99 protein-coding genes, 2 pseudogenes and 1 riboswitch (1 of these 102 running past the window's edge) are annotated in these 115,343 nt (G+C 59.6%); of the genes and pseudogenes, 50 read left to right on the top strand and 51 right to left on the bottom strand.

The window, feature by feature from the left end; translation table 11 throughout:
- On the bottom strand, positions 1–1,366 hold the 5' portion of the coding sequence (gene msbA / locus H8F21_RS24785) for a lipid A export permease/ATP-binding protein MsbA (RefSeq protein ID WP_203478710.1). It extends 449 nt beyond the left edge of the window; 1,366 of the gene's 1,815 nt are visible here — the first part of the coding sequence; its start codon is at positions 1,364–1,366; its stop codon lies off the left edge, out of view.
- A 221-nt stretch (positions 1,367–1,587) separates the two neighbouring features.
- Here msbA and H8F21_RS24780 point away from each other — a divergent pair, with 221 nt between their 5' ends.
- The gene (locus H8F21_RS24780; protein WP_203542815.1) at positions 1,588–2,190 is read left to right on the top strand and encodes a BUD32 family EKC/KEOPS complex subunit; all 603 of its coding nucleotides are present in this window, start codon (positions 1,588–1,590) and stop codon (positions 2,188–2,190) included.
- A gap of 9 nt (positions 2,191–2,199) precedes the next feature.
- Here H8F21_RS24780 and H8F21_RS24775 read toward each other — a convergent pair whose 3' ends face one another.
- The 8 genes from H8F21_RS24775 to putP form a co-directional block, all read right to left on the bottom strand.
- Complete coding sequence (locus H8F21_RS24775) at positions 2,200–2,973, bottom strand: glycosyltransferase family 2 protein (protein ID WP_203478706.1); 774 nt, start codon at positions 2,971–2,973, stop codon at positions 2,200–2,202.
- A gap of 64 nt (positions 2,974–3,037) precedes the next feature.
- Positions 3,038–3,994 (bottom strand): glycosyltransferase family protein, encoded by a 957-nt coding sequence (locus H8F21_RS24770; RefSeq protein WP_203478704.1) that lies wholly within the window; start codon positions 3,992–3,994, stop codon positions 3,038–3,040.
- 48 nt (positions 3,995–4,042) lie between these two features.
- A complete protein-coding gene (locus H8F21_RS24765; protein ID WP_203585538.1) occupies positions 4,043–5,443 on the bottom strand; it encodes a PIG-L deacetylase family protein in 1,401 nt (466 codons plus the stop codon).
- Positions 5,440–6,336: an antimicrobial resistance protein Mig-14 gene (locus H8F21_RS24760; RefSeq protein WP_203585532.1), complete on the bottom strand. Its 897-nt coding sequence runs from the start codon at positions 6,334–6,336 to the stop codon at positions 5,440–5,442. Before H8F21_RS24760 ends, H8F21_RS24765 begins: the two co-directional genes overlap by 4 nt.
- Positions 6,336–7,466 carry a glycosyltransferase gene (locus tag H8F21_RS24755; RefSeq protein ID WP_203585531.1) on the bottom strand — a complete coding sequence of 377 codons (1,131 nt, stop codon included), beginning with the start codon at positions 7,464–7,466 and terminating at the stop codon, positions 6,336–6,338. The genes H8F21_RS24760 and H8F21_RS24755 overlap by 1 nt, the downstream gene beginning before the upstream one ends.
- Entirely contained in the window at positions 7,450–9,207 is a 1,758-nt protein-coding gene (locus H8F21_RS24750; RefSeq protein ID WP_136478451.1) for a carbamoyltransferase family protein, read from the bottom strand. Before H8F21_RS24750 ends, H8F21_RS24755 begins: the two co-directional genes overlap by 17 nt.
- A 128-nt stretch (positions 9,208–9,335) precedes the next feature.
- On the bottom strand, positions 9,336–10,172 hold the full coding sequence (locus H8F21_RS24745) for a 23S rRNA (adenine(2030)-N(6))-methyltransferase RlmJ (protein ID WP_136478452.1): 837 nt from the start codon (positions 10,170–10,172) through the stop codon (positions 9,336–9,338).
- 144 nt (positions 10,173–10,316) lie between these two features.
- Positions 10,317–11,801, bottom strand: coding sequence for a sodium/proline symporter PutP (gene putP, locus H8F21_RS24740; protein WP_203478696.1), 1,485 nt, complete (start codon positions 11,799–11,801; stop codon positions 10,317–10,319).
- 354 nt (positions 11,802–12,155) lie between these two features.
- Here putP and putA point away from each other — a divergent pair, with 354 nt between their 5' ends.
- The 8 genes from putA (at position 12,156) to yccS (ending at position 27,412) form a co-directional block, all read left to right on the top strand.
- The gene (gene putA / locus H8F21_RS24735; protein WP_203585530.1) at positions 12,156–16,109 is read left to right on the top strand and encodes a trifunctional transcriptional regulator/proline dehydrogenase/L-glutamate gamma-semialdehyde dehydrogenase; all 3,954 of its coding nucleotides are present in this window, start codon (positions 12,156–12,158) and stop codon (positions 16,107–16,109) included.
- A 183-nt stretch (positions 16,110–16,292) separates the two neighbouring features.
- Complete coding sequence (locus tag H8F21_RS24730; protein WP_203585529.1) at positions 16,293–18,095, top strand: acyl-CoA dehydrogenase; 1,803 nt, start codon at positions 16,293–16,295, stop codon at positions 18,093–18,095.
- A 32-nt stretch (positions 18,096–18,127) separates the two neighbouring features.
- Positions 18,128–19,570, top strand: coding sequence for a TldD/PmbA family protein (locus tag H8F21_RS24725; RefSeq protein WP_203585528.1), 1,443 nt, complete (start codon positions 18,128–18,130; stop codon positions 19,568–19,570).
- Entirely contained in the window at positions 19,570–20,901 is a 1,332-nt protein-coding gene (locus tag H8F21_RS24720) for a TldD/PmbA family protein (RefSeq protein ID WP_203585527.1), read from the top strand. Before H8F21_RS24725 ends, H8F21_RS24720 begins: the two co-directional genes overlap by 1 nt.
- 58 nt (positions 20,902–20,959) lie before the next feature.
- Positions 20,960–22,387 carry a multidrug transporter subunit MdtD gene (mdtD, locus tag H8F21_RS24715; protein WP_203542810.1) on the top strand — a complete coding sequence of 476 codons (1,428 nt, stop codon included), beginning with the start codon at positions 20,960–20,962 and terminating at the stop codon, positions 22,385–22,387.
- Positions 22,388–22,492: 105 nt separating this feature from the next.
- Entirely contained in the window at positions 22,493–23,830 is a 1,338-nt protein-coding gene (dbpA, locus tag H8F21_RS24710; RefSeq protein WP_236043212.1) for an ATP-dependent RNA helicase DbpA, read from the top strand.
- 102 nt (positions 23,831–23,932) lie between these two features.
- Entirely contained in the window at positions 23,933–25,114 is a 1,182-nt protein-coding gene (locus H8F21_RS24705; RefSeq protein WP_203542809.1) for a BaiN/RdsA family NAD(P)/FAD-dependent oxidoreductase, read from the top strand.
- Positions 25,115–25,231: 117 nt separating this feature from the next.
- On the top strand, positions 25,232–27,412 hold the full coding sequence (gene yccS, locus H8F21_RS24700) for a YccS family putative transporter (RefSeq protein ID WP_136478462.1): 2,181 nt from the start codon (positions 25,232–25,234) through the stop codon (positions 27,410–27,412).
- Here the strand turns inward: yccS and H8F21_RS24695 are convergent, their stop codons facing one another.
- Complete coding sequence (locus H8F21_RS24695; RefSeq protein WP_203478678.1) at positions 27,413–28,150, bottom strand: substrate-binding periplasmic protein; 738 nt, start codon at positions 28,148–28,150, stop codon at positions 27,413–27,415. It lies immediately after the preceding gene.
- Between the two features lie 240 nt (positions 28,151–28,390).
- Between H8F21_RS24695 and H8F21_RS24690 the strand changes: the two genes are divergently transcribed.
- Entirely contained in the window at positions 28,391–28,843 is a 453-nt protein-coding gene (locus tag H8F21_RS24690; protein ID WP_203478677.1) for a GNAT family N-acetyltransferase, read from the top strand.
- A 56-nt stretch (positions 28,844–28,899) separates the two neighbouring features.
- Here H8F21_RS24690 and H8F21_RS24685 read toward each other — a convergent pair whose 3' ends face one another.
- The 9 genes from H8F21_RS24685 to tkt form a co-directional block, all read right to left on the bottom strand.
- Complete coding sequence (locus H8F21_RS24685) at positions 28,900–29,196, bottom strand: winged helix-turn-helix domain-containing protein (protein ID WP_136478465.1); 297 nt, start codon at positions 29,194–29,196, stop codon at positions 28,900–28,902.
- A 17-nt stretch (positions 29,197–29,213) separates the two neighbouring features.
- A complete protein-coding gene (locus tag H8F21_RS24680; RefSeq protein WP_203478675.1) occupies positions 29,214–29,714 on the bottom strand; it encodes a M48 metallopeptidase family protein in 501 nt (166 codons plus the stop codon).
- Positions 29,715–29,753: 39 nt separating this feature from the next.
- Complete coding sequence (locus H8F21_RS24675) at positions 29,754–31,874, bottom strand: putative bifunctional diguanylate cyclase/phosphodiesterase (RefSeq protein ID WP_203478666.1); 2,121 nt, start codon at positions 31,872–31,874, stop codon at positions 29,754–29,756.
- A 216-nt stretch (positions 31,875–32,090) separates the two neighbouring features.
- Positions 32,091–33,155, bottom strand: coding sequence for a class II fructose-bisphosphate aldolase (gene fba, locus H8F21_RS24670; protein ID WP_203478664.1), 1,065 nt, complete (start codon positions 33,153–33,155; stop codon positions 32,091–32,093).
- Between the two features lie 99 nt (positions 33,156–33,254).
- Positions 33,255–33,581 carry an MliC family protein gene (locus H8F21_RS24665; protein ID WP_203542805.1) on the bottom strand — a complete coding sequence of 109 codons (327 nt, stop codon included), beginning with the start codon at positions 33,579–33,581 and terminating at the stop codon, positions 33,255–33,257.
- A 51-nt stretch (positions 33,582–33,632) separates the two neighbouring features.
- Positions 33,633–33,884, bottom strand: coding sequence for a hypothetical protein (locus H8F21_RS24660; RefSeq protein ID WP_203478960.1), 252 nt, complete (start codon positions 33,882–33,884; stop codon positions 33,633–33,635).
- A complete protein-coding gene (locus H8F21_RS24655; protein WP_203478660.1) occupies positions 33,884–35,047 on the bottom strand; it encodes a phosphoglycerate kinase in 1,164 nt (387 codons plus the stop codon). The genes H8F21_RS24660 and H8F21_RS24655 overlap by 1 nt, the downstream gene beginning before the upstream one ends.
- Before the next feature lie 12 nt (positions 35,048–35,059).
- On the bottom strand, positions 35,060–36,127 hold the full coding sequence (gene epd, locus H8F21_RS24650; RefSeq protein ID WP_203478658.1) for an erythrose-4-phosphate dehydrogenase: 1,068 nt from the start codon (positions 36,125–36,127) through the stop codon (positions 35,060–35,062).
- Between the two features lie 118 nt (positions 36,128–36,245).
- On the bottom strand, positions 36,246–38,243 hold the full coding sequence (tkt, locus tag H8F21_RS24645) for a transketolase (RefSeq protein WP_203478657.1): 1,998 nt from the start codon (positions 38,241–38,243) through the stop codon (positions 36,246–36,248).
- Positions 38,244–38,502: 259 nt separating this feature from the next.
- Here tkt and H8F21_RS24640 point away from each other — a divergent pair, with 259 nt between their 5' ends.
- The 4 genes from H8F21_RS24640 (at position 38,503) to H8F21_RS24625 (ending at position 43,052) form a co-directional block, all read left to right on the top strand.
- Complete coding sequence (locus H8F21_RS24640) at positions 38,503–39,498, top strand: ArsR/SmtB family transcription factor (protein ID WP_203478656.1); 996 nt, start codon at positions 38,503–38,505, stop codon at positions 39,496–39,498.
- A 19-nt stretch (positions 39,499–39,517) separates the two neighbouring features.
- Complete coding sequence (gene metK / locus H8F21_RS24635) at positions 39,518–40,708, top strand: methionine adenosyltransferase (protein WP_203478655.1); 1,191 nt, start codon at positions 39,518–39,520, stop codon at positions 40,706–40,708.
- Positions 40,709–40,863: 155 nt separating this feature from the next.
- Positions 40,864–42,534: an NAD-dependent DNA ligase LigB gene (gene ligB / locus H8F21_RS24630; protein ID WP_203478959.1), complete on the top strand. Its 1,671-nt coding sequence runs from the start codon at positions 40,864–40,866 to the stop codon at positions 42,532–42,534.
- A gap of 131 nt (positions 42,535–42,665) precedes the next feature.
- On the top strand, positions 42,666–43,052 hold the full coding sequence (locus H8F21_RS24625) for a DUF1090 domain-containing protein (protein WP_203478958.1): 387 nt from the start codon (positions 42,666–42,668) through the stop codon (positions 43,050–43,052).
- A gap of 81 nt (positions 43,053–43,133) precedes the next feature.
- On the opposite strand, the gene H8F21_RS24620 is transcribed toward H8F21_RS24625, so the two are convergent.
- Complete coding sequence (locus H8F21_RS24620; protein ID WP_136478475.1) at positions 43,134–43,583, bottom strand: c-type cytochrome; 450 nt, start codon at positions 43,581–43,583, stop codon at positions 43,134–43,136.
- A 130-nt stretch (positions 43,584–43,713) separates the two neighbouring features.
- Here H8F21_RS24620 and mltA point away from each other — a divergent pair, with 130 nt between their 5' ends.
- The gene (gene mltA, locus H8F21_RS24615) at positions 43,714–44,865 is read left to right on the top strand and encodes a murein transglycosylase A (RefSeq protein ID WP_203478654.1); all 1,152 of its coding nucleotides are present in this window, start codon (positions 43,714–43,716) and stop codon (positions 44,863–44,865) included.
- Here mltA and H8F21_RS24610 read toward each other — a convergent pair.
- Entirely contained in the window at positions 44,862–45,248 is a 387-nt protein-coding gene (locus H8F21_RS24610) for an MAPEG family protein (RefSeq protein WP_203478652.1), read from the bottom strand. The genes mltA and H8F21_RS24610 overlap by 4 nt on opposite strands.
- Positions 45,249–45,273: 25 nt before the next feature.
- Positions 45,274–46,107 carry an EamA family transporter gene (locus H8F21_RS24605; RefSeq protein WP_203478650.1) on the bottom strand — a complete coding sequence of 278 codons (834 nt, stop codon included), beginning with the start codon at positions 46,105–46,107 and terminating at the stop codon, positions 45,274–45,276.
- A gap of 222 nt (positions 46,108–46,329) precedes the next feature.
- On the opposite strand from H8F21_RS24605, the gene H8F21_RS24600 reads away from it, so the two are divergent.
- A complete protein-coding gene (locus tag H8F21_RS24600; protein WP_203585526.1) occupies positions 46,330–47,565 on the top strand; it encodes a cation:proton antiporter in 1,236 nt (411 codons plus the stop codon).
- A gap of 67 nt (positions 47,566–47,632) precedes the next feature.
- On the opposite strand, the gene H8F21_RS24595 is transcribed toward H8F21_RS24600, so the two are convergent.
- Positions 47,633–48,034: an acyl-CoA thioesterase gene (locus tag H8F21_RS24595; RefSeq protein WP_136478480.1), complete on the bottom strand. Its 402-nt coding sequence runs from the start codon at positions 48,032–48,034 to the stop codon at positions 47,633–47,635.
- A 182-nt stretch (positions 48,035–48,216) separates the two neighbouring features.
- Positions 48,217–48,321: riboswitch (S-adenosyl-L-homocysteine riboswitch) on the top strand.
- Positions 48,322–48,342: 21 nt separating this feature from the next.
- On the opposite strand from H8F21_RS24595, the gene ahcY reads away from it, so the two are divergent.
- From ahcY to H8F21_RS24575, 4 genes are all read left to right on the top strand, one after another.
- Entirely contained in the window at positions 48,343–49,752 is a 1,410-nt protein-coding gene (ahcY, locus tag H8F21_RS24590) for an adenosylhomocysteinase (RefSeq protein WP_203482046.1), read from the top strand.
- Positions 49,753–49,855: 103 nt separating this feature from the next.
- Positions 49,856–50,701: a methylenetetrahydrofolate reductase [NAD(P)H] gene (gene metF / locus H8F21_RS24585; RefSeq protein ID WP_136478482.1), complete on the top strand. Its 846-nt coding sequence runs from the start codon at positions 49,856–49,858 to the stop codon at positions 50,699–50,701.
- Positions 50,702–50,784: 83 nt separating this feature from the next.
- Positions 50,785–51,570, top strand: a complete 786-nt coding sequence (locus tag H8F21_RS24580; protein WP_203482047.1) for a substrate-binding periplasmic protein — start codon at positions 50,785–50,787, stop codon at positions 51,568–51,570.
- Between the two features lie 224 nt (positions 51,571–51,794).
- Positions 51,795–53,675 (top strand): DEAD/DEAH box helicase, encoded by a 1,881-nt coding sequence (locus tag H8F21_RS24575; RefSeq protein ID WP_203585525.1) that lies wholly within the window; start codon positions 51,795–51,797, stop codon positions 53,673–53,675.
- 64 nt (positions 53,676–53,739) lie between these two features.
- Here the strand turns inward: H8F21_RS24575 and H8F21_RS24570 are convergent, their stop codons facing one another.
- The 3 genes from H8F21_RS24570 to H8F21_RS24560 all read right to left on the bottom strand — a co-directional run bounded on the left by H8F21_RS24570 (position 53,740) and on the right by H8F21_RS24560 (position 56,949).
- Positions 53,740–54,318, bottom strand: coding sequence for a YceI family protein (locus H8F21_RS24570; RefSeq protein WP_136478485.1), 579 nt, complete (start codon positions 54,316–54,318; stop codon positions 53,740–53,742).
- Positions 54,319–54,351: 33 nt separating this feature from the next.
- A complete protein-coding gene (locus H8F21_RS24565; protein ID WP_203482051.1) occupies positions 54,352–54,903 on the bottom strand; it encodes a cytochrome b in 552 nt (183 codons plus the stop codon).
- Positions 54,904–55,137: 234 nt separating this feature from the next.
- A complete protein-coding gene (locus tag H8F21_RS24560) occupies positions 55,138–56,949 on the bottom strand; it encodes a flavin monoamine oxidase family protein (protein ID WP_203585524.1) in 1,812 nt (603 codons plus the stop codon).
- Positions 56,950–57,139: 190 nt separating this feature from the next.
- Here H8F21_RS24560 and H8F21_RS24555 point away from each other — a divergent pair, with 190 nt between their 5' ends.
- The gene (locus tag H8F21_RS24555; protein WP_203482055.1) at positions 57,140–58,546 is read left to right on the top strand and encodes an adenosylmethionine--8-amino-7-oxononanoate transaminase; all 1,407 of its coding nucleotides are present in this window, start codon (positions 57,140–57,142) and stop codon (positions 58,544–58,546) included.
- A gap of 99 nt (positions 58,547–58,645) precedes the next feature.
- The gene (locus tag H8F21_RS24550) at positions 58,646–59,365 is read left to right on the top strand and encodes a 16S rRNA (uracil(1498)-N(3))-methyltransferase (protein ID WP_203482057.1); all 720 of its coding nucleotides are present in this window, start codon (positions 58,646–58,648) and stop codon (positions 59,363–59,365) included.
- Here H8F21_RS24550 and trhA read toward each other — a convergent pair.
- From trhA to pilG, 7 genes are read right to left on the bottom strand one after another with little or no spacing between them, the layout of a single operon-like run.
- Positions 59,362–59,979 carry a PAQR family membrane homeostasis protein TrhA gene (gene trhA / locus H8F21_RS24545; RefSeq protein WP_203482059.1) on the bottom strand — a complete coding sequence of 206 codons (618 nt, stop codon included), beginning with the start codon at positions 59,977–59,979 and terminating at the stop codon, positions 59,362–59,364. The genes H8F21_RS24550 and trhA overlap by 4 nt on opposite strands.
- Before the next feature lie 55 nt (positions 59,980–60,034).
- Positions 60,035–60,502, bottom strand: a complete 468-nt coding sequence (locus tag H8F21_RS24540; protein ID WP_203482061.1) for a chemotaxis protein CheW — start codon at positions 60,500–60,502, stop codon at positions 60,035–60,037.
- Positions 60,495–65,810 carry an Hpt domain-containing protein gene (locus H8F21_RS24535; protein ID WP_203585523.1) on the bottom strand — a complete coding sequence of 1,772 codons (5,316 nt, stop codon included), beginning with the start codon at positions 65,808–65,810 and terminating at the stop codon, positions 60,495–60,497. Before H8F21_RS24535 ends, H8F21_RS24540 begins: the two co-directional genes overlap by 8 nt.
- A 34-nt stretch (positions 65,811–65,844) precedes the next feature.
- Positions 65,845–67,890, bottom strand: a complete 2,046-nt coding sequence (locus tag H8F21_RS24530) for a methyl-accepting chemotaxis protein (protein ID WP_203482065.1) — start codon at positions 67,888–67,890, stop codon at positions 65,845–65,847.
- A gap of 15 nt (positions 67,891–67,905) precedes the next feature.
- Positions 67,906–68,445: a chemotaxis protein CheW gene (locus tag H8F21_RS24525; RefSeq protein WP_408004462.1), complete on the bottom strand. Its 540-nt coding sequence runs from the start codon at positions 68,443–68,445 to the stop codon at positions 67,906–67,908.
- 11 nt (positions 68,446–68,456) lie between these two features.
- Positions 68,457–68,822: a response regulator gene (pilH, locus tag H8F21_RS24520; RefSeq protein WP_203482076.1), complete on the bottom strand. Its 366-nt coding sequence runs from the start codon at positions 68,820–68,822 to the stop codon at positions 68,457–68,459.
- A 45-nt stretch (positions 68,823–68,867) separates the two neighbouring features.
- Positions 68,868–69,278: a twitching motility response regulator PilG gene (gene pilG / locus H8F21_RS24515; protein ID WP_136478496.1), complete on the bottom strand. Its 411-nt coding sequence runs from the start codon at positions 69,276–69,278 to the stop codon at positions 68,868–68,870.
- Positions 69,279–69,590: 312 nt separating this feature from the next.
- Here pilG and gshB point away from each other — a divergent pair, with 312 nt between their 5' ends.
- From gshB to H8F21_RS24445, 14 genes are all read left to right on the top strand, one after another.
- Entirely contained in the window at positions 69,591–70,544 is a 954-nt protein-coding gene (gene gshB, locus H8F21_RS24510; RefSeq protein WP_136478497.1) for a glutathione synthase, read from the top strand.
- A gap of 109 nt (positions 70,545–70,653) precedes the next feature.
- Positions 70,654–71,559 carry an energy transducer TonB gene (locus H8F21_RS24505; RefSeq protein ID WP_203482078.1) on the top strand — a complete coding sequence of 302 codons (906 nt, stop codon included), beginning with the start codon at positions 70,654–70,656 and terminating at the stop codon, positions 71,557–71,559.
- Between the two features lie 62 nt (positions 71,560–71,621).
- The gene (locus H8F21_RS24500; RefSeq protein ID WP_203482080.1) at positions 71,622–72,191 is read left to right on the top strand and encodes a YqgE/AlgH family protein; all 570 of its coding nucleotides are present in this window, start codon (positions 71,622–71,624) and stop codon (positions 72,189–72,191) included.
- Positions 72,191–72,625: a Holliday junction resolvase RuvX gene (gene ruvX / locus H8F21_RS24495; protein ID WP_203482082.1), complete on the top strand. Its 435-nt coding sequence runs from the start codon at positions 72,191–72,193 to the stop codon at positions 72,623–72,625. The genes H8F21_RS24500 and ruvX overlap by 1 nt, the downstream gene beginning before the upstream one ends.
- Positions 72,626–72,679: 54 nt before the next feature.
- The gene (pyrR, locus tag H8F21_RS24490; protein ID WP_136478501.1) at positions 72,680–73,198 is read left to right on the top strand and encodes a bifunctional pyr operon transcriptional regulator/uracil phosphoribosyltransferase PyrR; all 519 of its coding nucleotides are present in this window, start codon (positions 72,680–72,682) and stop codon (positions 73,196–73,198) included.
- 12 nt (positions 73,199–73,210) lie between these two features.
- A complete protein-coding gene (locus H8F21_RS24485; protein ID WP_038997542.1) occupies positions 73,211–74,215 on the top strand; it encodes an aspartate carbamoyltransferase catalytic subunit in 1,005 nt (334 codons plus the stop codon).
- Complete coding sequence (locus tag H8F21_RS24480; protein WP_203482084.1) at positions 74,212–75,483, top strand: dihydroorotase; 1,272 nt, start codon at positions 74,212–74,214, stop codon at positions 75,481–75,483. The genes H8F21_RS24485 and H8F21_RS24480 overlap by 4 nt, the downstream gene beginning before the upstream one ends.
- A 164-nt stretch (positions 75,484–75,647) precedes the next feature.
- Complete coding sequence (gene hslV, locus H8F21_RS24475) at positions 75,648–76,178, top strand: ATP-dependent protease subunit HslV (protein ID WP_136478503.1); 531 nt, start codon at positions 75,648–75,650, stop codon at positions 76,176–76,178.
- A gap of 77 nt (positions 76,179–76,255) precedes the next feature.
- Positions 76,256–77,593 carry an ATP-dependent protease ATPase subunit HslU gene (gene hslU, locus H8F21_RS24470; protein WP_203482086.1) on the top strand — a complete coding sequence of 446 codons (1,338 nt, stop codon included), beginning with the start codon at positions 76,256–76,258 and terminating at the stop codon, positions 77,591–77,593.
- Between the two features lie 99 nt (positions 77,594–77,692).
- Positions 77,693–78,070, top strand: coding sequence for a gamma-butyrobetaine hydroxylase family protein (locus H8F21_RS24465; protein WP_136478505.1), 378 nt, complete (start codon positions 77,693–77,695; stop codon positions 78,068–78,070).
- Positions 78,071–78,418: 348 nt separating this feature from the next.
- Positions 78,419–80,098: a class II poly(R)-hydroxyalkanoic acid synthase gene (gene phaC / locus H8F21_RS24460; RefSeq protein WP_203482088.1), complete on the top strand. Its 1,680-nt coding sequence runs from the start codon at positions 78,419–78,421 to the stop codon at positions 80,096–80,098.
- Between the two features lie 63 nt (positions 80,099–80,161).
- Positions 80,162–81,010, top strand: a complete 849-nt coding sequence (gene phaZ, locus H8F21_RS24455; RefSeq protein WP_203482089.1) for a poly(3-hydroxyalkanoate) depolymerase — start codon at positions 80,162–80,164, stop codon at positions 81,008–81,010.
- A gap of 104 nt (positions 81,011–81,114) precedes the next feature.
- A complete protein-coding gene (phaC, locus tag H8F21_RS24450) occupies positions 81,115–82,797 on the top strand; it encodes a class II poly(R)-hydroxyalkanoic acid synthase (protein ID WP_203585522.1) in 1,683 nt (560 codons plus the stop codon).
- Between the two features lie 13 nt (positions 82,798–82,810).
- Complete coding sequence (locus tag H8F21_RS24445) at positions 82,811–83,425, top strand: TetR/AcrR family transcriptional regulator (RefSeq protein ID WP_203482093.1); 615 nt, start codon at positions 82,811–82,813, stop codon at positions 83,423–83,425.
- Between the two features lie 70 nt (positions 83,426–83,495).
- Here the strand turns inward: H8F21_RS24445 and H8F21_RS24440 are convergent, their stop codons facing one another.
- The 3 genes from H8F21_RS24440 to H8F21_RS24430 form a co-directional block, all read right to left on the bottom strand.
- A complete protein-coding gene (locus H8F21_RS24440) occupies positions 83,496–84,233 on the bottom strand; it encodes a phasin family protein (RefSeq protein ID WP_203482095.1) in 738 nt (245 codons plus the stop codon).
- A gap of 10 nt (positions 84,234–84,243) precedes the next feature.
- Positions 84,244–84,663, bottom strand: a complete 420-nt coding sequence (locus H8F21_RS24435; RefSeq protein ID WP_203482097.1) for a phasin family protein — start codon at positions 84,661–84,663, stop codon at positions 84,244–84,246.
- Between the two features lie 208 nt (positions 84,664–84,871).
- On the bottom strand, positions 84,872–85,147 hold the full coding sequence (locus H8F21_RS24430; protein ID WP_136478512.1) for a polyhydroxyalkanoic acid system family protein: 276 nt from the start codon (positions 85,145–85,147) through the stop codon (positions 84,872–84,874).
- Positions 85,148–85,280: 133 nt separating this feature from the next.
- Here H8F21_RS24430 and ubiE point away from each other — a divergent pair, with 133 nt between their 5' ends.
- The 13 genes and pseudogenes from ubiE (at position 85,281) to H8F21_RS30135 (ending at position 95,444) form a co-directional block, all read left to right on the top strand.
- On the top strand, positions 85,281–86,051 hold the full coding sequence (gene ubiE / locus H8F21_RS24425; RefSeq protein WP_203482098.1) for a bifunctional demethylmenaquinone methyltransferase/2-methoxy-6-polyprenyl-1,4-benzoquinol methylase UbiE: 771 nt from the start codon (positions 85,281–85,283) through the stop codon (positions 86,049–86,051).
- Entirely contained in the window at positions 86,051–86,674 is a 624-nt protein-coding gene (locus H8F21_RS24420) for a ubiquinone biosynthesis accessory factor UbiJ (protein WP_203482099.1), read from the top strand. The genes ubiE and H8F21_RS24420 overlap by 1 nt, the downstream gene beginning before the upstream one ends.
- Positions 86,671–88,278 (top strand): ubiquinone biosynthesis regulatory protein kinase UbiB, encoded by a 1,608-nt coding sequence (gene ubiB, locus H8F21_RS24415; RefSeq protein WP_136478515.1) that lies wholly within the window; start codon positions 86,671–86,673, stop codon positions 88,276–88,278. Before H8F21_RS24420 ends, ubiB begins: the two co-directional genes overlap by 4 nt.
- A gap of 74 nt (positions 88,279–88,352) precedes the next feature.
- On the top strand, positions 88,353–88,745 hold the full coding sequence (gene hisI, locus H8F21_RS24410) for a phosphoribosyl-AMP cyclohydrolase (protein ID WP_203482100.1): 393 nt from the start codon (positions 88,353–88,355) through the stop codon (positions 88,743–88,745).
- 1 nt (position 88,746) lies between these two features.
- Positions 88,747–89,082 carry a phosphoribosyl-ATP diphosphatase gene (locus H8F21_RS24405; protein WP_136478517.1) on the top strand — a complete coding sequence of 112 codons (336 nt, stop codon included), beginning with the start codon at positions 88,747–88,749 and terminating at the stop codon, positions 89,080–89,082.
- Positions 89,083–89,107: 25 nt separating this feature from the next.
- Positions 89,108–89,377, top strand: coding sequence for a twin-arginine translocase TatA/TatE family subunit (locus H8F21_RS24400; protein ID WP_203482101.1), 270 nt, complete (start codon positions 89,108–89,110; stop codon positions 89,375–89,377).
- A gap of 3 nt (positions 89,378–89,380) precedes the next feature.
- A complete protein-coding gene (gene tatB, locus H8F21_RS24395) occupies positions 89,381–89,761 on the top strand; it encodes a Sec-independent protein translocase protein TatB (protein ID WP_203482102.1) in 381 nt (126 codons plus the stop codon).
- On the top strand, positions 89,758–90,549 hold the full coding sequence (tatC, locus tag H8F21_RS24390; protein WP_203482103.1) for a twin-arginine translocase subunit TatC: 792 nt from the start codon (positions 89,758–89,760) through the stop codon (positions 90,547–90,549). The genes tatB and tatC overlap by 4 nt, the downstream gene beginning before the upstream one ends.
- Positions 90,546–91,253, top strand: coding sequence for a 16S rRNA (uracil(1498)-N(3))-methyltransferase (locus H8F21_RS24385; protein WP_203482104.1), 708 nt, complete (start codon positions 90,546–90,548; stop codon positions 91,251–91,253). Before tatC ends, H8F21_RS24385 begins: the two co-directional genes overlap by 4 nt.
- A gap of 79 nt (positions 91,254–91,332) precedes the next feature.
- Positions 91,333–92,394 (top strand): annotated as a pseudogene (locus H8F21_RS30150) (methyl-accepting chemotaxis protein); the annotation flags it as partial.
- Positions 92,377–93,249 carry a methyl-accepting chemotaxis protein gene (locus H8F21_RS30145; RefSeq protein ID WP_408005544.1) on the top strand — a complete coding sequence of 291 codons (873 nt, stop codon included), beginning with the start codon at positions 92,377–92,379 and terminating at the stop codon, positions 93,247–93,249. The pseudogene H8F21_RS30150 and the gene H8F21_RS30145, both read left to right, overlap by 18 nt.
- 242 nt (positions 93,250–93,491) lie before the next feature.
- A pseudogene (locus H8F21_RS30140) lies at positions 93,492–94,589 on the top strand (methyl-accepting chemotaxis protein); the annotation flags it as partial.
- Complete coding sequence (locus H8F21_RS30135; RefSeq protein WP_408004464.1) at positions 94,572–95,444, top strand: methyl-accepting chemotaxis protein; 873 nt, start codon at positions 94,572–94,574, stop codon at positions 95,442–95,444. The pseudogene H8F21_RS30140 and the gene H8F21_RS30135, both read left to right, overlap by 18 nt.
- A 127-nt stretch (positions 95,445–95,571) precedes the next feature.
- Here the strand turns inward: H8F21_RS30135 and H8F21_RS24370 are convergent, their stop codons facing one another.
- From H8F21_RS24370 to hutC, 14 genes are all read right to left on the bottom strand, one after another.
- Complete coding sequence (locus tag H8F21_RS24370) at positions 95,572–96,306, bottom strand: amino acid ABC transporter ATP-binding protein (protein ID WP_136478524.1); 735 nt, start codon at positions 96,304–96,306, stop codon at positions 95,572–95,574.
- On the bottom strand, positions 96,299–97,261 hold the full coding sequence (locus H8F21_RS24365) for an amino acid ABC transporter permease (protein WP_203482116.1): 963 nt from the start codon (positions 97,259–97,261) through the stop codon (positions 96,299–96,301). Before H8F21_RS24365 ends, H8F21_RS24370 begins: the two co-directional genes overlap by 8 nt.
- 78 nt (positions 97,262–97,339) lie before the next feature.
- Positions 97,340–98,143 (bottom strand): transporter substrate-binding domain-containing protein, encoded by an 804-nt coding sequence (locus tag H8F21_RS24360; RefSeq protein ID WP_203482118.1) that lies wholly within the window; start codon positions 98,141–98,143, stop codon positions 97,340–97,342.
- 170 nt (positions 98,144–98,313) lie between these two features.
- Complete coding sequence (gene mdoH / locus H8F21_RS24355) at positions 98,314–100,887, bottom strand: glucans biosynthesis glucosyltransferase MdoH (RefSeq protein ID WP_203482120.1); 2,574 nt, start codon at positions 100,885–100,887, stop codon at positions 98,314–98,316.
- Positions 100,880–102,595, bottom strand: coding sequence for a glucan biosynthesis protein G (locus tag H8F21_RS24350; RefSeq protein WP_328824536.1), 1,716 nt, complete (start codon positions 102,593–102,595; stop codon positions 100,880–100,882). Before H8F21_RS24350 ends, mdoH begins: the two co-directional genes overlap by 8 nt.
- A gap of 260 nt (positions 102,596–102,855) precedes the next feature.
- Positions 102,856–103,293, bottom strand: coding sequence for a D-aminoacyl-tRNA deacylase (dtd, locus tag H8F21_RS24345; protein WP_203482122.1), 438 nt, complete (start codon positions 103,291–103,293; stop codon positions 102,856–102,858).
- Positions 103,290–104,261, bottom strand: coding sequence for a prolyl aminopeptidase (gene pip, locus H8F21_RS24340; RefSeq protein WP_203482124.1), 972 nt, complete (start codon positions 104,259–104,261; stop codon positions 103,290–103,292). Before pip ends, dtd begins: the two co-directional genes overlap by 4 nt.
- Positions 104,262–104,421: 160 nt before the next feature.
- Positions 104,422–105,225 carry an N-formylglutamate deformylase gene (gene hutG, locus H8F21_RS24335; RefSeq protein ID WP_203482125.1) on the bottom strand — a complete coding sequence of 268 codons (804 nt, stop codon included), beginning with the start codon at positions 105,223–105,225 and terminating at the stop codon, positions 104,422–104,424.
- Positions 105,226–105,235: 10 nt separating this feature from the next.
- Positions 105,236–106,441 carry an imidazolonepropionase gene (gene hutI, locus H8F21_RS24330; protein ID WP_203482126.1) on the bottom strand — a complete coding sequence of 402 codons (1,206 nt, stop codon included), beginning with the start codon at positions 106,439–106,441 and terminating at the stop codon, positions 105,236–105,238.
- 15 nt (positions 106,442–106,456) lie between these two features.
- Positions 106,457–107,866 (bottom strand): amino acid permease, encoded by a 1,410-nt coding sequence (locus tag H8F21_RS24325; RefSeq protein WP_203482127.1) that lies wholly within the window; start codon positions 107,864–107,866, stop codon positions 106,457–106,459.
- A gap of 130 nt (positions 107,867–107,996) precedes the next feature.
- Positions 107,997–109,529 (bottom strand): histidine ammonia-lyase, encoded by a 1,533-nt coding sequence (hutH, locus tag H8F21_RS24320; RefSeq protein ID WP_203482128.1) that lies wholly within the window; start codon positions 109,527–109,529, stop codon positions 107,997–107,999.
- A gap of 67 nt (positions 109,530–109,596) precedes the next feature.
- Positions 109,597–111,276: a urocanate hydratase gene (gene hutU / locus H8F21_RS24315; protein WP_203585520.1), complete on the bottom strand. Its 1,680-nt coding sequence runs from the start codon at positions 111,274–111,276 to the stop codon at positions 109,597–109,599.
- A gap of 298 nt (positions 111,277–111,574) precedes the next feature.
- The gene (locus H8F21_RS24310; RefSeq protein ID WP_203482846.1) at positions 111,575–112,147 is read right to left on the bottom strand and encodes a HutD/Ves family protein; all 573 of its coding nucleotides are present in this window, start codon (positions 112,145–112,147) and stop codon (positions 111,575–111,577) included.
- The gene (gene hutC / locus H8F21_RS24305; protein WP_168198528.1) at positions 112,144–112,854 is read right to left on the bottom strand and encodes a histidine utilization repressor; all 711 of its coding nucleotides are present in this window, start codon (positions 112,852–112,854) and stop codon (positions 112,144–112,146) included. Before hutC ends, H8F21_RS24310 begins: the two co-directional genes overlap by 4 nt.
- A 144-nt stretch (positions 112,855–112,998) precedes the next feature.
- Between hutC and H8F21_RS24300 the strand changes: the two genes are divergently transcribed.
- Positions 112,999–114,363, top strand: coding sequence for a formimidoylglutamate deiminase (locus H8F21_RS24300; protein WP_203482845.1), 1,365 nt, complete (start codon positions 112,999–113,001; stop codon positions 114,361–114,363).
- A 339-nt stretch (positions 114,364–114,702) separates the two neighbouring features.
- Here the strand turns inward: H8F21_RS24300 and tssD are convergent, their stop codons facing one another.
- Positions 114,703–115,152: a type VI secretion system tube protein TssD gene (tssD, locus tag H8F21_RS24295; RefSeq protein ID WP_203482844.1), complete on the bottom strand. Its 450-nt coding sequence runs from the start codon at positions 115,150–115,152 to the stop codon at positions 114,703–114,705.
- Positions 115,153–115,343: the final 191 nt, after the last annotated feature.

The raw sequence follows: 115,343 nt of genomic DNA, 5'->3' as shown, positions 1-115,343 counted from the left end.
CGCCATAGGCAATGTTATTGGCCACGGTGTCGTTGAACAGGGTCACATGCTGGGTTACCTGCGAAACATGGCGGCGCAGGTTACGCAGACGGTAGTCCTCGATTTCGACGCCATCGAGGAGGATCTGCCCCTGGTCATGGTGGTAGAAGCGCGGAATCAACCCCGCCAGTGTGGACTTGCCACTGCCTGAACGGCCGACCAGTGCGATCATCTGCCCCGGCTCTGCAGTAAAGGAAATGTCGGTCAGTACCTGACGCTCTGTGCCTGGATAGGTGAAACTCAGGTTGCGCACTTCAAGGCGCCCCTCTACCCGCTCCAGCTCTACCGTACCGTTATCGATCTCCGGGCTTTCATCCAACTGCTCGAAGATACTTTCAGCGCCGGCCAGACCCTTCTGGATGGTCGAGCTGACTTCCGACAGCTGTCGAATCGGCTTGGGCAACAGACCCGCGGCAGTAATGTACGCAACCAGATCACCCGCCGTGGCATCGCCACGCAGGAACAGTACCAGAAACATCAATGTAGCCATCGCGGTATAAATCACCAACTGCAGCATCGGTGTATACACCGCCCCGGTCTTGGTCATGCGCAATTGTTTGTCGGTATTGCTCTGACTGGCGTTGGCGAAACGCTGCTGCTCGTAGTTTTCACCACCAAAGCTGCGTACCACGCGATAACCCTGGATGGTTTCGGACGCGACGTGCGTCACGTCCCCCATCGCCACCTGAATCTTCTTGCTCTGCTTGCGGAATTTCTTGCTGGCACTGCCGACCATCACGGCAATGATTGGCAGGATTGCCAGCATCACCAGGGTAAGCTTCCAGTTCATCCACAGCAGGTAAATGAACAGGAAGACCACGGTCAGGCCTTCGCGGATCACTACCTTGATAGCGTCCGTCGCAGCACCGGTGACCATGGTCACGTTGAAGGTGATGCGCGAGATCAGGTGGCCGGAGTTATGGTTGTCGAAGTAACGGTTGGGCAGCACCAGCAACTTGTTGAACAACTCGACACGCAGATCATGCACCAGCCCCAACGAGACCTTGGCCAGGAAGTAGTTACCCAGGAACGAACCCAGCCCCTGCCAGGCCGCGATCAGTACGATCAGCAGCGGCACCGCCTGCAGCAACTGCAGGTCGCGCAGGTAAGGAACATTGGGAAACAATACCGCCTGAGGGTTGCTCAGGCCGTCGACGAAATACTTGAGAATCCCGGCCAGCATCGGCTGGGTCGAGGCAAAGATGACGAAACCGAGGATACTCAGCGCAAAAATGCCGATGTACGGTTTCACATAGCTCAAAAGCCGAAAGTAGATTTTCAGGCTGGAGCTGCTCTGCTGCTCCGCGTTTAGCGGTGTTTCGGCCATCATCGAGCTCGCTGTTCAGATTGAACCGGAAATTTTATCACAGCCCGGTCAACGGGCATGCATCCTGGCCATATCAGAGGTAAACAGGCGACAACCGAGGCGTGAGCCTTGCTTGCATCACCCGCACCCTCGTCGTTTCCATAACACCGGCATGGTACATCCGGAAAAATTTCGGCATTATTGCCGGTCCTTTTGCTAGCCCGTTGGCAAGGCCACTCTCCATGCATTGTTCCCGTCTACACCAGGTCGACCTCGACAAACTCATCCTTGGCGCCCAGGTGCTGGAGGCTGACAGCTACGGCGCCAAAGTGTACCTGCTTAACGACGGCAACATTCTTAAGCTTTTCAGGCGCAAGCGCTTGATTTCATCTGCCTTGCTGCGGCCTTACTCCCAGCGTTTCATCGACAACGCAGTGCAGCTCGAGAAAAAAGGCATCCCTACGCTGAAGGTTTTGAAGTATTACAAACTGGACGCGCCCGGAATGACAGCGGTGCTGTACCACCCACTGCCCGGTGAAACCCTTAGCCAGCTGTCTCGCAAAGCCGGATTCAGTTGGCAAGAGCGCCTTCCGGAGCTGATTGGCCTGGTGCGCAAACTGCACCAGTCGGGGATTTACTTCCGCTCGTTGCACCTGGGTAACATTGTCGTGACGCCAGAGCAGGAGATGGGCCTGATCGATGTCGCCGACATGCGCTTCATGCGTGCGCCGCTTTCCAGCCGCATGATCAAGCGCAACGTACAACACTTCGCCCGCTACATTGCCCGCGAACGCCTTGAAGATCAGTTCCCACTGGCAGAATTGGAACGCGCCTTACTGGGCTGACATCCAGGGTCAATGTGCGAAAAAGCCGACACCCACGCCTAGAATCACTCCGACCACCAGGGTCAAGAGAAGCTTGATCCGATCACGTTTGCGGCGCTGTTTTTTCCGCCGACGCTCTTCGGGCAAACCGATATGCGCGCCAAAGCCTGTGTGCAGCACCGCATCGGCCTCAAGGCTGACCGCAGTAAGATTCAGCTCTGCGTAGCGTTTCGATATCGCCTTTTCACCGGAGTAGGAGGTAAAAGGGGCGCAACGCTGATAATCGCTCAACCGACGCAAACCTGGGTTCAATGAAAAGCTTTGCCATTCCGGCTTATCCGACAACATTGGATAACAGGCAACACCGGCAATGAACTGACGCTCACCCAGATGCAGGTAAGGGCTGTGTATCTTCAAGTCGTGCGCGTAGCTGCGCAGCCAGACCTGCAGCAAGTGCGGGCTGACTTCGAGAATGTTGCGAGAATCCTCGACAAACCCTGGGCGATAAAACTCCCAATCATCTTCACAGTGAAAGATGTAGTGGGTTTTCACCTGTTCATAAGCAAGGTCGATCGACGCCAATTGCCCCAGCTTGGGGCGATTGACGAACACTTTGCAATGAGGCTTCCAGTGCTCGGGAATAGCCTGATGGACCGCGTCATCGCCCGAGTCCTCGGTGATGAACACTTCGCGGATCGGTGCAGTATTGAAGCGATCGAAGCTCTCAAGCGTAAGCTTGAGCAGATCGAAGCGCCCGCAACTGGTAACCACCAGGGTTACATCACTGTTGTCACTGAATTGCACCGGAGTGTCTCCATCTTCTGTATTCAATTGCTCAAGACCACATCCCGCGTACGGGACGGACGGCTTAGATGCCCAGTCTCAAGCGCAAGCGCTGCCAACCGGTCAAGGCTGGACGGGAACGCAGAGGTGGCTGCATTTTTTCAACGATACTACGGCCCACTTGGGCGAAACTGAACTGCGAAACCGCAAGATCACGACCGTTTATGCCGATACGTTCAACCAGTGCGGGGTCAGCGCGCAATACTTTCAGCTTTTTCTGCAATGTTGCAATGCTGTCATACAGCACTACGTTGTGCATATCCTGCAACCCCAAGGCGCGATTCTCTGCTTCACCCTGATCAAACGCCAGCAAAACACAACCGCACGCCATTGCCTCGAAGTTCTTGATCATGTATTCGCCCATACCAACATCGGCACTCACGAAGAAACGAATACGGTTCAGCGTGTCGCAGTACTCTTCGCCGGACTTGGTCCGGGTTACCAGCAGGTTCTCGACCTGAGCAAGCTCGTCGAGCAACGCCTTGCGCCCACTGTAGGCAACACTGTTGGTGCTGCCGACAAAAGCCAGTTCGATGTCGCGCTCGCGACCCTGATCGGCGAGCAGTTGCTGATCATAGCCTTTGGGCACGAACTCGGCATCGAAGCCTTCCTGGCGAAGGCGTTCACTGACCATGTAACCAGAGCTGATCACCCGCACCCAGGGCATCTGGCGATAATGCGCACTGAACTTGCCGGTGTATTTGCACGGGATGTAGTTCTGATAGGCGTCGTGCTCGAGGATGACCAGATTGGGCACCGTTTGAATAAAACCGACTTGGCGGATCTCTTGCTTGAAGCGCAAGAAGAACACGATCCGGTCATACTTTTCGACGTCGACTTCGCGACGGAAATAGCTGCGCAGGTTGCGCTGATCGGCACTGCTCAACCAGCGCAGATCGCATTCGCAATGGGCTGCGACACCGTCATACAGACGGTCCAGAATTGCCCGTTGTTCTTTCTGCACCAGAAATAGAACTTTCATTGTTTTCCTTGCGGCCTTTGCTTGGCCGCTAACAGTCATGCGCCGGGATTAGAGATCACGACGCCAGAACAATTCATGTCGACGTACCGCTTTACGGAAAAACTCGTTTTCCCCATACGGTGATGCGCGACGTCCGGCCAGCCAACGTTGCAGCAGACGGCGTATACGACGCTTGAATGGCGCCGGCGGTTGCAAGTCATGCATCATGCCCAGCGCCATCGCCTTGTCACGCTGAGTCGCCAGGTCTAGCGTCAGGCTGTAGGGAGACCAACTTTCCCCACCCTCAAGCTGTGGCGGCAACGCAATACCGGCGCCACTGTCACCCATCGGCCAGCGGTCGTTGTCGTGCAGGTGGTTGGCGTAGCCCAGAATGGTTTCCGGCTGCCACTCCAACCCTTGCAACGCTTCGAGCACAGCGGCCTGGGCGCAGATATGATCGGGATGCGGGTCAAGAACCGGATGAGGCATGACCAGAACCTGGGGACGCGCCTTGAGCAGCAAGGCGCGCAAATCGGCCAATAAGTTGTTCCAGGTGGGCGCGCCATTCTCATCTGCCGGCAACGTCATGCTATTGAACTGCCGGAACAGCCGAATATCGTCCAGCCCCGCTTCGCGTGAAGGGACTATCTGATCCGGCGCCGCTTGCATGGCGGGTAGCTGCAAGCAGAAATAACCTAGCTGTACGCACTGCGATTCCGGCACACCTGCCCAGCGTGGCACGGTAATGCTGTCCCAGGCACGCAGACGGCCCTTCAATCGAGCAGCCTCAGCCTGAGCCAAGCCCATTTGCTGATAATGCTCTGCCTCGATTTCCCCGGCAGTCAGCGTCACCACCCAGGATTCCTCGGCCTGGCTATAAAGGCCAAAAGCAGCGAGTTCGGCATCATCGGCGTGCGGAGCGATAACCATCACGCGCTTCTTGCGCAGATCATTACCTGGAACAACCCACAGTTGCCCTTCACCAGCCAAGCGACAATGGCGTCCACGCAAACGCAGGCACCCTGCCGCCAGTGGTTCGCCAAGACCGGTCAGATTCAGATAACGAAGACCGGCCACACCCCGTTCAAAGGTTTGGCAATCGGCGTCATCTACGACCACAGCAGGATCGAGGAAGCGGCCAAGCCAGCGGCTTTTCAGGCGCAATGCCAGGACCAGGGTTTCGTCACCGACCAGTTGCAAGGGTGCTTGCAGGCGCACAACGCCATCGACCAGCGCCACCGGCTGCGCCACGCACGCTTGGGGAAACTCATATTGATAGTCTTCGCCGGGCGAGTAGAACAAGTGGTCGGCAAACCAGGCCTCGTGTGCAGCCCACAGCAATGGCAGCAGTAACAGCGGCAACCACCAATGCACGAAAATACCCAGTGCAAGCAACACCACCAGGCCGACCAGCAGCGCCAGCCGCTTGTTGCGCCGGTGCTGGCGGAGCAGCTGTTGCTTGCGGCTCACACCTGAAATACCGGCACGGGGTTGCACCAGCGATCCTTGTACTCGCGATCAGCGCGGCCAAAGGAAAAGCGCAATGGCTTGTTGCGTGCCCGCGCATCTTCCCAGGCTGCCTGGGTGTTGAGGAAACTCAACACGCTTCCCGGGCTGAATGCCTTGGTTTGCGGGTCAACACCACCATTGATGTACTCGACACTGATCCACTCGGGTGCTTCCACCCGGTAAACCAGTTGGATGGCAATGGGCGCATCGTCAAGAAACAGCACCGAGCCAATCAGCAATTCGCGCAAGCGTTCGATCACTTCATGCATGCGCTCAGCACCGGTCGCCGGGAACTCCCAGCGGCGCTGGAACAGGTCGCAATAGATTGCCGCCAGCTCAGTGCTGGTAAAGTCGCTGACCGGGCGCACCTGGCCACCCGCCTCTTCCAGCAAGCGCAACTCGCGGCGTTGGTTGTAGCGGAACTTCTTTGACAGGTCCTCAGGCGTACGTGCCATCGCCAATGCTTCGGTCTGGGGCTTGAGGTTGGCAAAACGGCCCTGATTGAGTTCGGACAGATAACGCCCGGTATGGCGCAGAGGCGCCTGAGCGTCGGCAGCGGCCGGCAGGATCAGCTCGGCATTGCCCAAGTCGTACAGGCCTTTTTTGCCATGACGCTTGAGCACGTCCTTGGACAGCGCCAGATGGCGCCCCCAGGTTGGAATCGCCGCCTTGAGCTCGCCATTGTGCTCCCAGCCCAGATAGCGCACCGGGATCTGTGCAAGGTCCGCCAGTTGCTCGATCACCAACGGATGCGTGGCAACACTGCCACCAAATTTTTGCCAGGCCTGTGCGTAAGTCGCAGCATCGATGGGCGCCCAGCCACGCTCGCGCCAGCCTTGAATATGATTGAGCATCAAGCCTCCGCTGTTAGCGCACGGACGTGGGGCAATTGCCAGAAGGCCTCACGCACTGCCGAGTCGGAGAAACGCTCACGCAGACGCTGGAGCATGCGTTCGGCACACTCCCGACGCTGGTCTTCGTCCAGCGCAGCCAGATGCTGCAGACCCTGGCCCAGATGCTCGGCGTCGCCGAGCGGAAAGAGGATGCCGACGCCCTCGACCACTTCCACCGCACCACCGCAAGCTGTCGCCAGAAGCGGCACCCCGGCAACCATCGCTTCAAGCAGAACCATGCCGAATGGTTCGTGATCAGAGCTCAGGGCAAAGGCATCAAAGGCGCGAAAATAGCGACGCGCATCAGGCACCTGACCGAGAAAATCCACCTGCGCCGCAATACCCAGCTCGGCGGCCAGATCCTTGAGCGATTGCTCAAGACGGCCCTTCCCGAGGATGGCCAGGCGTGCACCAGCCGGCAGCCCCGGCAATGCCTGGGCGAAGCCGCGCAACAAGGTAGCCTGGTCTTTGTCCGGATGCAGACGACCGACGTTGCCGACAATCCATGCCTGCGGATCCAGCCCCAGCACCTCACGCGCCTGTGCAGCGGGCACCTGTGTGGCCTGTAGCGCTTCAACGTCGATACGGTTGTAGAGGGTCTGGATGCGCTCGGCCGGCCATTTGGACAGGCACTTGCGCATATCGTCACGTACCGCATCGGAAACGCCCAACAAACTCAGGCGCTGACGGAACAGATTGGCAAACAACTGGCGACTGGAACGCTGATAGTCGCCAAACGCATGGTGCACACCAATCACCGGCAGGCGGCTTGCAAGCAGGGTGATATAAATCGGCTTGAAGCGGTGGGCGATGCAGAAACTGAAGTCGCGCGTGGCCACGATCCGCCGTAGCGCACGGATCGCCCCCAGCTTGAGGCCTCTGATGGCCTTGGAGCTGAACTCCAGGAAAATCACTTCGTCAGAGGCACAGCCAGCGGCAACCTGAGGGTCGGTAGCGCCGGTAAGAAACACCGTGGTGACCTTATAGCCGCTACCACTGAACAGGCTGGCGTACTGCCGCGCGCAGTCCAGGAACGGACCGTCATAGCCGTGGCAGAACTGCAGGACGCGTTTGTCAGCCTTGGACGTCATAACTGTTCGCGCCGTCCTTGACTACCAGGATGTCTTCCATGATCAGGTATTGCAGATCCGAGCCGAAGAACATGTTCAGCGCGTCGGTCGGCGAACAGATCATCGGCTCACCACGACGATTGAGCGACGTGTTCAACGAAACACCGTTGCCAGTGAGGTTTTCCAAGGCCTTCATCATGTCGTAGTAGCGCGGATTGTATTCGCGCTTGAGCACCTGGGCACGCGAAGTACCGTCCTCGTGCACGACCTCAGGCACGCGGGTTTTCCATTCTTCGGAAACTTCGAAGGTGAAAGTCATGAAGGGCGCGGGATGATCGATCTTGATCATTTGCGGTGCAACCGTGTCGAGCATCGACGGACAGAAAGGCCTCCAGCGCTCGCGGAACTTGATTTGATGGTTGATGCGGTCGGCAACGCCGGCAACACTCGGGCAACCAATGATCGAGCGACCGCCCAGCGCACGCGGACCAAACTCCATGCGCCCCTGGAACCAGGCCACCGGATTGCCGTCAACCATGATCTTGGCGATCTGCTCAGGCATATTGTCGAGCTTGCGCCATTTCGGCTGGCTCGGGTGACGGGCACACGCCGCGATCACGTCTTCGTTGGAGTATTCAGGGCCGAGGTAGACGTGCTCCATCTTCTCGACCGGCACGCCACGGGCGTGGGAAACGTAGGCTGCCGCACCGACCGCAGTACCAGCGTCGCCGGAGGCCGGCTGGACGAACAGTTCCTTGAGATCAGGACGGGCGATGATTTTCTGGTTGAGCTTGACGTTCAGCGCGCAACCGCCAGCAAAAGCCAGCTTGCCGGTTTCCTTGAGGATGTCGCCCAAGTAGTGGTCAATCATCTGCAGGGCGATCTTCTCGAACAGCGCCTGCATGCTGGCAGCGTAGTGGATGTAAGGCTCGTCGGCGATGTCGCCTTCGCGCTTGGGACCCAGCCACTCGATCAGCTTCGGTGAGAAGTAGAACCCTTTGCCCTTCTCTTTGTAACGGCGCAGGCCGATGACGTTAGCGTAATCGGTGTTGATCACCAACTCGCCGTTCTCGAACGAAGCCAGGCGCGAAAAGTCGTACTTGCTGGCATCGCCATACGGCGCCATGCCCATGACCTTGAACTCGCCATCGAGCATTTCAAAGCCAAGGAACTCGGTGATTGCACCGTACAGGCCACCCAGCGAATCCGGATCGAAGAATTCCTTGATCTTGTGGATCTTGCCGTTTTCGCCATAGCCAAAGAAGGTCGTGGCGTACTCGCCCTTGCCGTCAATGCCGAGGATCGCGGTTTTTTCCTTGAAGCCCGAGCAGTGATAAGCGCTGGAGGCGTGAGCCAGGTGATGCTCGACCGGCTCGATCTTGACCTTTTTCGGGTCAAAACCCAGCTGTTCCAGGCACCAGACGATTTTTTTGCGATAGCGCTTGTAGCGACGGTTGCCCATCAGAATCGCGTCCAGGGCGCGATCCGGGGCGTACCAGTAGCGTTTGGCATAGTGCCAGCGGGCCTTGCCGAACAAGCTGATCGGGGCGAACGGAATGGCCACCACGTCTACGTCGGACGGCTTGATGCCAGCCTGTTCCAGGCAGAACTTCGCCGATTCGTAGGGCATGCGGTTCTTTGCATGTTTGTCGCGCACGAAGCGCTCTTCTTCAGCGGCGGCAATCAGCTTGCCGTCGATGTACAGGGCCGCGGAAGGATCATGGCTAAGGGCGCCGGACAGGCCAAGAATCGTCAATGCCAAGGGTCTAGCCTCTTCAAACTGTAAATATGCGCCCAGGCCCGGTGGGGCGAGCGGCAATGAAAGAGCGGGATTATAACGTAAAGTGCGGGCGCCGGCTGGGCTCACTGCATTTGAGCCCACAGCCATTTCTACTCGGCGATCAGCCAATCCATGCGCCAGCTTCCCTGGGTCTGCGCCAGCACCTGGGACAACCATGGCAGCAAGGCACGCAACTCTTCCTCCAGGCCCCACGGCGGGTTGGCAATGGCCAAGCCCGAGCCGTTCAGGCCCTGCGGGCTGTCCTGGGGATGCACATACAACTCCACTCGCAGTAACTTCGGTGCGCCGGTGCTGGTCAGGTCCTGATAGAAGCGCACCAGTTGGCGCTGATCCTTGATCGGGTACCAGATCGCTGCGACCGTCTGGCGCATGCGACTGATTGCCTCTTTCATGGCAACCGTACAGCGCTTGAGCTCGTCAGCCTGCTCGAACGGCGGATCAATCAGCATCACCGCACGCTTTTCCTGCACCGGCAACAGCGCACGCGGAACGTGCCAGCCCTCACCCAGGTGCACGGCAACGCGCGGATCTTTCTTCATGTTGTCCTTGAGCATGGCCCCGTCTTCAGGGTGCTTCTCGTTGAGCAACACGCGATCCTGCTGGCGCGCCAGGCGCCGGGCCAACTCGGGCGAGCCCGGGTAGTAACGCAGCTCACCGTCAGGGTTCATCTTGCGCAGGATTTTCAGGTAATCCGCGGTAACTTCCGGCAAGTCATCCCGCCCCCAAAGCCGGCCAACGCCCTCCAACCACTCCCCGGTACGCGTTGCCTGGTCGCCCTGCAGGTCGTACAACCCCAGGCCAGCGTGAGTATCCAGGTAAGCGAACGGCTGCTCCTTGCGCGTCATCAGCGCAATCAGTCGGGTTAATACCAGGTGTTTGAAGACGTCGGCGTGGTTGCCGGCGTGAAAGGCGTGACGATAGTTCATGGCGACTCCTGCAAGACCGTGCAGTTTACCCTGCAAAACCGCCTTATGGGAGCTGGCTTGCCCAAGGATGCGATCGGCTGAAATGACAACGGCCCGACTACTTGAAAGTAGCCGGGCCGTTGTCAGACACCGATCAAACCGCCATTACTTGCCGGCGTGATAGGCCGCATCGGCATTTTCGAAACGCGTAACCATCGACTTGGATGGGCTGCCGAACTTGCTGAATACGAAGATTGCCAGGCTGGCGAAAATAAAGCCTGGAATGATTTCGTACAGACCCATGGTATCGAATCGTTTCCACAGGATCACAGTCACTGCACCGACCACGATACCGGCCAACGCGCCGTTACGGGTCATGCCTTTCCACAACACCGAGATCAGCACTACCGGACCGAAGGCCGCACCGAAACCAGCCCAGGCGTATGCCACCAGGCCCAGTACACGGTTGTCAGGATCGGCAGCCAGGGCGATGGCGATCAGCGCAACGGCCAAAACCATCAGACGGCCAACCCATACCAGCTCAACCTGGGAAGCGTTCTTGCGCAGGAAAGCCTTGTAGAAGTCTTCGGTCAGGGCACTCGAGCACACCAGCAACTGACAGCTCAGGGTACTCATCACCGCCGCCAGAATGGCCGACAGCAGTACACCGGCGATCCATGGATTGAACAGGATCTTGGCCAGCTCGATGAACACACGCTCGTGGTTCTCGGTAACCGGGCCGGCAAGCTCAGGATGCGCCGAGAAGTAGGCGATACCGAAGAAACCAACAGCGCAGGTACCCGCCAGGCACAGGATCATCCAGGTCATGGAGATGCGACGGGCATTGGCAATGGACTTTACAGAATCGGCGGCCATGAAGCGCGCCAGGATGTGCGGCTGGCCAAAGTAGCCCAGACCCCAGCCCATCAGCGAGATGATGCCGATGAAGGTTGCGCCCTTGAACATGTCGAAGTTGCCAGCCCCCTTGGCTTCGATGGCCAGGAAGGTGGTGTCGACACCGCCGGTGGCGATCAATACGATCACCGGGGTCAGGATCAGGGCGAAAATCATCAGGGTCGCCTGGACGGTATCGGTCCAGCTTACTGCCAGGAAGCCACCAACGAAGGTGTAGGCGATAGTCGCCGCAGCACCGGCCCACAGCGCAGTTTCATAGGACATGCCGAAGGTGCTCTCGAACAGACGAGCGCCAGCAACGATGCCGGAAGCGCAGTAGATGGTGAAGAACACCAGGATAACGATGGCAGAGATAATGCGCAGCATGCCGCTGTTATCTTCGAAACGGCTGGCGAAGTAGTCCGGCAGGGTCAACGCGTCACCATTGTGCTCGGTCTGTACACGCAGACGACCGGCAACGAACAGCCAGTTCAGGTAAGCACCGACAGTCAGACCGATGGCAATCCAGGCCTCCGACAGACCCGACATATAGATGGCACCTGGCAGACCCATCAACAACCAGCCGCTCATGTCCGAGGCGCCAGCCGAAAGCGCAGTCACCACGCTACCGAGGCTGCGGCCACCGAGAATATAGTCGGAAAGGTTGTTGGTGGCACGATAGGCCATGAAGCCGATCATCACCATTGCTGCGATATAGATCACGAACGTGATCGTAATTGGATTGCTAAAACTCATTGTTGCGCCCTGGCGTTTGTTTTTATGTAGTGACAGCCTTCGAGAAGGTTGCACCCAGGCCGTGAATCGTATGCAACAACGCAAAGTAGGTGCAACCTGTTTTTGCGCTCAAGTTGCACCTCGTCGGATTTTTTGCTCCGCCACGGCTTTTTGCTCCTTTTTGAAGCAAAAACCGCGACCAACAGAAGAAATTGCACCATAAACAGCCATTTTACTCGTGTGGTTTTAGCCACCGGACGAGTTGCACTTTTTTCCTACACATTTTGGGTTGCACTAGGTTGCACCCGAATTCGCGCGCGGCTAATCTTGGCGCCAGCTTAAGCCACAGCCCTGTGGCAATAATGAGGATAAGAAATGGCGACGACCACCCTTGGGGTCAAACTTGACGACCCAACCCGTGAGCGACTCAAAGCAGCTGCGCAGTCCATTGACCGCACGCCGCATTGGTTGATCAAGCAAGCGATCTTCAATTACCTGGAGAAACTTGAGGGTGGCGCCACCTTGACCGAACTCAACGGTCAGGCCAATGGTCACGGCGACGAAGCCGGCGAAGTACAGGGCGATCACAGCCACCAGTGCTTCCTCGAGTTCGCCGAAAGCATCCTGCCGCAATCGGTCCTGCGCTCGGCCATCACCGCAGCCTACCGCCGCCCTGAGCCGGAAGTGGTGCCGATGCTACTCGAACAAGCACGTCTGCCGCTCGCCATGGCTGAAGCCACCAACAAGGTGGCTGCCAGCATTGCTGAAAAGCTGCGCAACCAGAAGAGCGCGGGTGGCCGCGCCGGTATCGTCCAAGGGCTGCTGCAGGAATTCTCCCTGTCGTCGCAGGAAGGCGTTGCACTGATGTGCCTGGCCGAAGCCCTGCTGCGCATCCCCGACAAAGGCACCCGCGACGCCCTGATCCGCGACAAGATCAGCACCGGCAACTGGCAACCGCACCTGGGCAATAGCCCGTCGCTGTTCGTCAACGCTGCTACCTGGGGCTTGCTGCTGACTGGCAAGCTGGTCTCGACCCACAACGAATCCGGCCTGACCTCCTCACTGAGCCGCATCATCGGCAAGAGCGGCGAACCGATGATCCGCAAGGGCGTCGACATGGCCATGCGCCTGATGGGCGAGCAATTCGTTACCGGCGAAACCATTGCCGAAGCCTTGGCCAACGCCAGCAAGTTCGAATCCAAGGGTTTCCGCTACTCCTATGACATGCTCGGTGAAGCGGCACTGACCGAGCACGACGCGCAAAAATACCTGGCCTCCTACGAGCAGGCGATCCACTCGATCGGCAAAGCTTCCCACGGTCGCGGTATCTATGAAGGCCCGGGTATCTCGATCAAGCTTTCGGCCCTGCACCCGCGCTACAGCCGCGCGCAGTACGAGCGCGTAATGGAAGAGCTGTACCCGCGCCTGCTGTCGCTGACCCTGCTGGCCAAGCAATACGACATCGGCCTGAACATCGACGCCGAGGAAGCTGACCGCCTGGAACTGTCGCTGGATCTGCTCGAGCGCCTGTGCTTTGAACCACAGCTGACCGGCTGGAATGGTATCGGCTTCGTGATCCAGGCTTACCAGAAGCGCTGCCCGTACGTGATCGATTACGTCATCGACCTGGCCCGCCGCAGCCGTCATCGCCTGATGATCCGCCTGGTTAAAGGCGCCTACTGGGACAGCGAGATCAAGCGCGCCCAAGTCGAAGGCCTGGAAGGCTATCCGGTATACACCCGCAAGGTGTACACCGACGTGTCCTACATTGCCTGCGCACGCAAGCTGCTATCGGTGCCTGAAGTCATCTACCCGCAGTTCGCCACCCATAACGCCCATACCCTGTCGGCCATCTACCACATCGCCGGTCAGAACTACTATCCGGGCCAGTACGAGTTCCAGTGCCTGCATGGCATGGGTGAGCCGCTGTACGAGCAGGTCGTCGGCAAGGTTGCCGATGGCAAGCTGAACCGCCCGTGCCGCGTGTACGCACCGGTCGGCACGCATGAAACCCTGCTTGCCTACCTGGTTCGTCGCCTGCTGGAAAACGGCGCCAACACTTCGTTCGTCAACCGTATTGCCGACCAGTCGATCTCGATTCAGGAACTGGTTGCCGATCCGGTCGCGACCATCGAGCAAATGGCCACCCAGGAAGGCAATTTCGGTCTGCCGCATCCGCGCATTCCACTGCCACGCGATCTGTACGGTGCCGAGCGCGCCAACTCCGCCGGCATCGACATGGCCAACGAGCATCGCCTGGCGTCGCTGTCCTGCGCCCTGCTGGCCAGTGCCCACAATGATTGGAAAGCCGCGCCGATGCTTGGCTGCGCGTCCAGCGACGAAGCCGCTGCCGCAGTTCTGAACCCGTCCGATCACCGCGATGTGGTGGGGCATGTGCAGGAAGCCACAGTCACTGACGTCGACAACGCCATTCAGTGCGCCCTCAATGCCGCGCCTATCTGGCAGGCCACGCCGCCCGCCGAGCGCGCCGCGATCCTGGAACGTGCTGCCGACCTGATGGAAGCCGAAATCCAGCCGCTGATGGGCCTGCTCGCTCGTGAAGCGGGCAAGACCTTCGCCAACGCCATCGCCGAAGTCCGTGAAGCTGTCGACTTCCTGCGTTACTACGCCGTACAGGCCCGTAACGACTTCAGCAATGATGCCCACCGCCCACTGGGCCCTGTGGTGTGCATCAGCCCATGGAACTTCCCGCTGGCTATCTTCAGCGGCCAGGTCGCTGCTGCCCTGGCAGCCGGCAACCCGGTATTGGCCAAGCCAGCCGAGCAAACGCCACTGGTAGCAGCCCAGGCTGTACGCCTGCTGCTCGAAGCGGGTATCCCTGAAGGCGTGGTGCAGTTGCTGCCAGGCCGCGGTGAAACCGTCGGCGCCCGCCTGGTGGGTGATGATCGCGTCAAAGGCGTGATGTTCACCGGTTCCACTGAAATCGCGCGCCTGCTGCAACGCAACATTGCCGGTCGTCTCGACGCTCAAGGCCGTCCAATCCCGCTGATCGCAGAAACCGGTGGCCAGAACGCAATGATCGTCGACTCCTCGGCGCTCACCGAACAAGTGGTCATCGACGTGGTGTCCTCGGCCTTCGACAGCGCCGGTCAACGCTGCTCGGCACTGCGCGTGCTGTGCCTGCAGGAAGACTCGGCCGATCGCGTTATCGAGATGCTCAAGGGTGCCATGGCTGAAAGTCGCCTGGGTAACCCAGAGCGCCTGTCCGTGGATATCGGCCCGGTCATCGACGCCGAAGCCAAGGCCGGCATCGAGAAGCACATCCAGGGCATGCGCGACAAAGGTCGCTCGGTGTACCAGGTAGCAATCGCCGACGGCGAAGAGATCAAACGCGGCACCTTTGTGATGCCAACGCTGATCGAACTGGAAAGCTTCGACGAACTGCAACGCGAGATCTTCGGCCCGGTACTGCACGTGGTGCGCTACAACCGCAAGAACCTCGACCAACTGATCGAACAGATCAACGCTTCCGGTTACGGCCTGACCCTGGGTGTTCACACCCGGATCGACGAAACCATCGCCAAGGTCATCGACAACGTCAATGCCGGTAACGTCTACGTCAACCGCAACATCGTCGGTGCCGTGGTAGGCGTCCAACCGTTCGGTGGTGAAGGCCTCTCCGGTACTGGCCCGAAAGCAGGTGGCCCGCTGTACCTGTACCGCCTGCTGTCGACCCGTCCAGCCGATGCGATCGAAAAAACGTTCCAGCGCACTGATGGCGAGCACACCCCTGATACGCGTATGCGTGATGAGTTGAGCAAGCCTCTGCAAGCACTCAAAACCTGGGCGGCAAGCAATCAACTGAACGAACTTGGCAGTCTGTGCGACCAGTTCGCCCAGCAGTCGCAGAGTGGTATCAGCCGTCTGCTGGCCGGTCCAACCGGTGAGCGTAACAGCTACACCATCCTGCCGCGTGAACACGTGCTGTGCCTGGCCGAGGTCGAGGCCGACCTGCTGACTCAACTGGCTGCGGTCCTGGCCGTTGGCAGCTCGGCGGTATGGCCGGAAGGGGAACTGAGCAAAACCCTGCGCAATCGTCTACCCAAAGAAGTACAGGCTCGCATCACCTTGGTAGGTGACTGGACCAAGGATGAAGTCGTGTTCGACGCCGTCCTGCACCATGGTCATTCCGATCAGTTGCGCGCAGTCTGCGAGCAAGTGGCCAAACGCGCCGGTGCAATCGTCGGTGTTCACGGCCTGTCGTCGGGTGAAACCTCGATTGCTCTGGAGCGTCTGGTAATCGAGCGCGCGCTGAGCGTCAACACTGCCGCAGCAGGTGGTAACGCAAGCTTGATGACTATCGGCTGATAGTCGGCGGCACCTCTATCGCGGGGCAAGTCCTCTCCCACCAAGCTGTGGGAGCGGGCTTGCCCCGCGATGCTTTTAAGACCATGGGTTACGGGTTTTAACTCACTATCAACCGCATCAATTTAGCTGTGCAGCTTTCGCCTCCCTACCTAGACTCGGCCATCCCCGAACAGGAATGCCGTCATGTCCGAGACTTTGCTCTGCGCCCGCAACCTGGCCTTCGAACTCTACGAAGTACTCGATGCCGAGGCCCTTACCCAACACCCGCGCTTTGCCGAGCACAATCGCGAGACCTTTGACGCCGCCCTGAACACGGCACGCACTATCGCCGAGAAATATTTCGCGCCGCACAACCGCAAGGGCGACGAACATGAGCCGCGTTTCGAAAATGGCGAAGCGGTGTTGATCCCAGAGGTGAAGCCGGCAGTTGATGCCTTCCTTGAAGCCGGTTTCCTCAATGCCAGCCGCGACTTCGACGCTGGCGGCATGCAGTTGCCTACCCTGCTCTCGCAAGCCTGCTTTGCCCACTTCCAGGCCGCCAACGCCGGAACCACGGCCTACCCGTTCCTGACCATGGGCGCGGCAAACCTGATCGAAAGCTTTGGTAGCGATGAGCAAAAGCGCCTGTTCCTGCAGCCAATGATCGAAGGTCGCTATTTCGGCACCATGGCCCTGACCGAACCACACGCCGGCTCTTCTCTTGCCGATATCCGCACCCGTGCCGAGCCGACTGCCGATGGCAGCTATCGATTGCGGGGCAACAAGATTTTTATCTCTGGCGGTGATCACCCACTGTCGGAAAACATCGTGCACATGGTCCTGGCCAAACTGCCTGGCGCGCCGGCAGGGGTGAAGGGTATTTCCCTGTTCATCGTTCCCAAGTTTCTGGTCAATACCGATGGCAGCCTGGGGCTTCGCAACGATGTGCTCTTGGCGGGGCTATTTCACAAGATGGGATGGCGCGCCACGACGTCGACAGCGCTGAATTTCGGCGACAACGGCGAGTGCGTTGGCTACCTGGTCGGCAAACCCCATCAAGGTCTGGCATGCATGTTCCAGATGATGAACGAGGCGCGCATTGGTGTCGGCATGGGCGCAGTGATGCTGGGCTACGCGGGCTACCTGTATTCACTTGAATACGCACGTCAACGCCCGCAAGGCCGCCTGCCAGACAACAAGGATCCGGCAACGCCCGCCGTATCGATCATTGGCCATACCGATGTGAAACGCATGTTGCTGACGCAAAAAGCCTATGTCGAAGGCGCCTTCGACCTGGGCCTGTACGCTGCGCGGCTTGTTGATGAAACCCAGAGCGGCGAGACTGAAAGCCTGCGCCAGCAAGCCCATGAGCTGCTCGACCTGCTGACGCCGATTGTCAAATCCTGGCCTTCCGAGTTCTGCCTCAAGGCCAATGAGCTGGCGATTCAAATCCTCGGTGGCCATGGCTACACCCGCGAGTATCCGGTCGAACAGTACTACCGCGACAACCGCCTGAACCCTATCCATGAAGGCACTCATGGCATCCAATCACTTGATCTGTTGGGCCGCAAGCTGGCGCAGAACGACGGCGCTGGTCTCAAGCAACTGGTACGCCTGATTGCCGGCACCTGCCAACGGGCAAGCGGATATCCTGGTCTGGACCCTCTGCGCACCCCACTCGAGCAACTGCAAGTGCGCCTGCAGCGTGTCACCCTGGGGCTGCTCACTGACCTGGCCCAAGGTCAGGTCAGCAGTGCCCTGGCCAACTCGGCGCTGTACCTCAAGGCCTTCGGTCACTGCGTGATTGGCTGGCGCTGGCTGGAACAAGCGATTCACGCCGAGCAAGGACTGGCTGCAGGCCAGCTCGCCGATCGCGACTTCTATCAAGGCAAACTTCAGGCCGCACGTTATTTCCTGACCTGGGAAGTGCCGGGCTGCCATAATGAGCTGGCATTGCTCGAGGCCCGTGACGACACCTGCCTGAGCATGCGCGACGAGTGGTTCTGAGGGGGAACCACCGTACACACGGAGGTTCTTGCATGTTCGAAATGACCGCATTGCTGCGCCAGCGCTTTGCCGCCCTGCGCAGTGATGCCGAATTTTTTTCCCTGCGCTATGTGCAGCAGTCTCAGCAGCAACTCTCAGTACGCAAGAACGTTGCCGAACCGCCATTCTTCTACCGCGACGAAGGCGTAATGCTCACCGTGCGAATGCAGGGTGTCGAAACCTATGCCGCAACGGCCGACCTGTCGCAGTCCGGCCTGCAGCGGGCCCTGGAGCAAGCGCAAGTGCTGGCCAGGCAGATATCCACGCGCGCCCTGCTCGACCTCAGCGAGCAACCGGTTGCCACTGAACGCAACGATTATTGCTCGCCAAACCTGGAGCAAGCCTTTGCATCTCTGGCCGAGTGCTATGACTTGCTCGCGCGCGAATCGAGCAGCGTGCCCGCCGACAGTCGTCTGGTGAACTGGCAGGCCAGCCTTGGCATCAGCGACGTCGAGCAAATTTACCTGAACAGCGCGGGTGCCGAGCTACGCCAGGCACAACGCTTTGTTTACCCTGGCTTCAGCGTCACGGCTTTCGATGGCCAGGATAGCCAGAGCCGCACCCTGGGCCGGGAGAACTTCGGCCAGCAAGGCGGCCTTGATGTCATTCAGCGCTGCGGTTTGATCGGCGCCGGGGCCAAGGTCGCCGACCAGGCCTTGCAGCTATTGCTCGCACCGAATACCCCCAGCGGTGTGCGTGACCTGCTGCTGATGCCGGACCAGATGATGCTGCAGATTCACGAATCCATCGGTCACCCGCTGGAAATGGACCGAATCCTCGGTGACGAGCGCAACTACGCCGGCACCAGCTTCGTCAAAGCCAGCGACTTCGGTAGCCTGCAGTACGGCTCGAAATTGCTCAACGTAACCTTCGACCCCACCATCAGCGAGGAGTTGGCCAGTTACAGCCATGACGATGACGGCAGCGTTGCCGACAAAGCCTTTCTTATCCGCGACGGTTTGCTGCTGCGTCCGCTGGGCGGCGCGCTGTCGCAATTTCGCTCTGGCCTGGACGGCGTCGCCAACAGCCGCGCCTGTGGCTGGAATCGCGCGCCAATCGATCGCATGGCCAATCTCAACATCGAACCCGGCGACCAGAGCCTCGATCAACTGATCCAAGGTATCGAGCACGGCATCCTGATGCGTACCAACCGCTCCTGGTCCATCGATGATGCGCGCAACAAGTTCCAGTTCGGCTGCGAGTGGGGTCAATTGATCGAGAACGGCGAACTCAAGGGCGTGGTGAAGAACCCCAATTACCGCGGTATCTCCGCTCGGTTCTGGAGCAATCTTAGCGCGGTTGGCGATGCCAGCACCTTGCAAGTCCTGGGCACACCCAACTGCGGCAAGGGCGAGCCCAATCAGGTGATTCGTGTCGGCCATGCCTCACCTGCTTGTGTATTCAGCCAGATCGACGTATTCGGAGGAGACGCCTGATGGCTGCCACCGCACAGCAAAGTTTTCAACGCCTGGTGTCCAGCCTGCTAGAGCAGGTGCGCGCACCCGAGCACTTCACCCTCAGCTACAGCGCCGAACAATCGCAATTCATTCGTTTCAACCATGCCAAAGTTCGCCAGGCGGGCGAGGTACAGCAGGCCAATTGCGTATTGAAACTGGTCAAGGACGGGCGTCAGGCCGAATTGCAATTCACCCTCGGCAACGACACGAATGTAGATCAACAACGTTTGGCCCAGGCACTGGAACAGTTGCGCGCCACTTTACCGTTGCTGGAAGCCGACCCTTACCTGCAACTCAACGACAGCGCCTGGCAGAGCCATAGTGTGCAGGACCAGGCACTGCCTGCCATCGATCAGGTGCTGACGCAGATAGATCAAGGCGCCGGAGACCTGGATCTGGTCGGCATTTATGCCGCCGGCCCGATCTGCCGCGGCTTTGCCAGCTCGTTCGGCGCTTTTGGCTGGCATCAGGCCAACAGCTTCAACTTCGACTGGAGCCTGTTTCACAGCAACGGCCAAGCAGTCAAAGCCAACTATGCCGGCCAGCACTGGGACAGTGCCACCTTCGCCTTGCGCCTGCGCCAGGCGCGTGAACAACTGGAATACCTTGGGCGCCCCCTCAAAACCCTGCTTGCGGGCGAGTACCGTGCCTACCTGGCGCCAGCGGCAATGGACGAAGTCATGGGCATGCTGTGCTGGGGTGGTTTCTCTGCTCAGTCACTGGCGAACAAGAACAGTCCACTGCAACGTCTGTACGCCGGCGATGCGCGCCTCAATCAACAGGTGAGTATCGCCGAGCAGGTCAGCGGCTCGTTGAGTCCGAGCTTTTCTGACGAGGGTTCGCCTCGCAACGATCTGCGCCTGATCGAGCAAGGCCAAGGCTTGGACCGTCTGGTCTGCGCCCGCAGCGCCGCCGAGTTCGAATTGGCCGCCAACGGTGCAGATGGGCATGAATCTCCCTGTGCGCTAAGCATGGCCGCGGGCGATTTATCAACGCACGAGGTCCTGGCACGCCTGGGTACCGGGCTGTACATCAGCAACCTGTGGTACCTGAACTTCTCCGACCTGCCGGCAGCGCGCATGACCGGTCTGACCCGTTTCGCCACATTCTGGGTCGAAGACGGAAAGATCCAGGCGCCGGTCAGCACCATGCGCTTCGATGACAGCGTCTACAGTTTGTTGGGTTCTCAGTTGGAGGCGTTGACCACAGAGCGCGAGCTGATTCTGTCGACCAGTACCTACGGCCAGCGACAAACCAGTTCGAGCCATTTGCCAGGAGCATTGGTCAAACGCCTGACGTTGACATTGTGATGCGCCTGATGGCGGGAAGAGCCAGCTCCCACAGGGCCCTCAAGGATTGATAACTACCATGCCCAACCGCGCCCCGCTGGACCCTGTCACCGCCCGCTGGATTCCCTGGGTGGTGGCGATCGCCTTCTTCATGCAGTCGCTGGACGGCACGATCCTCAACACCGCGCTGCCAGCCATGGCCCGGGATCTGGCCGAAGATCCATTACGCATGCAGTCGGTGATCATCGCCTACATGCTCACCGTGGCCTTGCTGATCCCGGCATCCGGCTGGATCGCCGACCGCTTCGGCACCAAGCGGATTTTCTTCGGCGCTATCCTCCTGTTCAGCCTAGGTTCACTCCTCTGCGCCCTGGCTGACAGCCTGAGCATGCTTGTCGCCGCGCGGGTGGTTCAAGGCCTGGGCGGTGCCCTGATGTTGCCGGTTGGGCGGCTGGTGGTGCTGCGCGCCTACCCCCGCTCCGAGCTGGTTCGAATCATGAGCTTCATCACCATTCCCGGCCTGCTCGGTCCGCTGCTCGGCCCGACCATGGGGGGCTGGCTGGTGGAAATTCTCAGTTGGCACTGGATCTTCCTCCTCAATCTGCCGGTCGGCGCCATTGGCTGTTATGCGGTGTGGCGTTTCATCCCCGATTTGCGCGGCAGCGAGCGCACACGCTTCGACGGTGTGGGCTTTGTGTTGTTCGGTGCCGCGATGGTGCTGATCACCATTGCCATGGAGGGGCTGGGCGAACTGCACCTGCCGCATCTGCGCGTGATGCTGCTACTGTTTGCCGGCATGGCCTGCCTGGCCGCGTACTGGCTGCGGGCAGGCAGCATCGACAACCCGCTGTTCTCGCCCAAGCTGTTTCGCACCCGAACCTTTTCCGTTGGCATCCTTGGCAACCTCTTCGCACGCCTGGGCAGCGGCGCACTGCCGTTCCTCGTACCCTTGCTGCTGCAGGTTGCCCTTGGCTACTCACCGGCCCAGGCCGGCATGAGCATGATTCCTCTGGCAGCGGCGGCGATGCTGGCCAAATCGATCGCACGCCCGCTGATCGAGCGTTTCGGCTACCGCAACATTCTTACCGCCAATACCTTGCTACTCGGTGTGCTCCTGGCGAGCCTTGGACTGGTGGACGAAAACACGCCCTATGGCTTGTTACTGTTCCAATTGGCCCTGCTCGGTGCGGTCAACTCCATGCAGTTCACGGCGATGAACACTGTCACCCTGATCGATCTGGACGACGCCAGCGCCAGCAGTGGCAACAGCTTGCTCTCGGTGGTGGCGCAACTGGCGCTGAGCCTTGGGGTTGCCTGTGCGGGCGCCCTGCTCGGCGGCTTCAGTGCTGCGGGCAGCGCCGAAGGCGTGGAGAGCACCCTGGGCGCCTTCCAGCTGACCTTTTTGACCATCGGCCTGATGTCCATGCTGGCGGCGGCAATCTTCATGCAGCTGTCCAGGACGGACGGAAGGCGCGCCCCTCGTCCGGAACCGGAGATCGAGCCTTAGGGGTAATGGCTTCGAGGCTGGTACACTGCGCGACATTTTGTTTTGCAGGCCCGCCTCGTGACCACCATTGCCACCGCCTTTGCCACTTTGCCGCTGTCCGCCGCCATGCTGGCCAACCTGGACGCCCTCGGCTACGCCCAGATGACCCCGATCCAGGCCCAGAGCCTGCCGGTCATTCTCAAGGGCCTGGACCTGATCGCCCAGGCCAAGACCGGCAGTGGCAAGACTGCCGCGTTCGGCATCGGCCTGCTCAACCCGATCAACCCGCGTTACTTCGGTTGCCAGGCGCTGGTCCTGTGCCCGACCCGCGAGTTGGCCGACCAGGTGGCCAAAGAGCTGCGCCGCCTGGCCCGCGCCGAAGACAACATCAAAATTCTGACCCTGTGCGGTGGTGTGTCGCTCGGCCCGCAGATCGCCTCGCTGGAGCATGGTGCGCACATCATCGTCGGTACCCCAGGCCGTGTTCAGCAGCACCTGAGCAAAGGCACGCTGGTGCTCGACGGCCTGAACAAACTGATTCTCGACGAAGCCGACCGTATGCTCGACATGGGCTTCTATGACGCCATCGCCGACATCATTGAACAAACACCGAAGCGTCGTCAGACCTTGCTGTTCTCGGCCACCTACCCGGCGGGCATCAAGCAGTTGGCATCGGCCTTCATGCGCGACCCACAGACGGTCAAGGTCGAAGCACTGCATGCCGACAGCCAGATCGAACAGCGTTTCTACGAGATCGCTCCAGAGCAGCGCATGGAAGCTGTCAGCAAGGTGCTCGGACACTTCCGCCCGCAGTCCTGCGTAGCGTTCTGCTTTACCAAGCAGCAGTGCCAGGAGCTGGTCGAGCACCTGCAGGCCAAAGGCGTCGCCGCCCAGGCCCTGCACGGCGATCTGGAACAACGCGACCGTGACCAGGTGCTGACCCTGTTCGCCAACCGCAGTCTCTCGGTGCTAGTAGCCACTGACGTGGCCGCCCGCGGCCTGGACATCGATGCCCTGGACATGGTCATCAACGTCGAACTGGCCCGAGATGCCGAGATTCACGTCCACCGTGTCGGCCGTACCGGACGCGCTGGCGAGAAAGGCCTGGCGGTAAGCCTGGTGGCACCGGCCGAAGGTCATCGCGCCAAGGCGATCGAAGAGATGCAGAAGGCCGACCTGCGCTGGGAGCAACTGGACAGTCTCAAGGCCCAGAGTGGCGCACCGTTGCTGCCGACCATGAGCACCCTGTGCATCGCTGCCGGTCGCAAGGACAAACTGCGCCCAGGCGATATTCTCGGCGCCCTGACCGGTGATGCCGGACTACCGGGAACCCAGGTCGGGAAAATCGCGATTTTCGACTTCCAAGCCTTTGTTGCCGTCGAGCGAGCAGTGGCCAAACAAGCGCTGCAACGCCTCAACAGCGGCAAGATCAAGGGCCGCTCGTTGCGCGTGCGCATCGTTTGAGTTGATGGTTCAGTTTGCCTGATTTATCGCGGGGCAAGCCCGCTCCCAGCGGAGCGAGCTTGCCCCGCGATAGTTTCACTCCCGTATCGTGAGGATTTCGCAGTGCGCTCCACCGAAGTGATCATCATTGGCGCAGGCGCCGCCGGCCTGATGTGTGCCCTGACTGCAGCAGGTCGCGGCCGTCAGGTGCTGCTGCTCGACCACGCCAATAAACCGGGCAAGAAAATCCTGATGTCCGGTGGTGGCCGCTGTAACTTCACCAATATGTACACTGAGCCTGCCAACTTCCTGTCGCAGAACCCGCACTTCTGCAAGTCGGCGCTGGCCCGCTACACCCAGTGGGATTTCATCGAGATGGTCGGTAGGCATGCCGTGCCGTATCACGAGAAAAAGCTTGGTCAACTGTTCTGCGATAACAAGTCCAGTGACATTCTCGACATGCTCCTCACCGAGTGCGCAAACGCCGGCGCCGAACTGCGCATGGACACCCGCATTGACCAGATCGAGAAAATCGATTCGGGTTACCTGCTGGAAACCAGTGCCGGGCAGTTCCGCTGCCAGTCGCTGGTAATTGCTACGGGAGGCCTGTCGATTCCGACCCTGGGCGCCACCGGCTTCGGCTATCAAGTGGCTCGCCAGTTCGGTCACAACCTGCTGCCAACGCGTGCAGCGCTGGTGCCGTTTACTATCACCGAACCAGTGCTCAAGGGCATCTGCACTGAGCTGTCCGGCAGTTCCGTGGACTGCATCGCCAGTTGCAATGGCAGCAGCTTCCGCGAAAATCTCCTGTTCACCCACCGTGGCCTGAGCGGGCCGGCAATCCTGCAGATCTCGTCTTTCTGGGAAGCAGGCGACACGGTTGAAATCAACCTGCTACCGGATCACGACGCCTTGAGCTGGCTGCAACAGCAACAGGCCGAACGCCCCAACAGCGAATTGAAAACCCTGCTGGGCGAAGTCTTCACCAAGAAAATGGCCAACCTGCTCAGCGAGCACTGGTTCGACTCCAAGCCAATGAAGCAATACACCCCAGCAGAACTGGCCAAGGTCAGCGACAAGCTTGGCGCCTGGCAGGTGGTTCCGGCTGGAACCGAAGGCTATCGCACCGCAGAAGTGACCCTGGGCGGCGTCGATACCCGGGAAGTGTCCTCCAAAACCATGGAGTCGCTGAAAAGCCCTGGCCTGTACTTTATCGGTGAAGTACTCGATGTCAGCGGTCACCTGGGCGGTTTCAACTTCCAGTGGGCCTGGGCATCGGCCTATGCGGCCGCGCAGTTCGTCTAACCTTCGCGATAGAATCAGCGCATCAAGGAACAAATTTTGCTGGTCAGGTGTATCCGTAATACGGTTGCCATCTGACTGGCTCAATTTCGATCATCGCCCAAGGCCTGCCTACTCGACATGTCATCCTCCTCATTCAGCCAATCGTTACGCCGTATCTGGGCGTTGGACAAGTTCAGCTATGCCATCCGCGTACTCATCGCCCTGACCGGCAGCATGTTGCTGTGCTGGTATCAGGATGAGATGAATCTGCTGATCCCGTTGTTCCTGGGCATTATTGCCAGTGCCCTGGCTGAAACCGACGATAACTGGCAAGGCCGCCTGAATGCTTTGGCGGTAACCCTGGTGTGCTTCACGGTTGCCGCACTGGCAGTGGAGTTGTTGTTCCCTTACCCGCTCATATTTGTCTGCGCCCTGGCACTGGCCAGCTTTGCCCTGACCATGCTCGGCGCCTTGGGTGAACGCTATGGAGCAATTGCCTCGGCCACGCTGATTCTGTCGGTCTATACCATGATCGGCGTGGACCAGCGCGGCGGCGAAGTTACCGACTTCTGGCACGAACCCCTGCTGCTGGTAGCCGGCGCCGCCTGGTACGGCTTTCTTTCGGTGTTGTGGCAGGCGCTGTTTTCCAATCAGCCGGTACAGCAAAGCCTGGCGCGGCTGTTCCGGGAACTGGGGCGTTACTTGAAACTCAAGGCCAGCCTGTTCGAACCCATCCGCCAGCTGGACGTGGAAGCGCGGCGCCTTGAACTTGCACAGCAAAATGGCCGGGTAGTGGCGGCACTCAATGCCGCCAAGGAAGTCATTTTGCACCGGGTCGGCAATGGTCGCCCGGGCTCGAAGGTCAGCCGCTACCTGAAGTTGTATTTTCTCGCTCAGGACATTCATGAGCGAGCCAGCTCATCGCACTACCCTTATAACGCCCTGACCGAAGCGTTCTTCCACAGCGACGTGCTGTTCCGTTGTCAGCGCCTGCTGCGCCAACAAGGTGTCGCCTGCCAGCAACTGTCCGAGTCGATCCAGTTACGCCAGCCGTTCACCTACGACACAGGTTTTGCCCAGGCCCTGGAAGACTTGAACGCCTCCCTTGAACACTTGCGTATTCAGAGCAATCCCGCCTGGCGCGGTCTGCTGCGCTCGCTGCGCGCGCTGGCTGCAAACCTGGCAACGCTCGACCGCCTGCTCAGCGATGCAAGCAATCCCGACACCCTGGCCGATGCCAGCGACAGCAGCCTGCTCGACCGTTCGCCGCGAAACTTGGCCGATGTCTGGAATCGCCTGCGCCAGCAACTGACGCCCACCTCGCTACTGTTCCGCCACGCGCTGCGATTGCCACTGGCCTTGTCGATTGGCTATGGCATGGTGCATCTGATTCACCCGACCCAAGGCTACTGGATCATCCTCACAACCCTGTTTGTCTGCCAGCCCAACTACGGTGCAACCCGGCGCAAGCTGGTGCAGCGAATCATGGGCACCGGCATTGGCCTGACCGTTGGCTGGGCGTTGTTTGACCTGTTCCCAAGCCCCATCATCCAGTCGCTGTTCGCGGTTGCAGCAGGCGTGGTGTTCTTCGTCAATCGCACCACTCGCTATACCCTGGCCACCGCTGCAATTACCCTGATGGTGCTGTTCTGCTTCAATCAGGTCGGTGATGGCTATGGGCTGTTTCTTCCACGCCTGTTCGATACCCTGGTTGGCAGTCTGATCGCGATTCTCGCGGTGTTCCTGTTCCTTCCGGACTGGCAGGGCCGGCGCCTGAACAAAGTGCTGGCCAATACCCTGAGCTGCAACAGCACCTACTTGCGCCAGATCATGCAGCAGTACGCCCAGGGTAAAAGCGACGACCTGGCCTATCGCCTGGCCCGGCGCAACGCCCACAATGCCGATGCGGCACTGTCGACCACCTTGGCCAACATGCTTATGGAGCCTGGGCATTTTCGCAAAGAGGCCGATGTCGGCTTTCGCTTCCTGGTGCTGTCGCATACGCTGCTCAGCTATCTGTCAGGACTGGGTGCGCACCGCGAGACTACATTGCCTGCCGATGTTCACGAACACCTGATCGATGGCGCCGGGGCCAGCCTGGCCAACAGCCTGGATGAAATCGCCGAAGGACTGGCCAGTAAACTGCCTGTAGCGATTCACAGCGATGCCGAAGAAGCGCTGGCCAATGAGCTTGAGCAAATGCCTGAAGAGCTTGAGGAAAACCAGCGACTGGTGCAGACCCAATTGGCGCTGATCTGCCGTCAGTTGGGCCCGCTGCGCACCTTGGCGGCGCACCTGATCAAAGATACACCGCAGTGATCAGAACCCTGGGCGCTTGAGAAGTCGATCGTAGCTGCCATCTGCCCTCATCTCTTGAATGGCCCGATTGAAGCCGGCAATGATTTGCTCATGCCGGGGATTTTTCAGACTCACCAATATGTGCAGGGTGTTTTCGCCCAGCGGCTTGTCGACGAACTCGACACTGTCGCGCAGCGAACGGGTCTCGCGCTGCAGCATGTAACGGGCTACGTGCTCGTCTTCAACCGTTAGCCCCACCCTGCCCGCAGCCAGCATACGTACCGCAACAGAAAAATTGCGCACGGGTATCTTCTGCAAACGCGCGTCCGTATCGAACGCGGGTGAATAGGCATAGTCGCGAACAACTACAATGGGATAAGGCGAAAGATCACTCAGGGTCTTGAACTTCAGCGGGTCGCCCTTGCGCTTGAGCAATCGAATACGGTTGGTCAGATAACTGGTAGAAAACGCGCCGATAAGGGTGCGACTGTCATTGAACCAGGCATTTACCAGCACGTCGTAGCGCCCCTCCTCCACCCCCATCAACGCTCGCGCCCAAGGTGCTTGCTCGAACTCGCTGTCGTAGCCGGCGCGGTGCAAAGCGGTGGTGACAATAACTGTCGCCAAGCCGCCGCCGGGCAAATCGGCGCCAGTAAAAGGTGGCCATACATCCGCAACCAAGCGCAGCTTTTGCGCATGCGCAGTATTCGACGCCAACAGCAATCCCAGCAAACCCAAGACTCGAAGCAGTGCTGCCATGCCCAAATCCTTCAGTAAACGCGTCTGTACACGTCATTGATTTCAACTGCTTGAGAGATAACGCTGGAAGCGCATCTGCGCAGGTTACACAAAGATAAAGCTTCGAGGCAGAGACAATGATATCAAATAGCCTCTATTTTGCGCCGCGTCACTTCCTGTGTTGAATTATGGCAATTTCGCCCTCGTCCTCGCTCTTGCCTTCTGCGATGATCAGGTCAATCAACCGTTCGGGAACCCCCTATGTCCATTGACTGGATCTGCAAACATCACAGCGACCTTGGCAAGGAACAACTTTATGCAATTCTGCAGCTTCGTACCGAAGTCTTTGTAGTTGAGCAAAGGTGTGCCTACCTGGAAGTCGACGGCCAGGATCTGGTAGGTGATACCTGTCATCTGATGGGTTGGCAGAACGATGAGCTCAAAGCCTATCTGCGCCTGCTAGACCCCGAATCCCAGGGTGGCGACGTGGTCATCGGCCGCGTGGTTACCGCGCACTCGGCGCGTGGCCAGGGGCTGGGCAACAAGCTGCTGGAAGAAGCGCTCGAACAGGCGGAAAAAAACTGGCCTGGAGTGCCCGTCTACCTGTCGGCGCAATCACACCTGCAGGACTACTACGGGCGCTATGGCTTCCTGGTAGTAGGCGAGGAATACCTCGAAGACGACATTCCCCATATCGGCATGCGCCGCGGCTGAATCGCGGCGGCGGCACATTTTGCAGAAGCGCACTCAGCCGTTTCTGCAACGCCTGCTCAGGGGTACCCGAGCACCTCTCGAATCTGGCGTAAATGCTGGATGATCCACTCTTTGTCGATCGCTCCCCAATCACGAATCCGGTAATGTCCGGCGTGATTTCGTGCGCCTTCCTGCTGTTCGAACTCGCACACAATATCCAGGTCGGCCAATGCGGCAATCGTGTCCTGGGCGGTGCGTCGCGGCATGCCGGTGGCCTCCATCAAGGCCGGCACGCTGCTGGCGGTCTGGCTGTCGATCAACCAGGCAACGTACAAGCGTCGATAGAAGCTGGTCTTGGTCTTGCTCACATCCATTGGCAGGTCCTCGCGGCTCACCCTATGACAGGCAGCTCGCGGTAAGTCAGGTAGACACGCAGGTCGAACTCAAGTTGATGGTAGCCCGGCTGCATGTGTTCGCAGAGCTGGTAAAAGGCTTTGTTGTGCTCGGCTTCTTTCAAGTGAGCCAACTCGTGCACCACGATCATCTTCAGGAACTCCGGCGCCGCGTCCTTGAACAGCGAGGCGATACGGATTTCTTTCTTCGCCTTCAACTTACCGCCCTGCACGCGTGAAACCGCGGTGTGCAGGCCCAGTGCGCGATGGGTCAGGTCCAGGCGGTTGTCGAACAGCACTTTGTCCAGGTTTGGTGCATTTCGCAGGTATTCCTGCTTGAGGCCCTGGGCATAGCTGTACAACGCCTTGTCACTCTGCACGTCATGGCGTTGCCCATAGCGCTGCTGCAAGTAGTCGCCCAGCCGGTTGCTGGCGATCAATTGGCGGACCTGGTCTTGCAGGGCGGGCGGATAGGCTTGCAGGTATTTGAGCGCGTTCATGATTCAGGCAGTAGAGGAGCAAAGCAGCAGTCTACCCAACTACACCTGCTGCCAGTCAAAAAAGCGCGGAAACTCGCTAGCATCGCCTTCGGTCAAAGGATGGGCCAACAGAAAGCCCTGGACGTAATCGCAGCCATTGGCGCGCAGCCAATTGGCCTGATCCGGTGTTTCGACCCCTTCCGCGACAACACTGATTCGGTATTCCCGGCATAATTCGATCACACAACGGACCATGGCCGCATCAGCTGTGGAGTCCGGCAACTGCGCCACCAGTTGTCGATCGAGCTTAAGCGTATCGATGGGTAGATCACGCAACATGCGCAACGAACAGGCATTGGCTCCGAAGTCATCCAGAGCAATCCTCACCCCTAGTTCCTGCAGCTTTTCCAGCTGCTTTACACCCTCCTCGATGTTGTATTGCAGCGAGGCCTCGGAAATTTCCACTTCCAACTGGCGGGGTTGAAGCTCCTGGCTGACAATCACCCGTGCCAGTTCATCAACCAGGTTGGGCATGCTGAACTGCACTTGGCTCAAGCTGATTGCTACTACCAGGTCGGCATCGTAACGCTCATACCAAGCTCGCCGTTGAGCCGCGCCGTTGAGGTATATCCAGCTGGCCAGGCGGGTGATCAGGCGAGCTTCTTCAAGCAGCGGAATGAACAAGCCCGGCGGCACATCACCGACGCTGGGATGCCGCCAGCGCAGCAGCGCCTCAAAACCTCGCAGCCGGCCATCGGCAAGAGCCACCTGAGGCTGATAAACCAGGCTGAATTCCTTATGTTCGATGGCACCGCGCACGCTGTCTTCAAGCATCAGGCGCGAACGGGCACGACCATTGAGGTCCTTGTCATAGTAGCGATACTGCTGACGACCCGATTGCTTGGCGGCATACATCGCCGCATCGGCAGCGCGAAGAAGCCCATCGAGGCTACCGCCGCACTCAGGGTAAGTGGCGATCCCGATACTCACCCCAAGCGTAACCTCCAGGCCATCGATCTCCTGATAGATCGACATCCGCTCGATGAGCTTTTCAGCAAAGCGCGCAGCCTGCTCAGGGTATTCCAACGAATCGAGCAACGCGGTGAATTCATCGCCGCCCATGCGCGCGAGAATCGCGCAGGAGCCCAGGCAATCCTTCAATTGTCCGGCCACCCAGTTGAGTACGCGATCACCGGCTTCATGCCCCAATGAGTCGTTGATACGCTTAAAGCCGTCCAGGTCCAGAAACAACAATGCCTGTGGCCGCTCCGAACGTTCATTGAGCAGTAGCGCACTCTCTGCCACCTGATAGAAACCACGCCGATTGAGCAGGCCGGTAAGCGGATCGGTGATGGCCTGGTACTCGAGTTGCTGATGCAGGTTTCGCACCACGGACATGTCCAGCACGGTGACCACCAGGGCTCGCTGCTCCGACGGCAATGGCGCACACGACAGGGCCACAGGAATCGGATGTCCTCCCGCGGTACGCAGCACGGCATCATGGATACGCAGGGTTTCTCGCTGCAAAAAAGCCTGGTAGAACGCCGAATCGGCCCACAGGGTCGAGCCAGGCGTCTGGATGAAATTCAGCAGGCTCATTCCCTGAAGTTGATCGAAGGGTGCATCGAGCAAGCAGGATATGGCCGGGTTGGCAAAACGGATCAAGCCATCTTCGGCGACTACCAGAATGCCCTCGGCGGCATTTTCGAGTACCGATGCGTTGAATGCCCGCTCGGCTTCAAGGTCGTGACTCAAGCGCTGCAGCGAACGACGGTTGTGCTGTTGCTCCAGCAAGGCCTGCACCTTGGGCCTTAAGATCTGCGGATCGAAGGGTTTGAACAGGTAATCGACCGCACCGCTGGCATAACCCTTGAGTACGGCAGCGTGGGACTGCTCGTTGGCAGTAAGGAAAATAATTGGGGTATGGCGCGTACGCTTGCTTCCGCGCATCAGCCGGGCCACTTCGAAGCCATCCATCCCCGGCATCTGCACGTCCAACAGCACCAGATCGACGTCATGCTCAAGCAGCGCGCTCAACGCTTCCGTTCCGGAGCTTGCGGTAAGTACTTGCCAGTCCTGTCGGGCCAGCAGGGCACGCATGCTGATCAGATTTTCAGGATAATCGTCGACGACCAGTAAAACAGAACTGCCATCGGTTGAATGAGGTTGCGCGCAATCCATGCTGCTTCTCTTTTGGAACGGACATCGGATTTCGGCTGAAATCCGAGATTAACTCTAGACCTGACGGCCCTGAATCTGAAGTCATCAGATTGCCATCACCGGCGTAAAGTTCCGGAAGCCGACTAACGGTCTGACTGCTCAGGCCATTAATCCCCTATTTCTGACGTGAAAGACACAAAAAACCCGCATTTCTGCGGGTTTTCGTTTACTTGGTACTTAGTTGACCTTGGCAGCCAGCTCACCCTTGAGGTAGCGCTGGAACATGCCTTCCAGAGAGATCGGTTTGATCCTGGAAGCGTTGCCGGCGGTACCGAAGGCTTCGTACCGGGCGATGCAGACATCACGCATGGCGGTAACGGTGGCGCCGAAAAACTTGCGTGGGTCGAACTCGCTCGGGTTCTGGGCCATCAGGCGACGCATCGCACCGGTGGAAGCCAGGCGCAGGTCAGTATCGATGTTGACCTTGCGAACGCCGTACTTGATGCCTTCAACGATCTCCTCGACCGGCACACCGTAGGTTTCCTTGATGTCGCCGCCGTACTGGTTGATGATCGCCAACCACTCTTGCGGGACCGAAGAGGAACCGTGCATAACCAGGTGAGTGTTAGGAATGCGCTTGTGGATTTCCTTGATGCGGTCGATCGCCAGGACATCACCGGTAGGTGGCTTGGTGAACTTGTAAGCGCCGTGGCTGGTGCCGATGGCGATAGCCAAGGCATCGACCTGGGTCTTCTTGACGAAGTCGGCCGCTTCTTCCGGATCGGTCAGCATCTGGCTGTGATCGAGGATCCCTTCAGCACCGATACCGTCTTCTTCGCCAGCCATGCCGGTTTCCAGCGAACCCAGGCAGCCCAGCTCACCCTCAACCGAAACACCGCACGCGTGGGCCATGGCCACGGTTTGCTGAGTTACGCGAACGTTGTACTCGTAGTCGGTTGGGGTTTTGCCGTCTTCGCCCAGCGAGCCGTCCATCATGACCGAGCTGAAGCCCAGCTGGATCGAACGCTGACAAACGTCAGGGCTGGTACCGTGATCCTGGTGCATGCACACCGGAATGTGCGGGAACTCTTCGATCGCAGCCAGGATCAGGTGGCGCAGGAAAGGGGCGCCAGCGTATTTGCGGGCACCGGCCGATGCCTGGACAATTACCGGGGAGTCGGTCTTGTCGGCAGCTTCCATGATGGCGCGCATCTGCTCGAGGTTGTTGACGTTGAAAGCTGGAACGCCGTAGCCGAACTCGGCGGCGTGGTCCAGCATCTGGCGCATACTAATGAGTGCCATTGTGTATCTCTCTCCCGACAAGCGTCGTTTTTCGTGCAAGCCTGCCGCAGTGGCGGTTGCTATTCAAGTAGTGTGGGCCGCGTCATGCGGCCCGGCCAGTCACGGCGCCTTGCAGCCGCGCCCTATCAAATCGTTGGTGGCGACCCAGTAAACCAGGCCTTCGTCACCTTTATTGTGGAACGCCAGGACGCCATCGCTGTACAACGCTCCCGACGCGCCCGGTTCGGCCTTGAGCCGGTAGACCTGGTCACCGCCACCCAGACGAACGTCCAGGCTCTGCTGACTGCTGTCGGCAAAACGCCAGAGCACTTCGGCCTGACTGTCACACACCCAGCGCGTCCAATTGTCGGTCGGCGCCGGCGCAGACGTGAAGCTTGAGCATCCGCCCAGCACTGCCAGGGCCATCAGGGCCACGACACCTTTCATGCAATATCCTCTAGCAGACCACAAACTGGCCGGTAGGTTGCCGTCAACCGATCAAGGGCAACCCGGAGCCCGGCGCTGATGTTCGTCGTCATATTTTTCCAGACCATCCGGGCCGAGACGCTTGTTGATCACCGGCACGGTTTCTGCCTGCCATTGCGATTGATAGCAGCCGCCTTTCGGCGCGCCCGGCTCCTCGGCACCTTGCTCCGGCGCGCTGGAACAGGCGCCGAGCATGCCGACCAGGACAAACATAGGCAGTCGCTTGACCATCAGGTCGCTCCCTTTGCCAGGCGCTGAGCGGATCAGGCCTTGGCCCGTTGTTCCAGTACTTCCACTGCTGGCAGGACCTTGCCCTCGACGAATTCGAGGAATGCACCGCCACCGGTAGAAATGTAGGAGATTTGCTCGGCAACGCCATATTTATCGATGGCCGCCAACGTGTCGCCACCACCGGCGATCGAAAACGCGGCGCTGTCAGCGATAGCCTTGGCCAGCACCTTGGTGCCGTTACCGAACTGATCGAACTCGAACACACCTACCGGGCCGTTCCACAAAACAGTCTTGGACGTTTTCAGCAACTCGGCGAAATTGGCCGCAGTCTGCGGGCCGATGTCCAGGATCATGTCGTCTTCGGCAACATCGGCGACCCGCTTGACGGTGGCAACGGCGCTTTCAGCGAATTCCTTGGCAACCACGACGTCCACTGGCAGCGGTACATTGACCTTGGCAGCGATGGCCTTGGCGGTGTCGATCAAGTCGGGTTCGTACAGCGACTTGCCAACCGGGTGACCAGCAGCGGCCAGGAACGTGTTGGCAATGCCGCCGCCAACGATCAGCAGGTCACAGATCTGGCTCAGGCTGTTGAGAACGTCGAGTTTGGTCGATACCTTGGAGCCTGCAACGATGGCAGCCATCGGCTTGGCCGGAGCTTTCAGGGCCTTGCCCAGGGCATCCAGCTCGGCTGCCAGCAGTGGGCCTGCGGCAGCGACTTTGGCGAACTTGGCAACGCCGTGGGTCGAACCCTCGGCGCGGTGCGCAGTGCCGAAAGCGTCCATCACGAATACGTCACACAGGGCAGCGTACTTCTGCGCCAGCTCGTCGGCGTTCTTTTTCTCGCCCTTGTTGAAGCGCACGTTCTCGAACAGCACGATGTCGCCTGCCTTGACGTCAACACCGTCGAGGTAGTCAGCAACCAACGGCACCTCTCGGCCCAGCGCCTTGCTCAGGTACTCAGCAACCGGCTTGAGGCTGTTCTCAGCTGAGAATTCGCCTTCGCTCGGACGGCCCAGGTGCGAGCAGACCATCACGGCCGCGCCCTTTTCCAGCGCCAGCCTGATGGTCGGCAGCGAAGCCAGGATACGCGCATCACTCGCAACCACACCGTCCTTTACAGGAACGTTGAGGTCTTCGCGGATCAGTACGCGCTTACCTTGCAGGTCGAGGTCGGTCATCTTCAACACGGTCATGAATGCAGTCCTTCAGGGCTGTTTACAAGTGGAGCGGGTTTGATTGACGACGTGCAGATAGTGTTCTGCAACGTCGAGCATACGGTTGGCAAAACCCCATTCGTTGTCGAACCATGCCAGCAGGTTCACCAGCCGGGGGCCGGAAACGCGGGTCTGGCTGGCATCGACGATGGCCGAATGCGGGTCATGGTTGAAATCACAACTGGCGTGCGGCAGCTCAGTGTAGGCCAGCAGGCCCTTTAACGGTCCGCTCAGGGCAGCATCACGCAGCACCTGGTTGACCTCGGCCGCAGTAGTGTCGCGGGCGGTCTGCAGGGTTATGTCCAGGCACGACACGTTGACAGTAGGCACACGTACCGCTTTGGCCTGAATTCGTCCGGCAAGTTCCGGCAGCAGGCGCTCGATACCTCGAGCCAGTCCCGTGGAAACCGGGATCACCGACTGGAAAGCCGAACGTGTCCGACGCAAGTCTTCATGGTGATAGGCATCGATGACCGGCTGATCATTCATGGCCGAGTGGATCGTGGTGATCGACACATACTCAAGGCCAAAAGCCTGGTCCAGCACACGCAACAGCGGCACGCCGCAGTTGGTGGTGCAGGAGGCGTTGGAAACCAGCCGCTCACTGCCGTTCAGGCAATCCTGGTTGATGCCATAGACCACGGTTGCATCGACATCGACTTCACTGGCCATTGGCTGGGAGAACAACACCCGCGGCGCGCCTGCTTCGAGAAAGCGCATGCCGTCGGCACGCGTGTTGTAGGCGCCCGAGCACTCCAGAACCAGATCGACATCCAGCGCCGCCCAGTCGATACCTTCCGGGGTGGCACTGCGCAAAACCTTCACGCAGTCGCCATTGATATGCAGACAGTCGCCATCGACCTTCACCTCACCGGGAAAACGCCCGTGGGTGGAGTCGAAGCGTGTCAGGTATTCGATACTGGCCTGATCGGCCAGGTCGTTCAGTGCAACAATCTCAAAGCCCGCCTTCGCCCCCCGTTCAAAGAGCGCGCGTAAAACGCAACGACCAATACGGCCGTAGCCGTTGAGTGCAACTTTGTAAGGACGCGATTGGGGCATGGGGATGCTCACGGAACAGAACGTTTTCTCGGGTGAGGCCATCGCGGGGCAAGTCCGCCCCCACAGCAGATACCTGTGGGAGCGGGCTTGCCCCGCGATTAGGTCGACACCGCCAGGATCAGTCTTCCAGCAGCTCTTCAGCAGTACCCAGGATATTTTCCAGGGTGAAACCAAACGCTTCGAACAAAGCAGGCGCAGGCGCCGATTCGCCGTAGGTGGTCATGCCGATGACGCGGCCTTCGAGGCCGACATACTTGTACCAGAAGTCAGCATGGGCAGCTTCGATAGCGATACGCGAACCTACTTGCAGAGGAAGAACCGACTGCTTGTAAGCGGCGTCCTGAGCATCGAACACGCTGGTGCATGGCATCGACACGACGCGAACCTTGCGGCCTTGCTCAGTCAACTTGTCGAAGGCCTGAACAGCCAGGCCCACTTCGGAACCGGTGGCGATCAGGATCAGCTCAGGCTCGCCTGCGCAGTCCTTCAGTACATAACCACCGCGACTGATGTCCGCGATCTGCTGGGCATCACGGTCCTGGTGCTGCAGGTTCTGACGCGAGAAGATCAGCGCCGAAGGGCCGTCCTTGCGTTCCAGCGCGTGCTTCCAGGACACAGCCGATTCGACTGCGTCGGCTGGACGCCAGGTGTCCAGGTTCGGCGTGCTGCGCAGGCTGGTCAGTTGCTCGATCGGCTGGTGCGTCGGGCCGTCTTCGCCCAAGCCGATAGAGTCGTGGGTGTAGACGTGAATCACACGCTGCTTCATCAACGCCGACATGCGCACTGCGTTGCGGGCGTATTCCATGAACATCAGGAAAGTAGCGCCGTAAGGCACCAGGCCACCGTGCAGGGCGACGCCGTTCATGATTGCGGTCATGCCGAACTCGCGCACGCCGTAGAACATGTAGTTGCCGCTGGCATCTTCAGCGCTGACGCCCTTGCAACCTTTCCACAGGGTCAGGTTGGAACCGGCCAGGTCTGCCGAGCCGCCGAGGAATTCAGGCAGCAACGGGCCGAAGGCGTTCAGGGTGTTCTGGCTGGCTTTACGGCTGGCGATGGTTTCGCCTTTGGCGGCGACTTCAGCGATGTAGGCAGCGGCCTTCTCGGAGAAATCAGCCGGCAGCTCGCCGCTCAGACGACGCTTGAGTTCGCTGGCCAGCTCCGGGAAGGCAGCCGCGTAGGCAGCGAAGCGCTTGTCCCACTCGGCTTCGACAGCCTTGCCGGCTTCCTTGGCATCCCATTCGGCATAGATATTGGCCGGGATTTCGAACGGGCCATGGTTCCAGTTCAGCTCTTTGCGCGCCAGGGCGATTTCATCGTTGCCCAATGGGGCACCGTGGCAATCTTCCTTACCTTGCTTGTTCGGCGATCCGAAACCGATGATGGTCTTGCAGCAGATCAGGGTCGGCTGCTCGCTCTTGCGGGCGGTGTCGATGGCGGTCTTGATCTCGTCGGCGTCATGGCCATCGACGTTGCGGATTACCTGCCAGTTGTACGCTTCAAAACGCTTAGGCGTGTCATCGGTGAACCAGCCTTCGACTTCGCCGTCGATGGAGATACCGTTGTCATCGTAGAAAGCGATCAGTTTGCCCAGGCCCAGGGTGCCAGCCAGGGAAGCGACTTCGTGGGAAATACCTTCCATCATGCAACCGTCACCCAGGAACACGTAGGTGTGGTGGTCGACGATGTTATGGCTTGGGCGGTTGAACTGGGCGCCCATGATTTTTTCGGCAAGTGCAAAACCAACGGCGTTGGCCAGGCCTTGGCCGAGCGGACCGGTAGTGGTCTCGACGCCTGCGGTGTAACCGAATTCCGGGTGACCCGGGGTGCGGCTGTGCAACTGACGGAAGCTTTTCAGGTCGTCAATCGACAGGTCGTAGCCGGTCAGGTGCAGCAGCGAATAGATCAGCATCGAGCCGTGGCCGTTGGACAATACAAAGCGGTCACGGTCAGCGAAATTCGGGTTGCTTGGGCTGTGTTTCAAGTAGTCGCGCCAAAGAACCTCAGCGATATCCGCCATGCCCATAGGGGCACCTGGATGGCCGCTGTTGGCCTTTTGCACGGCATCCATGCTAAGGGCACGAATGGCGTTGGCACGTTCACGACGGCTGGGCATCGCTTATCTCCTGGGGCTTGAATTAATTATGAAACGAAAAAAGGCGGCCATTTTCGCCCAGGCACGTGCCCGGGGGCAATGACGGATGGTCGATGCAGCATGATTTTCCTGTGATTGAGACAAGAATCAGGCGTTAATCAGGGCAAACAGCAGGATCAGTCGTACCTTCTGCGACGAATTGCCCCGCTCATCATGCAATATCAAAACTTTTTGATATTGCCCTTGCGACGATGCCGCCGCCTGACTAGACTGCGGCCCCATGAACCTTCCTGCGTCGTCGATCCGACTCGAGCAAAATGACGAACTGGCCGCCTTGTGCAAAGCCAGCGGCGATCCGCTGCGCCTCAATGTATTGCGGGCGTTGGCCAGCGATTCCTTCGGCGTACTGGAATTGGCGCAAATTTTCGCCATTGGCCAGTCCGGCATCAGCCATCACCTAAAGGTTCTGGCCCAGGCCGGACTGGTAGCGACCCGGCGCGAAGGCAACGCAATTTTCTACCGACGCGCCCTGCCCGATACCTTGCGTCTTGGCGGCAAGCTGCATGCGGCACTGCTCGAAGAGGTCGATGCACTGAGCCTGGCGCAAGAAGTGCAGGATCGCATCGGACAGGTCCAGCAACGCCGGGCCGTGACCAGCCAGGACTTCTTCCTGCGCACTGAAGAAAAGTTTCGTGCCCAGCAAGACCTGATCGCCGGGCTGCCGCAATATCGCGAAAGCCTTTTGGCATTGATCGACAAACTCAGCTTTGACCATGACGCCAGCGCGCTTGAAGTAGGCCCCGGCGATGGCGAATTTCTGCCCGAGCTGGCCCGACGTTTCAACCGGGTCACCGCACTGGACAACAGCCCGACCATGCTCGAGCTGGCGCGCCAGGTCTGTCATCGCGAAGGCCTGGTCAATGTGAACCTGCAGTTGGCCGATGCACTCAGTGCAACGGATGTGGAAGCCGACTGCGTAGTGCTGAACATGGTCCTGCACCATTTCAGCGCCCCGGCCGAAGCCCTGCGGCAGTTGGCCAACCGTGTGAAGGCAGGCGGTAGCCTGTTGATAACAGAGTTGTGCAGCCACGACCAAAGCTGGGCCAGAGAGGCCTGTGGCGATATCTGGCTAGGCTTTGAGCAGGACGACCTGGCCCGTTGGGCCAGCGCAGCGGGATTGGCTCCCGGGGACAGCCTATATGTGGGCTTACGTAATGGTTTCCAGATTCAGGTCCGCCACTTTCAGCGACCGGCTGGCGACACTCAACATCGGTAAATTTTAGGAACCCGTCGAGATGAGCGAATACTCCCTTTTCACCTCCGAGTCCGTGTCTGAAGGGCATCCGGACAAAATCGCCGACCAGATTTCGGATGCAGTGCTGGACGCCATCATTACCCAGGACAAATACGCGCGCGTAGCTTGCGAAACCCTGGTTAAAACGGGTGTTGCGATCATCGCCGGTGAAGTGACCACGTCGGCCTGGGTAGACCTGGAAGATATCGTCCGCAAAGTTATTGTCGACATCGGCTACAACAGCTCCGACGTTGGCTTCGACGGCGCGACCTGCGCGGTCATGAACATCATCGGCAAGCAATCGGTAGACATCGCCCAAGGCGTTGACCGCAGCAAGCCGGAAGACCAGGGCGCCGGCGACCAGGGCCTGATGTTCGGTTATGCCAGCAATGAAACCGACGTGCTGATGCCTGCACCGATCTGCTTCTCCCACCGCCTGGTCGAGCGTCAGGCTGAAGCACGCAAGTCCGGCCTGCTGCCATGGCTGCGCCCGGATGCCAAGTCCCAAGTGACCTGCCGTTATGAAGGCGGCAAAGTCGTCGGCATCGACGCCGTGGTCCTGTCGACCCAGCACAACCCTGAAGTGTCGCAAAAAGACCTGCAGGAAGCGGTCATGGAGCTGATCGTCAAGCAGACCCTGCCTGCCGAGTTGCTGCACAAGGACACCCAGTTCCACATCAACCCGACTGGCCAGTTCATCATCGGTGGCCCGGTGGGTGACTGTGGCCTGACCGGCCGCAAGATCATTGTCGACTCCTACGGCGGCATGGCCCGTCACGGCGGTGGCGCTTTCTCCGGCAAGGATCCATCCAAGGTTGACCGTTCTGCCGCCTATGCCGGTCGCTACGTAGCGAAAAATATCGTCGCTGCCGGCCTTGCCGAACGCTGCGAGATCCAGGTTTCCTACGCTATCGGTGTAGCTCAGCCAACCTCCATCTCGCTGAACACCTTCGGCACCGGCAAGATCTCCGACGACAAGATCGTCCAGTTGGTGCGTGAGTGCTTCGACCTGCGTCCGTACGCCATCACCACCATGCTCGACCTGTTGCACCCGATGTACCAGGAAACTGCCGCCTACGGCCACTTTGGCCGTACCCCGCAGCAGAAGACTGTCGGTGACGACACCTTCACGACCTTCACCTGGGAACGTACCGACCGCGTTGACAGCCTGCGTGCTGCTGCCGGCCTTTAATTAGACGCTGCAAGCGTCCAGTTGCAAGAGAGCCCCAGCCGAGTTATCGGCTGGGGCTTTTTCATGACATATCGACTGACAAGTGCGGGACGCACCGGGTGCAGTGATTGCCTAGGCTGAGCATTCGTTCTCGCCATGCAAGGAAGCTGGCCATGATGCCCAAGCTGCTCGCTGTTCTCTTTGCGCTCTATTTATCCACAATCCAGGCACAGGAGTGCCCCACGTGGACGTCCGAGCGCGCGCGTATTGAAGTGGCCCAGTTACGCGAGTCCCTGGCCAGATGGGATGAACACTACCATCGCCTGGGCATCTCATTGGTGGCCGACGAAATCTATGACCAGAGCCGGGAGCACCTGAAATATCTGCAAGGTTGTTTCCGTCTGCACGACTTTGATGATCCGCTCGCCAGCGCTCGAGGCCCGATAGACCATCCCATTGCGCACACTGGCGTTGCAAAACTGAATGATGATCAAGCAGTCGCTCGCTGGATGCACGGCAAGCAGGACATCTGGATTCAACCCAAGGTAGACGGCGTCGCTGTCACGCTGGTCTATCAGCAGGGCCAACTGGTGCAACTGCTCAGCCGTGGCGATGGCCGGCAGGGCCATGACTGGAGCCGGCATATCCCTTACCTCGCCAGCATCACCCGGACCCTACCTCTGGCCCTCGACATCACCCTTCAAGGCGAGCTTTATTGGCGCCTTGAAAGCCATGTGCAATCGACTGCCGGAGGAATCGGCGCCCGCGGCACCGTGGCCGGACTGATGGCCCGCAAGCAATTGTCCGATGACCTGGGCGCCGGTGTCGGTTTATTCGTTTGGGACTGGCCCGAGGGCCCCGCAACGCAACTTGAGCGCCTGGCAAAGCTCGCCGACCTGGGTTTTGCCGACAGCCAGCGCTACAGCGTCGCCATCGCAAGCCAGGATGAAGCCGCTCACTGGCGCCGGCAGTGGTACCAGTCGGCGCTGCCGTTTGCCACTGACGGCGTGGTCCTGCGCCAGGACAGTCGACCGCCGGCGCAACGCTGGCAAGCCAAAGCACCCTACTGGATTGCTGCCTGGAAATATCCCTTTCGCCAAGCCTTGGCTGAAGTACGCGATGTGCACTTCAGAATCGGTCGCACTGGCAAGATCACGCCAGTCCTGCAGTTAAAGCCCATCACCCTGGATGATCGGCGTATCACTCAAGTCAATGTCGGCTCGCTGGCTCGATGGCAGTCCGCAGACATCCGCCCCGGCGATCAGGTCGCAATAAGCTTGGCCGGCCTGACCATCCCGCGCCTGGAGCAAGTCGTTCATCGTACTGTTCAGCGGGTGACAGTGCTGTCACCAGCAAGTGAGCAGTTTCACCCGTTGAGTTGCTGGCAGCCCAGCCACGGCTGCGAGGAACAGTTCATTGCTCGGCTTGCCTGGTTGAGCGGTAAGCAAGGGCTGGATATGTCGCACGTTGGCGTCGCGACATGGCGAAAACTAGTACAGGCTGGACTGGTAACCACCCTCGCCGACTGGCTGGCCCTGAGCCACGAACAATTGCATCCGCTACCGGGGGCAAGCGCAGCGCGACTGCTGCAAGAGGTCGCACACGCACGCACACGCCCTTTCCAGCAATGGTTGCGCGCCTTGGGAGTACCGGCAACGCTAAACATCGAGCTGAATACTGACTGGTCCTCACTGACCGCGAGAACTTCCAGCCAGTGGTCCGCCATGCCCGGCATCGGGTCAACGCGCGCCGAGCAGTTGCAGGCATTTTTCAATCACCCTCAGGTGCAGGCGCTGGCTGCGCAATTGGTGGCGCAGGGTATCGAAGGATTTCACCGCGCACAGTAAAAGTGCCGAGCTGAAAATTGTAGGAATTTTCTTGTCGTGCCATCGAATTGCCCACCAAGGGTTCCTTAATTCAGGAAATCAGGGCAGGATTTCCCCCAACTATTTCTGCCATGCCCCGAATGGAGGCGCTCATGAAATTTTTTTCCAACCTCGTCCTGTTGACCGCGATTGGCTTCGGCGCAACTTCGCTGCAAGCCGCCGAGTCAACGGAAGCACTGACTGGTTGCGCGGCTAAAAAGGCCGATATCCAACAGCAAATTGATAAAGCCGTTAACCCTTTCCAAAAAGCCGGGCTTGAAAAAGCCCTGAGTGAAGTCAACGAGCATTGCACTGATAGCAGCCTGCGCAAAGAACGCGAACAGAAAGTTCTCGACGCCCGCCACGAAGTGACGCAGCGCACCAAGGACCTGGACAAGGCCATGAAAAAGGGTGACGCCGAGAAGATCAACACGCGCAAGGACAAGTTGGCCGAGTCCAAGAAAGAACTGCAAGAAGCGCTGGATCAACTCGAGAAGTAAGTGCTTATCGCCAGGCTAGCCCACTCCCACAGGGCTAGCTGAACGCTCTGTGGGAGCGGGCTAGCCCCGCGATGGCAGTATTCAATGGTTACGAAATTCGGTGTGACAGGCTTTGCATGCTGCCTCAACCTTGTCGGTCGGCGCAGCCAGGTCGGCCGCCTTCAGTGGCTGGGTTCGAGTGACGGCAACCAGTTCTCCGGTCGCGGTTTCCAACTGACGAGCCAAGTCCTGGAAACGCGCCTGTTTTTCCCAGACCTCTGCACGAGCGCTGGTTTCATCGTCTTCGCGAACCTGGGGAAAATGCTTCCACGGCTCCCGGGACAAATTATCAAGCTTGACCGCGCCATCGGCGAACTTCTGCCCGTCAAAGGCCAGTCGTCCTCGCAACATGCCGCCCAGGTCTTCGCTGGTCTTGAGCATCTGTTTGAAAATGGTCTTGCGCTGGCCCAAGGGCGAGTTGGGATCAACACCGCCGCAGGCGGTCAGCGTCAGGCAGGCCAGCAATACAACAGAGAGTCGTTTGAGCATCATGGTAACGTCGGCTCACGGGAAAAAAGGCGCCCAGTATCCTCGTCTCGTCACCAAAGACCAATACCCTTATTAAATCTACGGTTTGCCCAGGCAGTTGAACCCCAGGCAAACCGCCAAGGAAACCCTGTTTATGAAATTTTCCCTGCGCCACCTGGGATTGGCGGTCTCGGCACTGGCACTGCTCGCCGGTTGCAACGGCGGCGGTCCGGAAAAACCCAAGCCGCATGCGCTTGCCACTTACGTCAGCGGCACCTGGAAAGATCTGCCACAGGTCAGCGACAGCGATCTGCTGGCGGGCTTCGAAGCCTGGCGCAGCGCCTGCGAGCGCCTCAAGCGCGACGCCATTTGGGCCAACACCTGTAGCGCCGCAGCGACTGTACCGAGTGACAGCACCCAGGTACGCAACTTTCTCCAGTCCCAGCTGGATGTCTACAGCATGCGTTCAGGTGACAACAGTGCCAACGGCCTGATCACCGGTTACTACGAGCCGGTCTACCCCGGTAGCCTGACCCAGACCGACAGTGCACATGTGCCCGTTTATGGCGTGCCTGACGACATGATCGTGGTGGCGCTGGACAGCGTCTACCCGGAACTCAAGGGCAAACGTCTGCGTGGCCGTCTGGATGGCCGGACACTCAAGCCCTACGACACTGCCGAAGTTATCAACCAGCAAGGTGTGCCTGCCCCGGTCCTGGCCTGGCTGACCGACCCCATGGACTTGCAGTTCCTGCAGATCCAGGGCTCCGGCCGAATCCAGCTCGACAGCGGTCGACAGTTGCGGGTCGGTTACGCCGACCAGAACGGCCACCCCTATCGTCCGGTGGGTCGCTGGCTGGTCGATCAAGGTCAGTTGAAAAAAGAAGACGTCACCATGGGCAGCATTCATGCCTGGGCACAGGCTAACCCGGCGCGTGTGCCGGAACTGCTGGCGAGCAACCCCAGCTACGTTTTCTTCAGTGGCCGCCCGGACAGCAATGAAGGTCCACGAGGCTCGCTGAACGTGCCGCTGACTGCAGGTTACAGCGTGGCGATCGACCGTAAGGTGATTCCTTTGGGCAGCCTGCTGTGGCTATCGACCACCCGCCCCGACGGTGCTCCAATGGTCCGTCCGGTTGCCGCGCAGGATACCGGTGGCGCGATCACCGGTGAAGTACGCGCCGACTTGTTCTGGGGCACAGGCGCCGAAGCAGGTGAGGTTGCAGGCAACATGAAGCAGCAGGGACAGATCTGGCTGCTCTGGCCCAAAGGTACACCCCTGCCTGAAGTGCCGAAGGTTCCCTAGGCGGACACCACGAAGAACGACACGATCAGCCCCACGCCAACGAACCAGACCAGCGAACGCACCGCAGCCCAGTCAGCCAGGTAACAGATGATGTAGAGCAGGCGACTGGTGATATACAGCACCGCCAGCACATCCTGGGTGACCTGTTCAGCATTGCCGACAATGTCGGCAATGATGACCGCTGCAGCAAAGGCAGGAAATGCCTCAAAGCTGTTCAACTGCGCGGCATGGGCGCGCCGCGGCAAACCTTCGAGCTTGTCGAGGAAAGCACGCGGGTCGTGGTTCTGGCGCAGGTTGAACCGCCCACTGCTGAGTTTGGCGATGCTGGTACACAGAATCGGCAGGAACAACGCAATCAGTACACACCAAAGAGCTACGGTCATGGCAAAGTCCTTGTCGATTGGACGGTCAGAATTTCATGATCAGCATGCCGATCAATACCAAAGCACAAGCTAAGAGCCTGGGGCCGCCGAAAGGTTCTTTGAGATAGCGCATTCCAAACAGCACCACCAGTATTACGCTGACCTCACGCAATGCCGCCGCCTCGGCCACCGAACCCAATTGCATTGCCCAAAGCACCAGGGCGTAGCTCAACAGCACGCATAATCCCACCGCCAGGCCCAACCGCCACTGCAAGCGCCAGAACAGAATGAATGGTGCGCGCCGAGCGACACTGGCCAACAACGGAAAGGGCCAGGCACTGAGCAGTGTCAACCAGACAAGATAGTCCAACGGCTGTGACCAGAGGCGGATCGCCTGGCCGTCGAACCAGGTGTAGCAGCCGATACACAAGCCTATCAACGCCACCACTGGCAACATCGACCAGGGCAAGCGATCACCTCCCCCGCCCTGCCACAGCAGGCAAACCATGCCACATGGGATCAGCATGATGCCGATGATTTGCTGGCTGCTTAACGTTTCGCCCGCGAATGTCAGTGTCAGCGCCAGCACCACCAGCGGTGACAGGCCTCGCATCAGCGGATAGACCAACCCCAGGTCACCCGCCCGATACGCCTGGATCAACAAGAAACGATAGAACTGCTCGAACAGTGCAGACGCCAGCAGCCACGGCCAGACTTCGGCAGGCGGATACTGCACGAAAGCGACCATTACCAGCGCGAACACCAACGCCACGACATCCATGCTGGCGATGACCAGCAGGCGCTCGCCGCTGAATTTGATCAAGGTGTTCCAGGTTGCATGCAGCAGTGCGGCAACCAGAACCAGAGAAGTGGCTAACACGCGAAGATCCTTGGCAGTACAGGTCGGGTCATCAATGGCCAGCCGCTATATAAGCATTTAGCTCAGCACCCCGTCGCGCATTATTGCGCGCAGGGGAAACGAAAATCGCCAATCGCGGTCAACGCATGCAAGCAAAAAACTGTGTCCCCGCGCCATCGATAAACCATCAAACGGTTGCCCGATGGAATCGGGTACCGAATCAAAGCCACTACAGGACCCGGAATGCTTGAGCTTGTTGCTGCGTTTATCTGCTTGACCACACTGCTTACTTATCTGAATTACCGCTTCATTGGCCTGCCGCCTACTATCGGCGTCATGGTCACTGCGCTGTTCTTTTCCCTATTGCTGCAAGGTCTGAGCGTCATTGGCTACCCGGGACTGGAAGATCGCGTGCAGGGCCTGATGAGCCAGATCGACTTCAACGATTTGCTGATGCACTGGATGTTGTCGTTTCTGCTGTTTGCCGGAGCCCTGCACGTAAACCTCGCTGACCTGCGCAGTTATCGCTGGCCAATTGGCCTGCTGGCAACCGTTGGGGTACTGATCGCGACCGTGGTTATCGGTTACTTGGCCCATTGGATCTTCGCCCTGTTCGGCTGGCACGTGAGCCTGCTGTACTGCTTGCTGTTCGGCGCGCTGATCTCGCCCACCGACCCGATTGCCGTGCTCGGTGCCCTGCGTACCGCTAACGCGTCCAAACCGTTGAAAACCACTATCGTTGGCGAGTCGCTGTTCAACGACGGTACCGCAGTCGTGGTGTTCACCGTGCTGCTGGGAATCGCGCAACTGGGTGAAACGCCGACGGTAACCGACACCGCGATCCTCTTTGCTCGTGAAGCCATCGGCGGGGCACTGTTTGGTGGCCTGGTCGGCTATATCACCTACCGCATGATCAAAAGCATCGAGCAGTACCAGGTTGAAGTCATGCTCACCCTGGCGTTAGTCATCGGCGGTTCGGCGATGGCCTACGAGCTGCATGTTTCAGCCCCGATCGCGATGGTGGTGGCGGGTTTGATCATCGGCAATCTGGGCCGCAACCTGGCGATGAACGACATGACCCGACGCTACTTGGACGGTTTCTGGGAACTGATCGACGACATGCTCAACGCCCTGCTGTTCGCCCTGATCGGCCTGGAGCTATTGCTGCTGCCATTCTCGTGGATGCACCTGGCAGCGGCCGGGGTTCTGGCCGTGGCCATCCTCATGTCGCGCCTGCTGACGGTAGCACCGGCGATAGTCTTGCTGCGGCGCTGGCGCAGCGTGCCACGCGGCACCGTCCGGGTCCTGACCTGGGGTGGCTTGCGCGGTGGTGTATCGGTGGCCCTGGCCCTGTCGCTGCCGCCAGGTACCGAACGTGACTTGTTGCTGAGCATCACCTACATCGTAGTGCTGTCGTCAATCCTGTTGCAGGGTTTGACGATTGGTCGCGTGGTGCGCGGGGTCACCGAGCAGCCTTGACGGCGTTATCGCGGGCAAGCCCACGCCAAACGCAAGGATGGGTGCGGGCTTGCCCGGCGATGCTGTGTTACTCCACAGCGGTGTCCGGGAACTGATCCTGGACGTACTTGATCTCGGTCCGCCCATGAGCTGCCGGCAGCCCATCCTCTCCAAGGTTGACGAAGACCATCTTGTCCACCGTCAGGATGCTCTTGCGGGTGATCTTGTTACGCACTTCGCACTTGAGGGTGATGGAGGTACGGCCAAACTCGGTTGCCGTGATACCCAGTTCAATGATGTCGCCCTGGCGCGAAGCGCTGACGAAGTTGATTTCCGAAATGTACTTGGTCACCACACGCTGGTTGCCCAACTGCACGATCGCGTAGATCGCCGCCTCCTCATCGATCCAGCGCAGCAAGCTGCCGCCGAACAAGGTGCCGTTAGGGTTGAGGTCTTCGGGCTTGACCCATTTGCGGGTGTGAAAATTCATATCTACTCCTGACCGTCTTGCCAATCGATGCCGCTAATGATGGCAGAGCCTTCCGTGATCCTCCATTTAACATCGACTATGGTCTCGATTAATCGACAGAAAACCTTGGGCAGACGCCACGACGCAGCTATAATCGCCGACGTTTCAAAACGGTCATCTGCACTTGATACCGTTCCCGCCACCTGTCCGAGGGGCGCTGCAGCAGGTTCAACCTGTCAGGCTCGGATGGGGCGTTGTCTGGCCAGGCTTGCCTGCAGGCACTAAACGCACAACGGCGCCCATTCGCACATTACGAATGGAGGCTCTTCATGAGCGCTGTAATTACGCCTGCCGGTTTTACCGATTTCAAAGTCGCTGACATCTCCCTGGCTGCCTGGGGCCGTCGCGAAACCATCATCGCCGAATCGGAAATGCCTGCACTGATGGGCCTGCGCCGCAAGTACCTTGAAGAGCAACCGCTCAAAGGTGCCAAGATCCTCGGCTGCATCCACATGACCATTCAGACTGCCGTGCTGATCGAAACCCTGGTTGCCCTGGGTGCCGAAGTACGCTGGTCGTCCTGCAACATTTTCTCCACCCAGGACCAGGCCGCTGCCTCTATCGCCGCTGCCGGCATTCCTGTGTTCGCCTGGAAAGGCGAGACCGAAGAAGAGTACGAGTGGTGCCTGGAGCAAACCATCCTCAAGGACGGCGCCCCATGGGACGCCAACATGATCCTCGACGACGGTGGTGACCTCACCGAACTGCTGCACAAAAAATACCCAGCGGTGCTGGAGCGCGTTCATGGCGTAACCGAAGAAACCACCACTGGCGTACACCGCCTGCTGGACATGCTGGCCAAGGGCGAGCTGAAAATCCCGGCCATCAACGTCAACGACTCGGTCACCAAGAGCAAGAACGACAACAAGTACGGCTGCCGTCACAGCCTCAACGACGCCATCAAGCGCGGTACCGACCACCTGCTGTCGGGCAAGCAAGCCCTGGTAATCGGCTACGGTGACGTGGGCAAGGGCTCGGCACAGTCGCTGCGTCAGGAAGGCATGATCGTCAAGGTCACCGAAGTCGACCCGATCTGCGCGATGCAAGCCTGCATGGACGGTTTCGAGCTGGTCTCGCCATTCATCGACGGTATTAACAACGGTACTGAAGCAAGCATCGACAAAGCGCTGCTGGGCAAGATCGACCTGATCGTGACCACCACCGGTAACGTCAATGTTTGCGATGCAAACATGCTCAAGGCCCTGAAAAAGCGTGCCGTGGTGTGCAACATCGGCCACTTCGACAACGAGATCGACACCGCTTTCATGCGCAAGAACTGGGCATGGGAAGAGGTCAAGCCTCAGGTCCACAAGATCCACCGTACCGGCGCTGGCGATTTCGACCCGCAAAACGATGACTACCTGATCCTGCTGGCTGAAGGCCGCCTGGTAAACCTGGGTAACGCCACCGGCCACCCAAGCCGCATCATGGATGGCTCGTTCGCCAACCAGGTACTGGCGCAGATCTTCCTGTTCGACCAGAAGTACGCCGACCTGTCGCCAGCGCAGAAAGCCGAGCGCCTGACAGTTGAAGTACTGCCCAAGAAGCTGGATGAAGAAGTGGCCCTGGAAATGGTCCGCGGCTTCGGCGGCGTGGTAACCCAACTGACCCCACAGCAAGCCGAATACATCGGCGTGACTGTCGAAGGTCCGTTCAAGCCAAACGCCTACCGCTACTAAAGCCGATAACGGCAAGCTTCAAGCTGCAAGCAGGAGCGGTTCGCGCTGCCCTGCTTTTACCTTGTCGCTTGCCGCTTGTAGCTAGCCGCCCAAGGAATCTTGTATGTCTCAGGAACGTCGTTACAGCTTCGAGTTCTTCCCGACCAAGACCGATGCTGGACATGAAAAACTGCTCGCCACTGCTCATCAGCTGGCCAGCTACAACCCGGATTTCTTCTCCTGCACCTACGGTGCCGGTGGCTCTACCCGCGACCGCACGCTGAACACTGTGCTGCAGTTGGAAAGCGAAGTTAAGGTCCCTGCCGCGCCGCACCTGTCCTGCGTCGGTGACAGCAAGGAAGACCTGCGCAGCCTGCTGGCCCAGTACAAGGCCGCCGGTATCAAGCGTATCGTTGCTCTGCGCGGTGACCTGCCTTCGGGCATGGGCATGGCCAGTGGCGAACTGCGCTACGCCAACGAACTGGTCGAATTCATTCGCCAGGAAAGCGCCGATCACTTCCATATCGAAATCGCCGCCTACCCGGAAATGCATCCTCAAGCGCGCAATTTCGAGGATGACCTGGCCAATTTCGTACGCAAGGCCAACGCCGGTGCCGACAGCGCCATCACCCAATACTTCTTCAACGCCGACTGCTACTTCAACTTCGTCGAACGCGTGCAGAAGCTTGGGGTGAACATTCCTGTAGTGCCGGGGATCATGCCGATCACCAACTACAGCAAGCTGGCACGTTTCTCCGACGCTTGCGGCGCCGAGATTCCTCGCTGGATCCGCAAGCAACTGGAAGCCTATGGCGATGACGTCAAGAGCATCCAGTCGTTCGGTGAAGAAGTCATTACCCACATGTGCGAACAACTGCTGCAAGGTGGTGCACCCGGGCTGCACTTCTACACCCTGAACCAGGCCGATCCAAGCCTGGCGATCTGGAACAACCTCAAGTTGCCTCGTTGATCGATCCGCTCCGCCGCTGGATACGGCACGCGTATTGCGCACGTCTACTAGCCATAGGCGTGCGCACGTCGTAATCTCCAGATATGCCCGATTTCACCCGCCTTATGACCGCCCTGCTGCTTACTTGCCTGAGCGCGTTTGCCCATGGCGAGAAGCTTCGCATCGTCACCGAACCCTGGGCACCCTATGTGTACATGGAGAACGGTCAGGCAAAAGGTATCGATTACGAAGTCACTGTCGAAGTCTTCAAACGTCTTGGCGTAGAAGTGGAATGGCAATTCCTGCCCTGGAAGCGTTGCCTGGCGATGATCGATCAAGGCCTGGCGGATGGCATCCTGGATATCTTCCAGACTGAACAACGCGGCACTCAGCTGTTCTATCCCAATGAACCGCTCTCTGACGTCGAGTTTGTGCTTTTCTACGCCAATGCCCGCCCTCATTCGATCAACAGCCTGCAGGATCTGCGCGGCCTGACCGTCGGCACCTCCCCTGGCTACGCGTATGCAGCAGCGTTCAGCGATTCGCCGCTGTTCACCCGTGAGCCCGCGCCAACCCACGAAGCGAATTTCGGCAAACTTCAGCGCGGGCGCATTGATTTGCTGATAACCGACCGCCGCGTTGGTCGCCATTTGCGAAAGGATCTGGGACTTGACCGAGAAATCAGTGAACTGCCGCTGGTGGTCAGCACCCAAAGTCAGTACCTGGCCGTACGCCGCAATTCAGGCATGCAAGAGCTGATGCAACGCTTTGCCGCCGAACTACGAAATTTCAAGCAAGAGCCCGCCTTTACGGCACTCAATGCCCGCTATGCTGGCATTCCAGAAAATTTTCGTTCCACCGTTGAGCAGCAGGAACGCAGCACGCCTTGATTGCTCTGTTATACTCTGGCCTTCCCGCCAGGCTTACGCCCGGACGCTCGGCCTTGCAAAAGGCATCCCGATCGGCAGGACAGCGCGGCCAAGAGCCCGCCCGCCACAATCCGGATGTGCATTGAAGACCCTGCTGGACCGGACGCGAGTGCATCAGCCGATGCCTACCGCGCCAGGCAAGATTATCCCATCGGGCTTAGCCCCCACTAAGAACAGGATTACTCATGTCCTTTGCTTCCCTCGGTCTCTCCGAGGCTCTAGTCAGCGCCATCGAGGCTGCTGGCTATACCCAGCCCACTCCGGTGCAACAGCGGGCCATTCCCGCCGTGTTGCAAGGTCGTGACCTGATGGTCGCCGCCCAGACAGGTACTGGTAAAACCGGCGGTTTCGCACTGCCAATCCTCGAGCGCCTGTTCCCAGGTGGTCACCCAGACAAGTCCCAGCGTCATGGCCCTCGCCAGCCGCGGGTTCTGGTGCTGACCCCTACCCGTGAACTGGCCGCCCAGGTGCATGACAGCTTCAAGGTGTATGCCCGCGATCTTAAATTCGTCAGTGCCTGCATCTTTGGTGGCGTCGGCATGAACCCGCAGGTTCAGGCCATGGCACGCGGCGTTGATGTACTGGTAGCGTGCCCTGGCCGGCTGCTCGATCTGGCTGGCCAGGGCAGCGTCGACCTGTCCCACGTCGAAACACTAGTGCTGGACGAAGCCGACCGCATGCTCGACATGGGCTTCATCCATGATGTGAAGAAGGTCCTCGCCCGGCTGCCAGCCAAGCGCCAGAACCTGCTGTTCTCTGCGACCTTCTCCAAGGACATCACCGACCTCGCCGACAAGTTGCTACACAACCCAGAGCGCATCGAGGTTACGCCGCCAAACACCACGGTCGAGCGCATCGAGCAGCGCGTCTATCGCTTGCCTGCCAGCCACAAGCGTGCCCTGTTGGCCCACCTGATCACCACCGGTGCGTGGGAACAGGTACTGGTTTTCACCCGTACCAAGCACGGCGCCAACCGCCTGGCCGAATACCTGGAAAAGCACGGTCTGACCGCCGCCGCGATTCATGGCAATAAAAGCCAGAACGCACGCACCAAAGCCCTGGCCGACTTCAAGGCCGGCACTGTACGTATCATGGTTGCCACCGATATCGCCGCCCGCGGCCTGGATATCGACCAACTGCCTCACGTAGTCAACTTCGAGTTGCCCAACGTCGAAGAAGACTACGTGCACCGCATTGGCCGTACCGGTCGCGCCGGTCGTTCCGGTGAAGCGATTTCGCTGGTTGCCCCGGACGAAGAAAAGCTGCTCAAGAGCATTGAGCGCGTCACCCGCCAGAAAATCCCGGATGGCGACCTGATGGGCTTCGATGCCTCCAAGGTAGAAGCCGAGAAGCCTGAAACCCGTGAACGCCCGCAAAACAATCCACGCGGTGGCCGTGGTCAGCGTGCTGATGGCACCAACGGCGGACGCAAGGACAAAGGCAAGGATCAGGGCAAGGAAAAAGGTCGCGAGAAGGACAAGGAAAAAACCGCAGAAAAGTCTGCTGGTGGCCGCCAGGAACGTAAACCACGCGACAACAAGAAGCCACGTCAGCCCCAGTCCGCCCAACCAAGTGCAGCGCCGGCGGCAGGCAATCGTGATCCAGAAGTGTTCCTGGATGACGACATCGATAATTTTGGTAACCGTGCCGACTACGTCAGCCCTTATCAGAATAAAGGCAATCAAGGTCGCAACCGTCGTCCGGGCGCACCCGCGCAGAGCGGTGCCGGTGCCGGTGCCGGCGCAAATGGCCAGCAGCGTAGCGGTGGCGGCCAAGGCCGCAACAACGGCCCACGCAACGGCTCAGCCAATGGCGACAAACGCGGTGGTTCGCGTAATGGTGGCGGCGGTCAGCAACGCCGCGATGGCGGTGCCCGCAATCGCCGCCCGGACAGCGACAGCCAGTCGGGAGAGCCAGCCGCACGTAATCCACGTGAAGGCCAGCCACAGCCGAAGATCATGCACAAAGAATCAAAGGTCGACCGTTTCCCGACTGCTGAACAGCTTGAGCAATTGCCAAGCCGCCCGCGCGGCGAGAAGCCTGCGCTGCTGACCCGCAATCGCTGATTCGGCAATTGCAGAAATAAAAACGCCGCCCCTAGGGGCGGCGTTTTTATGGGTGTCGCAGAATTTACTTCTGCTTCACGCCTTCAACCGAGATGTCCAGGTCCAGGGTCTGGGAAGTAGCGCCCGGGCCTTTGATACCGAAGTCATTCAAGTTCAGGGTGGTGGTGGCGTTGAAACCCGCACGCTCACCGCCCCATGGATCCTTGCCTTCGCCGTTGAAGGTAGCCTTGAAGGTTACCGGCTTGGTAACGCCGTGCATGGTCAGGTCGCCCGTTACGTCAGCCGTTTTCTCGCCGGTCGATTTGACGCTGGTGGAGACAAACTTGGCTTCTGGGTACTTCTTGACGTCGAGGAAGTCGGCGCTAGCGATATGCTTGTCACGCTCGGCGTGGTTGGACCACAGGCTGGCAGTTTTCAGATCGACAGCAATCTTGCTCGCTTCAGGCTTTGCCGAATCCCAGCTGAAAGTACCATCGAAGTCTTTGAAGGTGCCGTGAATGAAGCTGTAGCCCAGGTGGCTGATTTTCCAGTCAACGAAGGCATGCTGGCCTTCCTTGTCGATCTTGTAGTCGGCAGCCATGGCTTGACCGGCCGAGAGCAGTGCAGTACCGAGCGCCAGAGCGGCAAAAGTCTTTTTCAACATGCTTCTATATCCCTTTGGAGTTGAGGTAGAACATCAAGCTTTGCGGCCCAGCATTCGCTTAAGGGTCGCGTCACGGTCGATAAAATGGTGCTTCAGCGCTGCCAGGCCATGCAGTCCGGCAAAAATCACCAGACCCCAGGCCAGGTAAAAATGGACTTCACCGGCAAGATCCGCCTGATCAGGTAAGTTGCTTATCAGAGCGGGCACCTCGAAAAGCCCAAACACTGGGATACCCACGCCATCGGCGGTGGAAATCAGGTAACCGGCGATCATCACCGCGAAGAGACCGAAGTAAAGCAGACTGTGCCCGGCTTTGGAGGCTGCACGTGTGAGTTTGCCGTGGTTAGGTAGCGCTGGAGGCGGCGGGCTGATCACCCGCCAGGCCACTCGAACGAGCATGACAGCCAACAACACCAGACCAATGCTCTTATGCAGGTCGGGTGCGTCCTTGCGCCAAGAGCTGTAGTAGTCAAGACCCACCATCCACAGACCGAGGGCGAACAGTGCGAAAACTGCCAGCGCCACGCCCCAGTGCATGACGATGCTGACCAGCCCATAACGCGATGATGAATTGCGCAGTTGCATTGCCGTGTTTCCCTGTAAGAACTGTGCCTAAGACTAACGAGTTAAATATCGAATTAAAGCGGAAAATTTCGCTCTGAAATATCGAGAAAAACGATTGTTAGTGTGTAACAGCGCTATTAAGGAAACATTAACTGGGTAGGAAGGTGCAACTGCAGGAGCGGGCTTGACCCACGATTGGCTGGGCCAAGCTCATCGCGGGCATGCCCGTTCCTACAGTTTTCAAGGCTTCAGGTGTTACTGCGCCTTGGCTTGAACGTTAGCTGCTGGTTTTTTAACTGCTGCAGCTTTTTTCGCCTGCTCGGACTTCGCCACCGGCTTTTTCGCCGGGGCATGTTTGACGGGTGCCTTGGTTGGGGCCGCCTTGACCGGTGCTGGCTTGACTGGCTCTTCCTTGGCAACCGGCGCCACCGCAGGCGCTGCTACCGGTGCTGGAGCAGCCGCCGCTTCAGCAGGCTTGACCGCTGGCTTTTCGACCGGTTTTTCGTCACTGCCAAACATCCGCGAAAAGAAGCCAGGCTTGCTTTCTTCCTTTTTCACCGACTCTGGCGCGTTGGCAGGCTTTTCGGACGAGCCACCGAACAGGTTGGAGAAGAAGTTGCCCTTGCTTGCTGCCACTGCAGTGGCAGCGGCAGCGGCAGCTACTGGAGCGGCATTGACCGGATCGAACGACTTGCCCGCAGCCAGGTCTTGTACTTGGCTGGCGGCACGCTGACCGCTGCGCAATGCGCCTTCCAAGGTACCCGGGTAAAGCGCGTCGGTGTGTTCTCCGGCAAAGGCAACACGTTGCACCGGACGCTCCCACAGGCGCCAGAACTTGCTGATCTGCCCCGGGCCATAGGCCAGGTATGCGCCACCCATGTTGGCGTCGGTGCTGTAACGGCGTACTTCGTAGCCGGTAAAGGCACCACGAGCCTGTGGATAAAACGCATGCAGACGGATCAAAACCTGGTCGACCATCTGTTTGTCGCCGAAGGCCTGCAACAGACGTGCGTTATCACCCGACAGGTTGATTACTACGTTAGCCCCACCCTTGAGTGCAGGCTCGATCCACAGCATGCCAAGGCCGGCATTGCTGAAGATTTCGCCAGACATCCGTGCGCGGCTCTCCCAGACCGGGTTCTTGAACTTGAGCAGCAGTTGGTCGCGCCAGCCATAGTTGGTGCCTTTGAGCGCCGCCACATGCTGGTTGTCCAGGCCGGGAATCATCTGGATTTTCGCCAGGGCGCGCAGCGGTACGGCCAGCACGACGTAATCGGCCTGGTAGCCAACGCTGCCGACTTTAACGGTGACGCCGTTCTTGTCCTGGGTAATGGCGCTGACTGGCGAGCTGGTCTTGATGGTTTTCAGTTGTTTGACGAATGCCTGGGCCAATACCGGGCTACCACCTGGCAAGCGTGCGGCTCGCAGGTCGCGGTCGCTGACACCGCGGTAGACACGGGTTTGCTGGGCAAAATAAAGCAGCGACAGACGCGACGGCTCATCATAACGAGTACGAATCTGCTGGTTGATCAGTTGACGCGCGGTGGTTGGCAACTGCAGCTTGTCCAACCAGGAGGACACGTTCAGTTGATCGAGGGCGAACAAGGTGCTGTTGGCTGCCGGGTTCTGCGGGTCGTCGATCGAGCGGGCCAGATCGTCGAGGGTTTTCTCATAACGCTTGAGCGCCTCGGCAGTGACCGGTTGCTTGGTAGCCAGGTCGGTCGCGCTGTAGTACTCGCCATCGATCAGGTAACCCGGGACACGGACGAACTCCGGGGCCGGCAGGGTGTTGATCTTGAAGGTATCGAGGTACTGATTGAGTGTTGGCTGGGCCTTGCTGTTACCAATCCACTCGCTGGTGGCCAGGCCCGAACGCCCACCCATGCCCGACTTGGCTTCCAGCAGGGTTACCTGCCAGCCCTTGGCCTGCAATTCGTAAGCCGCCGTAAGGCCTGCCAGACCACCGCCGACGACGATGGCTGTCGGGGTTTTGTCCTTGGCCAGCGCAGCGCCGCTGAACAGTCCTATCATTACCAGCGCACAGGCGCGCAGCCAACCAGCAGACATTTTGGCGAACTCCGGATCGAAACAGATAATTGGGGGGATCCCCCAGGAAAGAGTAGTCGAAGGATACGCCACGCCAAGCGACCTCGCCAGCAACGCCCACATGCCGATTGCATGCCACGGGTTGTTCTCGGGCGGCGCATTGCATAGGCTTGCGCCGCATGTCCGCGCTGTCGTCGCCAGGAGAAATGAAATGGGCCTCAATCAACAGTGGATGCAACGTGACCTCAAGGTCCTTTGGCACCCCTGCACCCAGATGAAAGACCACGAGCAACTGCCCCTGATTCCGATCAAGCGCGGCGAAGGCGTATGGCTGGAAGACTTCGAAGGCAAACGCTACCTGGACGCGGTCAGCTCCTGGTGGGTCAACGTTTTCGGCCATGCCAACCCACGTATTAACCAGCGCATCAAGGATCAGCTCGACCAGCTTGAGCATGTGATTCTCGCAGGCTTCAGCCATCAACCGGTCATCGAGCTTTCCGAGCGCCTGGTACAGATCACCCCGGAAGGCCTGACCCGGTGCTTTTACGCCGACAACGGTTCGTCCTGCATCGAAGTTGCGCTGAAAATGAGCTTTCACTACTGGCTCAACAAAGGTCAGCCAGCGAAAAAACGCTTCGTCACCTTGAGCAACAGCTATCACGGTGAAACCATCGCGGCGATGTCGGTCGGCGACGTGCCGCTGTTCACCGAGACCTATAAGGCGCTGCTGCTCGACACTATCAAAGTGCCAAGCCCCGACTGCTACCTGCGCCCTGAAGGCGTGAGCTGGGAAGAGCACTCGCGCACCATGTTCCTGCTCATGGAGCAGACCCTGGCCGAACACCATGAGACGCTCGCCGCCGTAATCGTCGAACCACTGATCCAGGGCGCCGGTGGCATGCGCATGTACCACCCGGTTTACCTCAAGCTGCTACGCCAAGCCTGTGACCGCTATGGCGTGCATCTGATCCACGACGAAATCGCCGTCGGCTTCGGGCGCACCGGAACAATGTTTGCCTGCGAGCAGGCTGGTATCCGTCCCGACTTCCTGTGCCTGTCCAAGGCGTTGACCGGCGGCTATCTGCCGCTGGCCGCGTGCATAACCACCGACGATGTCTATAACGCCTTCTACGACGACTACTCGACCTTGCGCGCCTTTCTCCACTCGCACAGCTATACCGGCAACCCGCTGGCCTGTGCAGCGGCGCTGGCAACCCTGGACATCTTCGAGCAAGACAACGTTATCGAGAACAACAAGGCACTGGCCCAACGTATGGCCAGCGCCACCGCGCACCTGGTCGACCACCCGAATGTGGCTGAAGTACGCCAGACCGGCATGGCCCTGGCGGTGGAAATGGTTCAGGACAAGGCAAGCAAGACCCCTTACCCCTGGCAGGAACGTCGCGGCCTGAAGGTATTCGAGCACGCCCTGACTCGCGGCGCGCTGCTGCGTCCACTGGGGAGCGTGGTGTATTTCCTGCCGCCCTACGTGATTACCCCGGAGCAAATCGACTTCCTGGCGCAGGTGGCCAGTGAAGGCATCGACATTGCCACGCGCGACAGTGTCAGCGTGGCAGTGCCAGGAAATTTCCACCCGGACTTCCGCGATCCGGGCTAGCAGCAACCCTCTGCAGGAGCAGGTTCGCCCCGCAATCAGGCTCTACCCACACTGCTGGGCGGCCCGCTCCCACAGCCAACATTTATTCAGAGTTTTCACATGAGACTGTCCCGCTTCTTCATTGATGCCCCCCTGAGCCTCGGCGAGCACGACCTGCCCGAAGTCCAGGCCCACTACATCGGCCGGGTGCTGCGCATGGCCGCTGGCGATGCTGTGCAACTGTTCGACGGCAGCGGCCAGGAATTTCTTGGCCAGTTGCTCGAAGTCGGCAAGAAAACCGTCCGGGTGCAGTTGAACGAAGCCTTCGCCGGGCAAGCGCAATCAAGCCTGAAGATCCATCTCGGTCAGGGCTTGTCCCGCGGCGAGCGGATGGACTGGGCGATCCAGAAAGCCACCGAACTGGGCGCTAATGTCATCACCCCGATTGTCAGTGAACGCTGCGAAGTACGCCTCAAGGACGAGCGCGCCGACAAGCGCCTGGCCCATTGGCGCCAAGTTGCGATCAGCGCCTGTGAGCAGTGTGGGCGCTCCAGCGTACCGCAGATCAATGCACCGGTGCTGTTGGCCGACTGGCTCAAAGCCTGTGATGAACAGCTCAAGCTGGTTCTGCATCCTGTAGCCGAACCCATGCTCAGCCATCAGCCGCCGCAAAGCCTGGCATTTTTGATCGGTCCTGAGGGTGGTTTGAGCGATGCCGAAGTGGAGCAGGCCAAGGCTGCGGGTTTCCATGCCGCGCGCCTGGGGCCGCGAGTGCTGCGTACCGAAACAGCACCCGTGGTCGCTTTGGCCGTTGCCCAGCAGCTCTGGGGTGATTTCTAAAGTACGTAAAAGAACACGGCAATAAAGTGCAGCAGGCTGCCGACGATGACGAACAGGTGCCAGATGCCATGCCAGTGGCGAAAGCGACTGTCATAGGCAAAGAAGATGATGCCGATGGTGTAGAACGCACCACCGGCAGCCAGCCAGGCAAATCCAGCAGCGCCCAGGCTAGCCAGCAGCGGCTTGACTGCAACCAGCACAATCCAGCCCATCACCGCATAAATGATGATCGACAGCACTCGCGCTTCGGAGCGCGGCTTGATCTCCTGCAGCATGCCTATCACTGCCAACCCCCAGACCACACCGAACAAACTCCAACCCCACGGCCCGCGCAAGCTGACCAGGCAGAAAGGTGTGTAGCTACCGGCAATCAACAGATAGATCGACAGGTGATCGAGCTTGCGCATCACCACTTTAGCTTTGCCGCGTACGCTGTGATAGAGCGTGGAGATGCTGTACAGCAACAACAGGGTAAAGCCGTAGATCGACAGACTGACGATCTTCCACGGATCGCCCTGCAAACTGGCCGCCACCAACAACCAGATTGCACCGATACAGGCCAGTACTGCGCCGACTAAATGCGTCCAAGCATTGAAACGTTCACCGTGATACATGCGACTGGGTCCTCCAAATAACGGACAGGCTTCCCATCCTACACAGGCAAATGTTTCAAACCAGCCCCGCGTCCTCCAGTAACTGCTCCAGTGCGGCAAGGTCAGGGACCCTGGCAATCTGCTCGCCAACCTGGACAGCTGCCAGCTCCAGTTCGGCCAGCGGTACATCGACGTAGTTGAGTTGGCTGTCGAGCTTGCACGAGCGCGGAATGCCCTGCACCAGCATGGCAATGAAGCGCAGGCGACTGCCACCCAACGCGTTGAGGACAACGATTCGCGCACGCTCACCGACCCGCACCTGGCCACCACAAGCGGCCTCGAAGCTGAGCAACGGCAAACGCTGGTTGCGCCATTCGATCCAGCCAAGCATCCAGTTGGGCTGCTCGGGTGCCGGAGTGCCCGCCTGAAAGCCGATCAGCTCGGCTACCGCGACGTTGGGCAGCACCAGGCAACGGTCATCCAGGGCCAGCAGCAGGCCGGTGAGGCTGCTGCGCCGACCATTGCGGGCAGATTGTTCAAGCATGGCGGGTACTCCAAAAGGCAATACTCTGCAGCAGTACCGACTCCTGGTAGGGTTTACCCAGGTAATCGTTGACGCCGATGGACATGGCCCGGTCGCGGTGCTTTTGTCCGGTTCGCGAGGTGATCATGATGATGGGCAGATCCTTGAGTTCCGGATCCTGGCGAATCTGCGTGGCGACTTCGAAACCATCCATGCGCGGCATCTCGATATCCAGCAGCAGGACGTCCGGTCGATGCTCCTGCAACAGCGCCATTGCATCGACGCCATCCTTGGCGGTGAGTACGTTCATACCATGGCGTTCGAGCAGTCGGCCAGTAACCTTGCGCACCGTCACAGAGTCATCGACGACCATCACCAGCAACGATCGCTTTGGCACCTGCCCGACCTGCGGCGCAAGGATGCGCGCAGCACTGCTTGCCTGCTGGGCATGGCGCAGTTGCAAACCGCGAAGTTGCCCGAGCAGATCCAGAATCAACACAACCCGGCCGTCACCCAGCAAGGTCGCCCCGGATAAACCCTGGACGCTGGCAAACTGCGGACCCAGGCTCTTGACCACAATTTCGCGACTGGCCGCCAGGCTGTCGACCTGGATTGCGAACTGCTGATCATGGGAGTGCACCAGCAACACGGGCAACGGCAGGCTCTGCCCTAGCAAGCGTGGTTGCACTGTCCCTTGCAACAATTCTCCCAGGTAGTGCAGTTCGTATCGGTGCCCGGCGTATTCATAGCACGGTGGATCGAGTTGGTAGCACGCTTCAAGTTCAGCAGGCGGCACGCGCACGATACCCTCGATGGTATTGAGCGGCACGGCGTACTGCTCCTCGCCGTACTGCACCATCAAGGCCCGGTTCACCGATACGGTGAATGGCAAGCGAATCAGAAAGCGCGCGCCCTTGCCTGGATTGGATTCGATAACCATCGAGCCACCCAGCTGTTTGACCTCTTCATGGACCACGTCCATGCCCAGGCCGCGCCCGGAGATCTGGGTGATTTTCTCGGCCGTGGAGAATCCCGGCTGAAGGATGAACTGCATGATTTCATGATCGCTGAGCGCTGCCGCAGGATCGAGCAGGCCGCGCTTGATCGCCTTGCGCCGCACAGCCTCCAGCGAAACACCGGCACCGTCGTCAGTCATTTCAATGACGATGTCGGCCCCCTCGTGCAACAAGCTCAGCGAGATCAACCCTTGCTCAGGTTTGCCTGCGGCAAGCCGAATTTCCCGAGACTCCAAGCCATGATCGACGGCATTGCGCAGCATATGTTCGAGCGGCGCCACCATCCTTTCCAGCACGCTGCGGTCCAACTCGCCTTCGGCATTGCCGACCACCAGCTCGACCTGTTTATCCAGCTCACTGGCGACCTGCCTCACGACACGCTGCAACCGGGGCACCAGTCGCTCGAAAGGCACCATGCGCGTGCTCATCAGACCTTCTTGCAGCTCGCTGTTGACCCGCCCTTGCTGCTGCAACAGGCTCTGCGCATCCTGAGCGCGCACTGCCAGGGTTTCCTTGAGGTCGAGCAAGTCGGATGCCGATTCGAACAAGGCGCGTGAAAGCTGCTGCAACTGCGAATGACGATCCATTTCCAAGGGGTCGAAATCGTCGTAGACCTGACCATCACCATCACCGTGCTGACGGCTGAGGATTCGCCCCTGGGTTTCGGTGTCCAGCCGGCGCAACTGGTCGCGCATACGCTCCAGCGTGGTTTCCATCTCATTCAATGCCACTTGCGCGTCATTGACCTGCTGCTCGATGCGCCCGCGAATGATCGAGTGCTCGCTGGCCAGGTTACCCAAGTCATCAAGCAGCTCGGCGGCCACTTTGACCATGTCCGCGGGGCCGCGCTCGGGCACTGCCACTGGCGCTTCAACGGGTACAACTTCAAGGTGTGAATGATGCGCTGCAGTGTCTGCCAACGCCGCACTGCTGAAGTTACGGATGTAGTCGATCAGCGCCGTCGCAGCATGGAGCGGCTGTTGCAGGCGCACCGCATCAAGCATATGAGCCAGACGGTCATGACAGTTTTGCAGCAGGCTGAACAGCGCCGCACTGGGCTGTAGTTGGCCGGCCGCCAGCAATTCGTAAAGAAACTCCAGCTCATGGGCCAGATCCCCAATGGGTGCGATTTCAACCATGCGCGCACCACCCTTGAGGGTATGCAAGTCGCGCAACAGGTTTTCCACCTCAACGCCATTGCGTGGCTCGGCCTGCCAGCGCAACAGTGCGGCGCCAGAGCTTTCGACAATGTCAGAACTTTCTTCCAGAAATATCTCCAGAAGCTCCTTGTCTCCTGCATCCTGAACCGGGTCTGGCACTTTCTCCACAGGGACCGCAGGTGGCGCACTGTGGCGATACTCACGCAGCGCTGCCAGCAGCTCAACGGTTGTAGAAGTCGATTGGCCGGCCTGCAACTGCTCGAACATGCGGGCCAATTTGGCATGACTACGCTTGAGCAAGGCGAACAACTCAGGGGACGAGGCAAAGCGTCGATCCACCAAGCCTTCGTACATCAGCTCAAGCTCTTGGACGAGCACTTCGACCGCACCAATACCGGCCATTTGCGCCCCGCCGTTGAGGGTGTGCAGATCACGCTGCAAAGAAGAAAGCGCCGAGGCATTGTCGGCATCGGCCAACCAGCGATCCAGCGCCTGGTTGACGCTTTGCAGCACATCACCGGCCTCTTCGAGAAACAGCTCGACTACTGCTGGATCCAGCGACAGCGCTGCTGTAGCGGCGCCAAGGTCGGCAATCCGAGCCTGTCCATCATGATGGCTGATCAAACCGGTAGCATCGGGCGCCAATGCTTCATCGAGCAGCTCACGCAACGCCTCCAGGCGCTCCGGACGTGGGGCTACCTCTTGACCGGCGGCAAGCTGGTCGAGCATATCGATCAGCGCCTCGTGGGCATGCTGCGCCTGCTCGAAAAATCGTGCACTGACCGCCAGACTGCTTTCCTCGACGGCACCATACAGGTCCAGCAGCGCTTCGCACAGTTCATCCACTTGCCAGAGATCAGCCAAGTGAGCGCTTTCTCCCAGCGTGGTCAGCTCGTCGAGCAATGCGCTCAATTCCTGGCGCTCACCGGGATGCTCCTGCCAGCGCAGTAACAGCGATTCGGCATCGAGCAGAATGTCCATGCCCTGGGCCAGGAAACTGGCAATCAGTTGCGGATCGCGCTTGATCAGCCCACCGCTGCTCTGTACCTGCTGCAAGGCCGACAGACGCGCCTCAACCACTTGATGGATTTCTTCGATCAGGGTCCAGGCGCCGTTAATCGGTGCCAAGGGCGCGCGGGACAACTGCTCAAGGCCGCGACGCAACAAGGGCTCGGCGCTTTCCAGGAGGTAAATTTCTTCAAGGTCGAAGGCCAGTTGATGAGCCTTGAATTCGCGGGCGAGCAGATCGAGCGCAGCAGCCAACTCGGCGATGGCGGTTACTCCGGCCATCGCCGCGCTGCCCTTTAGGGTGTGAAAAGCGCGCTGCAGACTGTCACTGACCGGTTGTGGCAAATGCTGATCGGCAGCCTGCAAAAAACGCTCGAGGCTGGCCAGGTGAACCAATGCCTCAGCGCGGAAAATCTCCAACAACTGCGGGTCAATTGCATCGCTGCTGTCGGTCTCATGAGGCGCGTCGTTCATTGCCAGCGCGTGCAGGCGCAATGCTAACTGCTCGACATCCTTGGGCGCCTGCACCTGCCCGCTGGCAAAGGCTGCGAGCAGCCCGGGAATCAAATCCAAGGCTTGCTGCAAACTGGCCAGCGGTGCAGCGCCGATTTCCACGCGCCCTTCAAGCACGCGATTGAGAAAGTGCTCCGCCGCCCAGGCCAGCTCTGCCAAACCTTGGGCCGCAACCATGCGTCCGCTACCCTTGAGCGTATGCAAGCCGCGGCGCAGCTCTACCAAGGCATCACGGTCGCTCGTGGCCGCCTGCCAGCGCAGCCATTGTTCAGTCAGCTGAGGCAATAACTCATCGGCTTCTTCAAGGAATACTTCACGTAACTCGTCATCGACAACTTGCGGCTCAACCGCCGCCGACTGGCCCTGAACCCTTTCAGGCTCGGGTTCAGGCTCGGGGGCATAGCCCAGCGCCGCCAGGCTGGCCTGGGCAGCGTCGAGAAAGCGCCAGGGGTTGGCCTGCGGATCCGCGATCAACCATTGCAGATAGCACTCGCACGCACTCAACGCATCCGCCAGATGCGCCAACGCTGTGGCATCAGGTGGCGTGGCACCGAGCATATGGGAGTGCATGTACTCGCCACAATGACCGAACAAGGTCGCGGGTCGCGGCAGCATGAGCATCGCCAGCGCCCCGCGGATCTGCTGCAAAAGCCCCGGTAGCACCAACAGTCGTTGAGGTTGCCAGCCGGCATCGAGGCAATCGCCGATCTGGTCCTTGACCTGCTGCAAGACCGAATGCGCTTCTTCGAGGACCAACTGGCGGATTTCTGCCAGATCGGTGCCCGGCAACGAGCTCTGGCTAGGATGCTGTTCCAGCGGGCCGACCATACCTGCCAGAGTGGCCTCGACATACAGCAGTGCCCCGGCGACATCCATCAACAGCGCATCGTCCGGCGCACATTGGCCCTGAGCCAGATGTTGCAGTACCAGCACCTGTTCGATAATTACCCGCCGGGGCTGGCTGAAATTGAGCACAGCCAGGGTGTCGGCGATCTGGCGCAGCGGGGCAAGCAACGGTTGCAGGTCGTCCAGGCGCCGACGATCGCCGCGCACAAACAGGTCGAGACGCTCCTTGGCCCGCATCAAGTCTTCGCACAGCGCTGCCACCACCGAGCGCAAGGCATCGCGGTCGGGACCCGCCTGCAGTCGCTCGCGCAAAGAACCCAGCGACAAGTCGAGATTGGCCAGTTCCTCCGCCGCCACTGGCGCTGTACCGTAAAGGCTGCCCTGGCCCAGCGGTTCTACACCGCGTTCGGCGCGCAGCTGGTTAAGCACGGGCAACACGACCAATGGCAAGTCACGTCGGGCGCTGCGCAGCCGATCCAGATACAGCGGCAATTGCTCCAGGCCGCGAAACAAGGCGCCAAGGGCCTCTCCGCGCTGGGTGACGCGCTTCTCCCGCAGAGCCACGCCCAACTGCTTCAGCTCTTCAGCAAGCAGTGCGGCACCACTGAGTTCCAGCATCACCAGACAGCCACGCACCTGATGCAGATTTTCAATAAAGCCGACCAGGTCCTCTTCATCGCCAGGCTCGGCGCAAAAATGCTCCAGCGCCAGACGTGCCTGGGCCAGACAGTCAGCAATGGCGCCCTTGACCCAGGCCAGGGCCACCGTATCGTGCCGCTCAGCCATATCTGCTCCCGTTGCCATGGTCACGTGCGCACGCTCAACTTGGCGGCGTCGGTGGCAGGGTGAAACCGGACACCGAGCGCCGCATTTCGCTGGCCATGCGCGCCAGGTCGCCGATGCTCTCGGCGGTTGCGTTCGAGCCTGCCGAAGTCTGCGAAGTGATCTGCTGGATCACTGCCATGGTATGTGAGATCTGCCCGGCCGATGAGGTCTGCAGCTGGGCGGCATCGGAGATACTGTGGATAAGTTCGGCGAGTGTTTGTGACACCCCTTCGATTTCCTCCAGGGCTACGCCGGCATCCTGCGCCAGGCGCGCGCCGCGCACCACCTCGGCCGTGGTTTGCTCCATGGAGATCACCGCCTCGTTGGTGTCGGTCTGGATCGTACGTACCAACGCCTCGATTTGGCGGGTGGCCGAAGACGAACGTTCCGCCAGGCGCTGGACTTCATCGGCAACCACCGCAAAACCACGCCCGGCCTCACCGGCCAGCGACGCCTGGATCGCCGCATTGAGGGCGAGGATGTTGGTCTGGTCGGCAATATCATCGATCAGACTGACGATGTCGCCGATTTCCTGCGAGGACTCGCCCAGACGCTTGATTCGCTTGGCGGTGTCCTGAATCTGCTCGCGAATGTTGTCCATGCCATGAATGGTGTTGTGCACCACCTCGTTGCCTTTGTTGGCAATGGCAACGGAACGCTCGGCAACCTTGGCCGATTCATAGGCATGGGTAGAAACCCGGTCGATGGATTCGGCCATGTCTCCGACCGCCACCGACGCTTCGCTGATCTGCTCGGCCTGATGCTCTGAAGCCTTGGCCAACTGATGGGCGGTGTTCTGGGTTTCCTGCACGGCGCTGGCCACCTCTTCGGCACTGAGGTTGATGGTAGCAACCAGATCACGCAGTTGATCGATGGAGTAATTGATCGAGTCGGCAATGGCGCCGGTAAAATCCTCGGTGACCGACACCATCACGGTCAGGTCGCCATCAGCCAGGTCCTCTATTTCGTCAAGCAAACGCATGATCGCTTGCTGGTTGCGCTCGTTCATCTGCGCGGTTTCACGCAATTGCCGGTGAGTCTCACGGACCATCACCAGGCCGATCAGGATGATCGAAGCCAGGGCCAGCAAGCCCAGCACGTAGCCGCCCACGGTATCGAGGGTGCGTCCACTGGCGAGGTTTTCCAAACCGTTGGTCAGGCGCGACGCTTCATCCAGCAAGGTTTGCGACTGGTTGAAAATATTACCGGCAGCCTCACGCACCCTAAACAGTTCCGGCGAGGTTTCGAGAATCTCATCCACCGAACCGGCGACGAACTGGAACAACTCGGCAATTTCCGCCAAACGGGCGCGAGCATCCGGGTCCTGCACGCGGGTGATCTGGATATTCGCATTGCCACCGAGCATGCCATCGAGTACCTGGCCGAAACGGCTGGCATCGCGACCGAATGCATCGGCCGCCTGCACTGCATTTTCGTCACCGGCCAAAACCGTATTCACCGAACCGAGAATACGCTCGGCAAGCAACGATTGACGCTGCGCCACTGCCACCTGATTGGCCGGTGCGCCGCTGCGCAGCAATATTTCGACGACCTTCTCGTACTCAACCTGAAGCTGCGGCACGGTTTCGGCCAGCGTGGCGGCGACCTGGTGCAACGACAGCACGGTTTGTTCGCTGGCCAAAATGGTGTCGGTGTTTTTACGCAGGCCTTCCCAGTCGCGCAGCACCGAATCCATTTCATTGCGTACGGCCGGCGGCGCAGGAGGCAAGCCGGTGCTGGCATCGCCTTTTTTCAGGTAGCCCCAGCGCTGGTCGAAGTCGTTACGTGCCTCGCTAAGCAGGCGAAACGCCCGTGCCTTACCGGCCGCAGCCTCGGTGGCGTTCTTGGCGATACGCTGGGACAGCACCCGCAGCTCACCCGCATGACCAATGTACTGCTTGTCGTAATTGGCCTGGGTGTTGAGGTAGGCGAAGTTGGCGAACAGCAAGATGATCGACAGGATCAACACGACGAACAACGCCGCGATCCGGGCGCTGCTGCGCGAGCCTTGGGTTGAAGTAGCCGGAGTGGTCTTGGTCACGAATCTGGCAATCCTTTACAACGCCACGTCAAGAAAACCCGGCGCCTGGGCCAGGGCCAGCGGGCTGAAAATGGCCCAGCAGCGTTGCCGCTGGAAATGACCCTGGACATAAGGCGCCGCGCCGCTGAGCAAGGGTGTGGGTGGTGAAAGCTCCAGGCTGTGCAACGGGAAATGCTGCAAGCCAAGCACTTCGTCGACCAGCAACCCAGCAAACAGCTCCTCATGATCGAGCACCAGGACCCGCCGCTGTTTGCGCGGGGCCGACAAGCCGAGGCCGAAGAAACCGCACAAGTCCATGACCGGCAGCAGGCGCCCGCGCAGGTTGGCCACTCCGCTGACCCACGGTTTGACCCCAGGAATTCGGCTCAGGCGCGGCTCGTGCAAAACCTCGGCGACCTCCCCCATCGGCGCAACGAACCACTGGTCGCCGATACGAAAGCCAATACCGCTCCAGCTCTGCAGGTGGGTTTCCTGCAGGGGCAGGTCAGCCGCCAGCAGCCGGCAGCGCCGGTCGATGTCCAGCAGCAGTTCGAAGGCTGTCAGCGACTCGCCCATCGCCTGGGTAATCAACCTTTGAGGACGCCGTTGAGTACCTTGATCAGCGTCTCTTCATCCACAGGTTTGGTCAGGTAGTCACTGGCGCCCTGGCGCTTGCCCCAGACCTTGTCGGTTTCCTGATCCTTGGTGGTGACGATAATGACTGGGATACTGGCGGTCTCCGGGCTCTTGCTGAGCTGGCGAGTTGCCTGGAAGCCGTTCACGCCGGGCATGACGATGTCCATCAGCACTGCATCGGGCTTCTCCTGGGTGGCCAGGGCCACGCCGTCGGCGCCGTTCTCAGCCTTGAGCACTTGATGCCCGTGCTTTTCGAGCATTCCGGTCAATTTGTACATTTCAGTCGGCGAATCGTCGACGATCAGAACTCGAGCCATGCTGTTCCCCATCAAAGGAATGGACGCTGCTGCCGGGGCGCGGCGTCAGGGTGCGTGTTGTTCTTCTGCGGCGAACCCGGGCACATGGGCCCTGATTGCATCCAGCAGCTCTTCCTTGCTGAAAGGTTTGGTCAAAAATAGATCAGAGCCAACCACGCGACCCCTGGCCTTGTCGAACAAGCCGTCGCGTGAAGACAGGAGAATCACTGGCGTATCCTTGAAGGCGCTGTTGTGCTTGATCAAGGCGCAAGTCTGGTAACCATCGAGTCGCGGCATCAGTACATCGACAAAAATGATTTGTGGGTGCTGGTCGACAATCTTGGCCAGGGCGTCGAAGCCGTCGGTGGCCGTGATGACCTCGCACCCTACTTCACTGAGCAGCATTTGAGCGGTGCGGCGAATCGTCTTGGAGTCATCGATCACCATCACTTTGAGTGCCGCGCGGGGCTGTTCCATAATTGCTCTACCATCGCTGCTCGCTATGAGCGGCAAGCTACAAGATTCAAGCGGCAAGAATAAGCAGGTTTACGCGGCATGCTTTTTCTTGCAACTGGCGGCTTGTGGCTTGCAGCTGGAGAGGCCCGTGCAGGCCACGTGCCAGGCCTTTTTAGCATACTCTGGGGGTGCATTCCATCGGCCTGCATCAGCGCTGGCCGCAGGGCCGCCCAGGATGCGTTTTTCCCTTGACCGCCAGCGCCGCGAGCGCCACCCTGACGCCACTTTTCATTTGAGCCAACGCGGCCCAACGCCGCTGAGAGGATATAGCCCATGAGCGTTCGCCTCGGTATTGTCATGGACCCCATTGCGCGCATCTCCTATAAAAAGGACAGCTCGCTGGCCATGCTGCTTGCCGCCCAGGAGCGCGGCTGGTCGTTGTTCTATATGGAGCAGCAGGACCTCTACCAAGGCCAGGGCCAGGCCCGTGCGCGGATGCGCGCGCTGAAAGTGTTTGCTGACCCGCAGCACTGGTTCGAGCTGGAAGACGAGCAAGACTGCGCCTTGAGCGATCTGGATGTAATCCTGATGCGCAAGGACCCGCCCTTCGACATGGAGTTCGTCTACAGCACTTATCTGCTGGAACAGGCCGAAGCTGCTGGCGTACTGGTGGTCAACCGTCCACAGAGCCTGCGCGACTGCAACGAAAAGCTGTTCGCCACGCTTTTCCCACAGTGCACGCCACCTACCCTGGTCAGCCGTCGCCCGGACATCATCCGCGAGTTTGCCGCCGAACACGGTGATGTCATCCTCAAACCACTGGACGGCATGGGCGGCACCTCGATTTTCCGCCACCGCGTGGGCGACCCGAACCTCTCGGTGATCCTTGAAACCCTGACAGCCCTTGGCGCCCAGCAGATCATGGCGCAAGCCTACCTGCCAGCGATCAAGGATGGTGACAAGCGCATCCTGATGATCGACGGCGAACCTGTGCCTTACTGCCTGGCGCGCATCCCGGCCAGCGGTGAAACCCGTGGCAACCTGGCCGCTGGCGGCCGTGGCGAAGCCCGGCCATTGACCGATCGCGATCGCTGGATTGCTGAGCAGGTCGGCCCTACCCTGCGTGAGAAAGGCCTGCTGTTCGTTGGCCTGGACGTTATCGGTGAGCACCTGACCGAAATCAACGTCACCAGCCCGACCTGCATCCGTGAAATCGACAACGCCTTCGGCACCCGCATCGGCGTGCAGTTGATGGATGCCATTGATCGCAAGCTCAAGGCGCGCTGACAGCCGACGCAAAGCAACCGCGCAGAGTGGGTTATCATGCCGGTCGTTTTTTTGACCTGCGCACCCACCCTGCCGGTTTCGCCCCGGCCTAGTGGTTGCTGGATACCTGATGACGCTGCCTGCTGACATCCCTGCCGACTTCACTCCGCCCCGCATTCGTGCGGCGGATCGGCTCGGCTTTACCCTGTTTCTGGCCGCCCTGGTGCACCTGGCACTGATTCTTGGCCTGGGTTTTTCCTTCGCCAAGCCAGAAGAAATCCGCCGCACCATGGAAATCACCCTGGCTACGTTCAAAAGCGAGAAGGCGCCGGCCAAGGCCGACTATCTTGCCCAGGACAACCAACAGGGCAGCGGCACGCTGGACAAGAAAGCAGTACCCAAAACCACCGAGGTGGCGCCGTTCCAGGACAGCAAGATCAACAAGGTAACGCCGCCGCCCGCCGCCAAGCCTGAAGTGCAGCCTCAACCGACGCCGCCCAAGGCCGTGGTCACCACCAAGGCGCCTAAGCCACAAAAAGTCGAAACCCGACCAAAAGAAGCCAAGCCACAGCCAAAACCCAAGGCAGCGACCCCGGACTTCGACAGCTCGCAGTTGTCCAGCCAGATTGCCAGCCTCGAAGCCGAGCTTTCCAACGAACAGCAGCTGTATGCCAAGCGCCCTCGCATCCACCGCCTGAACGCCGCATCGACCATGCGCGACAAAGGTGCCTGGTACAAAGACGAATGGCGCAAGAAGGTCGAGCGCATCGGCAACCTCAACTACCCCGATGAAGCCCGTCGCCAACAGATCTACGGCAACCTGCGGCTAATGGTCTCGATCAACCGTGACGGCTCGCTCTATGAGGTACTGGTACTGGAGTCTTCCGGGCAACCCTTGCTCGACCAGGCAGCACAGCGCATCGTCCGCCTGGCGGCACCCTTTGCCCCGTTCACCGGCGATCTGGCCGACATCGACCGCCTGGAAATCATCCGCACCTGGCGCTTTGCCCGTGGCGACCGCCTGTCCAGCAACTGAGCCCGCGGGTACCCACACAAACAGGCTTGTCAGCCCGCCCCCTCACCGCCACACTATCAACCATGAAAAACCTCAGCCCGAGTTACCTCAAGCATCAGTTCCTGATCGCCATGCCACATATGGCTGATCCGCATTTCGCGCATACTTTGACCTACATCGTCGAGCACAACGCCAATGGTGCGATGGGGCTGGTGGTCAATCGGCCTCAGGAACTGAATCTGGCCGATATTCTCGAACAGTTGCGCCCGGACACCGAGCCGCCTGCCAGCTGTACCCACATACCCATTTACATGGGCGGCCCGGTACAGACCGACCGCGGTTTTGTTCTGCACACCTCTGACAAGAGCTTTCAGGCCACTGTCGAACTGGACGGTCTGTCGCTGAGCACCTCACAGGATGTGCTTTTCGCCATCGCTGATGGACTGGGCCCCAAACAGAGCTTGATTACCCTCGGTTATGCAGGTTGGGAAGCCGGTCAGTTGGAAGCAGAACTGGCCGACAACGCCTGGCTGAACTGCCCGTTCGACCCCGAGATCATTTTCGGCATGGCCTGTGAGCAGCGTCTCGCGGCGGCAGCGGCAAGCCTGGGCATCAACCTGAGCCTGCTCACCAGCCAGGCGGGGCACGCCTGATGGCAGAGTTGCGACTACTGCTGGGCTTTGACTACGGCACCAAGCAGATCGGCGTTGCGGTTGGCCAGGTGATTACCGGCCAGGCCCGCGAGCTGTGTACCCTCAAAGCCCAAAACGGTGCACCGGACTGGGCCCAGGTCGAAAAACTGATAAAGGAATGGCAACCCGATGCCATCGTCGTTGGCCTGCCGTTGAACATGGACGGCACCCCCAGCGAAATGAGTGCCCGCGCCGAAAAGTTCGCCCGGCGCCTGAACGGCCGCTTCAACCTGCCTGTGCATACCCACGACGAACGCCTGACCACCTTCGAAGCCAAGGGCGAACGGATGGCCCGCGGCGGCCAGCGTGGCAGTTACCGCGACAACCCGGTGGACGCCATTGCCGCCGCCCTGCTTCTGCAGGGCTGGCTGGAGGCCAATACCGGGCAGTCCTGATCATCGGATTCAAGCCGGGTCAGCGTTGCGCCCCCGGCCTCTTGAGGAGCAAGCATGAGCCTACCCAATCCCGCCGAACTGATCCGGCAGATGGCTGTCGACCTTCGTGCCCATCTGGCCCGTCGCAACATTACCGAGCCACGCTTTATCGGCATCCGCACCGGGGGCATCTGGGTTGCCCAGGCCCTGCTCGAAGAACTGGGCAGCGACGCCGCTCTCGGCACTCTAGATGTATCTTTCTATCGCGATGACTTCAGCCAGAACGGCTTGCACCCACAAGTGCGCCCTTCGGACCTACCCTTCGAGATCGAAGGCCAGCACCTGATCCTGGTGGACGACGTGCTGATGAGCGGTCGCACTATCCGCGCCGCCCTCAATGAATTGTTCGATTATGGCCGTCCGGCCAGCGTCACTCTGGTCTGCCTGCTTGACCTGGATGCCGGCGAATTGCCGATCCGCCCGAATGTGGTCGGTGCAACCCTGTCGCTGGCTGCCCACGAACGGGTAAAATTGACCGGACCCGCGCCGCTCGCTCTCGAGCGCCAGGACCTCGCTTCCGCTTCCGCCCTTTAAGAGTCCCTCGCGATGACGCCAATCGACGCCAAGCGCCCGCTGCAGCTCAATGATCAGGGCCAGCTGCGCCACTTTCTCTCGCTCGACGGTTTGCCCCGCGAACTGCTGACCGAAATCCTCGACACCGCCGACTCGTTCCTCGAAGTTGGCGCCAGGGCCGTTAAAAAGGTCCCGTTGCTGCGCGGCAAGACCGTGTGCAACGTGTTCTTCGAGAATTCCACCCGAACCCGCACCACCTTCGAATTGGCCGCCCAGCGGCTGTCGGCAGACGTCATTACCCTGAATGTGTCGACCTCTTCGACCAGTAAAGGTGAAACCCTGTTCGATACCCTGCGCAACCTCGAAGCCATGGCCGCCGACATGTTCGTGGTACGCCACGGCGACTCCGGCGCTGCGCACTTCATTGCCGAACATGTTTGCCCGGAAGTGGCGATCATCAACGGCGGCGACGGCCGTCACGCCCACCCAACCCAGGGCATGCTCGACATGCTCACCATTCGTCGCCATAAAGGTGGCTTCGAAAACCTTTCCGTGGCCATCGTCGGCGACATCCTGCATTCGCGGGTTGCCCGCTCGAACATGCTCGCGCTGAAAACCCTGGGCTGCCCGGACATCCGCGTGATCGGCCCAAAAACCCTGCTGCCGATTGGAATCGAACAGTATGGCGTGAAAGTCTATACCGACCTCGAACAGGGTCTGAAGGACGTCGATGTGGTGATCATGTTGCGCCTGCAGCGTGAACGCATGGCCGGTGGCCTGTTGCCCAGCGAAGGCGAGTTCTACCGCCTGTTCGGCCTGACCACCGCGCGCCTGGCCGGGGCCAAGCCCGACGCCATCGTCATGCACCCGGGGCCGATCAACCGAGGTGTGGAAATCGAATCGGCGGTTGCCGACGGTGCCCACTCGGTCATTCTCAATCAGGTCACCTACGGTATTGCAGTGCGCATGGCCGTATTGTCCATGGCCATGAGCGGGCAGACTGCCCAACGTCAATTCGAGCAGGAGAACGCCCAGTGACTCTCAGCATTCTCGGCGCCCGGGTCATTGACCCACTGAGTGGCCTTGACCAGACCACCGACCTGCACATTGATGCCGGCAAAATCATCGCTATTGGTGCAGCGCCTGCAGGTTTTACCCCTGCGCGCAGTATTGACGCCCAGGGCCTGATCGCCGCCCCTGGCCTGGTAGACCTCAACGTTGCCCTGCGTGAGCCGGGCTACAGCCGCAAAGGCAGTATCGCCAGCGAGACCCGTGCCGCTGCTGCCGGTGGCGTCACCAGCCTGTGCTGCCCACCGCAGACCAAACCTGTACTCGACACCTCGGCGGTCACCGAACTGATCCTCGACCGCGCCCGTGAAGCCGGGCACAGCAAGGTTTACCCTATCGGCGCCCTGAGCAAAGGGTTGGAGGGCGAACAGCTGGCAGAGCTTATCGCGCTGCGCGATGCCGGCTGTGTTGCCTTCGGCAACGGCCTCAACGCCTTTGCCAACAACCGCACCCTGGCTCGGGCCCTGGAGTACGCCGCGACATTCGACCTGACGGTGATCTTTCACTCCCAGGACCGCGACCTGGCCCAGGGTGGCCTGGCGCACGAAGGCGCCATGGCCAGCTTCCTCGGCTTGCCGGGCATTCCGGAGACTGCCGAAACCGTAGCCCTGGCGCGCAACCTGCTGCTGGTCGAGCAAACCGGCGTGCGTGCGCACTTCAGCCAATTGACCAGTGCCCGCGGTGCACGCCTGATCGCCCAGGCCCAGGAGTTGGGACTGCCGGTGACCGCTGACGTGGCACTGTACCAACTGATTCTTACCGATGAAGCGCTGCGCGATTTCTCCAGCCTGTACCACGTGCAGCCACCACTGCGTACCCAAGCCGACCGCGATGGCCTGCGTGAAGCGGTGAAGTCCGGCGTAATTCAGGCGATTTCCAGCCATCACCAGCCCCACGAACGCGATGCCAAGCTGGCGCCATTCGGCGCCACCGAGCCGGGTATCAGCAGCGTCGAGCTGTTGCTGCCACTGGCGATGACCCTGGTGGAAGACGGCTTGCTCGATCTACCGACTTTGTTGCAGCGTTTGTCGGCTGGACCCGCGGCGGCCCTGCGTCTACCTGCCGGCAGGCTGCAGGTAGGCAGCGCTGCGGATCTGGTATTGTTCGACGCCAACGCCTCGACGGTTGCGGGTGAACAGTGGCGCTCCAAAGGCGATAACTGCCCGTTCATCGGCCACTGCCTGCCGGGTGCGGTGCGTTATACCTTGGTCGACGGGCATATCAGCCACGAAGCCTGAGCATTGCCCGACAAGCCCACTCCCACAGGTTCTGTACCTCCGCTGTGGGAGTGGTCTTGCCCGGCGATAAGCGTTACCACTCATCCTTCAAGGTTGAAATCCTTCCCTGCACCCCCATATGAGTCTGCATCGGCATTTTCGCCCCGCTGCGTGGAGACTCTCCCTTGACCACCATCGTTTCAGTTCGCCGCCACGGCAAAGTCGTCATGGGCGGCGACGGCCAGGTTTCTCTTGGCAACACCGTGATGAAAGGCAACGCCAAAAAGGTCCGTCGTCTTTACCACGGTCAAGTCATCGCCGGTTTCGCCGGTGCCACTGCCGACGCTTTCACCCTCTTCGAACGCTTTGAAGGCCAGCTGGAAAAGCACCAGGGCCATTTGATCCGCGCCGCCGTCGAGCTGGCCAAGGAATGGCGTACCGACCGTTCCCTGAGTCGCCTTGAAGCCATGCTGGCTGTAGCCAACAAGGATGCCTCACTGATCATCACCGGCAACGGTGACGTGGTCGAACCCGAAGATGGCCTGATCGCCATGGGTTCCGGTGGCGGCTACGCCCAGGCGGCAGCCAAGGCATTGCTGCAGAAAACCGATCTATCGGCCCGCGAAATCACCGAAGCCGCCTTGAACATTGCCGGTGACATCTGTGTGTTCACCAACCACAATCTGACTATCGAGGAGCAGGACCTGGCCGAGTAAATCAGCTGTTCTGGCGCCCAGCCCCGGTGGCCGGGCTTTTCCACGCTGATTTATCGAGCCCCAGGACCATCAATACTATGTCCATGACCCCCCGCGAGATCGTCCACGAACTCAACCGCCACATCATTGGCCAGGACGACGCCAAGCGCGCCGTCGCCATTGCCCTGCGTAACCGCTGGCGGCGCATGCAGCTCCCTGCCGAGCTGCGTGTGGAAGTAACACCGAAGAACATCCTGATGATCGGCCCGACTGGCGTCGGCAAGACCGAAATCGCCCGACGCCTGGCCAAGCTGGCCAATGCACCGTTCATCAAGGTCGAAGCGACCAAATTCACCGAAGTCGGCTATGTCGGCCGTGACGTCGAATCGATCATCCGTGATCTGGCCGACGCCGCGATCAAGATGCTGCGCGAGCAGGAAATCATCCGCGTTGGCCACCGTGCCGAAGACGCTGCCGAAGAGCGCATTCTCGACGCCCTGCTGCCACCGGCACGCACCGGCTTCAACGAAGACCAGGCCACCAGCCAGGACTCCAACACCCGCCAGCTGTTCCGCAAGCGCCTGCGCGAAGGTCAGTTGGATGACAAGGAAATCGAGATCGAAGTGGCCGAAGCCATGGGCGTCGATATTTCCGCGCCACCGGGCATGGAAGAGATGACCAACCAGCTGCAAAACCTGTTTGCCAACATGGGCAAGGGTAAGCGCAAGAGCCGCAAGCTCAAGGTCAAGGAAGCGCTCAAGCTGGTACGCGACGAAGAAGCCGGTCGCCTGGTCAATGAAGACGAACTCAAGGCAAAGGCGCTGGAAGCGGTCGAGCAGCACGGCATCGTGTTCATCGACGAAATCGACAAAGTGGCCAAGCGCGGTAACGTCGGCGGCGCCGATGTCTCCCGCGAAGGTGTACAGCGCGACCTGCTGCCACTGATCGAAGGCTGCACGGTGAATACCAAGCTGGGCATGGTCAAGACCGACCATATCCTGTTCATCGCCTCCGGTGCCTTCCACCTGAGCAAGCCGAGCGATCTGGTGCCTGAGCTGCAAGGCCGCCTGCCGATCCGCGTCGAACTCAAGGCCCTGAGCCCGGAAGACTTCGAGCGCATTCTCAGCGAACCGCATGCCTCTCTGACCGAGCAATATCGCGAGTTGCTGAAAACCGAAGGCCTGAACATCGAGTTCGCGCCCGAAGGCATCAAGCGCCTGGCTGAAATCGCCTGGCAGGTTAACGAGAAGACCGAGAACATCGGTGCCCGTCGCCTGCACACCCTGCTCGAGCGCCTGCTCGAAGAGGTATCGTTCAGCGCCGGTGATCTGGCCAGCGCCCACAGCGAAGCACCGATCCGTATTGACGCCGAATACGTCAACAGCCACCTCGGTGAACTGGCACAGAACGAAGACCTGTCGCGCTACATCCTGTAACGCAGCGGCAAGCTACAAGTTGCGAGCTGCAAGCTGCAAGCTGGACATCGGTGTCTTGCAGCTTGTAGCTTGCAGCGCATAGCCCAAGAGTCTTTAACCATGTCCAGAATGCCCACCGCCATCAACCTGCACAAAGCCTCGAAAACCCTGACGCTGACGTATGGGCCAAACGAGGTGTATCACCTGCCCGCCGAATTCTTGCGCGTGCACTCTCCTTCCGCCGAGGTCCAGGGCCACGGCAATCCTATCCTCCAGTACGGCAAGATCAACGTCGGTCTCAGCAGTCTCGAACCTGCCGGCCAGTACGCGTTGAAACTGACCTTCGACGACGGCCACGACAGTGGTCTGTTTACCTGGGAATACCTGGAACAGTTGTGTCTGCGTCAGCAGGAACTGTGGGAGGACTATCTCGGTGAGCTGGAAAAAGCCGGGAAATCGCGCGACCCTTCCGAGTCCGTCGTAAAGCTGATGCTCTAACTCGGGCATTACAGTGTTTAGAGCGCATTTTCTAATTCTATTTGCTTGAATGCCTGCTCAACGGTCAAGGAATGGCCGTCTTGCGCATCACTCGAAAGTCGGGTAACCAATGGATCTGGCAAGTTCCCTGCATCGCTTTGCAGCAGGGTCTGGCCGGTATGTAGAGGTCGCGAGCGAAAGCAGGCAGTCTTCTCAAGCAGAAATAACCCGCATGGCTCATCGTCGTTTGCATCCGGCCGCAGGACCGCAGTTCGTTATCACTGGTCACCCGAGCAGCAGTACCGGACACACGCCTGTGTAACGCCCACAGCAGGCCGGTACTCGTCTCAGGACAACGGAGCGTCGTAGATGAGTAACAAGAACAACGATGACCTGCAGCGCCAAGCCTCGGAGAACACACTGGGCCTGAACCCTGTGATTGGCTTGCGTCGAAAGGATTTGCTCACATCTGCTCGAATGGTGCTGGGCCAGGCCATTCGCCAGCCGCTACATAGCGCCAAGCATGTGGCGCATTTCGGCCTGGAACTGAAAAATGTGATTTTCGGCAAATCGGCACTGCGACCGGAAAGCGACGACCGTCGCTTCAATGATCCAGCCTGGAGCCAAAACCCACTGTATCGCCGCTACCTGCAAACCTACCTTGCCTGGCGTAAGGAACTGCACGACTGGATCGACACCAGCAACCTGTCGGACCAGGACATCAGTCGCGGTCATTTTGTCATCAACCTGATGACCGAGGCCATGGCACCCAGCAACACCGCTGCCAACCCGGCGGCAGTCAAACGCTTCTTCGAGACCGGCGGCAAAAGTCTGCTTGACGGTCTTTCGAACCTGGCCAAGGACATGGTTCACAACGGCGGCATGCCCAGCCAGGTGAACATGGAAGCTTTCGAGGTCGGCAAGAGCCTGGGCAACAGCGAAGGTTCAGTGGTGTTTCGCAACGACGTTCTGGAGCTGATCCAGTACCAGCCAATCACCGAACAGGTGCACGCCCGGCCACTGCTGGTGGTGCCGCCGCAGATCAACAAGTTCTATGTCTTCGACCTTAGTCCGGAAAAGAGCTTGGCGCGCTTTTGCCTGCGCTCCAGCATGCAGACGTTCATTATCAGTTGGCGCAACCCGACCAAGGCCCAGCGTGAATGGGGTCTGTCGACCTACATCGATGCCCTCAAGGAAGCCGTCGACGCGGTCCTGGCGATCACTGGCAGCAAAGATGTAAACATGCTCGGGGCTTGTTCAGGCGGTATCACTTGCACCGCACTGCTAGGCCACTATGCGGCTTTGGGCGAAAAAAAGGTCAACGCGCTTACCCTGCTGGTGAGCGTGCTCGACACCACCCTCGACACCCAGGTTGCATTGTTCGTCGACGAGCAGACCCTTGAGTCCGCCAAACGCCAGTCCTATCAAGCGGGCGTGCTCGAAGGCAGCGACATGGCCAAAGTGTTCGCCTGGATGCGGCCTAACGATCTGATCTGGAACTACTGGGTGAACAACTACCTGCTGGGCAATGAGCCGCCGGTGTTCGACATTCTGTTCTGGAACAACGACACCACCCGCCTGCCGGCTGCCTTCCACGGCGACCTGATCGAAATGTTCAAAAGTAATCCACTGACCCGTGCCGATGCACTGGAAGTGTGCGGAACACCGATCAACCTGAAAAACGTCACCACCGATATCTATAGCCTGGCCGGCACCACCGACCACATTACCCCGTGGCAGTCGTGCTACCGCTCGGCCCAGCTATTTGGTGGCAATGTCGAGTTTGTGCTGTCCAACAGCGGGCACATCCAGAGCATCCTCAATCCACCGGGCAATCCCAAGGCCCGCTTCATGACCAGTAGCGAAATGCCGCAGGACGCCAACCACTGGCAGGAGAATGCAACCAAGCATACCGACTCCTGGTGGCTGCACTGGCAGAGCTGGCTGACCACGCGTGCCGGCGATCTGAAAAAGGCGCCCACGCGCCTGGGCAACAAAACCTATGCCGCCGCCGAGTCGGCACCGGGCACTTACGTACACGAGCGTTGATTGCAGCAATCGCCGTGGTTCACTGATGAGCCACGGTGTTTTATCCAACACGGGGCTCCGCGCATGCCGCAACCGTACATTTTCAGAACCGTCGACATTGATGGCCAGTCCATCCGCACCGCGGTTCGACCCGGCAAGCCGCACCTTACGCCGCTGCTGATCTTCAATGGCATTGGCGCCAACCTGGAGCTGGTCTTCCCCTTTATCCAGGCACTGGACTCGGACTTGGAGGTGATTGCCTTTGACGTTCCCGGCGTGGGTGGTTCATCCACTCCCAAGCGTCCCTACCGCTTTCCCTCGCTGGCCAAATTGACCGCGCGCATGCTCGATTACCTGGACTATGGCCAGGTCAATGCCATCGGTGTTTCCTGGGGCGGCGCGCTGGCCCAGCAATTTGCCCACGATTATCCCGAGCGCTGCAAAAAACTCGTACTGGCGGCCACCGCTGCCGGAGCGTTCATGGTACCGGGCAAGCCCAAGGTGCTCATGCTGATGGCTAGTCCTCGGCGCTATGTGCAACCGTCCCACGTCATTCGCATTGCTCCGCAGATCTATGGCGGGGCTTTTCGCCGGGACCCCAATCTTGCCGCCGCCCATGCCGCGAAAGTGCGCTCTTCGGGAAAGCTGGGCTACTACTGGCAACTGTTCGCCGGGCTCGGCTGGACCAGCATTCACTGGTTGCACAAAATCCGACAACCGACCCTGGTACTCGCCGGCGACGATGATCCGTTGATTCCGCTGATCAATATGCGCCTGCTGGCCTGGCGTATTCCCAATGCCCAGCTACACATAATCGACGACGGTCATTTGTTCCTGATCACCCGGGCGGAAGCGGTTGCCCCGATCATCATGAAATTTCTCCAGCAAGAGCGCCAACGCGCCGTCATGCACCCTCGCCCCGCCCCCGGTTGAATCCTGGCCCTGGCTCGCGCCTGCGCCCGAATGTCCGGTATGAGATTGGTGTCACTCTTGCATTGAACTGTTTTGTTGATGGCCTGACGACGGAGTGTTGCCTGATGAAAGACAAACCCGCGAAGGGGTCAGTACCGGTCCCCGCCTCGTACATGAACGTGCAGAACGCGGTCACCGGCATGCGTGGCCGCGACCTGTTCTCGACCCTGCGCAATGTCAGCCGCCACAGCCTGCGCCATCCGCTGCACACCGCCAGGCACATGCTCGCCTTGGGCAATCAGTTGGGGCGGGTTCTGCTCGGCGACACCCTGCACCAGCCCAATCCACGCGACAACCGCTTCAAGGATCCGGCCTGGAATCACAATCCTTTTTATAGCCGTGGCCTGCAGGCTTACCTCGCCTGGCAGAAGCAGACTCGGCAATGGATCGACGAAAGCCAACTGGACGCCGATGATCGCGCCCGTGCGCACTTCCTTTTTGCGCAGCTAAACGATGCATTGTCACCGAGCAACTCGCTGCTCAATCCTGCAGCAGTCAAGGAGCTGTTCAACTCGGGCGGCCTGAGCCTGCTCAGAGGCCTGAACCATCTGGTTGACGACCTGCGCCACAACGATGGGCTGCCGCGCCAGGTCAACACAGAGGCGTTCGAGGTAGGTCGCAACCTGGCCACCACCCCGGGGGCGGTGGTTTTTCGCAACGAGCTGCTGGAGCTGATCCAGTACAAGCCCATGAGCGAAAAACAGTACGCTCGACCGCTGTTGATCGTCCCGCCGCAGATCAACAAGTTCTACATCTTCGATTTGAGCCCGACCAACAGCTTTGTCCAGTACGCCCTCAAAAACGGCCTGCAAACCTTTATTGTCAGTTGGCGCAACCCCGATGCCCGTCATCGCGAATGGGGCCTGTCGAGTTATGTCCAAGCGCTGGAAGAGGCCATGAATGCCTGCCGCACCATCACCGGCAGCCGCGACGTAAATTTGCTCGGCGCCTGCGCTGGAGGTTTGACCATCGCTGCCCTGCAAGGCCACCTGCAGGCCAAACGTCAAATGCGCAGGGTTAGCAGCGCCACTTATCTGGTCAGCCTGCTCGACAGCGAGATCGACAGTCCCGCCAGCCTGTTCGCCGACGAGCAGACCCTGGAAGCGGCCAAGCGCCGCTCCTATCAGCAGGGCGTACTCGATGGTCGGGAAATATCCAGAGTCTTCGCCTGGATGCGTCCCAACGACTTGATCTGGAATTACTTCGTCAACAACTACCTGCTGGGCAAGGCGCCTCCAGCCTTCGACATTCTCTACTGGAACAACGACAACACCCGTTTGCCCGCGGCCTTGCATGGTGACCTGCTGGACTTCTTCAAGCACAACCCGCTGGTTCACCCCGCAGGCCTTGAAGTTTGCGGCACGCCCATCAACCTGCAAAAGGTCAACGTCGACAGCTTCAGTGTGGCCGGAAGCAACGACCACATAACGCCGTGGGATGCGGTGTACCGCTCGGCCTTACTGTTGGGCGGCGACAAACGCTTCATTCTGGCCAACAGCGGCCATGTGCAGAGCATCCTCAACCCGCCCGGCAACCCCAAGGCGCACTACATCGACAACCCGCATCTGAGCAGCGACCCGCGGGCCTGGTACTACGATGCCAAGCAAGTGGACGGCAGCTGGTGGCCGCATTGGCTGGAGTGGATCCAGGCGCGCTCGGGTACCCAGCGCGAAACGCTGATGACGCTGGGCGACCAGAACTACCCTCCCATGGACCCCGCACCCGGCACGTACGTGCAGGCGCGCTGAGCAAGTAGAACGGATGAAAACCCGCGACCGAATTCTCGAGTGTGCCCTGCAGTTGTTCAATCAGCAGGGCGAACCGAATGTCTCAACCCTGGAAATCGCCAATGAAATGGGGATCAGTCCAGGCAACCTGTATTACCACTTCCACGGCAAGGAGCCCCTGGTGCTGGGGTTGTTCGAGCGATTTGAGGATGAGCTGACCCCGCTCCTGGACCCGCCCCTTGAAGTGCGCCTGGACGCCGAGGACTACTGGCTGTTCCTGCATCTGATCGTCGAGCGCATGGCTCAGTACCGATTCTTGTTTCAGGACCTGTCGAACCTGACCGGGCGCCTGCCAAAGCTTGCGCGCGGTATGCGCAACCTACTCAATGCCCTCAAGCGTACCCTGGCAGCGCTGCTTGCCAGCCTCAAGGCTCAGGGGCAGGTCACTAGCGATACTCGAGCGCTGGGGCAGTTGGTGGAGCAGATAACCATGACGCTGCTGTTCTCCCTGGATTACCAGCGGGTGCTGGCGCGCGAGGGTGAGGTCGGTGTGGTGGTCTATCAGGTGATGATGCTAGTGGCGCCGCACCTGGATACCGGCTCCCGCCATGCAGCCGAGCAAATCGCCCTGCGGTATCTGGACGGCTGAAAGCACGCGGGGCAGGTCGAATCGTTACACCACCGGTGTGACGACTCGACCTGCCCCGCGTGCAAGCCTATCAGGATTGGCTGTTAGGACTTACCGCTGCCGAAGGTGCCGGCGTGGTTGCTGCTGTAGTTGCCACTGGCGCCGCGCTTGATGCCGGAGCCGCGCTGGCTGCAGGTGCTGCCGGCTTAGCTGCTGCTGGCTTGGCCGGCGCTTTTTTCACCGCTGGTTTTTTCGCCGCGGCAGGCTTGGCGGCTGCTGGCTTGGCGGCTGCTTTTGCAGCAGGCTTGGCCGCAGCGGTTTTCGCAACAGGCTTGGCTGCAGGTTTAGCTGCCGCTTTCGGTGCTGCCTTGGCCAATGGCTTGGCGGCGGCCTTGGTCGCGGCCGCTTTGCTCGAAGCCGGCTTGACCGAAGCACCGGTCAGTTTTTCGATTTGCTTGGTCAAGGTATCGACTTGCTGATGCAGCGCCTTGACCTCGTTGCGGCTGGGCACACCCAGGCGTGAGATTGCGCTGTTCAGACGCTTGTCGAAAGCCTCTTCAAGTTCGCTCCACTTGCCCAGGGCGCGGTCTTTGACATCACCCACACGAGAGGTGGCGGACTTGGCCGAAGCCTTGGCGGCATCGACGGAACCCTTGGCCTGCTTCTCTGCCTTCTCACCATCCTTGACCAGCGACTCGAACAGTTTGTTGCCGTCCTGGTCGATCTTGGAGTAGATACCCAATCCAGCCAGCCAGATCTTGCGGGAGTACTTCTCGATCCCGCCGACCCAGGAGCTGCTTTCTTTATCGCTATTCTTCTTGCCAGCCATCCCGCTCTCCTTATGGTTTACGTGCGACACGTTCAAGCAATGCCGTCAGCTCATCGAGCTTGGCAGAGAGTGCCTCCACGTCATGTTTAGACGGAATGCCGATGCGATTCAAGGCGCTGGCGACCCGTGTGTCGAAAGCCTTTTCGATTTTATCGAGTTGGACTTCGACTTTACCCTTCACGTTAGTGATCTCACCCTTGACCGAATCGATCTGGGTGTTGGCTGCATCGAGCTCGTGGTCGATACGCTTCTTGCCACGCTTCTCGACGGTTTCGCCAGCCTTGACCAGTTCTTTCAAGTAGTCGGCGCCTTCCTGGCCGACCCGGGCGTAGGCCCCAAGGCCTGCCAGCCAGATCTTGCGGGCATAGCCGCGCACCTCACCCAATGAGTTCTGGGTGTCTTCTTTTTTCTTCAAGATAACTTTTGCCATGCTCTGCACCTCACGCTCGAAATGATATGGAGGAACTGCCCATGGAAGTTGGGCTTGAGCACAAGGTAGGGAGAAAAATTAGAATTCACACCCTAATGGGGGAGCGGCAAGGTTTTAGCTGCAATAGGAGCGGCGGCGGTTGCTATGTGGTTGGCATCTGCGAAATTCACCGCCAACCACTTGCAACTTGCAGTTCCCCCTTGAGCCGCTAGGCGAGGGCTTTGTCGAGAGCCCGCTCGATTTCGCTTTTGATGGTACTGCTCATCATCGACAGCATCATGCCCAGCTTCAGCTCAACCCTGATGGTGTCTTCACCGATCTGCACGCTGCCATTGGCACCGCTGCGCTTGACCTCGACCCGGTCGCCATTCCAGCGGGCAGTGAGGTCGTACTCGCGGGCCAGCTTGTCGACCAGGCCTTGGGCCTTCTCCCGAGCCGCTTCGCGGCCCAGGCTGTGTTTGCGCTCAACGCTGATCTGAGTCATTTATTCAATCCTGGGTTCAGAGGCATACTTCTATTCTTTTATTATGCCTGCGCCCCGACCTGCGACACACCCCGCCAAGACAAATCCGACCGTACGCCCTAGAATGGCCAGTAATTTTTTCCGGTGAAGCGATATGAACGATCAGCGCAAAGGCGACAACGCCGAACCCACCACTCATTTCGGTTACCAGAACGTGCCGGAAAGCCAGAAAGCGGAGAAAGTCGCTGAGGTTTTCCATTCGGTAGCAGCCAAGTACGACTTGATGAACGATGTGCTTTCCGGCGGTATGCACCGCCTGTGGAAGCGTTTCACTATCGAGCTGTCTGGTGTGCGCACCGGTAACCGGGTACTGGATATCGCCGGCGGCACTGGCGATCTGGCAGCCAAGTTCTCGCAACTGGTCGGCCCAACCGGCCAGGTAGTTCTGGCCGACATCAACGAGTCGATGCTCAAGGTCGGTCGCGACCGCCTGCTCGACCGTGGTGTCGCCGGCAACATCGAATTTGTCCAGGCCGACGCTGAAAAGCTGCCGTTCCCCGACAATCATTTCGACTGCGTCACCATCGCCTTCGGCCTGCGCAACGTCACCCACAAGGAAGATGCCATCCGCTCGATGCTGCGGGTGCTCAAACCGGGTGGACGCCTGTTGGTACTGGAGTTTTCCAAGCCGACCAGCAAGCTGATGTCCAAGGTCTACGATGCCTACTCGTTCGCCTTCATGCCACTGGCCGGCAAGCTGATCACCAACGACTCGGAAAGCTACCGCTATCTGGCTGAATCGATCCGCATGCACCCTGACCAGGAAACCCTCAAGGCGATGATGGTCGATGCCGGTTTCGACCGGGTGACCTACCACAACATGACCAGTGGCATCGTCGCCCTGCACCGCGGCATCAAGCCCTGATGCTCCTGGCCGGCCTTCTCGCCAGCGTCGAACACGGTCTTAACCGTGTTTTGCGCCTGGACAGCACAGCATTGCCGCGCCTGCGCCCACTCGATGGCAAGGTGATTGCCATTGACTGCCGCCAACCGGCACTACAACTGTTCATTCTGCCCAGCGATGAAGGCCTGATGCTTGCCGCGCACTGGGCCAACGAAGCTGACTGCACCCTGCGTGCGCCGGCCAGCAGCCTGGTGCGCCTGGCCCTGAGCCAGGACAAGAGCGCCATACTGCACAGTCCACAGGTCGAGCTTGAAGGTGATAGTGCGGTGCTGCTGGACCTGGTCGCCGTTCTCCAGGACCTGGAGTTGGACTGGGAGTATGAAGTCTCCCGCTGGCTCGGGCCGGTGGCCACCCAATTACTCAGTGGCCATTTGCGCAGCCGCGCCAACTGGACACGCCAAGGCTTGGCTGCACTCAACCAGAATCTTTCCGAGTACCTCGCCGAAGAGGCGCGGACACTGGTTGGCCAACGCGAAGCCGAAGCCCGCTTCAGCGAACTCGACACGCTAAAAGTCGACATCGAACGCCTCGAGGCGCGTATTGAGCGCCTTGCCCGATCCCTTCCTACCAGCGATAACGCATGAAGCTGCTTGCCGTCCGCCGTCTGTTGCGCATCCAGAGCGTGGTCATCCGCTACCGTCTCGATGATCTGCTGTTCGAACTGCCGCTGCCTTGGTGGCTGATGGCCCTGCGGCACGTCATGCCGTGGCGCTGGTTGCCGCGCAAAACTCTCGACCTCAGCCGTGGCGCTCGACTGCGCCTGGCCTTGCAGGACCTGGGCCCGATTTTCATCAAGTTCGGCCAACTGCTTTCAACCCGCCGCGACCTGCTGCCGGAAGACATCGCCGATGAGCTGATGCTGCTGCAAGACCGCGTTCCATCCTTCGATCCTCAAAAAGCCGTGGCCCTGATCGAAGAGCAGCTCGGCGCTAAAATCAGCGACGTGTTCAGCCGCTTCGACGTTGAGCCACTGGCTTCAGCCTCGGTGGCACAAGTTCACGCGGCCAAGCTCAAGAGCGGTGAAGAGGTCGTGGTCAAGGTGGTGCGTCCAGGCCTCAAGCCGATCATCGCCCAGGACCTGGCCTGGTTATTCCTGATCGCCCGTGGCGCAGAGCGGGTATCGGCCGACGCCCGCCTGCTGCACCCGGTAGAAGTGGTCAACGATTACGAAAAAACCATCTACGACGAACTCGACCTGTTGCGCGAAGCGGCCAATGCCAGCCAGCTCAAGCGCAACTTCGAAGGTTCCGAGATGATGTATGTGCCCCAGGTCTACTGGGACTGGTGCCGCCCCAAGGTGCTGGTAATGGAGCGCATCTACGGCATCCAGGTCACCGACCTGGCGACCCTGGCCGACCAGCGCACCGACATGAAAATGCTCGCGGAACGCGGCGTCGAGATCTTCTTCACCCAGGTGTTCCGTGACAGCTTCTTCCACGCCGACATGCATCCAGGCAACATTTTTGTCAGCACCGTCAAACCGTGGAGCCCGCAATACATTGCCATCGACTGCGGCATTGTCGGTAGCCTCACACCCGAGGACCAGGACTACCTGGCGCGCAACCTGTTTGCCTTCTTCAAGCGGGACTACCGCCGCGTGGCCCAACTGCACATCGATTCGGGCTGGGTCCCGGCGCACACCAAGCTCAACGAATTCGAAGCGGCGATCCGCACGGTCTGCGAGCCTATCTTCGAAAAACCGTTAAAAGATATTTCGTTCGGCCAAGTACTCATGCGCCTGTTCCAGACCGCGCGGCGCTTCAATATGGAAGTGCAGCCACAGCTGGTGTTGCTGCAAAAAACCCTGCTGAATATCGAGGGCCTGGGTCGCCAGCTTTATCCCGAACTGGACTTGTGGAGCACCGCCCAACCGTTCCTGGAACGCTGGATGCGCGAACGCGTCAGCCCCAAAACGCTGCTGCAAAACCTGCACGGCCAGGTCGAACAGATCCCGCACCTGGCCGGCATGACCCGCGACCTGCTTGAGCGCATGTCCCAGCCGCACCTGTCCGATCCGCCAGCCCCCTGGCAGCAAAAAAGCGATCACTGGGCCTTGCGCCTTCTCGGCGCCGGCCTACTTGGCGGTGGCGCGACCTTGGCGGCCGGAGCCGTCAGCCTCAGCGCCCCCGCTGCGTGGCCTGCCTGGTTGATGCTGGCCGCCGGCCTTTACCTGATCGTACGTCGATAGCCAGCAGGCCCGCCGACTGGCAAACTAGCGCAAGGGGTCGGCAGAGGATCGGGCCTCTCGCTTTGGAGTCGTACATGAAAGACTGGCTGGACGAGATCAACTGGAACAGCGATGGCTTGGTACCGGCTATCGCCCAGGACCACAAAACCGGGCGCGTGCTGATGATGGCCTGGATGAATCGCGAGTCGCTTGCCCTGACCGCCGCCGAGCAGCGGGCCATCTACTGGTCCCGCTCGCGTGGCAAACTGTGGCGCAAGGGCGAAGAGTCCGGCCACGTGCAAAAATTGCATGAAATGCGCCTGGACTGCGACGCCGACGTGATCATTCTGATGGTCGAGCAATTGGGACATATCGCCTGCCATACCGGTCGCGAGAGCTGCTTCTACCGTGTCTACGAGCAGGGTGAGTGGAAAACCGTCGATCCGGTCCTGAAAGATCCCCATGCCATCTACAACGCAGGACACTGACATGAGCGACACCCTGACCCGCCTGGCCGAAGTGCTGGAAGCGCGCAAAGGCGCAGAGCCGGACAGCTCCTACGTGGCAAGCCTCTACCATAAGGGCCTGAACAAGATTCTGGAAAAGCTCGGCGAAGAGTCGATCGAAACCATCATCGCTGCCAAGGACGCCGCCCATAGCGGTGATTACAGCGATGTCATCTACGAAACTGCCGATCTGTGGTTTCATAGCCTGGTGATGCTCGCTCAACTGGGCCAACACCCGCAGGCAGTGCTGGATGAGCTGGACCGTCGTTTTGGTCTGTCCGGGCACGCCGAGAAGGCAGCGCGACAGCCGTCGGTCTAACTGAATTATTTCGAGGGATTGCACCATGGGTATTTTTGACTGGAAACACTGGATCGTCCTGCTGGTCGTCGTGGTACTGGTGTTCGGTACCAAAAAGCTGAAAAACTTCGGCAGTGACCTGGGCGAGTCGATCAAGGGCTTCAAGAAGGCCATGAACGAAGAAGAGACCAAGCCTGAAGAACAGCCTCAAGCGCCAGTACAACCTGTCCAGCCGCAAGCCACTTCACCGTTGAACCAGCCGCAGACTATCGACGGCCAGGCGCACAAGGTCGAAGAGCCCATCAGGAAAGATTGATCAATGTTCGGGATCAGCTTCAGCGAACTGCTGCTCGTAGGCCTTGTGGCCCTGCTGGTGCTCGGCCCTGAGCGTTTGCCGGGTGCCGCGCGCACGGCGGGGCTGTGGATCGGCCGCCTCAAACGCAGTTTCAATTCCATCAAACAGGAAGTTGAGCGTGAGATCGGTGCCGACGATATCCGTCGCCAGTTGCACAACGAGCACATCCTCTCCATGGAGCAGGAAGCGCGCAAGATCCTCAACCCGCAAAGCGTAAAGCCTGAGCAACCGGCCACGCCGGTTGCCAGCAGCGAAGTCGCCGCAACGCCGGCTGCAGCGCCTACCGAGGCCGCCCCGACTGCCGCGGTCACTACCGAACCGACACAGCCACCGCGAGCCCCATGAGCGATATTCCGGAAAACGACCAGCCAATGCCCCTGGTTTCGCACCTCACCGAGCTGCGCACACGTCTGCTGCGCTGCGTCGCGGCCATCTTCCTGATCTTCGCCGGGCTGTTTTCCTTCGCACAGCAGATCTACACCCTGGTCTCCGCCCCGCTACGCGAGCACCTGCCGGCCAACGCGACGATGATTGCCACCGATGTGGCCTCGCCGTTCCTGACGCCGTTCAAGCTTACAATGATCGTCTCGCTGTTCCTGGCCATTCCGTTGATCCTCCAGCAAATCTGGGGGTTTATTGCGCCGGGCTTGTACCGCCACGAAAAGCGCATCGCAATCCCGCTGCTTATCTCCAGCATCATTCTGTTCTACGCCGGAATGGCCTTTGCCTACTTCCTGGTGTTCCCGCTGATCTTCGGTTTCTTCGCCAGCGCCACCCCGGAAGGGGTGTCGATGATGACCGACATTGCCAGCTATCTAGACTTCGTAATGACCCTGTTCTTCGCCTTCGGCGTGGCCTTCGAGATCCCGGTAGCGGTGGTGCTGCTGGTATGGATCGGCGTGGTTGATGTGAAGTACCTGAAGAAAATTCGCCCCTACGTGATCATCGGCTGCTTCGTGGTCGGGATGATCCTCACGCCACCGGATATCTTCTCGCAGACCCTGCTGGCCGTGCCTATGTGGCTGCTGTTCGAAATCGGCGTGCTGTTCGGCGGTTTGATCCGCAAGCGCAGCGAGCATCCCGATGACGCCGCTGACGATCATAACGACCAGCCACCAGCGACCCAGCCGTGAACCTGCTGTTACTCGAAGAAGCCGATTTTATTGCGGCCGATCGCGTCGTCCTGGCTGATCGGCGCTTTACCCACATGCAGGAAATCCATCGCGTGGCGGTAGGTGACAGTCTGCGCGTAGGACGCATCGGCGGCCTGATGGGCGAAGCCCGAGTGGAGCGCCTGGAAGGCCACGAGGCCGAGCTTTCAGTCAGCTTCGAGCGTGAACCACCCGCCAAGCTTCCGTTGACCCTGGTGCTGGCCCTGCCACGCCCAAAGATGCTGCGCCGCGTGTTCCAGAACGTTGCCACCATGGGTGTGCCAAAGCTGATTCTGGTTAACAGCTACCGCGTCGAAAAGAGCTTCTGGCAGACGCCGTTTCTCGAGCCCGAGGCCATCCGCGAACAACTGATCCTTGGCCTGGAGCAAACCCGCGACACCATCCTGCCCGAAGTGGTCATCGAAAAGCGCTTCAAGCCGTTTGTCGAAGACCGACTGCCCGCCATTGCCCAAGGCACACTTGGCCTGGTCGGCCACCCAGGACCTTTCCCTCCCTGCCCCCGCGGGCTAGACCAACCGGTGACGCTAGCCATTGGTCCTGAGGGCGGATGGATTCCCTACGAAATCGACCTGCTGGGCAAGGCCGGGCTTTCCCCGGTGCAGCTTGGCGAACGCATCCTGCGGGTAGAGACGGCCGTTACTGCCCTGCTCGCTCGTCTGTTCTGACTTCAGTTTTGCGATCTGGCGCCGATGCATAGGCACTAGAACAACCAATCGCCTCTGCCGATCGCAATGGAGTCCTGCCATGTACCGTTGGTTAGCCCAGCACCTGGGTAACGTTAGCGTCAATCGAAAGCTCGGTATCGGCTTTGGCCTGGTGCTGCTGCTGACCTTGAGCATTACCCTGACAGGCTGGCAAGGCCTGAACGGTATCACCCAGCGCGGCGATACCCTTGGCAGCATCTCCCAGGTCCTGCAGGCGACCCTCGAACTGCGCATAGCTCGGCAGAACCTTCAGATCAAGGGCGATGACAGCGCAGCGCAGAACCTCAACAATGCGCTGGCCAACCTTGACCGCCAACTGCAACAGGTCGAGCAGCGCATTGTTCTGACGCAAAACAAACAGCGTATCGAGCAGCAGAAAGAAGCCGTTCGCCAGTACCGACTCGGGCTGGATGCTTCCGAGAAAGCGACCCGCCAGCGTGAGGCCAGCCGTGCCGTACTGGGCAGCAGCGCCGACGAGGCTGCGGGCCTGACCACTCAGGTTGAACAGCAACTGCTCACGGGCAGCGACCTGAACCTGTTCAATAGCGTGGTCGGGGCCAGCAAACTGCTGCAGCAAGCCCGCTTCCAGGTGCGCGGCTACACCTACAGTGGCAGGCCTGAGTTCCAGCAATCTGCCCTCGAAGCCATCGACCAGGCGATCTCGCAACTCACCACCCTAGCCGATGTGCTGCCCGCCAACTACACCAGCAACCTCAATCAGGCGGCTCGTGCCCTGGGCAACTATCGCGCGGCGGTGATCGAGTTTGGCACCGCGCAAGCGGCCTTCGATCTGGCCACCCAGCAAATGTCGCTACAAGGTCAGATCCTGATCGATCAGAGCCTGCAATTGACCACTACCTTGACCCAACTGCGCGACAATGAATCGCAGCACGCCAAGTCAATGCTCACCCTGGCCACGGTGCTGGCCCTGCTGCTTGGCGTGCTGGCGGCCTGGGCTATCACCCGGCAGATCACCCTCCCTCTGCGCCAAACCCTCAACGCCGCCGACCGCGTCGCCAGCGGCGATCTGCGCCAGGATCTGATTGTCGAGCGCAGTGACGAGCTTGGCCAACTGCAACGCAGCATGCAGCGCATGACTGTCAGTCTGCGCGAGTTGATCGGTGGTATTGGCGATGGTGTCACCCAGATCGCCAGCGCCGCTGAAGAGCTGTCTGCGGTAACCGAGCAGACCAGTGCCGGGGTTAACAACCAAAAGGTCGAGACCGACCAGGTCGCTACCGCCATGAACGAAATGGCCGCCACCGTCCAGGAAGTTGCGCGCAATGCCGAAGAAGCGTCCGAGGCAGCGCTGGTAGCCGACCAGCAGGCCCGTGAGGGTGATCGGGTGGTCGCCGAAGCCATTGCCCAGATCGAACGCCTGGCCAGCGAAATGAATCACTCCAGCGATGCCATGGGCAAGCTCCAGAGCGAAAGTGACAAGATCGGCAGCGTGCTGGATGTGATCAAGTCCGTTGCCCAGCAGACCAACCTGCTGGCGCTCAACGCGGCGATCGAAGCGGCCCGTGCTGGCGAAGCCGGCCGCGGCTTCGCCGTGGTCGCCGATGAAGTGCGCAGCCTGGCGCAACGCACCCAGCAGTCGACCGAAGAGATCGAAGCGCTGATCGCCGGTTTGCAAAGTGGCACTCAGCAGGTGGCGAGCACCATGGATGCCAGCCGCAACCTGACCGACAGCAGTGTCGAGCTGACACGGCGCGCCGGTTCCTCATTGGAGACCATCACGCGTACCGTATCCTCGATCCAGGCAATGAATCAGCAGATCGCCGCAGCAGCCGAGCAACAGAGTGCTGTAGCTGAAGAGATCAACCGCAGCGTCATGAACGTGCGCGATGTGTCAGACCAGACCTCCGCCGCCAGCGAAGAAACAGCAGCCTCCAGCGTCGAACTGGCGCGTCTGGGCACCCACCTGCAAGGCTTGGTTGGCAAATTCCAGCTCTAAGATAAACAACCTGTGCTGCCCTTCGCGGCAGCACAGGCTCAGTATCGACAGATACCGTTCCTGTCTGCCCTTAGGCAACCTTCCTACTCCCCCCCCAAACTCAGGCCTTTTTTCCTCGCTACTGAGTCGAACTTTCCTACACGTTTTGCAGGTCTAGCCCTCCCATTCCCCGCCGATGAGCAAGGTGCGGTGCCCTGATCCACGTCCGGGCGCTTGTCATTTCTCAACTGCTGGAGACCCCCATGTTCGGACCTGTGAATCGGATGCTAGGCAACATGAGCGTCAGGCTGAAGCTGACCCTGGCCTTCGCCTTGGTACTGCTACTGACACTATTGATAACATTCAGCGGCTGGCGCGCAATGGAGGACGCCATCGATCGCTCGCAGAAGCTAGTGGAAATTGCCCGACTCAATGATATTGGCAAGGACCTGCGGGCCGAACGTATCACTTTTCGAGTGCTTAACGACTTGCAGAGCAAGACGCAGGTCGAGCAGTCGCTGCGGTCATTACAGGAGCTACTCACGGCGATGCAGAATCGCTTTGAAAGCGCTGAAAATCGGCAGATGATCGCCAGCAAACTGCAGATCGTGCAGCGTTTCTCCCAAGGTTTCGAGCAGTTGCAGCAAGCGGTTGCCCTTCGCCAGGATCGGCAACAAGCCATGCAGGGCACGGAACAGCGCCTGGGCGAGTTAATCGACAGGCTGCAGGACCAAGTCCTGGAAACAGTGCGTAGCGAAGACCAGCAAAGCACCCAGGACCGGGTACTGAATCTGGTCGAAACGCTTTCCCGACACATCGAAGCGGTCAATCAGCAAAGCCTGGTACCCGCCTACACCTTTGACCCGCTGGAAGGCTTTTCCAGTGTCGGTCAGGTCGCCGTCGAAGCTGCCGGCAAGACGCTCGACCAACTGACACCCTTGGCACAAGCAAATGGCGTTCAAGCTGAGATTTTGGCTGGCACTCGCTCGGCCCTTGGCCAGTATCAAGATAACCTGGAGCAATATCGCCGCGCCGCCATCGCAGTGGAGACCGTGCAGGTTACTCTGGAGCAGTTGGGTATCGAGCTTCGCAATGCCAGCCGTCAACTGAGTGACAAGCAGATAGAACAACGTGATAACGAAGCTGCCCAGGCGCATACGGCATTGATCAGCCAAGCCGCCCTGGCCCTGCTGATCGGGTGCCTGGCGGCCTGGGTGATTACCCTGCAAATCACTACACCGCTCAAAAACACCCTGGCACTGGCTGAGCGTATCGCCAAAGGTGACCTGCACCTGGCCGAAAGAGTGCAGCGGCGCGATGAAATGGGCCAACTGCAAAACAGCATGCATGCCATGACCTTGAGCCTGCGCGAGCTGATAGGAGGCATCGACCTGGGCATTACCCAGCTTTCCAGCGCCGTTGAACAACTTTCAGCAGTAAGCGAGCAGACCAAAGTCAGGATCGTGCAGCAACGAGACGAAACCGATCAGGTAGCCACCGCCATGAACCAGATGAGCGCGACGGTGCATGAAGTAGCCCGCAATGCCGAGCACGCCTCACAGGCAGCGACCGTCGCGGATCAACAAGCGCAGTTGGGCGATCAAGTGGTAGGTGAAGCGGTAGTGCAAATCGAGCAGTTGGCTGAGCAGATGGATAACTCGATCAGCGCCATGCACCAGCTGGCGGGCGAAAGTCAGCGGATCGGCAGCATACTTGATGTGATCAAATCGGTATCCGAACAGACCAACCTGCTGGCCTTGAACGCTGCCATCGAGGCAGCGCGCGCCGGAGAAGCGGGCCGCGGCTTTGCCGTGGTCGCTGACGAGGTTCGTGGACTGGCCCAACGAACCCAGCAATCAACCGAAGAAATCGAGCAACTGATCGGCAGCCTGCATGAGGGTACTGATCAGGTCACCCGCCTGCTCGACAGCAGCAAAAGTCTGACTCACGATAGCGTCGAGCTGAGTCGCAAGGCCGGCGACGCCCTAAGCCAGATTACTCAGACGGTGTCGAGCATTCAGGGGATGAACCAGCAGATAGCCACCGCCAGTGAGGAGCAAAGTGCGGTAGCCGAAGAGATCAACCGCAGCGTGATAAACGTCAGGGAAGTGTCAGACCAGACCAGCGCTGCCAGCGAAGAGACCGCGGCGTCGAGTCTTGAACTGGCGCGGCTGGGGCGTCAGCTTCAAACGCTGGTAGGACGGTTCAGCCTGTAGCGAGTGTTCTTGCGGGAGCGCAGCTGGACTATGTGTTGCTTGTTCACCAGCGCCTTGCGCCCGATCGCGGGCCAAGCCCGCTCCTACCGGGGATAGGAGCAGCTTGGCCGGCGAAGAATCTGACGGGCTAGAGCACCTGGCGCAGGAACGCCTGGGCGCGCAGGTCTTTGGGGGCGGTGAAGAACTGCTCGGGTGGCGAGTCTTCCAGCAGTTTGCCGTGGTCGAAGAACAGCACCCGATCCGCCACTTCCCGGGCAAAGCCCATCTCGTGGGTAACGCAGACCATGGTCATGCCTTCGAGCGCCAACGTCTTCATGACATCCAGCACCTCACCGACCATTTCAGGGTCAAGCGCCGAGGTTGGCTCATCGAACAACATCACCTTGGGCTCCATCGCCAGCGCACGGGCAATCGCTACCCGTTGCTGCTGACCACCCGACAAGCGCGAGGGGTATTCATTGGCTTTCTGACTGATCCCCACCTTCTCCAGCAACGCTCGAGCTTTTGCCTCACGCTCCGCCTTGCCACGCTTGCGCACCACTTTTTGCGCCAGGCACAGGTTTTCCAGCACCGTCATGTGCGGGAACAGGTTGAAGTGCTGGAACACCATGCCGACTTCGCGCCGGTAGGCGTTGACGTCGGTCTTCGGGTCAGCCAGTTGCAGCCCATCGATGGCCACGGTGCCTTCGTCAAACGACTCCAGGCCATTGAGGCAGCGCAGGAAGGTCGACTTACCCGAGCCCGATGGGCCAAGTACAACCAGCACCTCGCCCTTGGCCACATTGGTGCTGACGTGGTCGACCGCACGCACCACTTGGCCACGTGTGTCGAAGACTTTTACCAGATCACGGACTTCAATCACTTTGCGCAAGCCTCCGCTCAAGCCGGCTGGCCATGTGCGACAGCGGCAGGTTGATCAACAGATACAAGCCAGCAACACAGAACCAGATCTCGAAGGTCGAGAACGAAGTCGTGATTGCTTCGCGCCCGCTCTTGGTCAGTTCGGTAATGGCAATCACCGACACTAGCGAGGTGTCCTTGACCAGGCTGATGAACTGCCCCGCCAGCGGTGGCAGCACGCGCTTGAACGCTTGCGGCAATACCACGTGACGCATCGACTGACCTGCACTCAAGCCCAGGGAGCGAGCCGCTTCGCCCTGCCCCTTGGCAATCGATTGCACGCCGGCGCGGACGATCTCGGCAACGTAGGCGCCGGTAAACAGCGCCAGTGCTGCAACCCCGGCGAATTCGCGCGACAGGTTGAGTACCGTGCCGATAAAGAAGTAGAAAATAAAGATCTGCACCAGCAGCGGTGTGCCGCGGACCAGCTCGACATAGACCGTGGACAAGTCCCGAAGCGTCGGGTTATTCGACAACCTGCAAAGACCGGCGAACAAGCCGATTATCAGCCCCATCACGCCCGAGGCGACCGAAATCCACACCGTGGTCCACAAGCCCCAGGCCAGTGGTCCTGCGGCCCAATGATGGGTTACGCCAATCAGGTCACCTTCCGCCACATCATCGCCGCGGGACAGTTGCACGCTGCCCTTCTCAACGTCGAAGACCTGCTCGGCGCCACTTTCATCGCGCACGGTAACGGTGGCCATTTCCCCCTTGGTGACAATGGCTTCAATGGTGCCGTTCTCGGCAGCACGCTGGGCTACTTCCGCCTGGTAGGCGAAATACTGTGGCACTCGGTTCCAACGCCATTCGTAGGAAATCACTGACGTTGCGTAGTACAGGCTCGCCGCCAGCCCGATCAGGACCAACGCGGTCAACCCATGCCAGGGCCACTGAGCTTTCTTGTGTTTGATCACTTAAGGGTACTTCCGTAAAAGCGAACGCGCAGGACCAGCCTGCGCGTCGGGTTTCAAACCAGGCTTGTGGCCTCGGCCTTATTCCATGTCCTTGAGCCAGGCGGTGTCCTTGAACCACTTGTCGTGGATTCGATCGTAGGTACCGTCGTGCTTGATCTGGTGCAGGAAGTTATTGATGAAGTTCAGGCTGTCGTAGTCGCCTTTCTTCAGGCCAAAGGCCAGGGGTTCGAAGGTGAACGGCTTATCCAGGAACACCAGCTTGCCAGCGCCAGCCTTGTTCACGGCCACTACGTTGTAGGGCGCATCATAGACGAAAGCGTCAGCCTTGCCGTTGACGACGTCCATCACGGCTTCCTGCTCGTTGTCGTAACCGTGGTATTTGGCTTTGCCGATCAACTTCTTGGCGACCATCTCGCCAGTGGTGCCCAGCTTGGACGTGAGGCGGTATTCTTCCTTGTTGAGGTCTTTGTACGACTTGACCTTATCAGCCAGCTCCTTGCGAATCAGCAGGGTCTGGCCGACAACGATGAAGGGTTCGCTGAAGTTAAGCTTCAGGTTGCGTTCCTGGGTCAGGGTCATGCCGCTGCTGATGATGTCGAATTTATCGGTCATCAGGGCCGGAATAATACCGTCGTAGGAGGTGGACACCATCTCCAGCTTGACGCCCATGGACTTGGCCATGGCCTTGAGGATATCAACTTCGAAGCCGACGATCTCGCCGCGCTTGTTGGTCATCTGAAATGGCATGTAGGTGGGGTCCATGCCCGCGCGCAAAGTGCCACGTTTGACCGCTTCATCAATGGCGCCGGCTGCCTGGGCAGCATTGACCGCCACCAACGCGGTGACGCCAACCAGTAGCATCGACAGATATTTTTTAAACATCACCAGATCCCCCAGCAAGAAAGCTCGAATTTTATTTTTAGCGCTAACCGTCCTACAGACGGGTGCGAGATATTCGGGAGGGATGGTATCAGAAAAAGGCAGAAAGCTATCGCGAGGCAAGCCCACTCCCACAGCGGTTATCTGTGGGAGCGGGCCTACCCCGCGACACATCAGGCGCTAGCCATGGATGGCTGCGCCACAGGCTCCGGATGCAACGGCAACAATGGCGAGTGCGGGTCGTTGGCGATCGACTGACGCCAGACGCCCAGCCAGGCTTCGTTTTTCTCGTCCCAGATGCGGGTATGCAAGCGCGCCAGGGCAACTGGATCGCTAAGCAAGGCCAGACGGGTGTTGCCGTCCAGGCCACTTGGGCCAACGTCCAGCGCTTTGCCGATACGCTCGGCGCGCAACGATTCGATCGGCGCCGCGACACCATGACGCGCAGTTGCCAGGGCGCAAGCCAGGGCATTCTGCTGTGGATCGACCACCGCCCGGACGAAACCGTCGTGCATGGCATGCCAGCGGTTTTCGTGGGTGTACTGATCGGTGGCGAGCAGTTCAGCGGGTGTGGCGTATTCCTCGGGAATCAGGAACAGGCTTTCGTCCTTGGCTCTCAAGCCCAGGTGCACACGACTGGAAATGACCGAAACCGGAATCGACAGCATCAGTGAGCCGACGATAGGCACCAGCCACCACAAGAAGCTTGGGTTCAACCAAGCCACCAGCAAGGCCCAGGCCACACCCAGCAGGGTTTGCGGGCCATGGCGGCGCACTGCTTCGCTCCACGGGGTGGAGTCATCGTCACGCTGCGGTGAATTCCAGGTCGCAGCCCAGCCGAGGAATGCGGCGAGTACGAAACGGGTGTGGAAAATCATCCGCACGGGCGCAAGAAGCATGGAGAACAGCATCTCTAGCAGCATCGACAGCGTCACCTTGAAGCGTCCGCCGAACTCTTTGGCACCCTTGGCCCAGATCAGAACGATACTCAGCAGCTTGGGCAGGAACAGCAGCACAATCGTGGTCGAGAACAGCGCAATGGCCTTCTCGGGGTGCCACTGCGGCCACAACGGGTAAAGTTGGCGCGGCTCAAGGAAGTATTGCGGCTCCATCAGCGTGTTGGTCGCAAGTAGCGCAGTCGACAGCACCAGGAAGAAGAACCAAAGCGGCGCCGACAGGTATGACATCACCCCCGTGAGGAACACCGCACGGTGCACCGGGTGCATGCCCTTGACCAGGAACAGGCGGAAGTTCATCAAGTTGCCGTGGCACCAGCGCCGGTCACGCTTGAGCTCGTCGAGCAGGTTCGGCGGCAGTTCTTCATAGCTGCCCGGCAGGTCATAGGCAATCCACACGCCCCAACCGGCCCGACGCATCAGCGCCGCTTCAACGAAGTCGTGGGAGAGGATCGCACCGGCGAAAGCGCCCTTGCCTGGCAATGGCGCCAGGGCGCAGTGTTCAATGAACGGCTTCATGCGGATGATCGCGTTGTGGCCCCAATAATGCGACTCACCCAACTGCCAGAAGTGCAGGCCAGCGGTGAACAGCGGGCCGTATACGCGGGTTGCAAACTGCTGCATGCGCGCATAGAGGGTATCCATGCCCGAGGCTTTCGGTGCGGTCTGGATGATACCGGCGTCCGGGTTGGCTTCCATCAGCCGAACCAGGCTGGTCAAACATTCGCCACTCATTACGCTGTCGGCGTCGAGCACCACCATATAGCGGTAGTCGCTGCCCCAGCGCCGGCAAAAGTCATCGAGGTTGCCGCTTTTGCGTTTGACGCGACGGCGACGGCGACGGTAGAAGATCCGCCCGAAGCCCTTGGCCTCGCGGCACACCTCCAGCCATGCCTGTTGCTCGGCAACGGCTATGTCAGGGTCGTTGGTGTCGCTGAGGACGAAGAAGTCGAAGCGATCCAGGTCACCGGTAGCGGCGACCGACTCGAAAGTCGCCCGCAGGCCAGCAAATACCCGAGGCACATCCTCGTTGCAGATCGGCATGACAATCGCGGTACGCGCGCCAGCTTCGATAGGCTCGTTACCGGCACTGCTGCCGGAAATACGGTACTTGTCACGACCAGTCAACAGCTCGAGAAAGCCCATCAGCGCGGTCCAGAACCCCGCCGACACCCAGCAAAACAGGATGCCGAACAGAATCAGAATGCTGGTCTGCAATGCGTACGGCCAGACCTGAGTGGCCGTCTGCAACAGCGGCTGACGGGTGATTTCATCGAGATCGACAAACGACCAGCCCTGATACGGCAGAATGCCTTTCATGTACCAGCCGGCAACGATCGTCTGGCCCAGCATCAGCGCCAGCAAAATATAGCGGCGCAGGGAGCCAACCCAGCGCCAGCGCGCCTTGGGCAGCTCGCGCTTGACTGGGGCGGGAGCATTGGTGCGCCCGGTCAGGCGCCGCCAGCCACGAATCAGGATATTGGTACGCCATGGCTCGGGAATCACCCGGGTACGGCGAATCGGCGGCGTAGCCTTGAGGCAGATACGACCGCTGCCATCCACCGCCAGCATCTCGGCGTCGTGTATTTCCTGGGCGCTGGTCAGGGTCAGGCGCTCCCCCACCGAAGCCTGCACGGCTTCGGCTCCACCGCAGGCCGGCTGGCCCGACAAGCGTTGATGCAGTTCGCTGAACGACGAGCAGCTGGCAAGTTCTGCCCGCTGCTCGTCGCTCATTGGTAAATGGGCCAGATACTCGCTGAGCGATTCTGGCCGTGCTTGAGAATTACTCATCGGCAGGCAACTGGTAGCTCCAGGTCTCGGTCAACACCTGTTCGGTGGTGGCCGGTGCCCCGGTGGTGGATGCCGCATCGGCGGCTGGTTGCTCGGCAGGCTTCTCGGCCTTGGCAGACTTGGCCGCAGCCTTGTCCTGTTTAGTCGGTTTCGCAGGTTTTGCAGGCTCGACCGGGACGTCACGCAGCAGCGCCGCACGCATTTCCACGGACTTGCTCGGGTCTTTGACCTTCATCCGCAAGGTCAGGCGCCAGCCTTTGATTTCCGGGTTGTAGCGCAGGTTGTTTTCGACCAGCTCAGCGTTGTCGCCGATGCTGACCTGGCTGCGCACGGCGGTGTCTTCCGGCAGTTTGGCAAGCACCGGGCCTTCGAAGTCGACCAGAAATGCAACGCTGCCATCCGCTTCGCGAATCAGGTTGGATTGCTTGACGTCACCGGTGGAACGCAGGGTCTGCTTGACCCAGCCCAGGTTCGGCGAGTGGAACTCGGACTCATCGATAGTCCAGTGTAGACGGTAGGCGTACTCGAACGGCGTGCCTGGCTCCGGCAGTTTTTCCGGGCTCCAGAACGCAACGATGTTGTCGTTGGTTTCATCGGCGGTCGGAATTTCGACCAGGTCGACAGTACCTTTGCCCCAGTCACCGACCGGTTCGATCCAGGCGCTTGGGCGCTTCTGGTAGTTGTCATCGAGGTCTTCGAACTGGCTGAACTCACGCTGGCGCTGAAGCAGGCCGAATCCGCGTGGGTTCTCAACGCTGAAATTGCTCACTGCCAGGTGTTTCGGGTTGTTCAGTGGACGCCACAGCCATTCACCATTGCCAGCATGAATCGACAGACCTTCGGAGTCATGCAGGGCCGGACGATAGTTAGGCACTTTCGATGGCTGGTTACCGCCGAACAAGAACATGCTGGTCAGCGGAGCGATACCCAGGCGGCTGACGTGGTCACGCAGGAACACCTTGGACTTGACGTCGACAATAGTGTCGCTGCCTGGACGCAGAGTCAGCTTGTAGGCACCGGTGGAACGCGGCGAGTCGAGCAACGCGTAGATAACCAGGTGCTTGTCGGCAGGCTTGGGCTTTTCGATCCAGAACTCGGTAAAGCGCGGGAATTCTTCGCCGGACGGCAATGCAGTATCGATGGCCAGGCCACGAGCGGACAGACCATAGACATGGCCCTTGCCGACCACGCGGAAATAGCTGGCACCAAGCAGGGTCATGATTTCATCCTGCTTGTCGGCCTTGTTGATCGGGTACAGGACGCGAAAACCTGCATAACCGAGGTTTTCGGTAGCCTTTGGATCGAATTTCACACTGCCGAAATCAAAACGGCTCGGGTCGTATTTGATCTCTTCGACGGTAGTGGCGGTGACTTCGTTGATTTTCACCGGTGTGTCGAAATGCATGCCCTGATGGTAGAAGGACAATTTGAACGGTGTTTTGTCCTTGGCCCACTCGGCTTTTTCCGTGAGGAAACGGATCTGCTGGTAATCACCGTACTTCATGTCACGGAAGACCGCCGGCAGATTGCTCTTCGGCGCTTCGTACTTCTGTCCGGCAAGATCCTTCGCCTTGGTTGCAACGTCATCAAGGTTGAACGCCCAGAGCTGGCCAGTGCCAAACAGGCCTGCCAGCGTCGCGCAGGCGAGCAAGGCCTTGCGCAAACGGATGCCGGGGGTTCTTGGTGCATTACAGGAACTTACAATCACGAGCTACCCTCGCCGAAAACAGATCAAAAAACCAACGGCCAGCGACATATGCCAAGTTGGCGAGCACTGTTCGGACTCCGAAAGGGCGCAATGATTCCCCAAACGGTTCCGGCAGTCTCGAGTCAGAGTGGAACGAACCTACGAACGCAGGCCCACATAGCGCGCGATTATCCAGCAGGCTGCGTTACAACGCATCAGGGCCAGCAAACTATTTATGCTACAAAACCCCTTGTTTTCGCGCAAACAGGGGTTTTTTGCCTTCATATTTGTAACATAAATGTTACGGGGCCATCATTGACCAGGTGCACCTGCATGTCTGCCCCAAACTGACCGCTGGCAACGGTGGGGTGTTGAGCGTGGGCCTGAGCCAATAAATAGTCAAAAAGCTCCGCCCCCAGCGCAGGTGTCGCCGCCGTGGAAAAGCTAGGGCGCAAACCATTTTGCGTATCGGCAGCCAGGGTGAACTGCGATACCAGCAAAAGACCGCCAGCAACATCCTTGAGGGAAAGATTCATCTTGCCTTGAGGATCACTGAATACCCGGTAGTTAAGCAGCTTATGCAATAGCTTGTCGGCGTGAGCGCGGGTATCACCCGGCTCAACCGCAACCAGTACCAACAGTCCCTGGTCGATTGCACCTACCGTCTTGCCCTCGACATCTACCCGCGCGCCACGCACGCGTTGCAGCAGGCCCTTCATGCTTCTTCCAAAGGCAAGTCGAGCAGGCGCCGGGCCATCTGGTCTGCGGCGCGCACCAAGGCGTCAGTGATACCGGGCTCCGAAGCGGCGTGCCCTGCATCGCGAATAACTTTCAGCTCACTGTTCGGCCAGGCTTGGTGCAGTTCCCAGGCGTTGTCCAGCGGGCAAATAACATCATAGCGACCGTGCACGATGACCGCCGGCAGGTGAGCAATTTTGGGCATGTCACGAATCAACTGGTTCGGTTCAAGGAACGCATTATTGGTGAAGTAATGGCATTCGATGCGGGCGATCGACAACGCGCGCTGGGGTTCGGAGAAACGATCGACCACCAGCGGATTGGGCCGCAGGGTTGCGGTACGCCCTTCCCAGGTAGACCAGGCCTTGGCGGCATGCATCTGGGCGATCTGATCATTGCCGGTTAGGCGCTTGTGGAATGCCGCTACCAGATCACCGCGCTCTTCGGCTGGAATCGGTGCGATATAGTCTTGCCAGTAATCCGGAAACAGGCGACTAGCGCCAGCCTGGTAGAACCATTCGATTTCTTGTGGGCGACACAGGAAGATCCCTCGTAGGATCAGGCCATGCACACGTTCCGGATGAGTCTGAGCGTAGGCCAGGGACAGGGTAGAACCCCAGGAGCCGCCAAACAGCACCCATTTGTCGATCCCAAGGTGCTCGCGGATGCGCTCAAGGTCTTCGACCAGATGCCAGGTGGTGTTGTTTTCCAGGCTGGCATGGGGGGTCGAACGCCCGCAACCACGCTGATCGAAGGTGATGATTCGGTAAAGGTTGGGGTCAAAGTAGCAACGGCTTTGCGCATCGCAGCCCGCTCCTGGCCCACCATGGATGAAAACCACCGGCAGACCTTCCGGCGAACCACTTTCATCGACATACAGTACATGTGGAGCTTCCACGGCCAGATCGTGCCGGGCGTAGGGTTTGATCTGCGGGTACAAGGTCTGCATTACGCACTCCGTGTGGAAATTATTCTGCCGTGGGGCATCATAAACCTGAATTGCGCTTAGAGCATGTACCTGAATGGGTCTTGCCGACCCTATCGCCCGGCGAACTCGCTCCCACACCTGTCAGACAGTCATGTGGAAGCGGGCTTGCCTTGCGATGTCTTCAATGCGAATAGCGTTCCTGCCCCCAGGCCAGCACGGTTTCAAGCAACTGTTTCAACACGACCTGAGTCGGCTGCGCCAGGTCTTCGCGGTACTTGAACGGATCAACCTCCTCCATGTACGTACTCTGCGCCAGCTCCAGTTGCACCGCATGAATGTTGTTGGCTGGGTCACCGTAGTGGCGAGTGATGTGCCCGCCCTTGAAGCGTCCATTGAGGACGTGGCTGTAGCGCTCGGCCTTGGCGCAAACACCCTGTAGACGCTCGGCCAGTTGTGGATCACAACTGGCGCCGTTAAAGGTGCCAAGGTTGAAGTCCGGCAGCTTGCCATCAAACAAATGCGGGATATGCGAACGAATCGAGTGGGCGTCCCAGAGCAGTGCATAACCAAACTGCTCGCGCAAGCGTGCCAGCTCGCGACGTAGGGTGTCGTGATAAGGGCGCCAGATACCCTCGAGGTATTCCGCCCGCTCCTCAGCAGAAGGCTCCTTGCCGGCCTGAAACAACGGTTCGCCCTCGAACAACGTGGCGGGGTAAAGCCCGGTCGTGGCACCGGCATATAAAGGTTTGTCGTCGTCCGGACGGTTCAGGTCGATAACAAAGCGCGAATACTCGGCAGCCACCACGCTGGCTCCCAGCTCACGGGCAAAATCATAGAGCTGCGGAATGTGCCAGTCGGTGTCAGGCAAGCTTTGCGCCTGCACCACCAGGCCGGCCTTGACCACTGGGGTCAGACGCAGACCAGCGTGGGGCATGCTGATCAACAGTGGCAATTGACCTTGGTGAAAACTCAGTACCTTGTCCATTAATCCTCCTTCAACTGAAAATTTCCTGGCCAAGGCGCACGACCCGCTTGGGCAGATCCCCGCCGAGCCAATAGCACAGATCCGCCGGACGCTCGATCTGCCAGGCAACGAAATCGGCGACCTTGCCCACTTCCAGCGAACCATGACTGTGCCCCAATCCCAGCGCGCTGGCGGCATGGGTAGTTGCACCGGCCAGGGCTTCTTCCGGCGTCATGCGGAACAACGTGCAGGCCATGTTCAGCATCAAGCGCAGTGAAAGCGCGGGCGAGGTGCCGGGGTTCAAGTCACTGGCAATGGCAATCTTCACACCGTGTTTACGCAGAGCATCCATCGGTGGCAGTTGCGTCTCGCGCAGGAAATAGAACGCCCCGGGCAACAACACCGCGACGGTCCCAGCTGCTGCCATGGCAATTGCATCATCTTCGGTCATGAACTCCAGATGATCAGCCGACAGCGCCTGATAGCGCGCAGCCATGCTCGAGCCCGCCAACGACGACAATTGCTCGGCATGCAGCTTCACCGGCAGGTTCAACTCACGGGCCTTGATGAAAACCCGCTCGACCTGGGCCGGGGAGAACGCCAGGTATTCGCAAAAGGCATCCACGGCGTCGACCAGCCCTTCAGCCGCCAGGGCCGGAAGCATCTCATCGCAGATATGGGCAATGTAGTCATCGGCGCGGTCTTTGTACTCAGGCGGCAAGGCATGAGCCGCCAGGCACGTACTGCGTACCGTCACCGCCAACTCTTCACCCAGGCGTCGAATAACCTTGAGCATCTTGCGCTCGCTGGCAAGGTCCAGGCCGTAGCCGGACTTGATCTCCAGCGTGGTAACGCCATCGCGCATCAAGGCCTGGACCCGCTGACGGGCGCTGGCGAACAGCTCATCCTCGCTGGCGGCACGCGTCGCCCTTACGGTGCTGGCAATGCCGCCGCCCTGTGCGGCTATTTCAGCATAACTGACGCCTTGCAGGCGCTGCTCGAATTCGCCGCTGCGATTGCCACCGAACACTGTATGGGTGTGACAGTCGATCAGCCCTGGGGTGACCCAGGCATTGCCCAGGTCCACCGTTCTATCGGCAGTCATGGTCGGCAGCGACTGGCGCGGGCCGATCCACTCGATACGGCCAGCGCTGGTGACGATAGCCGCGTCCTCAATGATCGAGTAAGTGCCTTGGGCCATGCTCGCCACGTGGCAGTGCTGCCAGAGGGTTTTCATGCAATGTCTCCGTTTCTAGCGCTGAAGTTGTGAAGGGTCCTGGGCCAAGGCAGCCTCGGCTTTCGCTGCCCGCGGCTTGCACCACAGCAGGTAAGAGGCAACCAGGAACAATACCCAGACTACGCCGACCAGCAGTGCGGCCTGCGTGTCAGGGAAGTAGCCAAGCACGCCGAATACAAACAGCATGAAGGCAATCGCTGCCGCCGGACCATAGGGCCAGAACGGTACCGGGAACTTCAAATCGGCCACTTCTTCACGGCTCATACTGCGACGCATGGCAACCTGGGTTACCAGAATCATCAGCCAGACCCACACCGTAGCAAAGGTAGCGATCGAAGCGATCAACAGGAATACGTTTTCCGGGATCAGGTAGTTGAGCACCACGCCGCCGAGCAATGCCGCACCCATAACCAGTACAGTCATCCACGGTACACCGTGACGAGATATTTTCGCGAAGCCTTTGGGCGCATGACCCTGTTGGGCCAGGCCGTACATCATCCGTCCGGCGCCAAAGATATCGCTGTTGATTGCCGACACCGCTGCCGAAATCACCACGATATTCAATACCGTCGCCGCCGAGCCGATTCCCAGGTTGCTGAAGATCTGCACAAATGGGCTACCTTGGCTGCCAATCTGTGGCCACGGGTACAAGCACATCAGCACGAACAGGGTCAGCACATAGAACAGCAGAATGCGCATTGGAACGGCGTTGATTGCCTTGGGAATGACGCGCTGCGGATCTTTGGCCTCACCAGCGGTGATACCGATGATTTCGATACCGCCGAAAGCGAACATCACCACCGCGAACGAGGCAATCAGACCTCCGATGCCGTTAGGCATGAAGCCGCCATGATCGAACAGGTTGCTGATACCGACTGCGTGCTCCGCACTGGCATTGCTAAGACCGAAGGCCATGATGCCAAAGCCGGCCAGGATCATCGCCACAATAGCGGTGACCTTTAGCAACGACAGCCAGAACTCCATCTCACCGAAGACCTTGACGTTGCACAGGTTCAGGCCGCCAATCAGGAAAACAATCCCCAGCACCCAGATCCAGCGGGCGACCTCGGGAAACCAGAAACCCATATAAATGCCGAATGCGGTGACATCGGCCAGGCACACAATGATCATCTCGAAGGCGTAGGTCCAGCCCAGGATAAAGCCCGACATGGGCCCCAGGTAGGTGCTGGCGTAGCTGCCGAACGAGCCGGATACCGGGTTGTGCACGGCCATTTCGCCCAGGGCGCGCATAACCATGAATACCGCTGCGCCGCCAATCAGGTACGCCAGCAGTACCGCCGGACCTGCCATCTGGATGGCGGCGGCCGAACCGTAGAACAGGCCGGTGCCGATTGCCGACCCCAATGCCATGAAGCGAATGTGACGCGCGGTAAGCCCACGCTTGAGACCTTCTGCTTGTTGCATGTCACGTCCTTATTTTTGTTCTGGTCGTGAGAATGATTGGGCTGTTCCATCAACCATCGCGGGGCAAGTCCACTCCCACTGCAGGAGCGGGCTTGCCCTTCGATGGGCCGCCATGCGGCCCCAAAAGGATTTACAGACTAGGCAGGACCTTGGCCGGCAGCAGACCGGTGAGGGAGCCTTCGGCCAGGAGGGCAATAGCGGCCTCGATGTCCGGGGCGAAGAAGCGGTCTTTCTCGTAGAAAGCAACTTTGCCGCGCAGGGCCTGGCGGGCCTGCTCCAGCTTCGGCGAAGTTTTCAGGCCTTCGCGCAGGTCCAGGCCTTGCGCGGCAGCTAGCCACTCAACTGCAAGTACACCACGGGTGTTCTCAGCCATTTCCCACAGACGCTTGCCAGCCGCCGGCGCCATCGACACGTGATCTTCCTGGTTGGCCGAAGTCGGCAGGCTGTCGACGCTGTGCGGGTGAGCCAAAGCCTTGTTCTCGCTGGCCAGGGCGGCAGCGGTTACCTGCGCGATCATGAAGCCGGAGTTAACCCCACCATTGGCCACCAGAAATGGCGGCAGTTGCGACATGTGCTTGTCCATCATCAACGAGATACGACGCTCACTCAGCGAACCGATTTCGGCAATCGCCAGCGCCATGTTGTCCGCCGCCATGGCGACCGGCTCGGCGTGGAAGTTGCCACCAGAGATCACATCGCCTTCTTTGGCGAATACCAACGGGTTGTCGGAGACTGCGTTAGCTTCGATGACCAGTACCTCGGCGGCCTGGCGCAATTGAGTCAGGCAGGCGCCCATGACTTGCGGCTGGCAGCGCAGCGAGTACGGATCCTGGACCTTGCCACAGTTCTGGTGGGACGCCGAAACCTCACTGCCATCCCCCAGCAGGTCACGGTAGCAGGCAGCCGAGTCGATCTGGCCACGTTGGCCACGGGCTTCGTGGATACGCGCATCAAATGGCGAGCGTGAGCCAAGGACAGCTTCAACAGTCAGCGCACCAATCGACGTCGCAGCGGCAAACAAGTCTTCACCTTCAAACAGACCGCGCAAGGCGTAAGCAGTGGATGCCTGGGTACCGTTGAGCAGTGCCAGACCTTCCTTGGCGGCCAGGGTCAGCGGTTCAAGACCGGCTACGGCCAGCGCCTCTGTGGCCGACAGCCATTGACCGTTGTGACGGGCCTTACCTTCACCAAGCAGCACCAACGACATATGAGCCAGCGGCGCCAGGTCACCCGAGGCGCCTACCGATCCTTTGAGCGGGATGTGCGGATAGACCTCGGCGTTGATCAGGGCAATCAGCGCATTGATGACTTTGCGGCGAATGCCGGAGAAGCCACGGCTCAGGCTGTTGACCTTGAGTACCATGATCAGGCGTACCAAGGCATCGTCGATTGGCTGGCCAACGCCTGCCGCGTGTGACAGCACCAGCGAGCGCTGCAGGTTTTCCAGATCGTGGCTGGCAATACGGGTCGACGCCAGCAGGCCAAAGCCGGTATTGATGCCATAGGCGGTACGGTTTTCCGCCAGAATCTGCTCAACGCAGGCAACGCTGTCGTCGATCTGCTGGTCAGCGCTGGCGTCCAGCTTGAGTTTCACCGGCTGCTTGTAGATCGCACGCAGCTGAGCCAGGGTCAGGTTGCCAGGCTTGAGGGTCAATTCAGTCACATTAATGCTCCGTACTCGTGAGGCGTATTCGCCCGCATAGATATCAGTATCAACCAATTACCGAAGATCAGCCGGTGATCATCGGCAGGTTCAAGCCTTGTTCCTTGGCGCAGTCGATGGCGATCTGGTAACCGGCATCGGCGTGACGCATGACACCGGTAGCCGGGTCGTTGTGCAGGACCCGGGCGATACGCTCGGCCGCTTCGTCGGTACCGTCGCAGACAATGACCATGCCCGAGTGCTGGGAGAAGCCCATGCCCACGCCACCGCCGTGGTGCAGCGAAACCCAAGTGGCGCCACTGGCGGTGTTGAGCAGGGCGTTGAGCAGCGGCCAGTCGGAGACCGCATCGGAGCCGTCCTGCATGGCTTCGGTTTCGCGGTTAGGGCTGGCCACCGAACCCGAATCCAGGTGGTCGCGACCGATGACGATCGGCGCCGACAGCTCGCCGCTGCGCACCATTTCGTTGAACGCCAGGCCGAGCTTGGCGCGCAGGCCCAGGCCGACCCAGCAGATACGCGCGGGCAGACCCTGGAAGCTGATGCGCTCGCGGGCCATGTCCAGCCAGTTGTGCAGGTGGGCATCGTCGGGGATCAGTTCCTTGACCTTGGCGTCGGTCTTGTAGATGTCGTCGGCGTTGCCCGACAGCGCGGCCCAGCGGAATGGACCGATACCCCGGCAGAACAGTGGACGGATGTAGGCCGGTACGAAGCCTGGGAAATCAAAGGCATTGCTGACGCCTTCTTCCTTGGCCATCTGGCGAATGTTGTTGCCGTAGTCGAAGGTCGGCACGCCTTGCTTCTGGAACGCGAGCATGGCTTGGACATGAACGGCCATCGACTGTTTGGCAGCCTTGACCACGGCAGCTGGCTCGGTCTGGGCGCGGTCGCGGTACTGCTCCCAGGTCCAGCCGGCTGGCAGGTAGCCGTTGAGCGGGTCGTGGGCGCTGGTCTGGTCGGTGACCATGTCCGGGCGCACGCCACGCTTGACCAGTTCAGGCAGGATTTCTGCCGCGTTGCCCAGCAGGGCAATGGAGATGGCCTTGCCTTCGGCGGTGTACTTGGCGATACGCGCCAGGGCATCGTCGAGGTCCTTGGCTTGCTCGTCGACATAACGGCTGCTGAGGCGGAAATCGATACGGCTCTGCTGGCATTCGATGTTCAGCGAGCAGGCGCCGGCGAGGGTCGCGGCAAGTGGCTGGGCGCCGCCCATGCCGCCGAGGCCCGCGGTCAGTACCCACTTGCCCTGGAGGCTGCCGTTGTAGTGCTGGCGGCCGGCTTCGACGAAAGTTTCGTAGGTGCCCTGGACGATGCCCTGGCTACCGATGTAGATCCAGCTGCCGGCTGTCATCTGGCCGTACATGGCCAGGCCCTTGGCATCCAGTTCGTTGAAGTGTTCCCAGTTGGCCCAGTGTGGCACCAGGTTGGAGTTGGCGATCAGCACGCGTGGGGCGTTGCTGTGGGTCTTGAACACGCCAACCGGCTTGCCCGACTGCACCAGCAGGGTTTCGTCATCGTTAAGGTGGGTCAGGCTCTCGACGATTTTGTCGTAGCACTCCCAGTTACGTGCGGCACGGCCAATACCACCGTAGACCACCAGCTCTTTCGGGTTCTCGGCCACTTCCGGGTCAAGGTTGTTCATCAGCATGCGCAGGGGCGCTTCGGTCAGCCAGCTTTTGGCGGTGAGCGTGTTGCCGCGTGCTGCGCGGATTTCGACGTCACGGAATTTTTTGAAATTGTTGTCGGTCACGGAAATGGCTCCTAAGCAATCAGTCCAGAGCAACCCAGGCATTGGGTGTGTCATGGGGCTCATACAAACACATCTTTACTTGTATGTACAAGCATAGGCAATTGAAATGCCAACTCGTCATCGCTGTCGTTTACCAGGCTGAAAGGCTAGCGCCAGAGCCCCGCAGCGCTTGGCTTTGGCGCAATGAAAAAAGTTTCGGGGAGATGGACGGTGAACGGATGCCGACCCGTGGCGTTGCACCACTTTGGGTCATAGGGTAACAGCCCCAGCCGAATTATTCGGCCGAGGCGTAACACACTCAGTGTGGGGTAAGCTCGATCAGACAGCAGCGCCCCTGGACGTTCAAGGTCTGCAGATCGGTGTTGGCCTCCAGATGCAGGCAATCATAGCGCCCAAGCGTGTGATCGCCCTGCCCCGCCAGCGCCACTTCCACCTGCGAGGCGGCGGCGAACAGCAGCAGTGTCGAAGCCGAGCTGAACACTCGCTGACTGCCATCCAGCCACTGCAGGCGCGCACGGTAACGCTGCGCAGAGTAGATCAGGTTGAAGTCGCGAATCGAGCTACCAAGCAACGTGCAGCTCACCTGGCTTTCGCCGCTAAAGGCAAACGCATCGAAGGGCAACAATGGCCGCGTGGCCTGGCCATCAACCTGCAGACGCATGCCTTCCCCTTCGAGCACAGTGATAATGCGCTGGTATCCGGCAAAGCTGGAAAATCCTCCGGACTCGGCGATATCGGCAATCGACAACCGCCAGCCAAAACCTTCCAGGCCTTCGCCCGCATCCCGGGTGATCTCTTCGGTGCTACCGCCGCCGTTCTTCCACGGCATGCGGGGGTAATCCTTGGCGCGTAAAACCTGTAGCTGGCTCATTTGCTAAAGCGTCCTTCCAGACGGTGACGGGAACCTGGGTGGATCAGACGAGCGGCAGTCACTGGCTGGCGACCCGACCAGGTGCGGCGGCGAATCAACAAGCACGGCTCGCCTTGTTCAATGTGCAGAAGCCGGCATTCTTCCGGCTCGGCTAATATCGCCTCGACCACATGCTCGCCCTCGGTCAATGGCGCGACCTGAGACAGGTAGGCATAGGGTGTCTGCCGGGTGAAATCCTGCTTGAGATAATCAGGCGCAATCTGCGCATTGACGAAGCGATCTTCGATTTGCACCGCAATGCCGTTTTCGTAATGCACGATCAGCGAATGAAACACCCGCTGCCCTTCGCGCATATCCAGGGCCAAGGCACGCTCGGAACCTGCGGCTTCTTCGGCGAGGGTTATCACTTGGCACGTATGCTGGTGGCCACGGGCAGCAATTTCGTCGGCGATGTTGTTCACTTCAAACAGCGCAGAGCGAGTTTTGGGCTCGGCCACGAAGGTGCCCACCCCTTGCATACGCACCAACAGCCCTTCGGCGGTGAGTTCTCGCAGGGCGCGATTGATGGTCATGCGACTGAAGCCCAACTGGCTGACCAGTTCGCTTTCCGATGGCACCCGGTGGTGCGGCGGCCAGCTGCCATTCTGGATCTGCTGGGCGATCATTTGCTTGACCCGGGCATACAGCGGCGCCGGCCCCTCGCCCATCTGGGCAACCAGCGCGGAGACAGGAGGTGTCGGCACGGAAGATATCCTTTGTTCGGTTGAATGAACGGTAGCTTGCCGGAGTTTACCCAGCAGGCAAACGTCTGTATATGTATATACAAATAATCACAACGAGGTGTTGCGCCGATGTCCGTCTTCTTCGCCGAGCGCGCTTTGCTCCCCACGGGCTGGGCCGAAAATGTCCGAATCGAGGTCGACGCCCATGGCCTGCTCTCAAGCGTTCAGGCCAATGGTTCGGCCGAGGGTGCCGAGCGTCTGGCAGGCCCGCTGTTGCCGGGCATGCCTAACCTGCACTCGCACGCGTTTCAGCGCGCCATGGCCGGGCTTGCCGAAGTCGCCGGCAACCCCAATGACAGTTTCTGGACCTGGCGTGAACTGATGTACCGCCTGGTGGGCAAGATCAGCCCCGAACAACTGCAAGTCATTGCCCGCCAGCTTTACATCGAGATGCTCAAGGCTGGTTACACTTCTGTTGCTGAATTCCATTATGTACATCACGACACACAGGGCCAGGCCTACGCCGACCCTGCTGAACTGTCCCTGCGCATAAGCGCCGCTGCGCGTGCCAGCGGCATTGGCCTGACCTTGCTACCAGTGCTGTATAGCCACTCCGGCTTTGGCGGCCAGGCCCCGAACGAAGGCCAGCGCCGCTTCATCAATAGCACCGAACAATACCTCAAGCTGCAACAGCAACTCGGCCCTGTACTGGCCAGCCAACCAGCGCAACAGCTGGGGCTGTGCTTCCACTCGCTGCGCGCGGTGACCCCAGAGCAGATCGCCCAGGTGCTGGCCGCCAGCGACAAGACCTGCCCGGTACACATCCACATTGCCGAACAGCAAAAGGAAGTCGACGACTGCCTGGCCTGGAGTGGCCGTCGTCCGCTGCAATGGCTGTATGAAAACGTCGAAGTCGACCAGCGCTGGTGCCTGGTCCACGCCACCCATGCACAAGCCGACGAAGTTACCCTCATGGCCCGCAGCGGCGCGATTGCCGGCTTGTGCCTGACCACCGAAGCCAACCTCGGCGATGGCATATTCCCTGCTGTGGATTATCTGGCGCAGGGCGGTCGCTTGGGCATTGGTTCCGACAGCCACGTGTCACTGAGCGTGGTTGAAGAACTGCGCTGGCTGGAGTACGGCCAGCGCCTGCGTGATCAGCGGCGCAATCGACTCTATCGCGGCGATCAGCCAATGGTCGGACGGACCCTCTACGACGCAGCACTGAGCGGCGGCGCCCAGGCGCTGGGCCAGCCGATTGGCGAACTGGCTGTCGGCAAACGTGCAGACTGGTTGGTGCTCGACGGCAACGATCCTTACCTGGCAACCGCCAGCGAAGACGGCATCCTCAACCGCTGGCTGTTTGCCGGCGGGGATCGTCAGGTTCGCGATGTGATGGTCAATGGGCAGTGGGTGGTGCGTCAGGGGCGTCATGCTCACGAGGAAGAAAGCGCCCGGGCGTTTACCGAGGTGCTACGAACGTTGTTGGGCTGATGCGTTGGAGATGCCTTGTTCTTGTTAGCGAGCAAGGCATTTTCCGTCAATCGTTCTACGAATGCGTAGTTTTCTCCGGCATAAAAGTCGAGTGTAAAACTACACCAATTAGCGCTGGCCAAAGAACAAGGGGGTACTCATCCACCCAACTGGAGACGTCACCAATAAACAGAAACCTTTCATTTTGCACGAGCCCAAAATGAATAGAACCCAAAAAAATATTAAACAAGATACAGAACCACGCTCCTGCATTGCTTAAATCAGGACCGGTAAAATAAGTTTTGAAAAATCGACCCAACCACAACCCTAAAACAAGAGCAGACAAATATAGAAACAGCGTCATTTTATCAGCTCTTCTCGAATCTGGTCGACGCTTTGTAGATTCGCCATTCCCTCTATTGTAAGAGATACACCTCCGGCAACTTTAAAGGATCGAACATAGTAATCGGCGACCTGCGCCCCGCCCAACTTAATGGTATAAAACTCCTCTTGTGTGCCAAAGGCTGAGGTACGATAGAAGCAGATCGTGCAATCAATGGCTTCCCGATTGGTCAACGCCTGGGCCAAGAGCGGTGATGATTTATCAATGTTTTTGGTGATAACGATCGGACCATGTGTGGTGCGTTTGATATTGCCGACATTTGTCATGCCATGATTCATTGCCAATACCATTATTTCATCGGCATGCCCGGCTTGGCATTTGTTGCCAATCGACTCCTGACTTGAGCACCCGGCGGAAATAAGCCCTTGCGTCTTACCTGTGATGGTTATATAGCCGTGACTAGCCATTGGCTTTACTCCCTGCGATCAGAGAGTGAAGCCTAATTCGTGGCTATTAGATGGTATGTAGGATGGGCGGCCTCAAGGAGCAAGTGCAACAGTCAGTTAAAAAATCGGAGCGTGCTAATTACGAAATTGAACGAGATACCGCCTCCGAAGCATCGCGATCGTTTGGCGTCTGAGCGAACCGAGCCATCCCG

Source organism: Pseudomonas arcuscaelestis (assembly GCF_016881005.1).
GTDB lineage: Bacteria > Pseudomonadota > Gammaproteobacteria > Pseudomonadales > Pseudomonadaceae > Aquipseudomonas > Aquipseudomonas arcuscaelestis.
This window is presented reverse-complemented; position numbering and strand designations above follow the sequence as displayed.

Excerpts from the sequence above, each read along its gene's own strand:
- H8F21_RS24445 (WP_203482093.1), top strand. The coding sequence starts at position 82,811 with ATGAAAACCCGCGACCGAATTCTCGAGTGTGCCCTGCAGTTGTTCAAT.
- H8F21_RS24555 (WP_203482055.1), top strand. The coding sequence starts at position 57,140 with ATGGGCCTCAATCAACAGTGGATGCAACGTGACCTCAAGGTCCTTTGG.
- mdoH (WP_203482120.1), bottom strand. The coding sequence starts at position 100,887 with ATGAGTAATTCTCAAGCACGGCCAGAATCGCTCAGCGAGTATCTGGCC.
- H8F21_RS24435 (WP_203482097.1), bottom strand. The coding sequence starts at position 84,663 with ATGGCAAAAGTTATCTTGAAGAAAAAAGAAGACACCCAGAACTCATTG.
- hutG (WP_203482125.1), bottom strand. The coding sequence starts at position 105,225 with ATGGACAAGGTACTGAGTTTTCACCAAGGTCAATTGCCACTGTTGATC.
- H8F21_RS24655 (WP_203478660.1), bottom strand. The coding sequence starts at position 35,047 with ATGACCGTGTTGAAGATGACCGACCTCGACCTGCAAGGTAAGCGCGTA.
- H8F21_RS24535 (WP_203585523.1), bottom strand. The coding sequence starts at position 65,810 with ATGGCTGAGCGGCACGATACGGTGGCCCTGGCCTGGGTCAAGGGCGCC.
- ahcY (WP_203482046.1), top strand. The coding sequence starts at position 48,343 with ATGAGCGCTGTAATTACGCCTGCCGGTTTTACCGATTTCAAAGTCGCT.
- H8F21_RS24600 (WP_203585526.1), top strand. The coding sequence starts at position 46,330 with ATGCTTGAGCTTGTTGCTGCGTTTATCTGCTTGACCACACTGCTTACT.
- H8F21_RS24780 (WP_203542815.1), top strand. The coding sequence starts at position 1,588 with ATGCATTGTTCCCGTCTACACCAGGTCGACCTCGACAAACTCATCCTT.
- phaZ (WP_203482089.1), top strand. The coding sequence starts at position 80,162 with ATGCCGCAACCGTACATTTTCAGAACCGTCGACATTGATGGCCAGTCC.
- H8F21_RS24485 (WP_038997542.1), top strand. The coding sequence starts at position 73,211 with ATGACGCCAATCGACGCCAAGCGCCCGCTGCAGCTCAATGATCAGGGC.
- H8F21_RS24420 (WP_203482099.1), top strand. The coding sequence starts at position 86,051 with ATGCTCCTGGCCGGCCTTCTCGCCAGCGTCGAACACGGTCTTAACCGT.
- H8F21_RS24580 (WP_203482047.1), top strand. The coding sequence starts at position 50,785 with ATGCCCGATTTCACCCGCCTTATGACCGCCCTGCTGCTTACTTGCCTG.
- H8F21_RS24570 (WP_136478485.1), bottom strand. The coding sequence starts at position 54,318 with ATGTTGAAAAAGACTTTTGCCGCTCTGGCGCTCGGTACTGCACTGCTC.
- H8F21_RS24695 (WP_203478678.1), bottom strand. The coding sequence starts at position 28,150 with ATGGCAGCACTGCTTCGAGTCTTGGGTTTGCTGGGATTGCTGTTGGCG.
- pyrR (WP_136478501.1), top strand. The coding sequence starts at position 72,680 with ATGAGCCTACCCAATCCCGCCGAACTGATCCGGCAGATGGCTGTCGAC.
- H8F21_RS30135 (WP_408004464.1), top strand. The coding sequence starts at position 94,572 with ATGCATGCCATGACCTTGAGCCTGCGCGAGCTGATAGGAGGCATCGAC.
- H8F21_RS24730 (WP_203585529.1), top strand. The coding sequence starts at position 16,293 with ATGTCCGAGACTTTGCTCTGCGCCCGCAACCTGGCCTTCGAACTCTAC.
- H8F21_RS24595 (WP_136478480.1), bottom strand. The coding sequence starts at position 48,034 with ATGAATTTTCACACCCGCAAATGGGTCAAGCCCGAAGACCTCAACCCT.
- H8F21_RS24725 (WP_203585528.1), top strand. The coding sequence starts at position 18,128 with ATGTTCGAAATGACCGCATTGCTGCGCCAGCGCTTTGCCGCCCTGCGC.
- mdtD (WP_203542810.1), top strand. The coding sequence starts at position 20,960 with ATGCCCAACCGCGCCCCGCTGGACCCTGTCACCGCCCGCTGGATTCCC.
- pilG (WP_136478496.1), bottom strand. The coding sequence starts at position 69,278 with ATGGAACAGCCCCGCGCGGCACTCAAAGTGATGGTGATCGATGACTCC.
- H8F21_RS24400 (WP_203482101.1), top strand. The coding sequence starts at position 89,108 with ATGGGTATTTTTGACTGGAAACACTGGATCGTCCTGCTGGTCGTCGTG.
- tatC (WP_203482103.1), top strand. The coding sequence starts at position 89,758 with ATGAGCGATATTCCGGAAAACGACCAGCCAATGCCCCTGGTTTCGCAC.
- H8F21_RS24680 (WP_203478675.1), bottom strand. The coding sequence starts at position 29,714 with ATGAACGCGCTCAAATACCTGCAAGCCTATCCGCCCGCCCTGCAAGAC.
- H8F21_RS24325 (WP_203482127.1), bottom strand. The coding sequence starts at position 107,866 with ATGCAACAAGCAGAAGGTCTCAAGCGTGGGCTTACCGCGCGTCACATT.
- H8F21_RS24565 (WP_203482051.1), bottom strand. The coding sequence starts at position 54,903 with ATGCAACTGCGCAATTCATCATCGCGTTATGGGCTGGTCAGCATCGTC.
- phaC (WP_203482088.1), top strand. The coding sequence starts at position 78,419 with ATGAGTAACAAGAACAACGATGACCTGCAGCGCCAAGCCTCGGAGAAC.
- H8F21_RS24685 (WP_136478465.1), bottom strand. The coding sequence starts at position 29,196 with ATGGATGTGAGCAAGACCAAGACCAGCTTCTATCGACGCTTGTACGTT.
- pip (WP_203482124.1), bottom strand. The coding sequence starts at position 104,261 with ATGCAGACCTTGTACCCGCAGATCAAACCCTACGCCCGGCACGATCTG.
- H8F21_RS24310 (WP_203482846.1), bottom strand. The coding sequence starts at position 112,147 with ATGAGCCAGCTACAGGTTTTACGCGCCAAGGATTACCCCCGCATGCCG.
- dtd (WP_203482122.1), bottom strand. The coding sequence starts at position 103,293 with ATGAAGGGCCTGCTGCAACGCGTGCGTGGCGCGCGGGTAGATGTCGAG.
- H8F21_RS24745 (WP_136478452.1), bottom strand. The coding sequence starts at position 10,172 with ATGAACTATCGTCACGCCTTTCACGCCGGCAACCACGCCGACGTCTTC.
- H8F21_RS24675 (WP_203478666.1), bottom strand. The coding sequence starts at position 31,874 with ATGGATTGCGCGCAACCTCATTCAACCGATGGCAGTTCTGTTTTACTG.
- H8F21_RS24525 (WP_408004462.1), bottom strand. The coding sequence starts at position 68,445 with ATGGGCGAGTCGCTGACAGCCTTCGAACTGCTGCTGGACATCGACCGG.
- H8F21_RS24770 (WP_203478704.1), bottom strand. The coding sequence starts at position 3,994 with ATGAAAGTTCTATTTCTGGTGCAGAAAGAACAACGGGCAATTCTGGAC.
- putP (WP_203478696.1), bottom strand. The coding sequence starts at position 11,801 with ATGAGTTTTAGCAATCCAATTACGATCACGTTCGTGATCTATATCGCA.
- H8F21_RS24610 (WP_203478652.1), bottom strand. The coding sequence starts at position 45,248 with ATGACCGTAGCTCTTTGGTGTGTACTGATTGCGTTGTTCCTGCCGATT.
- H8F21_RS24760 (WP_203585532.1), bottom strand. The coding sequence starts at position 6,336 with ATGCTCAATCATATTCAAGGCTGGCGCGAGCGTGGCTGGGCGCCCATC.
- H8F21_RS24440 (WP_203482095.1), bottom strand. The coding sequence starts at position 84,233 with ATGGCTGGCAAGAAGAATAGCGATAAAGAAAGCAGCTCCTGGGTCGGC.
- H8F21_RS24300 (WP_203482845.1), top strand. The coding sequence starts at position 112,999 with ATGTCCGTCTTCTTCGCCGAGCGCGCTTTGCTCCCCACGGGCTGGGCC.
- metF (WP_136478482.1), top strand. The coding sequence starts at position 49,856 with ATGTCTCAGGAACGTCGTTACAGCTTCGAGTTCTTCCCGACCAAGACC.
- pilH (WP_203482076.1), bottom strand. The coding sequence starts at position 68,822 with ATGGCTCGAGTTCTGATCGTCGACGATTCGCCGACTGAAATGTACAAA.
- H8F21_RS24465 (WP_136478505.1), top strand. The coding sequence starts at position 77,693 with ATGTCCAGAATGCCCACCGCCATCAACCTGCACAAAGCCTCGAAAACC.
- yccS (WP_136478462.1), top strand. The coding sequence starts at position 25,232 with ATGTCATCCTCCTCATTCAGCCAATCGTTACGCCGTATCTGGGCGTTG.
- gshB (WP_136478497.1), top strand. The coding sequence starts at position 69,591 with ATGAGCGTTCGCCTCGGTATTGTCATGGACCCCATTGCGCGCATCTCC.
- trhA (WP_203482059.1), bottom strand. The coding sequence starts at position 59,979 with ATGTATCACGGTGAACGTTTCAATGCTTGGACGCATTTAGTCGGCGCA.
- H8F21_RS24360 (WP_203482118.1), bottom strand. The coding sequence starts at position 98,143 with ATGTTTAAAAAATATCTGTCGATGCTACTGGTTGGCGTCACCGCGTTG.
- mltA (WP_203478654.1), top strand. The coding sequence starts at position 43,714 with ATGAAATTTTCCCTGCGCCACCTGGGATTGGCGGTCTCGGCACTGGCA.
- H8F21_RS24720 (WP_203585527.1), top strand. The coding sequence starts at position 19,570 with ATGGCTGCCACCGCACAGCAAAGTTTTCAACGCCTGGTGTCCAGCCTG.
- H8F21_RS24550 (WP_203482057.1), top strand. The coding sequence starts at position 58,646 with ATGAGACTGTCCCGCTTCTTCATTGATGCCCCCCTGAGCCTCGGCGAG.
- ligB (WP_203478959.1), top strand. The coding sequence starts at position 40,864 with ATGCCCAAGCTGCTCGCTGTTCTCTTTGCGCTCTATTTATCCACAATC.
- H8F21_RS24500 (WP_203482080.1), top strand. The coding sequence starts at position 71,622 with ATGAAAAACCTCAGCCCGAGTTACCTCAAGCATCAGTTCCTGATCGCC.
- H8F21_RS24640 (WP_203478656.1), top strand. The coding sequence starts at position 38,503 with ATGAACCTTCCTGCGTCGTCGATCCGACTCGAGCAAAATGACGAACTG.
- H8F21_RS24505 (WP_203482078.1), top strand. The coding sequence starts at position 70,654 with ATGACGCTGCCTGCTGACATCCCTGCCGACTTCACTCCGCCCCGCATT.
- H8F21_RS24620 (WP_136478475.1), bottom strand. The coding sequence starts at position 43,583 with ATGATGCTCAAACGACTCTCTGTTGTATTGCTGGCCTGCCTGACGCTG.
- H8F21_RS24690 (WP_203478677.1), top strand. The coding sequence starts at position 28,391 with ATGTCCATTGACTGGATCTGCAAACATCACAGCGACCTTGGCAAGGAA.
- ubiE (WP_203482098.1), top strand. The coding sequence starts at position 85,281 with ATGAACGATCAGCGCAAAGGCGACAACGCCGAACCCACCACTCATTTC.
- tatB (WP_203482102.1), top strand. The coding sequence starts at position 89,381 with ATGTTCGGGATCAGCTTCAGCGAACTGCTGCTCGTAGGCCTTGTGGCC.
- H8F21_RS24625 (WP_203478958.1), top strand. The coding sequence starts at position 42,666 with ATGAAATTTTTTTCCAACCTCGTCCTGTTGACCGCGATTGGCTTCGGC.
- H8F21_RS24560 (WP_203585524.1), bottom strand. The coding sequence starts at position 56,949 with ATGTCTGCTGGTTGGCTGCGCGCCTGTGCGCTGGTAATGATAGGACTG.
- H8F21_RS24575 (WP_203585525.1), top strand. The coding sequence starts at position 51,795 with ATGTCCTTTGCTTCCCTCGGTCTCTCCGAGGCTCTAGTCAGCGCCATC.
- H8F21_RS24755 (WP_203585531.1), bottom strand. The coding sequence starts at position 7,466 with ATGACGTCCAAGGCTGACAAACGCGTCCTGCAGTTCTGCCACGGCTAT.
- putA (WP_203585530.1), top strand. The coding sequence starts at position 12,156 with ATGGCGACGACCACCCTTGGGGTCAAACTTGACGACCCAACCCGTGAG.
- hisI (WP_203482100.1), top strand. The coding sequence starts at position 88,353 with ATGAAAGACTGGCTGGACGAGATCAACTGGAACAGCGATGGCTTGGTA.
- hutI (WP_203482126.1), bottom strand. The coding sequence starts at position 106,441 with ATGAAAACCCTCTGGCAGCACTGCCACGTGGCGAGCATGGCCCAAGGC.
- H8F21_RS24540 (WP_203482061.1), bottom strand. The coding sequence starts at position 60,502 with ATGCTTGAACAATCTGCCCGCAATGGTCGGCGCAGCAGCCTCACCGGC.
- phaC (WP_203585522.1), top strand. The coding sequence starts at position 81,115 with ATGAAAGACAAACCCGCGAAGGGGTCAGTACCGGTCCCCGCCTCGTAC.
- hutC (WP_168198528.1), bottom strand. The coding sequence starts at position 112,854 with ATGGGCGAGGGGCCGGCGCCGCTGTATGCCCGGGTCAAGCAAATGATC.
- H8F21_RS24430 (WP_136478512.1), bottom strand. The coding sequence starts at position 85,147 with ATGACTCAGATCAGCGTTGAGCGCAAACACAGCCTGGGCCGCGAAGCG.
- hslU (WP_203482086.1), top strand. The coding sequence starts at position 76,256 with ATGTCCATGACCCCCCGCGAGATCGTCCACGAACTCAACCGCCACATC.
- ubiB (WP_136478515.1), top strand. The coding sequence starts at position 86,671 with ATGAAGCTGCTTGCCGTCCGCCGTCTGTTGCGCATCCAGAGCGTGGTC.
- dbpA (WP_236043212.1), top strand. The coding sequence starts at position 22,493 with ATGCTGGCCAACCTGGACGCCCTCGGCTACGCCCAGATGACCCCGATC.
- H8F21_RS24665 (WP_203542805.1), bottom strand. The coding sequence starts at position 33,581 with ATGAAAGGTGTCGTGGCCCTGATGGCCCTGGCAGTGCTGGGCGGATGC.
- H8F21_RS30145 (WP_408005544.1), top strand. The coding sequence starts at position 92,377 with ATGCAGCGCATGACTGTCAGTCTGCGCGAGTTGATCGGTGGTATTGGC.
- H8F21_RS24405 (WP_136478517.1), top strand. The coding sequence starts at position 88,747 with ATGAGCGACACCCTGACCCGCCTGGCCGAAGTGCTGGAAGCGCGCAAA.
- metK (WP_203478655.1), top strand. The coding sequence starts at position 39,518 with ATGAGCGAATACTCCCTTTTCACCTCCGAGTCCGTGTCTGAAGGGCAT.
- epd (WP_203478658.1), bottom strand. The coding sequence starts at position 36,127 with ATGCCCCAATCGCGTCCTTACAAAGTTGCACTCAACGGCTACGGCCGT.
- ruvX (WP_203482082.1), top strand. The coding sequence starts at position 72,191 with ATGGCAGAGTTGCGACTACTGCTGGGCTTTGACTACGGCACCAAGCAG.
- fba (WP_203478664.1), bottom strand. The coding sequence starts at position 33,155 with ATGGCACTCATTAGTATGCGCCAGATGCTGGACCACGCCGCCGAGTTC.
- tkt (WP_203478657.1), bottom strand. The coding sequence starts at position 38,243 with ATGCCCAGCCGTCGTGAACGTGCCAACGCCATTCGTGCCCTTAGCATG.
- tssD (WP_203482844.1), bottom strand. The coding sequence starts at position 115,152 with ATGGCTAGTCACGGCTATATAACCATCACAGGTAAGACGCAAGGGCTT.